The organism is Actinosynnema sp. NPDC053489, assembly GCF_044544865.1.
GTDB lineage: Bacteria > Actinomycetota > Actinomycetes > Mycobacteriales > Pseudonocardiaceae > Actinosynnema.
Window position 1 is genome coordinate 56,014 of sequence record NZ_JBITXT010000013.1, and the last position, 114,237, is coordinate 170,250.

Here is a 114,237-nt window from a genome sequence, read left to right on the forward strand (position 1 = left end):
GCCGTGCTGTCCACGGTGGCGGCGGAGCGGACCCGGCGGGAGCTGGCGGCGGGCGCCACCGAGCCGGTCGCGCTGACCGCCGGGTACCACGTGGCGTTCGCCCTCTCCGCGACCCTGCTGGTCGCCGCCTTCGTCGTCGCGCTGACCGTCCCGCGCAAGCGCGCCACCACCTGACCCGACCACCCGGAGGAGGTCGACGTGACCGCCAACCCCGGCCCCGCGCCCCGCACCCTCACCGACGGCGAACTGGTGGACCTGCTCGCCGGGCAGCGCTTCGGCGTGCCGGCCGCGCTGAGGCGCGACGGCCGTCCCCACCTGTCCACCGTGCTCTACCACTGGGACGCCGACGAGCGGGTGGTCCGCGTCTCCACCACCGCCGACCGCCTCAAGGCCCGCCGGATCAGGGCCGACCCGCGCGTCGCGCTGCACGTGAGCGGACCGGACGTGTGGTCGTTCGCGACCGCGGAGGGCGAGGCGGAGCTGGTGGAGGACACCGACGGCGACGAGCCGGACCGACGCCTCACCATCACCTTCGCCTCTACGGCACGGCTTTGGACCTCCCGGAGCCGGAGGGGACGACCGTGTGAGCAGCGGCACGCGGTGGGGGCGCGGGACGGGGTGGGCCGGGCGGTAAAATCGTTTCCGTAGCTAAGAACCTCTCGTCGCGCGGTCACTGTCGACTCGGGACAGCTGACAGGAGCGGCGCATGACGGTGACAGCGGAGGCCACGACGACCCGCCGCGGCGGCAGGAACGGCGGGGCCGCGATGTTCGCCCTCGCGCTCGGCGGGTTCGGCATCGGCACCACCGAGTTCGCCACCATGGGCCTGCTGCCGCAGGTGGCGGCGACGTTCGACATCTCCATCCCCACCGCGGGCCACGCGATCAGCCTCTACGCGCTCGGCGTGGTGGTCGGCGCGCCGCTCATCGCCGGGCTCGCCGCCAAGCTGCCGCGCAAGGGCCTGCTGATCGGGCTCACCCTGGCCCTCGCCCTGGGCAACGGGCTGTCCGCGATCGCGCCGAACACCGCCCTGCTGATGACCGCCCGGTTCGTCGCCGGGCTGCCGCACGGCGCGTTCTTCGGCATCGCCGCCGTCGTCGCGACGACCCTGGTGCCGCCGGAGCGGCGCGGCACGGCGGTCGCCCGGATCATGGTCGGCCTGACCGTGGCCAACCTGGTCGGCGTGCCGGTGGCCACGGCCGCCGGGCAGCAGATCGGGTGGCGGGTCGCCTACCTCGCGGTCACGGCGATCGCCCTCGTCACGGCGCTGGCGCTGGCCGGGTGGTTGCCGCGCGTGCCCGCCGCCAAGGGCGCGAGCGTCGCCGCCGAGCTGAGCGCGTTCCGCCGGCCGCAGGTGTGGTTCGCGCTGCTCACCGGCATGATCGGGTTCGGCGGCATGTTCGCCGTCTACTCCTACATCTCCCCCATCACCACCGAGGTCACCGCGCTGTCGGCGTCCGCCGTGCCGTGGGTGCTCGCGGTGTTCGGGCTCGGCATGACGATCGGCGCGACGGTCGGCGGCCGGTTCGTGGACCGCTCGGTCATGGGCACGGTGTTCGGCGCGCTGGTCGCCGTCACAGTCGTGCTCGTGGTGTTCGCGCTGACCGCGACCTCGCCCGTGATGGCGTTCGCCACCGTGTTCCTGATCGGGCTCGTGTCGCAGGTCCTCGCCTCCGCGCTCCAGGTGCGGCTGATGGACGCCTCGCCGGACGCGCCGTCGCTGGCCTCGTCGTCCAACCACTCCGCGTTGAACATCGCCAACGGGGCGGGCGCGTGGCTGGGTGGCCTGGCGATCGGCGCGGGCTGGGGCTACACGTCCACCGCGTGGGTCGGCGTGGCGCTGAGCCTGGCCGGGCTGGCGGTGGCCGCCCTGTCGGTCGTGGTCGACCACCGCCGCGTGCGCGCCTGACTCAGCCCTCCCGCAGCACCTCGCGCAGCCGTGCGCCGAACCGCCGCGGGTCGTCGGCGAACCCGACGTGACCGCCCGGGAACCGGGTCGGCTCGACGCCCAGTCCCTCGGCCAACGCCTCGGACGTCCGCTCGCACAGCTCGCCGCCCGAGTCCTCGCCGATGCCGACCACGAGCCGGGTCGACGCCGACCGCAGCGCGTCGAGGTCCGGCACCCACCGGACCGTGGGCCGCAGCATGTGCTCGTACTGGAACCGCTCGTCGGCGAGGCCCTGAGGTCCGGGGTCGCCGCCGAACACCTGCTCGACCACCTCGTCGGGCATCCTGATGTTCGCGATGGCGAGGAACTGCCGCCACGCGCCGAGCCGGTCGCCGGTCCGATAGGTGGCGACCATCTCGTCGGTGCGCCGCAGCAGGTCCGCGCGGTCGGGCACGAGCTGGTCCAGCGGCGGCTCGTGCGCGATCACGGTGTGCGCCAGGTCCAGGTGCGCCTGCGCGAGAGCCAGCGCGCTGACCGCGCCGCCGCTGGACCCGAGCACCGCGGCCGGGCCCGCGTCGACGTGCCGGACGAGCCGGGCCAGGTCGTCCGCGCGCAGCTCCGGCGTGGCGTCGCGGTCCGGGTCGTCCACCGCGCTGCGGTTGATGCCGCGCGGGTCCGTGGTGAGCACGGTGTGGTCCACGGCGAGCAGGTCGGCCAGCGGCTCGAAGGCCCGCGCGTCCATCGGCGCGCCGACGAGCACGAGCAACGGGCCGTCGCCGCGCACCTCGTAGTGCAGCAGCGCGTCGGGCACGCGCAGGGTGTCGGTGGTGGTCATCGTGGTCCTCCTGGGTCGGTCCGAAGTGCCCGGTCGACGGTGGTGACCGTCCGCGTGGGGCAGAATCGTCGCTCGTGGGCGAAGTTCTGCCGGTGATCTCCGCGACCGAGGCCGGGGACGCCGACCTGGTGGCGCGGGCGCGGGCGGGTGACGGCGAGGCGTTCACGCGCCTGGTCGAACCGCTGCGCCGCGAGCTGCACGCCCACTGCTACCGCATGCTCGGGTCCACCCACGACGCCGACGACGCGCTCCAGGACGCGCTGCTGCGGGCGTGGCGCGGGCTGGCGGGCTTCGAGGGCCGGTCCTCGCTGCGCTCCTGGCTGTACGCGGTGTCCACCCGCACGTGCCTGGACGCCGTGGCGAGCCGCGGTCGGCGCGCCCTGCCGATGGACCTGGGACCGGCGAGCGGCCACGCGGTGCTCGACAACCCGCCCGCGCCGGACGTGGCGTGGCTCGGGCCGTACCCGGACGATGAGCCGGCCGGGCGCTGCGCGCGGCGCGAGTCGGTGGAGCTGGCCTTCGTCGCCGCCCTCCAGCACCTGCCCGGCAACCAGCGGGCGGCGCTGCTGCTGTTCGAGGTGCTCGGGTTCGCGGCGGCCGAGATCGCCGCCATGATGGGCACCTCCACCACGTCGGTGAACTCGGCGCTGGCCCGCGCCCGCCGGGTCGTGGCGGAGCGGGTGCCCGAACCCGGCGGGCAGCGGGCGGTGCGGCTCCTCGGCGACGCGCGGGTGCGGCAGGTCGTGGCCGACTACGCGACCGCGCTGGAACGCGGTGACGCCGACCTGCTCGTCGCCCTGCTGACCGAGGACGTCACCTGGTCGATGCCGCCGATGCGGCACTGGTACCGGGGCATCGGGGCGGTCACCGACTTCGCCGTGCGCGTGCCGCTCACCTCCTGCCCGCCGTGGCGGCACCTGCCGACGAGCGCCAACGGCCTGCCCGCCGTCGCCTGCTACCTGTGGGACGAGGGCGCGGGCGCGCACCTGGCGTGGTCGATCGACGTGCTGACCCTGCGGCGGGACGGGCGGATCGCCGCGATCACGTCCTTCGTGGACGCCGGTCACTTCCCCGCGTTCGGGTTGCCCGCCTCGCTGCCCTGATCGCATCGCGCGGATCGCCTGCCCCGCCCGCCTCCGTGTGGCACGATCGGGTGGGTGACCAGCAGACCGGCCCCGGCGCACCGCCTCGGCGACCTGGCCCGGTTGCGCCGCGTCCGCGACCGGATCGACCGCGAGTACGCCCAGCCGCTGGACGTCGAGGCCCTCGCCCGCGGCGTGGCGATGTCCGCCGGGCACCTCAGCCGCCAGTTCCGGCTCGCCTACGGCGAGTCACCGTACTCGTACCTGATGACGCGGCGGATCGAGCGCGCGATGGCGTTGTTGCGGCGCGGCGACCTGAGCGTCACGGAGGTGTGCTTCGCGGTCGGCTGCTCGTCGCTGGGCACGTTCAGCACCCGGTTCACCGAGCTGGTCGGCGTGCCGCCCAGCGTCTACCGGCAGGAGGCGGCGCACGAGGCGGCGGGCATGCCGGCGTGCGTGGCCAAGCAGGTCACCAGACCGGTCAGGAATCGAGAAGCGCCGCCGGGACGGGCGAACCTAGCGTGATCGCCATGGACATCACCATTCACCAGACGTTCCTCCCGCAGGACGACCCGGACGCCGCCCTGTCGTTCTACCGCGACACCCTCGGCTTCGAGGTCCGCAACGACGTCGGCTACGAGGGCCTGCGGTGGATCACCGTCGGTCCCGTCGGCCAGCCGGACACCTCCGTCGTGCTGCACCCGCCCGCCGTCGACCCGGGCGTCACGGAGGAGGAGCGCCGCACCGTCACCGAGATGATGGCCAAGGGCACCTACGCCGCCATCAACCTCGCCACCAAGGACCTCGACGGCACGTTCGACCGGCTCCAGGCGGGCGGCGCGGAGGTCGTGCAGGAGCCGACCGAGCACCCCTACGGCGTCCGCGACTGCGCGTTCCGCGACCCGGCCGGCAACCTGGTCCGCATCCAGCAGCTGCGCTAGACCGTCCACACCCGACCCGCCGCGCGCGCCCGCACAACCGATGGAGACACGATGAGCAAGGCCACGAGGACGGAAGCCGAACCGCACCTCGCCGACCGGCACGACCTGATCCGCGTGCAGGGCGCGCGCGTGAACAACCTCAAGGACGTCAGCGTCGAGATCCCGAAGCGCCGCCTCACGGTGTTCACCGGGGTCTCCGGCTCGGGCAAGAGCTCGCTGGTGTTCGGCACGATCGCCGCCGAGTCGCAGCGGATGATCAACGAGACCTACAGCGCTTTCGTGCAGGGCTTCATGCCGTCGCTGGCGCGGCCCGAGGTCGACGTGCTCGACGGCCTCACCACGGCGATCATCGTCGACCAGGAGCGGTTGGGCGCGAACCCCCGGTCCACGGTCGGCACCGTCACCGACGCCAACGCGATGCTGCGCATCCTGTTCAGCAGGCTCGGCACGCCGCACATCGGCCCGCCCAACGCGTTCTCGTTCAACGTGCCGTCGGTGCGGGCCACCGGCGCGATCACCGTCGAGCGCGGTGGCCGGACCAAGGCGGAGAAGGCGACGTTCAACCGCCTCGGCGGCATGTGCCCGCGCTGCGAGGGCATGGGCTCGGTCAACGACATCGACCTCGCCGCGCTGTACGACGACACCAAGTCCCTCAACGAGGGCGCGCTGACCATCCCGGGCTACAGCATGGACGGCTGGTACGGCCGCATCTTCCGCGGCTGCGGCTTCTTCGACCCCGACAAGCCGATCCGGAAGTACAACAAGCGGGAACTGCACGACCTGCTGCACAAGGAGCCGACGAAGATCAAGGTCGAGGGCATCAACCTGACCTACTCGGGTTTGATCCCGTCGATCCAGAAGTCGTACCTGTCCAAGGACGTCGACGCGCTCCAGCCGCACATCCGCGCGTTCGTCGAGCGGGCCGTGACGTTCACGACCTGCCCCGACTGCGACGGCACGCGCCTGGCGCAGGAGGCCCTGTCGTCCAAGATCGAGGGTCGCAACATCGCCGACCTGTGCCGGATGCAGATCAGCGACCTCGCCGACTGGGTGCGCGAGCTGGACGAGCCGTCGGTGGCCCCGCTGCTGGCGAACCTGCGGCGCACGCTGGACTCGTTCGTGGACATCGGGCTCGGCTACCTGTCGCTGGACCGGCCGTCGGGCACGCTGTCGGGCGGCGAGGCGCAGCGCACCAAGCTGATCCGCCACCTCGGCTCCTCGCTCACCGACGTCACCTACGTCTTCGACGAGCCCACCATCGGCCTGCACCCGCACGACATCCAGCGGATGAACGACCTGCTGCGGCAGTTGCGGGACAAGGGCAACACCGTGCTGGTGGTGGAGCACAAGCCCGAGGTGATCGCGATCGCCGACCACGTCGTGGACCTCGGTCCCGGCGCGGGCACGGGCGGTGGCGAGGTGGTGTTCGAGGGGACGGTCGAGGGGCTGCGCGCGGCGGACACCCTCACCGGGCGGCACCTGGACTACAAGGCGTCGGTGAAGCCGTCCGTGCGGACGCCGTCCGGGGCGCTGGAGGTGCGCGGGGCGAACGCGCACAACCTGCGTGACGTGGACGTGGACGTCCCGCTCGGGGTGCTGTGCGTGCTGACCGGCGTGGCGGGTTCGGGCAAGAGCTCGCTGGTGCACGGCTCGGTCGCCGGGCGTGACGGCGTGGTCGTCATCGACCAGGGTGCGATCCGCGGGTCGCGGCGCAGCAACCCGGCCACCTACACGGGGCTGCTCGAACCGATCCGCAAGGCGTTCGCCAAGGCCAACGGCGTGAAGCCCGCGCTGTTCAGCTCGAACTCCGAGGGCGCCTGCCCCACGTGCAACGGCGCGGGCGTCATCTACACCGAGCTGGGCGTGATGGCGACGGTCGAGACGACGTGCGACGACTGCGAGGGCAGGCGGTTCCAGGCGTCGGTGCTGGAGTACGGGTTCGGCGGGCGGAACATCGCCGAGGTGCTCGCGATGTCGGCGGTCGAGGCGGAGGCGTTCTTCGGCGAGGGCGAGGCGCGCACCCCGGCCGCGCACAAGGTCCTCGACCGGCTCGTGGACGTGGGCCTGGGGTACCTGACGCTGGGCCAGCCGCTGACCACGCTGTCCGGCGGCGAGCGGCAGCGGCTCAAGCTGGCCGCCCAGATGGCCGAGAAGGGCGACGTCTACGTGCTGGACGAGCCGACCACCGGCCTGCACCTGGCCGACGTGGAGCAGCTGCTGGGCCTGCTCGACCGGTTGGTGGACTCCGGCAAGTCGGTCATCGTGATCGAGCACCACCAGGCCGTGATGGCGCACGCGGACTGGATCATCGACCTCGGCCCGGGCGCGGGCCACGACGGCGGCCGCGTCGTCTTCGAGGGCACCCCGGCCGACCTGGTCGCCAACCCGACCACCCTGACCGGCCAACACCTCGCCACCTACGTCACCCCCTGACCCCCCCTACGCGAGAGTCCAACCTCCAGCCCTCGTGAGTCGTACCTCCAGCCCCCGTGAGTCCTACGTCCAGGTCTCGTGAGTCCTACGTTCGCGACCCCCGAGTTCAACGCTCACGACTAACGGCGTGAGCCGCGAGCGTTGAACTCGGGGTGCCTGAACGTAGGACTCTCGGGCGCTGAACGTAGGACTCTCGCGGCCCGAAGGGACGACTCACGAGACCTGAGGGGACGACTCACGGGTCAGGCGGAACGCGGTCCAGGAGATCGGGGGGAGGACGGAGCGCAGCTCGCCGTCGGTCACGGAGGCCTCCTGCGGCTTCGGCACGACGCGGTTCGGGTCGGCCTCCGTGTTCGTCGCCGAACCGTCCAGGTCGTGCACCAGCCACGCCTCGGCCACCGCCACGTCACCGAACGCCGCCAGCCCCACCCGCAGGTCGACCGGCTCCGACAGGTGCCGGTTGACCACGAACACCACCGTCTCGCCGGTCTCCTCGTCGTGCGTGGCGACCGCGTCGACCACGGGCACGTCACCGTAACGCCGAGTCGCGTACGTCGGCGACGCCGTCTCCACCCGCAGCACGTTCCCCCGCGCCAACCTCGACGTCAGCGCGAACGGGTGGAAGGTCGTCTGCCGCCACGCCGGACCGCCCGGCTCGCTGAGGATGGGCGCGATCACGTTCACCAGCTGCGCCTGGCACGCCACCGCGACCCGGTCGCTGTGCCGCAGCAACGAGATCAGCAGGTTCCCGACCACCACGGCGTCGGTGACGTCGTACTGGTCCTCGATGACCCGCGGCGCGACCTCCCACCCGGTGCGCGGCTCGGCCTGGAACCGCTTCATGTACCAGACGTTCCACTCGTCGAACGACAGCGTGATCTTCTTGGTGCTCTTCAACCGCGCGCCGACCGCGTCCGCCGTCGCGACCACGCTGTCGATGAAGTGGTCCATGTCCACGGCCGAGGCGAGGAAGCTGTCCACGTCACCGTCGTGCACCTCGTAGTAGGCGTGCAGCGAGATGTGGTCCACCTGGTCGTACGCCAGCTCCAGCACGGTCGACTCCCACTCGCCGAACGTCGGCATGGACGAGCCGGAGCTGCCGCACGCCACCAGTTCCAGGTCCGGCTCGGCCTGCCGCAGCGCGCGGGCCGTCTCGGCGGCCAGTCGGCCGTACTCGTGCGCGGTCTTGTGGCCGAGCTGCCACGGCCCGTCCAGCTCGTTGCCCAGGCACCACAGCTTCACGCCGTGCGGCTGCTCGGACCCGTTGGCCCGGCGCAGGTCGGACAGGTGCGTGCCGCCCTCGTGGTTCAGGTACTCGTGCACGTCGAGCGCCTCGGCGACACCGCGGGTGCCGAGGTTCACCGCGTACATCACCTCCACGTCGGCCTTGCGCGCCCAGCGGACGAACTCGTCGATGCCGACCTCGTTGGTCTCGATGCTGTGCCAGGCCAGTTCCCGGCGCACCGGCCGTTGCGAGACGGGGCCGACGCCGTCCTCCCAGCGGTAGCCGGACACGAAGTTGCCGCCGGGGTAGCGGACCAGCTCGACCCCCAGTTCCCGGGTCAGCTCCAGCACGTCGCCCCGGAACCCGTCCTCGTCGGCGGTCGGGTGGCCGGGTTCGTAGATGCCGGTGTAGACGCACCGGCCCATGTGCTCGACGAACGAGCCGAAGAGCCGGCGGCGCACCGGGGCGATGACGTAGTCGGGGTTGAGGGCGAGCGAGGCGTTGAGCACGGGACTCCTACTTCAGGGCGCCCGCGGCCGCACCGCCGCGCCAGAAGCGCTGCAGCAGGACGAAGGCGACGACGAGCGGGACGATGGCCGGCAGCGAGCCGGTCACCACGAGGTTGAACAGCACGCGGGTGCCCGCCTCCTGCCGGGCGGTGTCGAACCAGGTGGGCAGGCCCGCGGTGAGGGGGTAGAGGTCGGCGTCGCCGGGCATCACGAGCGGCAGGAAGTAGTTGTCCCAGGTGGGGACCAGCGTGAACAGGAAGACGGTGACGATGGCGGGTCGCATCACCGGCACGGCGATCTGCCAGAAGATGCGCAGCTCGCCCGCCCGGTCGACGCGGGCGGCGTCGATCAGCTCCACCGGCACGCTCTCGGGCACGTACACGCGCACCAGGTACGCGCCGAACGGGCTGAGCAGCGACGGCAGGACGACCGCCCACATCGTGTCCGGGTACCAGGCCGGGACGGACACCATCACGGACACGCCCTCGTCGCCGCCGGCCCCGCCGCACGCGGCCGCGGCGAGCGGGCCGCAGGCGGCGAGCACCGCGCGGAGTTTCGCCGACCGGGTGGTGCCGAGCATGGGTGCGCCCTTTCCGTCACCGCATGCGGGCATGCGGGATCGCGATCACGGTGCGTGAGCGGACGTACGGGTGTGCGGTGACCCCGCGAGGCGCGTGCTGGTGCCCTGGGGTCGGGTCCGGTGTCGCACCACGATCGGCGGGTTCGGGTGAACCGGGAAGGTGACTGCCCCGCGGTGCCGGGTGTTGCTGCGCTGCAAAGCACTATGGACGGGCTTTTGCTGCGCTGCAAGACCTCGGGTGAAGTTAATCCGAACGAGATTCGGGGGTGGTGCGCGCCGCCCGCGGGCCGGGGCTTGTCGCGGTGCGGGTGGCCGGGCACACTGCTGCGCAGCGCCGTAGCGGTGGGCCGCCGCGCCGGCCCAACGGAGGACGACGATGCGCGACGCCACGCTGCGTGACGTAGCCGAGCTGGCGGGCGTGTCCGCGCGGACGGTCTCGAACGTGGTCAACGGCTACGCCCGGGTCACCGAGCGGACCCGCGTGAAGGTGCAGCGGGCGATCGAGGAGCTGGGCTACCGGCCGAACGTGCTCGCCCGGAACCTGGCCAACGGCCGGTCGGGGCAGATCGCCGTCGTCGTGCCGTACCTGGACACGCCGTACTTCGCCGAACTGCTCCAGGCGATCATCCCCAGGGCCCGCGAGCGCGGCTACAACGTGCTGATCGACCAGACCGACGGCGACCCGGCGCACGAGCGGGAGCTGATCCGGCGCGGTGCGCGGGCCCTGCTGTTCGACGGCATGATCTTCAGCCCGCTCGGCCTGGCGCAGGAGGACCTGGACGACGGCGACCCCGCGTTGCCGCTGGTGGTGCTCGGCGAACGCTCGTCGAACGGGTCGTTCGACCACGTGGGCATCGACGACGTGGCGGCGTCCCGCGAGGCCACCGCGCACCTGATCGGCCTGGGCAGGCGTCGCGTCGCCGCCATCGGCGACCAGCCGTACCCGACCGGGGAGGCCGCGCAGCTGCGCACGCGCGGGTTCCGGGAGGCGCACGCCGAGGCGGGGCTGGCGGTGGACGAGTCGTTGATCATCCCGACGCCGCGGTTCAACCGCGCCGACGGATCGGGCGCGATGCGCCTGCTGCTAGACCGGGACGACCCGCCGGACGCGGTGTTCTGCTACAGCGACCTGGTCGCGCTCGGGGCGCTGCACGAGGTGCTGGCGCGGGGGCTGCGGGTGCCCGAGGACGTCGCCCTGATCGGGTACGACGACATCGAGGACGGCCGCTACTCCAACCCGACGATCAGCACCGTCTCGCCGGACAAGGTGACCATCGCGGCCACGGCGGTGGACCGACTGCTGGCGCGCATCACCAGTCCCGAGCCGCTGGCGGGGATCGAGGTGCGCGCCGCCCACCGCCTGGTCCCCCGCCAGAGCACGCTGGGCCGGGCGGCTCCCGAGGGCCGGCGCTGACCACGGCGGTCATCGGGTCGACGGGCCGGTACGGGACGACGGGTCGTCGCCGGACCACCGCACCCGACCGACGGCCGCTCAGCCCTGAGCCCTCCTGTCCGGCCTCGGCAGCAGCAGGTGGACGGCGAACGCGGCGAGGGTGGTGAGGACGACCTGGTAGAAGGTGGAGAGGCGCAGGTCGCCGCCGACGGCGAACACCGCGTCGAGGCCGGTCGCGACCAGGCCCGCCAGCGTCAGCACGCCGGTCGCGTGCCAGCCGAAGAAGGCTGCCGACCAGGCGACCAGCGGCCAGCGGTTGCGGGTCGGGCGGCGCAGGACCAGGGAGGCGGAGAACGCGGCGGCGGCGTTGAAGGCCAGGCCGACGAAGCGCATCTCGGCGAGGTCGCCGGACAGCAGCGTGGCAACCGCTTGCGCCACGACGAGCGCCAGCACCGCCCAGCACCCGGCCCGAATCTTGTCCACGGCGCGGATGCTAGCCAACCCCGTCCGGGCCGCGTTTGCCCGCCGGGTCGCCGGGTAGCCGCCGGACATGAGCGATGACCTGCCCATCCCGGATTACGACCAGCTCGCCCTCGGTGACCTGCGGCACCGCGTCCGGTCGCTCACCAGGGAGCAGTTGGCCCGAGTCCTCGACCACGAGCGCGAGCACGGCGACCGCGTCCCGGTCGTCCAAATCCTGACGGCACGACTGGACGAACTGGACGGTGGCGCCGAGCCCTCCGGCGGCGACCAGCGCAACGCGCCCGGTGCCACGTCCACCCTGGGCGGCTCCCCCGTCTCCCCCGCCACCTCACCCGACGGGACCACGCCGCTGCGGCACGGCGTGGCCGGCCAGACGCCCTCACGCGGCCGACCCTGACCCGGGGGGTCGCGGAGTCGCCATGCTGTGGGTGGATCAAGTGATACACCCGGAGGGGTACGACGAATCGCGTCACAGGGTGACGACGCCGACACGAACCGTGCCTAGCGTTCAGCGTCATGAAACGACTCCTCGCGGCAGCGACGATCGCGGTCCTCACCCTGACCGCGGCGGGCGCGGCGGCCACCACCGCGCACCGCGCCGACACCAGGGCCCTGCAACGGCACGCCGACGCGCTGCTCGCCCAGGGCGCGCCGGGCGTGCTGGTCGAAGTGGACACACCGCACGGTGACGTGCGGGTGCGCAGCGGCCACGGCGACGTGGACCGCCGCACGCCGGTCCCGTGGCACGCGAAGTTCCGCATCGGCAGCTACACCAAGGCGTTCGTGGCCGCGACCGTGCTGCAACTGGTCGGCGAGGGCCGACTGTCCCTGGAGGACACGGTCGAGCACTGGCTGCCCGGCGTGGTGGCGGGGAACGGCAACGACGGCGCGCGGATCACCGTGCGGCAGCTGTTGCAGCACACCAGCGGCCTGGCCGACTACGTGGGCGAGATGCCCGAGCTGTTCTCGGAACAGGGGTTCGAGGGCGTCCGGTACCGGACGCTGACGCCCGAGCAGCTCGTCGCACTGGCCGTGCGGGAGAAGCCCGACTTCGCGCCCGGCGAGCAGTGGAGCTACTCGAACACCGGGTACGTCCTCGCCGGCATGATCGTCGAACGGGTCACCGGCACGTCGTGGCAGCACCAGGTGCGCACCCGCGTCGTCGAACCGCTGGGCCTGCGCGGCACGTACCTGCCGGGCACGTCGCCGATCGTGCCGAACCCGCACGCCACGGCCTACGAGCGGTTCCCGGAGAAGGGGCTGGAAGCCGACCCGCGGGACCCGCGGTGGGGACGGGCGGTCGACGTGACGCGGTACAACCCGTCGTGGGGCGGTGCGGCCGGCGGGATGATCAGCACGACCGAGGACGGCAACCGGTTCCTGCGGGCGCTCGTCGGCGGCGAGGTGCTGCGGCCGGCGCAGCTCGCCGAGATGACGACGACGGTGCGCGCGTCCCGGCTCGACCCGGCGTGGCCCGGCGCGCGCTACGGGCTGGGGCTGGTGTGGATTCCCAGCTCGTGCGGCGGCTACTGGGCGCACGGCGGTGACATCCCCGGCTTCATGACCCGCAACGGCGTGACGCCGGACGGCAGGCGCAGCGTGGTCGTGTCGGTCAACACCGACTCGATGGTGGCCGAGCCGAACGCGCCGACACCCGCCAGGGACAGCACGGCCGACCTGGTGGACCACGCCCTCTGCGGCCTGGGGTGACGCCCCCGGCGGTGGCGGTGCGCCACCGCCGTTCCGCGTCGCGGTCGGCACGGGCCATGATGTAGGCGTGGAGTCCACCCGTGTGGACCGCTGGCTGTGGGCGGTCCGGCTGACCAAGACCCGATCCGACGCCGCGGCGGCGTGCCGGGGTGGGCACGTGCGCGTCAACGACAAGCCGGCCAAGCCCGCCACGTCCGTGTCACCGGGTGACGAGGTCCGCGCCCGGGTGGGTGACCGCACCCGGGTCGTGGAGGTCGTCCGGGTGATCCAGAAGCGGGTCGGCGCCGCGGACGCCGTGGGCTGCTTCATCGACCACACCCCGCCGCCACCGCCGGCGACCGAGGCGCCCGCCCCCGTCGCCCGCCGGGAACGCGGCGCGGGGCGGCCCACCAAGCGGGAGCGGCGCGTGCTGGACAGGTTCCGCGGCGGCCTGCTCTGAGCCGACCGCTGCCGTTCGGGTGAACCGGACCCGGCCGCCTGACGGGCCGCCGAGTCGACGCGATCGGGGAAAGGGAGGCGCTCCCGCTCGGGTGGCCGCACGGCCCCGGCTGGAGGCGCGATGGGCCGCGGGCGGCACGACGAGCGGAGCGCGCGGGTCGGCCTGGCGCGCCGGCGGTTGCGGGAGGGCGACTCGGCGGTGCTCGCGGGCCGGTTGCCGGAGGCCGCCGACCTGTACGCCGTGGCCGCGTACGAGCTGGACGGCCTGGACCTCACCGACCCGGATGTCGCCGCGCTGTCGCCGCCCGCCCTGGCCGGTCACGGCGGCGTGGACCTGGAACTCGGCAACCCGCGACGCGCGCTGGGGACGTTGACCGGGGCCCTCGACCTGGCCGAGCCGGGCACGGTGCTGCACGCGACCGTGTTCGTCGGCCACGCCTGCGCGCTGCGCGACACGGGGGCGCTGGACGAGGCGATCGCGGTGTTCGGCGACGCGCCGGCCGTCCAGCGGGCGGTCGACCGGTGCGGCGAGGCGGTGGTCCGCACGCTCGACGAGCTGTCCCGCGCGCTGCGGCTGCGCGGTGACGGACGTGCCGCCGCACGGGCCGCGCGGGAAGCCGTGGAGCCGGCCGGGCGGCTCGCGCCCGGCGGCCTGGCCGCGGCCGTGAGCCACCATTGCCTGTGGCAGGCGTTGGACGACCTCGGCCGGGCGGACGACGCCGAGGCCCACCTCACCCTCCTGCTGCGGCACGCACCCGACGCGTCGGCCACCGCCGACGCCGTCGACCGCTGGTGCGAGGGGGTGCTGGCGCGCGAGGGCGCGACCGACGCCCTGCCGCGCCTGGACCGGCACCTCGCCGTCATCCGACCGCAGGCCCCGGCGCACCGGTCGTGGGCGTGCTGCTGCTGTGGCGCGGGCGCGGGCCGCCCGGGCGGAGGCCCGGTCGCGGCACGACGCGTGACGCCGAGCGCCGGGCAATTGCGCGCGGGTCCTGTCCGAATTGTCGCGCACCCCGGTCGACAAAGCACGTGAGCGAACCTCGCGATGCCGCCGAAAGCGCTAGCGCATTCATCGGTTGAATAGGCGGCTGAAGCAAATTCTTCCCCACGCGGGTGGTGACGCAACGTCACCACCCGGCGAACCTCGGTCGCCACCGGAGGCCGATCATGGGCAGCCCTGATTCCGCTGTACTAGGGTACGTTCCCTGTCACGCCGTGACCAGGCGTAATACTTTGGTAACGGTGTCTCGATCACCCGCCGTGGCGGTCGTCGCCGGCAGCCGGGGCACGGTCGCCGACCGCCGCCGGCGGAAGCCCGAAGCGACCTCGCGGACCGGTGTTGCCGCCCCACCCGACCGCGTGTGTGATGGGCCCGAAATCGAGCCGGCAGCACAACACACGGGGGCGTTCGTGCTGCGCGAAAAGCGCCGAGAACACACTTTGGGGGAATACCCGTGAGCCTTGCGGACCGGACGCCCGGTTACTTCACCACACCGCAGCACGACCGGTTGCGCGCGGAGGTGCGCGCGTTCGCCGAGGCGCAGGTCGCGCCCGCCGTGGCCGGCATGGAGGAGTCCAAGGCCGTCCACACCGGGCTGTCCCGGCTGATCGCGCGGCAGGGCTGGCTCGGCGTCACCGTCGACCCGCGGTACGGCGGGATGGGCCTGGGCCACCTGGCCAAGACCATCATCATCGAGGAGCTGTCCCGGGTCAGCGGCGCGATGGGCGCCATGGTGCAGGCCTCGCAGCTGGGCGTCGCGAAGATCGTGCACTTCGGCAACGAGGAGCAGAAGCGGCACTGGCTGCCCCGGGTCAGCGACGGCCGGTGCCTGCCGACCATCGCGGTCACCGAGCCGGACGCGGGAGGGCACGTGCTGGGCATGTCCAGCACCGCCGAGCGGGTGGGTGACGAGTACGTCCTCAACGGGGGCAAGGTGTTCGTCGGCAACAGCCACGTCGGCGACCTGCACGGCGTGGTGGTGCGCACCGGGCCCGGCTCGGGCGGCCTGTCGGCGTTCCTGGTGGAGGCGACCGCGCCGGGCTTCTCGCTCGCGCCGCACCGCCCCGCCATGGGCCTGCACGGCTTCAGCTTCGGCGAGCTGGTCTTCGAGGACTGCCGCGTCCCGGTCGGGAACCGGCTGGGCGAGGAGGGCGACGGCCTCGCCGTGGCCTACTCCTCCAGCGTCCTGTACGGGCGGCCCAACCTGACCGCCGTCTCGCTGGGCATCCACCGCGCGATCGTGGAGCAGACGGTGGCGTTCGCGAGCGAGCACCGGCGGTACGGCAAGCCGCTGGCGGAGCTGCCCACCGTGAAGCAGAAGCTGGGCCAGATGCAGTCCCAGCTGATGACCGCGCGGCTGGCCGCGTACTACGCCGCCCACATGCTCGACCAGGGCAACCCGTGCGACGCGGACCTCATCAGCGCGAAGCTCCTCAACGTCGAGTCCTCTTTGGACTCCGCGCGCACCGCGATGGAGATCCACGCGGCGTACGGGCTCGACCCCGGCCGCACGGTCGAGCGCCTGCTGCGCGACGCCAACCACATCTACTCCCCCGCCGGCACGTCGGACATCCAGCGGCTGCGGCTGGCCGAGGTGGCGCTGGGCACCTACCGGGACCAGTGGTCGGCGCGGCTGTCGGACAAGCTCCGCGCGAGCAGCGTCGGCCTGGACCGGGTGACGCTCGTGGCGGGCGAGCCGGCGAACCTGCCGATCGCCGAACCCGCGGTCGCCGCCGCGCGCTGACGTGCCGCCGCCGGGCCCTCCCGCACCGGAGGGCCCGGGGCTAGCGCGGCTCGCCCAGCTTCACCGCCACCACCCCGACGAGGATGAACGCACCGCCGGCCAGTTGCACGGGTCCGGGCGCCTCGCCCAGCAGCAGCCACGCGAACACCAGCGCCATCACGACCTCGGTCAGCGCCACGAACGACGCCAGCCGCGAGCCGAGCCGCCTGGTCGCGGCGATGCCCGCCACGTACGCCAGCGCGGCCGTCACCACGCCGAGCGCGAGCACCGGCGGCCACCACGGCACGTGGAACCCGTCGAACGGGACCGGCGCGGTGGACACCGCGAACGGCACAAGCCCGACGGCACCGGCGAGCAGCAGCACGACGCCGCCCACCAGCAGCCCGCCCGCCGCCAGCACGGTGCCCGGCAGCCCGTCCGCCTCGCGCGCGTTCAGCACGAAGTAGGCCGCCGCGCCGACCATCGCGCCCAGCGCCCAGAGCACGCCGACGGCGCTGACCCGCGCGCCGGACACGACGTCGAGCACCAGCAGCAGGCCCACCACGCCCAGCGCGCCGCCGAGCACGGTGAGCCGGGTGGGCCGCTGGCCCTGCCGCAGCCACAACCATCCGACCACGGCCACCGGCGCGGTGTACTCGACCAGCAGCGCGACCCCGACCTCCATGTGCGCGACGGCGTTGAAGTACGCCAGTTGGCAGCCCGCGACGGCGACGAGGCCGTAGGCGAGGACCAGCGGCGCGGTGCGGCGCAGCAGCCCCCACCGGCCGCGCAGTTGGACCACCGCGACCGGCGCGAGCACCGCGGCGGCCAGCAGCACGCGCACGGCCACGGCGGCGGCCGAGGACCAGCCGGCGTCCATCAGCCCGCGCCCCAGGGGACCCGACAGCCCGAACGACGACGCCGACAGCACCGCGAACCCCAACCCGCCCCGCAACCGGCCGGCCACCTGCGTGTCATGCGTCAACGTCACCATGGCTCGTGACGCTATGGACCGGCGAGGTAATCTGTCAACGTGCTCTTCAGCCATGACACGACCTCGTCGCTCGTCGCCGCGGTCGCCCTGGTGAACTCCGCCGAGGAGCCGGACACGATGACGGAGCCGGCCCACCTCGACGCGTTCTTCGCCGAGCACGGCTACACCGGCTCGCGCACCCGGGACGCGGCCGAGCTGGCGGCGGTCCGGGCGCTGCGCGCACCGCTGCGCCGGCTGCTGACCAGCGACCGCGACACCGCCGTGCGGCTCGTCAACGACGTCCTGGCCCGGCACCAGGTCGTGCCGCAGCTCGTGCGGCACGACGGCTTCGACTACCACCTGCACGTGACCGACCCGGCGACGCCGCTGGCCGACCGGATCGCCGTCGACACGGCCATGGCGATGGTCGACGTGATCCGGGCCGACGAGATGAGCCGGCTGTCGGTGTGCGCCGACGAGACGTGCGGCGGCCTGGTCCTCGACCTGTCCCGCAACCGCTCCCGCCGCTACTGCAGCACCACGTGCGGCAACCGGATCGCCGTCGCGGCCTACCGCGCGCGCCGGGCCTGACCCCGCCCTACCGGTCCCGCCGGCGCAGCAGCTCGGCCAACGACGTGGCCGGGTGGCCCGTCAGGGTCGGCACGGCGTCGCTGACGCGGGCCATTTCGCCGTTGGCGATGGCGGTGTAGGTGGAGACCCAGGCGTCGACCTGCCAGTCGGGCGCGCCGTACGAGGCGCGCGAGCGGTACGCCTCCTCCACCGTCTCCGCGTGGTAGGTGATCGTGCGCCCGGCCGCCTCCGACAGCACGGCGGCGACCTCGTGCAGGGTCAGCGCCTCCGGGCCGGTGAGGTCGTAGGTGCGGCCGACGTGCGCGCCCGGGTCGGTGAGCACGGCGGTGGCGGCGTCGGCGATGTCGTCCTGCGCCACGGCGGCCACGCGGCCGTCACCCGCCGGACCGCGCAGCACGTCGTCCTCGCCGACCATGCCGGGCAGGAAGTCGGCGTAGAGGTTGTCCCGCAGGAAGGTGAACGCGAGACCGCTCGCCTCGACGTGGCGTTCGGTGGCGTGGTGGTCGCGGGCCAGGGTGAACGTGGCGTCGGCGGCGGCTCCCGCGAACGACACGTAGACCAGGTGGCCGACCCCGGCGTCCACCGCCGCGTCGACGAACGCGCGGTGCCGGTCCACCCGGTCCGCCGATTCCGACGCCGAGACCATGAGGACCGTCGCGACGCCGTCGAGGGCGCGGCGCACCGCGTCCCGGTCGGCGAACTCGGCCGCGGCCACGGACGCGCCGGGCAGGTCCGGCGCCCGGGACGGGTCGCGGACCAGCAGCACCTGGGCGTGCCCGGCGTCCGCGAGGCGGCGGGCGACGCGGCCGCCCAGGTTCCCGGTGGCGCCGGTGACGGCGATCGGTGTCATGTCGTGCATCCCCTCGACTGGTCGCGCCGAGTCTCCCACCCCGCGGCGCGGACGGCTCGTCGTCGGGAGGCGCCACCGGGAAGGGCCCGTGCGCCCCCGAGCGCACGGGCCCCGCTCGTCACTCGTCCCGGGACCACGCCTTGGCCAGCGCGAGCTTGCCGCCGGTGTGCAGCAACGACCCGGAGTAGACCCGGCCCGCGAACAGCACCGCGAGCACGACCGTCCCGGCCAGCAGGCCCATCGCCACCAGCGGCTCCCACACCGCGGCCTCCCCCGCGAACAGCCGCACCGGCATGGCGATCGCCGACGAGAACGGCACGTACGACAGCACGGTCAGCACGGTGGCGTTGTCGGAGAAGAACATCACGCCGAAGTACGGCGCCATCACCAGCAGCACCACCAGCCCCGTGCTCGACCCCAGGTCCTCCTGCCTGCTGACCAGCGACCCGGTCACCGCCCACACCGCGGCCAGCAGCACGAACCCGAGCACCAGGAACGGCACGAACCAGCCCAGCGCGGGCGCCACCAGGGCCAGCAGCTCGGCGTGGCCGCCCAGCCGCAGCGCGACGGGCGCGGCCACCGCGAGCACCACCACCTGCCCGATCGTCAGCAGCGAGTGCCCCGCGATCTTGCCCGCCAGCAGGGCCCGCACCGGCACGGTCGACACCAGGATCTCCACGATCCGGGTCTGCTTCTCGGTGACGGTGCTCTGCGCGATCGCCGTGCCGCTCATCCCGAACATCAGGAACACCAGCGCGAACACCATGATCACCAGTTGCCGCTGCCCCTGGCCGACCTCGGCCGGGTCGAGCAGGTCCACCGGCGGCGCGGTGCGCAGCGCGGCCACGACGTCGGTCGGCGGGTCGGCCAGCGCCACCACCCGCACGCCCGCGGCCGACCCGCCCGCGGTGTCCGGCACGACGGCCGCCTCCACCTCCTCCGAGCGGACGAGCGCCTCGGCGGCAGCCACGTCGTCGACGGCGCGGACCTCCAGCCCCGTGCCCGCCAGGGCCTCGGCGGCCCGCTCGCCGACCGCGGCGACCCGGGTCGTGCCGCCGCCCAGCGCGGTCGGCAGGATCGACATCGCGAACAGCCCCACCAGGACCACGCCGAAGCCGATCCAGAAGCCCTTGGCGCGCAGGAACGTCCTCACCTCGCGCTCGGCGACCAACCTGGTGGCCGCCGCGAAACCGCCCGACCCGCCGTCCCGCTCCGTCACGCCGGTCATCAGATCGCCTCCAGGAAGATCTCGTCGAGCGTGGGGACGACGGGGGTGAAGCCGCGCACCGGCCCCCGTCGCAGGGCGGCCTCCAGGACGACCTGGTCGACGTCCTCGCGGCCGTCCGGCTCGAACACCACGCGCGGTCCGTCCGCGTCGACCACCCGCAGGCCGGGCACGTCCCGCACCCACCCCGCGTCCGACGCCACGACCAGCTCGAACCGCTTGGTGCCGTACCGGGCGCGCAGCTCGTCCCGCGCGCCGGCCGCGGCGATCCGACCACCGGAGATGATCACCACGTCGTCGCACAGCCGTTCCACGACCGACAGCTGGTGGCTGGAGAACAGCACGGGCACGCCCCGCGCGGCGCGTTCCCGCAGCACCCCGAGCACGGTCTCGACGGCGATCGGGTCCAGCCCGGAGAACGGCTCGTCGAGGATCAGCATGACGGGGTCGTGCACCAGCGCGGCGGCGATCTGGGCGCGCTGCTGGTTGCCCAGCGACAGCTCCTCCAGCCGGTCCTGCGCCCGGTGGCCGAGTTCGAGCTGGTCGAGCAGGCGCTCGGTGTTGCGGCGGGCGGTCTCGCGGTCCAGGCCGTGCAGCCGGCCGAGCCAGCCGACCTGCTCGGCGACGCCCATCTTCGGGTACAGGCCGCGCTCCTCGGGCATGTACCCGAACCGCTGCCGCACCGCGCCGGTCACCGGCGAGCCGTGCCAGGACACCGTGCCGCCGTGCGCGGCCAGCACGCCCAGGACGATGCGCATGGTGGTGGTCTTGCCGGAACCGTTCGCGCCCAGGAACCCGGTCATGCGGCCGGGCCGGACCTCGAACGACACGTCGTCGAGGACCCGGTGGTCGCCGAAGCTGCGGCTGACCGACGTCACTGTCAACATGGCCGCAACGCTAGGTGGCGCCCGCTCCCGGCACGTCCGGCGCGAGATCGACACCGCGGGTCATCCTCGCGGAGGACCCCCCTGGCCCGGCTCCACGATGCCGTGCTCGTAGGCGAACACGACCGCGTGCGTGCGGTCGCGCAGGCCCAGCTTGGCCAGGATGCGCGACACGTGCGTCTTCACCGTCGTCTCGCCCAGGTACAGCGCGGCGGCGATCTCTGCGTTGCTCGACCCGCGGGCGAGGTGGACCAGCACCTCGAACTCGCGGTCGGTCAGCTCGGGCGGTCGGCGCGCGGGCGCGGCGGGCGCCGGTCCGGCGAACCGGGCGATGACGCGCCGGGTCACCTCGGGCGAGAGCAGGGCGTCGCCCCGGGCGACGACCCGCACGGAGTCGACCAGGTCCTCCGGCGAGGCGTTCTTGAGCAGGAAGCCGCTCGCACCCGCCCGCAGCGCCTCGAACAGGTAGTCCTCGCGGTCGAACGTGGTCAGGATGACCACCTTGATCGGGTTGCCCGAGCCGTCGGGGCCCAGGATGCGCCGGGTGGCCTCCAGCCCGTCCACGCCGGGCATCTGCACGTCCATCAGCACCACGTCCGGCCGCAGCCGCCCGACCACCGCCACGGCCTCCGCGCCGTCGCGGGCCTCGCCGACGACCTCGATGTCGTCCTCCGTGCCGAGGATCACCCGGAAGCCGGCGCGGACGAGGTCGTGGTCGTCGGCCAGCACGACGCGCAACGGGGTCGTCATGCCGGGAACCTCGCCCGGACCAGGTACCCGGCGTCGCGGCGGGGCCCGGCCTCCAGCTCGCCGCCGTGCACGGCGACCCGTTCCCGCATGCCGACCAGGCCGAACCCGGCGCCGCCCGACGCGCCCGCCCGACCGCGGCCGTCGTCGGCGACCTCGACCTCCAGCGACTTCTCCAGGAACCGCACCCGCACGTCGGCCCTGCTCGCGTCGGCGTGCCTGACCACGTTCGTCAACGACTCCTGCACGATCCGGTACACCGACAGCGCGACGCCCTCCGGCACCGGCCGCGGCTCGCCGTAGACGCCGTGCGCCACGGCGAGCCCCGCCGACCGGGCCTGCTCGGCCAGCTCCGGGAGCTGGTCCAGGCCCGGCGACGACCGCTCCCCCGCGCCCTCCCGGACCTCCTCCTCCGGGTCGGCGCGCAGCACGCCGAGCAGGCCGCGCAGCTCACCGATGGCCGTGCGCGCGGTGTCCTCGACGGTCCGCAGCGCCTCGCGGGCCAGCTCCGGGTCCCGGTCGAGCACCCGTCGCGCCGCGCCCGCCTGCACGCCCATGACCGACACGTGGTGCGCCACGACGTCGTGCAGGTCGCGGGCGATGCGCACGCGCTCGGCGACGATCGCGCCGCGGGTGTTCTGCTCCTGCGAGCGGCGCAGCTGCTCGGCGCGGTGCTCCAGCTCGGCCTCCCGGCGCGCGGAGACCCACGCCATGTCGCCGAAGAAGTACGCGGTGAGGAAGAACAGCAGGTTGAACCCGATGCCGTAGAGCACGGACGCGAGGACCGGGTCCAGCGGACCGGCCGCACCCTCGAACGCCGGCACGGGGTCGACCAGGAACCGCACCAGCCCGAAGCCGAGCCAGCCGAACATCACCGCGATCACGGCGATCCTCGCCCACTTCGCCCGCGCGCGGTCCCGCCCCCACGCCCCCGCGCTGAAGATGGCCAGGAACAGCGCGACCGACGGCACGAGGTTGTCGGCCACGTGCCGGGCCTGCGCGCCGATGAACAGGGCGCCGACCGCGAACAGGGCGGCCACCGGGAACCGCCGCCGCACCACCAGCGGCGCGGTGAGCGCCACGCCCCAGGCGAACTGCTCGACCAGGTGCGGCGTGTCGTCCCACGGCACCGCGCCCATGCTGGTGACCAGCGCGGTCACCGCCACCGCGCCCGCCACGGCGGCCGCGGCGAGCCAGGCGTCCTGCCGCGACTGGGCCGCGGTGGGCCCCGGTCGCCGCCACCGCGCCCACACCGGCTCGGGGACGCGCTCGTCGTCGGTCATGGCGCAGAACGTAACCCGGACGTCAGCCGGCCGTGCGCGCCGCCGTCACCACGATCGTCGTGTACCGGACCACGAAGCCGCCGCCGGCCGCGTCCACGACCGCGCCGACCTCGGCCAGCAGCTCCGCCAGCAGGTCCGGCGGGAGCAGGGTGTGCGTGCCGGAGGTCGGGAGCGCGTCCAGCCACTCGTCCCGCGTGTAGGCGCGCTCCCAGGTGAACCGCCACTCCTCGGGTTCGCCGAACCGGCCCGTCCGCCGGATGCCGTCGACCGCCAGGTCGGTGAACGACGAGTACCCGGGCGCGGGCGCGGGGGCGGTGGGCAGGTCCGGCAGCAGCCGGCGGTGGACGTCGGCGAAGGCCTCGGCCAGGTCGGCGGGCGGTTGGCCGGCGTTCCAGAACGCGGCCAGCCTGCCGCCGGGCCGCAGCACGTCCGCGGCCTTGGCCGCGCCCGCCACCGGGTCGACCCAGTGCCAGGTCTGCCCGGCCACGACGGCGTCGAACACCCGGCCCGCCGGGTCCCACGACTCGAACGCGGACACCTCGACGTCGAGGCCGTGCCGCCGGGCCCACCCCGCCATCCGCGGGTCGACCTCCACGCCGAGCACCCGGCACCCGGCCGCCCGGAACAGCCGCGCGGCGATGCCGGTGCCGATGCCGACGTCGACCACGTCCGGTCCGGGGCTCGCGGCGACGATCGCGTCCACCATCGCGCCGGGGTAGGAGGGCCGGGCGCGGTCGTACCGCTCCGGGTCCACGCCGAACGACTCGGCCAGGGACCGCGCGCGGTGGGGTTCCGACGGTAGATTGGGCATGCGCCCACTATTAGTGGGCAAGTGCCCACTCGTCAACCCGGAGGAGCACCGTGCCGACCGGCGTGGCCATCCGCGACGTCCGCGAGCAGCTGTTCGACGCCGCCGACCGCATCCTGCTGCGGGACGGGCCCAGCGCGCTGACCAGCCGTGCCGTCACCACCGAGGCGGGCTGCGCCAAGGGCGTGCTGCACCGGCACTTCGAGGACTTCGACGCGTTCCTGGCCGAGTTCGTGCTCGACCGCGTCGACCGGATGGACGGCCAGGCCGCCGCGCTGCGGGAGGCGGCGGGCACGGGAGAGGTCGCCGACAACCTGACCGACGCGGTGATCGCGCTGTTCGGGTCCGTCGCGGTGGCGATCGTCGCCCTGGTGACGTTCCGCGACGAGCTGCGCGCCCGGCTGCGCCGCGCCTGGCCCGCGGGCGTGCCCGTGCTGACCGAGGCGGTGACCGTGATCGCCGGCTACCTGACCGCGGAGCGCGACCTCGGCCGCCTCGACCCGGACACCCCGGTCGACGGCCTCGCGCCCGCCCTCATCGGCACGGCGCACCTGCTGTTCGCCGACCGGGGCGCGCCGCCGACGCGCGAGGCCGTGCACCGGGCCGTGGTCGGGGTCGTCGGCGGGGTGCTGCGGCCGAGCTGACCGTTCGGCGGGTGCGCGGTGCCGCGCCCGACCGCTCGGCGGCAGGAGGATCAGAGCACGGCGGCCAGGCGTTCCACCGCCTCCCTCGGGTCGGGGCCGATCGGGATCAGCACGACGCTGTCCACACCGGCCTCGAACAGCTCCGCCAGCCGGGCCTTCGCCTCCTCGGCCGTGCCCGTCACCGCGAGCTGCCGCACCCACTCCTCCGGCAACCGGCGCGCGAACTCCTCCCGGCTGCCGCACTCCCGGCGCAACGCCGCGAACTCCGCCGCGAACGGCAGGGGCGCGAGGTGCGGCGCCCAGTCCGGCTCGCCGATCCACTCCAGACCGCCCCGCACGGTGGCCAGCGCCTCGGACGCGTCCCGGTGCACGGCGGCCGCGTTGTACCCCACCAGGCGGTGCGGCCGGCCCGCGTCGACGTGCGCCAGCGCCGCCCGCGCGTACTCCGGGGTGGTGGGCTCGGCCAGGATCGTGCCGTCCGCCACCCGGCCGGACAGGGCCAGCGAACGCGGACCGCGCACCCCGGCCAGCACCGGCGGCGGCTCGTCCGGCACGCACGCGGGTTCCAGGCGCACGCCGTCCAGCCGGACGTACTCGCCCGGGCCCACCGACTCGCCGCGCACCAGGGCCGTCACCGCGCGCAGGTACTCCTCCAGCAACCCCAACGGGCTGGCGGGCCACTCGCCCACCGACCGCATCCACGCCGGCATGCCGTGCCCGATGCCGACGTCGACGCGACCGGGGAACAGCTGCGCCAGCGTCGCCACCTCCATCGCCGCGAACGCGGCGTTGCGCGCGCCGACCGGCAGCAGCCCGATGCCGACCCGGACCCGCTCCGTCGCCGCCAGCACCGCCGCGGCCTGGGCCACCCCGCCCCGGAACCCGAGGTCCTCCACCAACCACAGCTCGTCGAACCCGAGCTCGTCGGCGCGCCGCGCGAACGGCAGCACCCGCGACGGCGGGAGGTCGCGGGGCAGCATCACCCCGACCGATCCGCTACGGCTCACGACGGGCTCCTAGGTCCGCAGGTACGAGGCGCCGTTGAGGTCGAGCACGGCCCCGGACGCCCACTCGGCCGCCGGCGAGGCCAGGTAGACGACGGCGGCGGCGACCTCCTCCGGCGTCGCCACCCGCCCGAACGGGCTCTGCGCCCGCACCTCGTCGGTCACCATGTCCGCCACCCGGTCGGTGGCGACGAACCCGGGCGCGACCGACGCGACCGCGATGCCGTGCGGCGCCAGGGCGACCGCCAACGACTGGCCCATCGAGTGCAGCGCCGCCTTGCTCGCGCCGTAGGCCGGCATGGCGGGCTCGCCGCGGAACGCGCCGCGCGAGCCGACGTTGACGATCCGGCCGCGGGTGCCGCGCGCGATCATGTGCCGCGCCACGCAGTACGCCATGTCGGCGGCGCCGAAGACGTTGACGGCGAACGTCCGCCGCCACAACGACTGCCACTCGTCGTAGGGCAGCTCGACCGAGCCCAGCTCCACCAGGCCCGCGTTGTTGACCAGCACGTCGATCCCGCCGAGGGTGTCGGCGGCGGAGTCCGCCACACGCGCGACCGCCGCCGGGTCGGCGAGGTCGACGTCCGAAGAGGACAGTGCGACCACGGTGTCGCCCAGCTCGCGGAACGCGTCGGCGATCGCCGCGCCGATGCCCCGGCTGCCGCCGGTGACGAGGACGCCCCGGCTCATCGGGCGAACACCTGGGACTCGTCGGCGAACGCCTTGAACTCCAGGGCGTTGCCGGCCGGGTCGCGCAGGAACATCGTCCACTGCTCGCCCGGCTCGCCCGCGAACCGCAGGTACGGCTCGATCACGAACTCCCGGCCCGCCGCGCGCAACCGCTCGGCCAGCGCGTGGAACTCGGGGATCGGCAGGAGCAGGCCGAAGTGCGGCACCGGCACGTCGTGGCCGTCCACCGGGTTGCGGCCGGCGTCGTCGCGCGGCCCCGGCACGAGGTGGGTCACGAACTGGTGGCCGTAGAGGTTCCAGTCCACCCAGTTCTCGGCCGATCGCCCCTCTTCGAGCTGGAGCACACCGCCGTAGAACTCCCGCGCCCGGGCGAGGTCGTCAACGGGGACGGCGAGGTGGAAAGCGGGTCTCATGCCCTCACCTTGACCACCACCACCGCCGATGTCAACATTCGACATCATGCAGCTGCGCAAGGCCGACCGGCGCGGCCTCGCGGACGAGGCCGCCGACCTCCTCCGCGAGGCGATCCTGGCCGGCGCGTTCCCGCCCGGCTCGCCCCTGCGCGAGGTGGAGCTGGCCGCGTCGCTGGACGTCAGCCGCGGCTCGGTGCGCGAGGGCCTCGCCGTGCTGGAGCGGGAGGGGCTGGTGCGCAGCGCCTGGCACCGGGGCGCGCGGGTGATCGACCTGACCCCGCGGGACGCGGAGGAGGTCTACTCCGTGCGCGCCGCGTTGGAAGGGCTCGCCTGTCGGAGCGCCCTCGGCCGGGTGGACCTGGCCGGGCTGGACGAGCTGGTGGACGTCATGGCGCGCCGGCTGGCGGCGGGGGCGTCGGGCGAGGAGCTGCTCGCGCTCGACATCGGGTTCCACGACGCGATCTACCGCGCGGCGGGCAACCGGCGGCTGCTGGAGGCGTGGCACGCGGTGCGGTCGCAGGTGCACCTGTTCCAGCTCACCCGCATCCGGCTGGGTCGCGAGGGCTACCGGGCCGCGGTCGTGGACGAGCACCGGGAGATCGTGCGGCTGCTGGCGGCGGGCGATCCCGAGGAGGTCGCCCGCGGCGCCGAGGACCACGTTCGCTCGGCGCTGCGGGTGCTCGTCGACCGGCTTCAGGACCCGACGACCGCGACCTCCGGGTAGCGCGGCGACGGGCGGTCGAGCAGGGGTTGCGGCTCGCCGCGCAGGTGCAGGTCGAAGAACGCCCGGACGTGGGCGCGGGTGATCGCCGCCCCGCGCTCCCCGCTCACGTCCGCGCCGAAGTCCACGCCGAGCTGCGGACCGAGCACGCCGAGGTCGGTGAACGACGCGTGCTCCATGCCCGCCACCACGAGCCAGCGTCGCCACCCGGTCAGGGACGGCCAGACCTCCGCCCAGTTCCCGGCACCGGGCGTGCCGGGGGCGTAGTTGTCCGCCCGGCCCAGGAGCAGGAACGGGCGTGCCGTGGAGGACGCCGCGGTGATCGTGCCGTCGACGTCGACGCCTGCCCGCAGGCGCGGGTCGGCCGCCAGGGCGGCGAGGCTGCTCGCACCGCCGACGGAGTGGCCGCCCATCGCGATCCGCTCCGGGTCGACCAGGGCGGCACCCGACCGGTGGCGCAGCGGGCCGGTCACCTGGTCCAGCACGAACGACACGTCCGCGGCCCGGCCGCGCTCCAGCTCCTCCCAGAACGCGGGGTCGTGCGGCTGGTCGCAGGCGGCGCAGGGGGCGACCCGGCCGTCCGGGAACGTGGTGGCGACGTTCTCGTGCGTGTGGTCGACGACCACGACGACGTAATCATGACTGGCCAGGTCCTCCGCGAGCGCGGTGAGCGTGGCGCGGGGGCGCTTGAACCCCGGTGACAGCACGACGAGCGGCCGGGAGCGCGGGCGTCCGGCGGGGCGCGCGTCGACCACCGAGTGGGTCCGCACGGCGCTCAGGGCGTCCGGCGGCAGGGCGGTGAGGCCGGCCTCCTCCAGCACCGCCCGGGACTCGGTCGGCGTCAGGTACTGCCGCCGCGGGCCGCGCGCCGAGGCCGCCGGGTAGAACAGGGAGACCATCAGCTCGCGCCGCGACGAGGGCACCCAGGGGTCGGCTCTGGAGGTGTCGACCAGGTGCAGCGACGTCGTGCCCACCGGGTGGCGGCCGGTGGGGGCGGGCAGGTGCGGGCCGGGCGGGTTCGAGCCGGGCGGGTTCGGGGTCGGGTCGGCGGAGGCCGGTGGGGTCGCTGCCGCGGACAGGGCGAGGGTCAGGGCGAGGAAGAGTCTCATCGGTTCCCTTTCGAGGGGGTCAGGCCAGGTCGCGCAGGCGGTGGAAGCAGAACCACGTGACCGGTGCGCACAAGGCGAGGAACAGCGCCAGCTCCGACCACTGCACCGGCCAGAAGTGGGTCGCCGGGTGGTGGACGAGGTGCTGCCGGTAGCCCAGGTCGCCCAGACCGGCGAAGCAGGCGTGCATCCGGTCGACCACCGACCGGTCGAAGCCCTCCGGCGGCACCCGCGGCACGCAGTGGCGCACCGCGTCGGGCAGCGGGTGGACGCGGGCGCCGTCGCGGTCGACGGTCTCGTTCGTCAGCACCCACGCGCCGGGCGGGGCGAGCACCTGCAACGCTTCCGGCACGTCACCGTTCACGCGGACGCCCGCGACGGTGCGCTCGGTGATCGCGACCACCTCGTCGGTCGGCGGCAGCAGGTGCGGGCGCACCACCAGCGGGACGGCGACCTGCACGGCGGCGTACAGCAGGAGGGTCACGGCCATCGCGGGCACGGTGCGGCGCAGCGCGATCGCGACCGCGACGCCGAGGACGAACGCGAACGCGGCGTACCCGAGCGGCGCGACGCCCCGTGCGGCGAACACCAGCGGCGTGACGCGCGGTGCGAAGCCGCTCCCCGGGTCCGGGGCGGTCGCGTCGAGCGGACCGGACCACCAGGTCACGGCGAGGCCGAGCGCACCCGCGGCGACCGCCGCGGCCGGCACGCCGAGGCCGAGCTTGACCGCGAGCCACCGGGTGCGGGTGACGCTCTGGTTCCAGACCAGGTGGTGCGTGCCCGCTCCCAGTTCCCGGGTGATCAGCGGCACGCCCCAGAAGACGCCCAGCGCGACCGGCAGCACCCACACCGCGAACAGGCCACCCCGGTACCAGGGGTCCAGGTCGGTCGGGGCACCGCCGTCCGGGCGGCCCAGCGCGAGCGCCGCGCAGACCAGGACCAGGACCGGGTACACCGAGAGCACCGGGGCGCGCAGCTGCCGCCACGCCAACCACGTCATCGCACGACCTCGAGGGCGGGCTTCGCGGGTTCGCCCGGTTCACCGGGTTCACCGGGGTCGCCCGGTTCGCCCAGGTAGGCCAGCACCAGATCTTCGAGGTCGAGTTCGCCGACGTCCCAGGCGGGGTCGTGGACCGGCGAGCCGGTGCGCACCAGGACGGTGGTCTGGCGTTCGGTGTGCTTCGCGGAGATCACGCGGTGGTCCGCGGGCAGGGTGTCGGTGGCCCGGCGCGGGCCGGTCAGCCTGCGGTGGGACGCCAGCAGGTCGTCCACCTCGCCGACGAGCCGGACCCGGCCGGCCGCCAGCACGACGAGGTGGTCGCAGACGCGTTCCAGGTCGGCGATCACGTGCGAGGACATCACGACGCCCACCCCGTGCTCGGCGACGGCCGCCATGAGGTCCTGCAGGAACCCGCGGCGCGCCAACGGGTCCAGCGAGGCGACCGGTTCGTCCAGCAGCAGCAGTTCGGGGCGCTTGGCGAGGGCGAGGGTGAGGGCCAGTTGGGCGCGGTGGCCGCCGGACAGCCCGCCGGCGGGCAGGCGCGGGTCGAGGCCGAGGCCCGCGATCCGGTCGCGGGCCAGGCCGGCGTCCCAGCGCGGGTTGAGCCGCGCGCCCAGGCGCAGGTGCTCTTCGACGGTCAGGGTGGGGTAGACGGGCGTGCCCTGGGCGACGAACCCGACCTTCGCCAGTTGGCCGGGGCCGCTGCCGGGCACGCCGCCGCACACCTCGATCGTGCCGGTCGACGGGCGGAGCACGCCCGCGGCGAGCTTGAGGAGCGTGGACTTGCCCGCGCCGTTCGGCCCGACGAGCCCGGTCACGTGGCCGGCGGGCACGGTGAGGTCGCAGCCGGTCAGCGCCCACCCGGTGGTGCGGGTCCAGCCGGTGGCGCGTGCCCGGTGCCGGCGGTAGCGCTTGCCCAGTCCCCGGGCGCGCAGGGCGGTCATGCCGTGTTCTCTTCGGCGAGCGAGCGGACCGTGGTGTGGAACAACGCCTCGACGCCCTCGTCGTCCAGGCCGGCGCGGTGCGCCTTGGCCAGCCAGCGCCGCAGGTCCTGGCGCAGCGGGTGGAGCGCGGCGGGCGGCGGGCCGGAGAGGGTGGCCGTGACGAACGTGCCGACCCCGGGACGGGCGGCCACCAGGCCGTCGTGCTCCAGCTCCCGGTACGCCTTGAGCACGGTGTTGGGGTTGATCGCCAGGTCGGCGACCACGTCCTTCACCTTCGGCAGTTGGTCGCCCTCGTGCAGGAGGCCCAGGCGCAGGGCGTGGCGGACTTGGCGGACGAGTTGCTGGTAGGGCGAGAGGCCCGACCCGGGGTCGAGGTGGAACTGGATCACCGGTTCTCCTATATAGCTAGTTACCTAGCACTATAGGACCGGGCGACCCGGGGGTCCAGTGTGAGCGGTGGGCGGGTCCGAACCCGGGTCGGACCGGACCTCCGCGGTGAGGTCCGGTCCGATGTGGAATGGCCTGGTGCCGTGGGGTCAGAAGCGGGCGCCGACGTCGCTGTTGTTCGTCGGGCGCAGGAAGGTGGAGGAGGGGATCGAGCCGTCCCGGGCGCGGGGGCCCGTGATCGTGGTCGGGTCCGTGCTCACGAACGACCAGTCGCCGCCGAGGTCCCAGGAGTTGCCGGTGCCGGTGGAGGTCGTGCCCAGCGAGGCGTTGGTGCCGTTGGCGGCGGCGAGGTCCTCGGTCAGGGTGCCGGTCGAGCGGTCGAACCGGAAGCCGGTCTTCGGGTTGCCCCAGGCGGTGCTGCGCTCGATCCGGTGGCGGCCGGGGTTGTCGTTGTCCACGATCCCGCCCGCCGCGTCGTCCCACGCCATCGTGTTGCGGACGGCGTGGTCGGCGGCGACGCCGTTGCCCCCCGGCTTCAGCCCGTTGCCGTCGCCGGTGAAGTCGGGCGGGTCCCAGCGGTTGAAGCCGTTGCCCCGCGCCAGGCTGTTCTCGGTCAGGACCGGCGAGGAGGACATCCAGTGGTCGAGGCCGTCGTCGGAGTTGTTCCACAGCCGCGCGCCGCGCACGACGTTGCCCGTGCCCGAGCCCTCCTCGACGGCCAGGCCGTCGGCGCTCTCGCCGTTCTTGCGCGGGTCGCGGTTGCCGTGGGAGTCGAGGTCGAGGACCTGGTTGTTGCCCGACGCGCCTTGGAGGTGCAGCCCGGACTCGTATTGTCGCGCGTGACGAGCCGGTCGAACACGGTGTTGTTGGTGTCCACGCCGAACACGCCGTCGGGGCCGTGGACAATTTCCGACCCGATCAGGCGCCAGTGGTCGCCTTCCACGTGCACGGCGCCGCGTTGTGCGCGCGGGATGCCGGAGCCGACGGCACCGGGCGTGCACGGCATGTCCTCGCCGTCGATGATCACGCGTTCGCCGGTGTGGTTGCGCAGGGTGATGGGTTGGCTCGCGGTGCCGTCCTTGAGCAGTTGGATGTTCGCGGTGGGCGCGTACGTGCCGCCGCGCACGGTGATGGTGTCGCCGGGTCGGGCCAGGTCGACGGCGCGCTGGATGGTGCGCAGGGGCGCGGTTCGGCTGCCGGCGTTGGCGTCGTCGCCGTTGGTGGCGACGAAGAGCTCGGCCGCGGTGGCTCGGTGCGCGGTCGCCGTGCCCGGTAGTGCGACGAGCACGGCGACCAGGAAGGCTGCGAATCCCGTCATCGCTCCCTCGACATTCACGTTCCTGAACCGGGAGAACGGTTCCAGGAACGCTGACGCGCCGTTCGAGGGAGGCGCGACGATTCGCGGTGATGAACGGAACGGGGCGCGGGAAAAGGAATTCCCGCGCCCCCGCGGCGTCAGTGCGGCGATTCCGCCTTGCCCGGCTTGACCAGGAACGAACCGGCCACCGCGACGAGCGACAGGACGGCCGCCAGCAGGATCGCCGCGTGCATGCCGCCCATCTCCGCGCCCGGCTCGTCCGCCGCGAGCATGGTGGCGGTCCGGGCGCTCATCACGCTGACCAGCAGCGCCACGCCCGCCGCGGCGGCGAGCTGCTGGGTCGTGCTGAAGATCGCGCTGCCGTGCGAGTAGAGCCGGGACGGCAGCGCGCCCAGGCCCGACGAGAACAGCGGCGTGAAGGAGAACGCCAGGCCCAGGCTCAGCGCGAGGTGGAACACCAGCACCAGCGCGGCGGACGTGGTGGCGTCGAACGTCGTGGCGAACCACAGCGAGCCGCTGGTGGCGACCGTGCCGACGATGAGCAGGACGCGCGGCCCCACCCGGTCGTACAGGCGGCCGACGAACGGCGACAGCAGACCCATCAGCAGGCCGCCGGGCAGCAGCAGGAGGCCCGTGGCGAGCGGGTCGAGCCCGAGGACGTTCTGGGTGTAGATCGGCAGGATCGTGACCACGCCGAGCAGCAGGCCCATCATCACCATCATCAGGGCGCTGGCGAGGGTGAACGTCCGGAAGCGGAACGTGCGCAGGTCCAGCAGGGCGCGCTCGTCGCGTTGCAGCCGGACCTGGCGCAGCACGAACGCCACGACGCCCAGCACGCCGATGGCGAGCGACACCCACAGCGTGGCGGACGACCCGCTGCCGCTGTGGCCGATGCTCGACAGCCCGTAGACCAGGCCGCCGAAGCCGAACACCGACAGCACGACCGACAGCGGGTCGATCGGCGCGCTGCTCGTCTCGCCGATGCGGGACACCCACCGCAGGCCGAGCACCAGCGCCGCCACCGAGATCGGCAGCACGACCCAGAACATGGCGCGCCAGCTGAACACGTCCAGCACCACACCGGACACGGTCGGGCCGATGGCGGGCGCGACGGAGATGACGATCGAGATGTTGCCCATCACCGCGCCCCGGCGGGCCGGCGGCACGAGCGTCATCACGGTCGTCATCAGCAGCGGCAGCATGATCGCCGTGCCGGACGCCTGCACCACGCGCGCGGCGAGGAGCACGGGGAAGCCGGGCGCCAGCGCCGCGATCAGCGTGCCGGCGCTGAACAGGCTCATCGCCACGCCGTACAGCACGCGCGTCGGCACCCGCTGGATCAGGTAGCCGGTGATCGGGATGACCACCGACATGGTCAACAGGAAGCCCGCCGTGAGCCACTGGCCGACGGCCGCGGTCACGTGGAGCTCGGACAGCAGCACCGGCAGCGCCACGCCCATGATCGTCTCGTTCAGGATGACCACGAACGTGGCCACGAGCAGCACGCCGATCACGGCGCGGTCGCCGCGGGTGAGCGCGGGCGGCGACGTCACGGCGTCGGACACACCTGCGGAAGTCATGCGTGGGTCCCCCAGAGGAAAGAAGGGCGCGACGAAGAGGCAACAGCGCCCCGAGCGCCTCTCACCCTACCTCCGGACATGGCGACGCCAGCTCGCTTTTCTTGCCCTGTCTCCCTTGTGGACCCCGTGGATCGACTCCCCGTAGTGGACCACCGCGGGACGGTGACGTTCCGCGTCGGCTCAGTCGACGACCCTGGCGAGGAAGCCCGTCACCTTGGCGGCGGTCCGGGTGGCCGCCTCCTCGGGGGTCAGCGACTCGTGCAGGCGGGAACCGGGGCCCGCGTCCTTCTTGCCCCTCAGGTAGAGCGAGCACGCCAGGTCGGCGCAGATGTAGACGCCGACGGAGTTGCCCTGCTGACCGCCGCGCCCGGCCTTGCGGGCCGTCATCAGCACCACGCCGTCGCCCTGGTGCGTGGTCAGGCACAGCGAGCACATGGTGCGGCGCGGTCGGTTCCCGGGTGCGGCCAGGCGCAGCGCCACGCCCACGAGGCCGTCGTCGGACGGTGCCACGAGGTAGGCGCGCTGCGGCGCGGCGGGATCGCGCCAGCCCAGGAAGTCCAGGTCCTCCCACGGCCGTTCGGCGAGGTCGGCGGGCAGCGACAGGCGTTTGGCCTCGCCCTTGGTGCAGTTGACGAAGGACGCGCGGATCTCGCGCTCGGTTATCGGCTCCACGCCCCGAAGCTACGTCAGCTCGCCACCGAGGACAAACGAATAGGTGTTAGCCTAGGACTCCTAGGAGGCGATATGGCACGCGCGGGGCTCACGGTCGAACGGCTGGTGCGGGCGGCGGCGGAGCTGGCCGACGAGGTCGGGTTCGAGAACCTGACCGTCTCGGCGCTCGCCCGCCGCTTCGGCGTCAAGGACGCGAGCCTGTACTCGCACCTGCGCAACGCCCGGGACCTCCGCGAGCGGGTCGCCGTGCTGGCGCTGGTCGAGCTGGCCGACCGCGCCGCCTCCGCCCTCGCCGGACGGGCGGGCAAGGACGCCCTCGTGGCCTTCGCCAACGCCTACCGCGACTACGCCCGGCAGCACCCCGGCCGGTACGCGGCGATGCGGGTCGAGCTGACGCCGGAACTCGCGGCGGCGAGCCGGGCCGACCGGCACTCCGAGATGACCCGGGCCATCCTGCGCGGCTACCGCCTGCCCGAGCCGGCCGAGACCGACGCCGTCCGCCTGCTCCACAGCACGCTCCACGGCTTCACGACGCTGGAGGCGACCGGCGGGTTCGGCCACCACCCGCGCGACACCGAGGCGTCCTGGATGGCCGCCCTCGACGCCCTGCACACCGTGCTCGGCAACTGGCCCGCCTAACCAGGGCACGTATCGGGACGCCGGCGCAAACCAACCCGAAAGTTTCGATACCGTCTGACGTGGGCAGACCACGCAGCGCATCGACAGGCCGTCGACCGAACGACCGCAGCCGGTACGACCGAACGGCGCTGAACTGCGCTGTTGTTACCACGGCCGTACACCGGCAGTTCATTGACGCGACACCGCGCCTGCCCCTATCGTTTCGGCCGAGTTCCCGAAAGTTTATCTGATTATTCGAAAGTTTCGGCGACCGTCCTGCAGACCCCCGCCAAGAAGCGGGCGGTGCCCAGCCGATCTCGGCCTGCGGCTGTAGGAGGAACGAACGAGATGTCACAGCTCGTCCTGTTCACGATGGACATCTGCGCGGTGGTGCTGCTCGTCTTCGGGCTCTACTTCCCGCGACACCGCCGCCGCGACCTGGTCGTCGCCTACCTCGGCGTCAACGTCGGCGTCCTCGCCGTCGCCGGCGCGCTGAGCACCAGCGACACCGGCGCCGGCATCGGGCTAGGCATGGCGCTGTTCGGCGTGCTGTCGATCATCCGGCTGCGCTCCACGGAGCTGGACCAGCACGAGGTGGCGTACTACTTCTCCGCCCTGGCGCTCGGGCTGCTCGGCGCGCTGAGCACGTCCTCGCCGTGGCTCAACGGCGGCCTGATGGCGCTCATCGTCGTGGTGATGTTCCTGGGCGACAACCGGCGGCTGTTCCGCCGGTACCGGCACCAAATCCTCGTGCTCGACACCGCCATGACCGACCACGTGGCCCTCGTGGCGCACCTGGAACGGCTGCTCGACGCCCGGGTGCACTCCGTCACCGTGCAACGCCTGGACCTGGTCAACGAGACCACGACCGTGGACGTCCGGTACGCGGTGACCGAGCGCGCGCTCACCGCGGCGCCCGGCGCGCCCGCGCACTCCGGGGCGCGCCGATGACCACGACGACCCTCGCGCCCGCGCTGGCGGGGATGGCCCCGGTCGGGCTCGCCGAGCTGGTCGAGCGGGCCGCGTTGCAGACCAGGGTCGACCGCAAGTACGTGCTGCCGGTCGAGGCGCTGCCCCGGCTGCTCGACCACCTCGCGCCGCACGCGCGGGTCCTCGACATCGACGGCGAGCGGACGTTCCGCTACCGGTCGGTGTACTTCGACACGCCGCGGCTGGACAGCTACCACCGCGCCGCCTACCGCAGGCGCCGCCGGTTCAAGGTGCGCACCCGCACCTACCTCGACTCCGCCGAGTGCTGGCTGGAGGTGAAGATCAGCGGCGCGCGGGGCAGCATCACCAAGCACCGGCTGCCGTACCGCCCGGACGACGGCGACACGGTCCGACCGGGGCGCCGCTTCGTGGACGAGGCGCTGGAGCGCGAGTCGGTCGCACCCCTCGCGGGCGGCCCGCTCGACCCGGTCCTGGTGACCGACTACCGGCGGACCACGCTGCTGCTCCCGGAGTCCGCGAGCCGGGTCACCATCGACACCGCGCTGTCCTGGCGGCACGGCGACGCCGAGCTGACGCCGGCCGGCCTCGCCGTGGTCGAGACCAAGACGGCGTCGGCGGCCTCGCCGGTCGACCGCGTGCTGTGGCAGCGGGGCGTGCGGCCCGCCCGGATCTCCAAGTACGCCACGGGCCTGGCCGCGCTGCGCCTGGACCTGCCCGACGCCCCGTGGCGGCGGACGTTGCGCCGCCACTTCCGCGGCACCACCCCGGCGGGGCCGGTGCCGACCACCCCGACCCACCAGGAGGCATCGTGCGTCTGACCTCCCGCGGCAACGGCGCCGCGGCAACCCACCGGACCACGGGGCTCGCGGTCGCCGCGGTGCTCCTCACGGCGCTGCTCGTGCCGCTGTCGGCGGGCGCCGAGCCCGCCGCGGCGGGCGGCACGTCGGCCGCCGACGCCGTCGCCGCGTCGGCCGCGGCCGACGACCTGGTCGGCGACATCGCGTTCTCCGTCCCCGGCGGCACGTTCCAGGGCCAGGTGTCGGTGGCGTTGAGCACCGCCATCGCCGGCGCGCAGATCCGCTACACCACCGACGGGCGACTGCCCGACGCGCAGTCCCCGCTCTACCAGGGCTCGCCGGTGCAGCTCACCCGCACCACCCAGCTGCGGGCGCAGGCGTTCGTGAACCAGGTGGCGACCGGCCGGCCCGGCACGTCGCTGTACGTCGCCCGCGAGGCGACCCTGACGACGCACGACCTGCCGATCGTGGCGATCGACTCCTACGGCGCGGGCAAGCCGCAGCGCGAGTACTTCGACGGCGCGACCATGATCTTCGAGCCGCCGCCCGGCGGCACCACGTCGCTGGCCGCCACGCCGGCGGTCGCCACCCGCGCCGGGTTCAAGCTGCGCGGGCAGTCGTCGGCCTCGTTCGAGAAGACGCCCTACCGCCTGGAGCTGTGGGACAACGCCAACGACGACGCCGACTACCCGGTGCTCGGGATGCCCGCAGACTCGGACTGGGTGCTGCGCGGCCCGTTCACCGACAAGGCGCTGATCCGCGAGGCGTTCCTGTACGACCTGGGCCGCGAGATGGGGCTGAAGGCGCCGCGCTACAAGTTCGTGGAGTTCTACCTCAACACCGACGCGAGCGCGGTCGGGCCCGGTGACTACATGGGCGTCTACATGCTGGTCGAGACCATCAAGAACAGCAAGAACCGGCTCGACCTCAAGGACCTCGACGAGGACGACACCACGCTGCCGAAGATCTCCGGCGGGTACGTCTTCAAGTTCGAGTGGATGGCGGCCGAGGAGCCGACGCTGCCGTGCACCGGGCCGGCGAGCACCTGCTGGAACTACCTGGAGGTGGTCGACCCGGACCCGTTGAACGCCCAGCAGCGCGAGTGGCTGCGCGGGTATCTGCAGGAGTTCCACGACGTGCTCCGGGCGCCGAACTCCGCCGACCCGGTCACCGGGTACCAGAAGTACATCGACGTGCCGTCGTTCATCGACCACATGATCATCAACGAGCTGAGCCGGGGCATGGACGCCTACCTGCGCAGCGCCCACTTCCACAAGGACCGCGACGGCAAGGTCTTCGCCGGTCCGCTGTGGGACTTCGACCTGACCTTCGGCGTGGGCGGGTTCTTCCAGAACGACCAGGTCGCCGGTTGGCAGTACCAGCAGACGCGGCAGCCGCAGGCCAACGACTGGTACGCGCAACTGCTGCGCGACCCGGCGTTCGTCAACCAGGTCAAGTCGCGGTGGCAGTCGTTGCGGCGGGGCCTGTTCTCCGACTCCGCGCTGGCGAGCCGGATCGACGCGCTCACCCGGCCGTTGACCAACGCCGCCCAGCGCAACTTCCAGCGCTGGCCCAACCTGAACTCGGCCACGGTCGGCTTCTTCCGCACCCCGACCGCGCCCACGTGGCAGGGGCAGGTGCAGGCGATGCGGGACTGGATGCAGCGCCGCATCGCGTGGCTGGACTCGACGTCCGGCTGGGGTGGGTCCACCACGCCCACGTCCACGTCGACATCCACCCCCACGACGACCACCACGACCACTCAGCCCGGCGGTGGGCGGTGTTCGGCGGCCTACACCGTGGTCAACCGCTGGACCGGCGGGTTCCAGGGCGAGGTGCGCGTCACGGCGGGCACCTCGCCGATCTCGAACTGGACCGTGTCGTGGAGCTACGCCAACGGCGAGACGGTCACCCAGGCGTGGAACGCGACGGTGACCAGCCAGGGCTCCACCGTCACCGCCCGCAACGCGGCCCACAACGGGTCGGTGGGCGCGGGCGCGAGCACGACGTTCGGGTTCCTCGGGTCCACCTCCGGGTCGCCCGGCACGCCCGCGCTCACCTGCACGGCGAGCTGACCGGCCGCGCCCCCGCCTTTCCGGTCACGCCGGGCGATTCCACCCGGCGTGACCGGAAAGTTTCGCAAGGTGTTGACATGTTCCGGCACCCGACTTGATGCTTTTCGGGTCGATCAGCAATGCTGCTGAAAGGAATTTCGCCGATGTCCGGCAAGATCAGAGGCGGGCGCCTGCTCCCGTTGACGGCGATCACTTTCCTGCTCATGGCAATAGTGACGTCGACCGCCCAGGCGGCGGTGACCACCAATCAGACCGGCAACAACAACGGCTACTTCTACTCGTTCTGGACCGACAGCCAGGGCACGGTCTCGATGGACCTCGGCTCCGGCGGCAATTACAGCACGTCGTGGCGCAACACGGGCAACTTCGTGGCGGGCAAGGGCTGGGCCACCGGCGGGCGGCGGACGGTGAACTACTCGGGCAGCTTCAACCCGTCCGGGAACGCGTACCTGACGCTTTACGGTTGGACCCGCAACCCGCTCGTCGAGTACTACATCGTCGACAACTGGGGCACTTACCGGCCGACCGGCACGTACAAGGGCACGGTCACCAGCGACGGCGGCACGTACGACATCTACAAGACGACCCGGGTCAACCAGCCGTCGATCGACGGCACCCGCACTTTCGACCAGTACTGGAGCGTCCGGCAGTCGAAGAAGACGGGCGGCACCATCACGTCCGGCAACCACTTCGACGCGTGGGCCCGCAACGGGATGAACCTGGGCACCCACGACTACATGATCCTCGCGACCGAGGGCTACCAGAGCAGCGGCAGCTCGAACATCACGGTCGGCGGGACGTCCGGCGGGGACCCCGGCACGGGCAACCCGGGCTCCGGCGGCTGCACCGCGAGCCTGTCCGCGGGTGAGAAGTGGAGCGACCGCTACAACCTCAACGTGTCGGTCAGCGGCTCGTCCAACTGGACCGTGACGATGAACGTCCCGTCGCCCGCGAAGATCCTGTCGACCTGGAACATCAGCGCGAGCTACCCGAGCTCCCAGGTCCTCACCGCGCGACCGAACGGCAGCGGCAACAACTGGGGCGTGACGATCCAGGCCAACGGCAACTGGACGTGGCCCTCCGTCTCCTGCGCCGCGAGCTAGGCGCTCACTCCCGCCGAAAAGACCACCGTGGCGGGGGGGGGGGGGGGGGGGGGGGCCGCGGGGGGGGGGGGGGGGGGGGGGGGGGCGGGCGCCCCGGGGGGCGGGGGGGGGGGGGGGGGGGGCCCCGGGGCCGGGGGGGGGGGGGGGCGGGGGGCCGCGGCGCGCGCCCCGGGCCGGGCGGCGGCCGCGGCGCCCCCCCCCCCCCCCCCCCCCCCCCCCCCGGCCCCCCCCCCCCCCCCCCCCCCCCGCCACGGTGGTCTTCTCGTCCGTCACGGCCCGCTTCGACGCGGTCCGACCAGGGCGTATCACGCGTTCCGGCCAGGTTCGAGGCGTTCGGCGACCGCCTGCGGCGGTACGCGTGGGGCCGGGGAGCCACCCCCACTCGACGCACAGTGGCGATCCGCTTAGTATCTCCTGCGAACGCAAGGTGGCACCTGAAAGTGCCACCTGGCACATCGCCGCCAAGCACCTCGGAGCATCGATGGTCGACACACGCGCGTACACCGTCTTCCTCTCCTACGCACACGGGGAGGAAGACAACGCCGCCGTCGAGAAGCTGGTCAGATCGCTCACCGCAGCGGGCATCGAGGTCATCTACGACCGCCAGATCGCCGACCGCAACCCGAGCTCGCTCCACCAGTGGATCAGCCGTTGCATCCGGGACAACCCGGTCGTCTACCTGATCTCCCGCAACTCGATCACCTGGTACGACAACGACGACCCGACCACGGACCACCTCGGCATCCGGTACGAGACGAAGCAGGTCATCCAGCGCCACTACGAGCACCCCTCCCACGAGGGTTGCCCGGTCATCCCCGTGCTGCTCCCGGGCACCCCGGCGGACGTGGCACCGTTCGCGCTGCGGACCCTCCAGCTCGCCAAGCTGGACCAGGTCGACCAGATCGTCGCGCGGATCAAGGACGCGCACCGGCACGAGCGCCGGGTCGCCGGCGCCTCGGAGCGCGGTGCCGAACGGCCCGCGGCGAACGGCGCGGACCCGGGCAGCGCGGCGGCACCGCGCACGCTGCGGGACGTCCTGCGGGACCTCAAGCTGGTCGGACCGGCGAGCCCGGCCGCCCCGGGGCTCGTCCGGGAGTGGCTCGAGCACGCCTCGCGCGCCCCCCGGCCGCTCGACCCCGACGCCATCCGGATCTTCCGCGCGGTCGAGCGGATCATCAAGGCGGCCGGCGACGTCGACCTCATGGCCGAGGTCACCGACCTCTGCCTCGCCGAGCTGGACGCGGCCGAACCCGACGAGACCGGCAACCGGGAGAAGGCGCGGTGGCTCATCTGCGGTCGCGCCTGGGTGCTGCGCAAGCGCAACGCCCTGGACGAGGCGCTGCGGGTGACCCTCGACGGCCTGGCCATCGCGCGGCACATCAACGACCAGACGCTGATGGCGACGGGTTGGCGGTGCCTGAGCCGGATCCACCTCGACCTCGCCGGCGTCTTCCTCGGCGAGAAGGGCGATCACCACCTGGGCAAGGCCCTGGACTACCTGAACCGCGCGCAGAAGATGTTCCGGCTGGCGAACAACCCGCACGAGGACGACGTCTGCCTGTTGATCTCCGCGCGCATCTGGTTCACCCGGCACCGGGTGCTGCGCGATCGCAAGGCCCTGCACACCGCCCGCGAGCACGCCGCGATCGCGGAGCAGCGGCTCGGCATCGGGCGACCGTGCCGCGAGCAGTACGAGGCGGCACTCCTGCGTGCCGAGATCGCCGTCAGGTCGAACGACTTCGCGCTGGCGAATCGCCTGGTGGAGGGCGACTTGTTGACCACGCTCCAGAGCCGTGCGTGCGACGGGGCGTCCTACGCGGAGTTGTCCGGCCGCCTGCACTTCCTCAAGGCCCACCTGCACCGCGGTGCCGACGGGGGCGACTCGACCGTCGAGATCGACGCCGCGTCGCGGATCTTCGAGAAGCTCGGCCTCGACCACCTCGTCGCCGAGTGCCACTGGTTCACCATCCGTCGCACCCACAAGGCGCTGGGCTTCTCCCCCGGCGACCTCCGCGCCCTGGAGAGGCTTTGCCCGGACCCCGTCGAACGCGTCCGCGTGGCCGCCGGGGGTCGCACGTGGACGACGTTGCAGGGGGTGATCGGCAGCATCGGCAACCGCAACTGGAAGAAGGCGGTCAGGAGGTCCCGGGCGTCCCGAGGCGACTGAGCGCGGCATCGCACCGCGCCGCTTCCGCCAGGCGCTGCTGTGTCGCGTACAGGTCACGCGCCCGCCGCAGCGCGGTCGCCGCGGATCCGTCGCGCGATTCGGCCAACAGGTGCCCCAAGCGCTCGGCGACTTCGGCTTCGAACGCGACGGAACCCGTGGCAGCGGCCAGGGCGAGGGCTCGTTCGTAGTAGTCGACGGCCGCCCGCGGGTCCTCCGCTCGCCGAGCGATCGAAGCGAGGTTGTCCAGGATCACCATCTGCCCGCCGGCGTTCGCCGTCCTCTCCGCGAGCCCCAACGCTTCGGAGCACAACCTCAAGGCCTCCGCGTCCGCTCCCACCTCCGCGTGCGCGCGTCCCAGGGCGTTCAGGGCGTGGGCCTCGCCGACGGCGTCACCGCAGGTCCGGTAGCAGCGCACCGCCTCGGCGGCGTGGGTCAGCGCCCCTTCGCGGTCGCCCGACCGGGCGCACAGGCGGCTCAGGTCGTGGTGGGTGTGGGCGGCCTCCTTCGAATCCCCGCCCTCCACCACGAGGTCGAGGGCCTCGCGGAGCGAGTCCGCCGCCGCGGCGAAGTCGCCACCGCGGGTCTGCGCGCGCCCCAGTTGGCGCAGTGCTGTGCCGAGCATGTCCCGATCGCCGAGGGCACGCGCCGCTTCGACACCCACGTGAGAGGTGCGCACGTTCTCGGCGAGGTTCCCGCGCCGGTAGTGGAAGGTGTCGAGCGCACGGGACAGGTGCCAGGCGATCCGGAACCACCCGCGTCGCACCGACTCGTCGAGTGCGGCCAACACCTGCCCATGTGCTGTCGTGAACCACGAGAAAGCCTCCTCCTCCCCGGAGAACGCCAGCGGTGCGCAGCTCTCGGCCGGAGCGGGAAGGGGCGGCCTGGACCGGTGCGGGTACAAGAGCACGTCGGCGGCGTTCGCGGTGTGGGCGTAGAAGTCGACCCATCGGCGCACGGCATCCACGAGTGCCTCCGGTTCCTCGGCGTCAGCGGCCAGGGCACCGGCCCACGCCCGCACCAACGAGTGCATCCGGAACCTGTCCGGCTCGGGCTGCCTGACCAGGTTCCGCGATTCCAGCGCGCGCAACAGGCGACGCGCCGATCTGTGGGACGTGGCGAGCAGGGACACCGCGGCCGGCAGTTCGACCTCGTCCGTCGGCGCGGCGCCGATCAGGCGGAAGGCGCGCGCCTGCGGCGCGGTCAGCGCCGTGTACGACCACTCCAGCACCCCGCGCAGGCTGACGCTGCCGTCGTCCGACTCGAAAGCGTCCACATCGGTCACCGCTTCGTCGAACTCCTCCGCCAAGTGGGACAGCGGGAACCCGGGGTGGGCGGAGACGCGAGCGGCGACGATCGCCAGTGCCAGCGGCAGCCCGGCGCAGGCCGCGACCAGGGTGTCCACCGCGGCCGCGTCGGTCCCTCCCCCGGAGGCCCGGATCCGGCTCTCGAACAGCTCCCTCGCCGCACCCGGCCGCAGGACGTCGAGGTGCAGGGCGGCGGTCGGTCGCAGGCGCAGGCCGTGCGGGCGGGTCCGGCTCGTGGCGATCACCGCGCAGGACGGCGTTCCGGGCAGTGCGAGGTGGACGTCCTCGTTCTCGTCCACGTTCTCCAGCACGACGAGCACCGACTGGTCCGCGACCGCGCTTCGGTACAGCGCGGCGGTCGACTGCTCGTCCGCCGGAACGGCGCGCGGCTCGACGCCGAGGGCGAGGAGGAACCCGTGCAGCACGCGCTGGACCGGTGAGCCGGGCAGTTCGCGGGCGCTCGCGAAGTCGGCGAACAACTGGCCGTCGGGATAGCGGGCGGCCTGCCGGTGGGACCACTCGACCACCAGGGCGGACTTGCCGATCCCGCCCACTCCCTCCACGACGAGCACCGGCAGGTCGCCCGTGGCGCACGCCGCTCCCAGGGCGCGGTCGAGGAAGGAGAGTTCGCGTTCGCGGCCCACCAGTGGACCGTGGCGCGCCGGGAGTTGTCTCGGTGGGCTCGGCGACTCCCCGGGAGACCCGGGAACGTGGATGACGCCGTGGACAGCTCCGACCTGCACGACCGTGCCGATCGCCGGGGAAGCGACGCTGTTGGTGGCTTCACCGGGCGTCGACGCCGCCGTGGGCTTCATGCGCCTTTGAGATCGCAGAGGAACGACACCCAGGATGATCCGGTGAAGGTCAGGCGCTCACCGCCGCGGTTGCGCGAACACCTGACGGCGACGCGGTCGGCGCGCATCGCGATCTCGACGCACGCGCTGTTGATGTTCCCGCCGCTGGCCGAACTCTTCACCCACGTCCTACCCGCGGTGTCCACCTCGACCACCACGGCCCCGACCGCTCGCTCCACGCAGGCCCCCTCGCGCCGACGTCATCCGGTTCCGGCATCCGAACCCACTCCCCCACGGTGGTGTGCCGAGACGAACGCACTCTCGGATGCCCTTCGAACTTAGTCGGGGAGAACCGTTCACCAAACCGCCGATAGACGTATTCGCCCGTCTGCGCACAGCGCTCGGGGCTGCACCCGAATGCCCGCCCTGACCGCATTTTTGCGCACGGTCGACCACATCGAGAAAGCTTTGAATCGTTGATCCCGGCCGGGATCAGTTCACTTCAACTCGTCCTGCAACTGCTCGACGAACTCGATCGTCTGGTCCTTCGGGGTGGCCACATCCAGCAACATGTCGAAAGCATTCGAATACTTGTCCACCTCGCTCCCGTTGTCGCGTACCAGCACATCCCTCAAGGGCTCCTCCAAGATGAGGATCTTGCCGTCGTCGCCCTCGCCGAGATCGAGGATCGAAAAAGAACCCTTCAAACCCAGGTGCCCTCCGGCCACGTCGAAGGGGAGGACCCTGACGGACACGTTCGGCAACTTGGCCGCGTCGATGAGGCGCTGATACTGACCGCGCATCACGTCGACGCTGCCCACCCGGCGCCTGAGCACGGCCTCGTCCAGGATGAAGACCAGGTCAGGACCACCCGGACCGACGATCCCCTGGCGTTGTGAGCGAATCTTGACACCGAGGTCGACAGCCTCTTCGTCGTACCCGAACGCACCCGTGAGGACACGTGTGTAGTCCGCCGTTTGCAGCAGGCCCGGCATCGTCAACGACTGGTACTGGAAGATGCGGACAGCCGACGCCTCATAGCCGATGAAGCTGTAGAACTGAGGCTCGACCAGCGATCGGTATTCTTTCCACCAGGCCCGCTTGCGACTCGCCCTGGCCTCCGCCACCAACGCGTCGACCTTGTCCTGGTCGTGAACACCGTAAAGCAGCAGTAACGCGCGCAGATCCGTTATACCGACGTTCGTCGTGCCATTTTCGATGCGAATGACCTTCGACACCGACCAATCGAGTTGCTCGGCGGCATCCTTCTGGGTCAGTCCGGCATCGTCACGCAGGCGGCGCAGCTCGGAGCGAAGACGCCGCTGGTGGACCATGGGAGTGTCACCTTGACTCATGCTGCCCCTCCGTTAGCTGTCATTCTGCCACATGTCACGTGCTTCATCGCAGACTGATAGTGTCAATGTTACACATAGCGGGTGGATAGATTACGGAGTGCTTAGTCTCTTAACCGAACCGACCTGCCCGGGTAGCCACTCACAGAACGATCAGCAGCCACTCAGACACGGTGAGTGACAGGAGCTCGGGTTCCCGACCTATCGGGCGTTCACGAAAGAACGAAGGTCATCCGGCGCCCAAGATCGGCGTCAACAGGGAGTTCCTGGTGACGTCAAGTGGAATCCGACGTCTCGGGACAACCGGTCCCGCGGCCAACACCGAACGATCGAGCGGGTGACGACCACTCTGCGCCATAACGGACACCGAACCGCGGTTCGAACCACCGTTCGATTCGATCCGCACCGAGGCCGGTAATGGGCCACTGCGCCAAAGGGTGATCGAGACCACGGCCTGCGCGAACGACAGCACGGAAGTCCGACGCCGCAGCGGGGACAGCGGTGCCGGAATCCCCCGCACTCCTCAAGTGGTTTGCGTCACTTCCACGAGTGCGGGACGGTCCGAAGTCCTGGCGGTCCACAGTGGAGCTGAGCACTCACCGCTCACGCGGTCAGCCGGATCCGCCGCAGGCTCAACGGCCTCCGCGCACTCGAGCCCGTCGCGTCGGTCCACCACGGCTGTTGTCGACCGCCCGGGTCGGCTCAGGCCGGTTGGCGGTGGGACAGCAGTTCGGCGAACGCGGCCCGCTGGTCGTCGGTCATCAGGTCCTTGTAGACCGCCAGCGCCTGCTGCTTGCCGAGCACCAGGAACCACGCGTCGGGCTCCTCCTCGACCCGTTGGAGCGTCGACCACGCGATCCGCTGCTCGTAGGTCTCGCCCTCCATGGCGAACCCGGCCTCGTCGAGGGTGAGCCGGTAGTCCTGCCGGGTGGCGTCGTGCTGGCTCCGCATGCTCTGCCACAGCAGGTACGGCCGCATGGCGAACAGGTAGACCAGGCCCAGCGCGACCAGGACGGCGGGCAGGAACCAACCGGTGCCCGTCAGCGGCAGCAGGACGCCGCACGCCGTCATCAGCGCGCCCGCGATGCGCAGCTTCCGGACCGGGCGGCGCAGCACGAACTCGACCATGCGGCGCAGGCGCTGCTCCTCGTAGGGGACGCGAATCGAAAGTTCCACGCGCGGATGCTAGTCGGGTGGGGCGGGCCGGCGGGGGCATATCCACCCCTCACCAGACCGGCTCGCCCCGTTCGAAGCCCAGCAGGGCGCGCTTGCGCTCGATGCCGCCGCCGTACCCGGTCAGCGCGCCGGTCGAGCCGACGACCCGGTGGCACGGCACGATGATGCTGATCGGGTTCCTGCCGTTGGCCAGCCCGACCGCGCGGGACGCGGTGGGCCGGCCGATGCGGGCCGCCAGCTCGCCGTACGACACCGTCTCGCCGTGCGGGATCTCCCGCAACGCGTCCCACACGGTCCGCTGGAACGGGGTGCCGCCCGGCGACAGCGGCAGGTCGAACTCCGTCCGCCGGCCCGCGAAGTACTCGGCGAGCTGCGCGACCACCTCGCCGAACGGGGACGCGTCCCGCTCGCCGAACGTCGACAGCGCCGGCCGGTGGCGGTGCTCGGGCAGGTAGAGCCCCGCGAGCACGCCGTCGCGGGCGACGAGCGTCAGCTCGCCGACCGGGCTGTCGACCACGGTGTGCACGGCGGTGGGCGTTGCCATGGCGGCCATTCTGCCGCCGGCCGCGCCCCCGGAGGTCAGCGGGTGAACACTCCGTTCAGCGCGCCGTAGTCCAGCGCGCCCTCCAGCTCCGCGTAGGTGCCCCTGGTCAGGACCTCCTCGGCGGCGCGGTGCGCGGCGGTGTACGCGGCCTGCGCCACCGCCGTGCCCAGGCTGACCCGCCGCACGCCGACGGACTCGAACTCGGCCACGGTCGGCGCGCCGGGGCCCGCCATCACGTTCACCGGCAGCGGCGAGCCCGCGACCAGCTCGGCCAGCACGACGAGGTCGAGCAGGCCGGGCACGAACAGGCAGTCCGCGCCCGCCTCGGCGTAGACCGCGGCACGGGTCAGCACGTCGGCCAACCGCCCCTCGGGCTCGCCGACCCCGAACAGGAACACGTCCGTGCGGACGTTGACCACCAGCCCGGGCAGCCCGGCCCGCTCCGCCGCGCCCCGGGCGGCCCGCAACCGCGCCGCCTGCTCGGCCGCCGTGAACAGCGGCACCCCGTACCCCTTGGAGTCCTCCAGATTCACGCCGACCGCGCCCGCGCCGACCACGGCCTCGACGGTCGCCGCCACGTCCTCGGGCGCGTGGCCGTACCCGCCCTCGACGTCGGCGGTCACGGGCACGTCCACGGCGGCGGCGACCAGGCGCACCCGCTCCACCATCTCGTCGCGGGACAGGCCCTGCCCGTCGGGGCGGCCCAGCGCCCACGACACCCCGCCGCTGGTGGTGGCGACCGCCTTCGCGCCGGCGCGGGCGACGAGGGCGGCGCTGCCGGCGTCCCACGCGTTCGGGAGCACGAGCACCCCACCCGCGTGCAGCTCCCGCAGCAGATCCGCCTTGGCCTTGTTGCTGTGCATGGGAAAACCCCTCACGACGACCGCGCGGTGACGAGCGGCGACTCCGATGGCGGCGCATCGTAACAACGGGGTACGACAATCCCGGGCGGGTCCGCGCCGGCCGAGCCGACACCCCGCGCGGTCAGCGATCGGCGTCGTCCCGGGCCAGCCGCAGCCAGCCGAGCAGCAGCGCGCCGGCGGCCCAGCAGACCAGGGTGACCACGGAGGACGCCCACGTCATCCCCGGCACCTGACCGGTCAGCAGGTGCGCCGCCCCGGACCCGGGCAGCAGCCTCGCCACCCGCGCCGTCCACTCGAACCCGAAGTTGGGCAGCACCAGCGGCAGCACGAGCATCAGCAGGAACACCGCGACGAGCGTGCCCGCGGTGTTGCGCAGCACGAAGCCCAGGCCCAGGGCGAACGCCGCCCCGGCGGCGAAGACGATCGCGAGGTCGGGCAGCACGGCGCCGGCGCCGGCGGCGTCCAGGGTGAACAGCGGCCGCGCCGCGACGAACGACGCCAGGGTCGCGGCGGAGGACACCAGCAGGCCCAGCGCCGTGGCGGCGACCACCGCCACCACCGCCCGCGACCCGAACAGCACCGCGCGCCTCGGCGTCCACTGCAGGCTCGGCACGATGCCGCCGGTCGCGTAGTCCGACGTCACCGCGCTCAGCGCGATCGCCAGCAGCGCGAACTGGCCCGGCAGCGCGGTGATGGACGCGGCCGCCCACGCCGAGCGGCCCGGCGTCGGGTCCGGCGACCCCGCGGCCTCCAGGCTCGCGACGGTCGCGATGCCGACCATGACGGCGACGGCCGCGGTCAGGAACCACCACGTGGCCTTCACCGTCCACAGCCGCGTCCACTCGGCGGCGCAGGCGCGGGCGAACACCCTCGGCAGACCGGTCATCGCGCTCCTCCTCCCGCGGGCACGGGCTCGTGGCCCGGGAACTGGACGCTGCCGTCGGTCAGCTCCAGGTAGGCGTCCTCCAACGACTGGCGCACCTCGGACAGGTGGTGCAGCGGCACGTCGCAGGCGTGGGCGAGCGCGCCGACCTCCTCGGCGGTCGCGCCCTCCACCAGCAGCTCGCGCGCGTCCACCCGCTCGGCCTCGAACCCGCGTCCCCGCAGCCCGGCGAGCAGCCGGTCCGGTTCCGGGGTGAGCACGCGCACCCGCACGTGCCCGAGGCCGCCGACGATCCGCTCGGTCGTGGCGTCGGCGATGAGCCTGCCGCGGCCGATGACGACCAGCCGGTCGGCGATCTGCTCCATCTCGCCCAGCAGGTGGCTGGAGATGAGCACGGTGCGGCCCTCGTCGGCGAGCCGGCGCAGCAGGCCGCGGATCCACCGGACGCCGTCGAGGTCCAGCCCGTTGATCGGCTCGTCGAACACCAGCACGCCGGGGTCGCCGATCAGCGCCGCCGCGATGCCCAACCGCTGCCGCATGCCCAGCGAGTAGCCCTTGACCCTCCGGCGGGCCGCGTCCCCGAGGCCCACCCGCTCGATCACCTCCTCCACGCGGCGGCGCGGGATGCCGTTGGTCCGGGCGGCCACGCGCAGGTGGGCGCGGCCGGTGCGGCCGGGGTGCACCGCGCCGGGGTCGAGCAGCGCGCCGACCTCGCGCAGCGGTTCGGCGAACGACGCGTACGGCCGCCCGTTGACCAGCGCCGTGCCGGAGGTGGGCCGGTCCAGCCCGAGCACCACCCGCATGGTGGTGGACTTGCCCGCCCCGTTCGGCCCGAGGAACCCGGTGACCTTGCCGGGTTCGACCGTGAAGCTCAGGTCGTCGACGGCGAGCACGTCGCCGTAGCGCCTGGTCAGCCCGCGCACCTCGATCACCGGGCGGCCTCGTCCCCGCGGACGACCGCGCCGTCGTGCTCCGCGTCGTCGTCCACCCACTCCAGCAGGTCGCCGGGCTGGCACTCCAGCACCCGGCACATGGCTTCCAGCGTGCTGAAGCGGACCGCCTTGGCGCGGCCGTTCTTCAGCACCGCCACGTTCGACGGGGTGAGCCCCACCCGTTCGGCGAACTCGCCGACGCTCATCTTGCGCTTGGCCAGCTCGACGTCGATGCGCACGATGATCGGCATCAGATCACCGACTCCATGTCGGTGCGCAGCGTGGTGGCCTGCCGCAGCAACGCGCGCATCACGACCACCAGCAACCCGACCACGGTGAGCCCGATCGACAGCAGGAACATCACCAGCGGCACGCCCGGGTCGTCGGCGTTGAAGCCCACGACGAGGAACACGACCTGGTACGTCAGCCAGCCCGCCGCGATGGCCCGGACGATCGCGTCCACCCACCGCAGGGACCCCTCGCTGAAGATGCGGTCCTCCTTGACCAGGGTGAGCAGCTTCCAGATGGCCACGACCACCACTTCGACGCACAGCACCCAGAACACCGTCACGGCGGTCAGCGGCCACCTCAGGTACGCGTGGTCCGGCGACTCCTCGGCCATGTGCCGGAACTGCCCCGGCAGGGACATGACCTGGAAGAGGACGAGGACGCCGAACATCAGCACGAGGAACACCCGGAGCGCCGCTACCGCTCGATGCGTTGTGACCATGCATCGAGTATCGAGTGGTACCTATCGAAAGTCAATCGGTAGTTGCCGTTTCGCGACATACCTCCCCTGCCGTCAACCGCGGCTCCGACCATCGCGCGCGGTTACCGGACGATCGCTTCGGGCACACCTGCCCGGTGACTACGACAGGTGAGGCGCGTCGGGCGGTGGTCGTCGAGCGGTTCGCGGTGCGCAGCGCGGTGTCCCTCGTCGCCGCGAGCGCCGCGGGGATCGCGTTCGCGGTCGTCATGGCGCTGGTGTGGTCCGGGTGGGCGCCGGTGCGCGAGACCGACCAGGCGATCTCGGAGACCCTGACGCGGTGGGTCGACCGGTCCGACGCGCTCGTCGCGGTGCTGGGCGCCGTGACCCGGCTCGGCGACACGGTCACGCTCACCGGCGTCACGGCGCTGGCGGTGACGTGGCTGCTCCTGCGCCGGCGGCCGTGGGTGGCGGCGCACGTCCTGGTGACCGTGGCCGGCGGCGCGCTGCTCGGTGTCGTGGTGAAGGCGCTGGTCGAGCGGCTGCGGCCGCTGGTGGACGACGAGGTGGCGCGGGCGCCGGGCTGGAGCTTCCCCAGCGGCCACACGCTGGGCTCGACCGTCACCTACGGCGTGCTGCTGCTGGTGTTCGCCTCGGTCGGACGGGCGCGGGGCGCGCTGACGGCGCTGGTGGTCGCGACCGTGCTGCTGGTCGGCGGCACGCGGGTCGCCCTCGGCGTCCACTTCGCCACCGACGTCCTCGGCGGCTGGCTGCTCGGCCTGGTGTGGCTGGCGCTGACCACCGAGGTGTTCCGCGGCCGGCGGCGCGACGAGGGCCTGCCGCAGGCGCCGCTGTCGGAGGGCCTGGTGCCGGAGGCGGCCGACGACCTGAGCCCGCTGGCGGGCCGCCGGGTGCGCGTGCCGCCGGACTTCGGGCACGTGGCCGCCCGGCTGCTGGTGGCGTGGGGCCTGCTCCTGGGCGCGCTGTTCGGCCTGGGCACGTGGCTGACCGCCGCCGGGCCGGACGTCCCGCCCGCCTGGGACCGCGCGGTCGTCGAGTGGTTCGCCGACCACCGCGTCCCGGCGTGGAACTCCGCGATGGGCACGGTCCAGACGGCCGGCGGCACGGGCCCGGTGATCGCCGCCGCGCTCGCGGTGTGCGTGGTGGCGCTGGCCGTGACGCGCTCGTGGCGACCGGTCCTGCTCGTCGTGCTCGGGATGGTCGGCGAGGTCACCCTGTTCCTGGTCACCACGGCCGTCGTGGACCGCGCCCGGCCGGCGGCCAAGCTGTCGGACAACCTGCCGCCGACGTCGAGCTTCCCGTCCGGCCACGTCGCCGCGTCGCTCGTGCTGTGCACCTCGGTCGTGGTCCTGGTGGTGCGGGGGACGCGGACGCCGTGGCGCTGGGCCGCGGTGGCCGTGCTGCTGGTCCCGGTGGCGATCGCCGCGCAGCGCCTCTACTCGGGCGTGCACTACCCGACCGACCTGCTCGGCAGCCTCCTGCTCGCCGTGCCGTGGGTGGCGGTCGTGGCCTCCTCCACCCTGCGCGGACCGGACCGGCCGACGCGGTTCGACAGCCGTGCGAAGTCGAACGCGGTCGGATGACGCGGAAACGCGCGCGTTCCACTCCGGACCCCGACCGTGAAGCGGCGGCCGACGCCCACCCGGGGCTCTGACGCGACCGGGCCGTTCCGGGGTCACGCCCCCGGTCGGCTCACGCCGCCCAGCGGCCCGCCGCGGCGACCACGGACGGCGCGAGGGCGTCCGCGATCAGCGCGTACCCCTCGGGCGAGGGGTGGAAGCGGTCGGCGGAGAACAGGGACGGGTCGGCGGCGAACCGGGCCGTCAGCGCCGGGGCGACCGCCGCCACCACCCCGCCCGCCCGCACCACCGCGTCGGCCTGCGCCCTGGCGTAGAGACCGCTGGCCCGCGACACGAACGCCCGGTACGCGGGCGGCACGTGCGAGACCACGCCCAGGTCCGGCGCGGTCGCCACGACCACCTGCCCGCCGGCGCGGCGCAGGTCCGCCACGGCGTCGTGCAGCAGCCCGGCGCCCACCGCGGGCGGCGTGAACGAGGTCAGGTCGTTCGCGCCGATCACCACGAGCGCGACGTCCACCCCCGACCGCACCGCCGCGCGCACCTGGGCGGCCAGGTCCGCGGACCGCGCGCCGGACACCGCGTGCACCCCGAGGTCCACGCGGTGTCCGTCCGCGCGCAGGACGGCGGCCAGCCGCTCCCCCACCGTCTCCTCGACCCGCCGGCAGCCCACCCCGGCGGCCAGCGAGTCACCCAGCACCCGAAAGCGAAGTTCTCTCATCACCGTGGTCAACGTCCGGACCCGCCGTTCTGCTCCCGTCAGGGGGTGCAGGCGTTGGTGAGATCGGCTACCCGCGCGGCCTTGTCCTGCAGCCAGGCGGCGGGCCGCAGCACCAGGTCGTCCAGCGTCACCTGGCGCAACGTCGTGGCCAGGGCGCCGACGGCCTCGTTGACGGTGGTGTCGCCCGCGTCGGCGGCCAGCGAGCCGAGCCGGTCGGCCGCGGTGTGCGCCTGCTCGACCGCGCGCTCGGGACTGGCGGTGTCGAAGACCGTGGTGGCCTGGGCCAGCGCCTCGGTGCACAGCTGCACGGTGGAGGCGGTGTTCGCCACCGCGCCGGCGGCCTGCGAGGCGTCCTGGAGCGTGCCGCAGGCGGACAGGGCCGCGACGGCGGCGAGGGAGGTGAAGACGGCGGCGAAACGAGTGGTGGCGCGCATGGCGTGGCCCTCCGGCTCTGATCCGAACCAGAGGTCTCCCCGACCGCCACCGGGACGGCGCCGCGACCGGGCCGCTGCGGAGCGGCCGTAATGACGATCACGAGCAGAGCGGGTACTCCCCTCTGCCACCAGCATGCCGGTCACCGCGCGGGCGGGTCAAGTGACACCGGTCACCGGGGCCGCCCGCCGTCGCGGTCGCCGAGGCCGTCGAGGAACGCGGCGATCAGCGGTGCGATCTCGGGCAGGTGGTCCTCCAGCGCGAAGTGACCGGTGTCGAACAGGTGCAGGGAGGCGTCCGGCACGTCGCGCAGGTACGCGCGGGCGCCCGCCTCGGTGAAGAACGGGTCGTTCACGCCCCACGCGATCAACGTCGGCGGCCGGTGGTCGCGCAGCCACGCCTGCCACCGCGGGTAGGCCTCGACGTTGCGGTGGTAGTCGTGGGCCAGTGCGAGTTGCGCCTCCTCGCGGCCCGGCCGGTCGAGGAAGAGCCGGTCCAGCAGCCACCCCTCGGGCGCGACCAGCGCGGGGTCGGCCGTGCCGCCCTCGTACTGGCCTCGGGTGGCGTCGAGCGTGAACAGGTCCCGGATCACCCGCTCCCCGCCCGGTGTGCCGGGGGTGATGGCGATGAAGTCGCGGGCCGCGTCCGACAGGCCCTCGACGTAGGCGTTGCCGTTCTGCACCACCAGCCCGGCGATCCGGTCGGGGCGCGACAGCGCCAACCGGAACCCGACCGGCGCGCCGAAGTCGAAGGCGTACAACGCGAAGCGCGCCAGCCCGAGCCGGTCGACGAAGCCCGTGACGACGTCGGCGAGCCGGTCGAACGAGTAGGTGAACCCCTCCGGCACGCGGGTGTGCCCGAAGCCCGGGTAGTCGGGCGCGACCAGCCGGTACCGGTCGCCGAGCGCGTCGATGAGCCGCCGGAACTGGTGCGAGGCCGACGGGAAGCCGTGCAGCAGCACCAGGACCGGCGCGTCGGGCCGATCCGGCAGGGACTCCCGGTAGAACACCTCCACCCCGTCGACGTCGACGTGCCGATGCGCTACCCGAGCCACCATGTCACATGCCTTTCCAGCGAGATGAGGCATTAGGTATAGCCCGACTTGATCTAATGCGTCAACGCCGTCTAGTACCATTAGCCACGTGCCCGAGCCGCTCACCGGCGAACACCTCGCCCTCGACCTCGTCAACACGCGCCCCGCCACCGGGGACGGCCGCGTCGACCTGCTCGGCACGCCCGGGCTGCTGGCCGCCTGGCTCGCCCTCGAACCGGCGCTGGGGGCGGAGGTGGCGGGCGCGACCCCGACCACCGCCGACCTCGCTCCCGTGCACGCCGTCCGGCAGCACGTCGAGTCGGCCGTCCAGGCGCTGCTGCGCGGGGCCCGCCCGCCCGGGACCGCCCTGCGCGGCCTCACGGAAGCGGCGCGCGCGGCACCCGCCGTGCCGCGCCTGGACTGGGACGGGAGCGGCGTCACCGCGACCCCCCGGCGCGCCGGCCGGCTCGGCGTCCGCCTGGCCGCCCGGCTGGCCGAAGCCGCCGCCGACCTCCTCACCGACCCGGCGGTCGGCGCGCTCAGGCGGTGCGAGGCCGACGACTGCGTGATGGTCTTCCTGCCCGCGCACCCCCGCCGGCGCTGGTGCTCGCCGACGCGCTGCGGCAACCGGGCCCGGGTCGCCCGCTACTACCGGCGGCACAGGGACTGACTGCGCGGGCCCGAAGCCGGTCGTTGCCGGCGGCTCGACCGGTGGCTATCTTGGAATGATCATTCCAAGATAGCGAGGCGGCCATGCCCGACGTGAAGCACTTCGACCCCGAGGCCGTGCTCGCCTCGGTGGAGGAGCTGTTCTGGCGGCGGGGCGCGTCGGCGACGGGCGTGCAGGACATCGTCACGGCGACCGGCGTCAACCGGTCGAGCCTGTACGCGACGTTCGGCGGCAAGCGGGAGCTGTACGTGGCGGCGTTGCGCCGCTACGTCGACCGGCGGTCCGGTCCGGTGCTGCGGCGGCTCGCCGAGGACGACCGCGGCCTGCCGGCGATCGCCGACTTCTTCCGCGCGTTGATCCGGGTGCGGTGCGCCGGCGAGCACGCCCGCTGGGGCTGCCTGGTCACCAACGCCCACACCGAGCCGCAGCACGACGACCCGGACGTCCGCTCGGTCCTCCAGGACCACCACGACCGGCTGCGCGGGGCGCTGCGCGCGGCGCTGGAGCGCGCCGCGACCGCGGGCGACCTGCGACCCGGCGTCGTGCCCGGCACGTCCGCCGACGTGCTCGCGCTGCTCGCCTACGGGGTCAACCTGCGCTCCCGCGCGGGCGCGTCCCCGGAGGCGCTCGGCGACACCGTCACCGCCGTGCTCGCCCCGCTGGCGAACCGACCCGAGGAGATCCGCTGACATGGTGCAGTTCACCGTTCACGACGAGACCACCGCGCCCGAGGAGTCCCGCCCCGCGCTGGAGGCGGGCCGCAAGCGGCTGGGGTTCGTCAGCTCGCTCAACGCCGTGATGGCGGAGTCGCCGGAACTCCTGGCGGGCTACAACGCCCTGGCCGAGCAGTTCCAGAAGTCCTCGCTGCCCGGCAACGCCAAGCACGTGGTGTGGATCACGACCAGCGTGCTGAACGGCTGCGAGTACTGCGTGGCCGCGCACTCCACGCTCGCGCTCAAGATGGGGGTCGACGAGGGGGTCGTGCGGGCGCTGCGGGCGGGCAAGCCGGTGGCCGACGACGCGCTGGAGGCGGTCCGGAGGTTCACCGAGCGCGTGGTCACCGACCGGGGCTGGGTGGACGAGCAGGAGGTCGAGGCGTTCCTGGCCGCCGGCCACACGCGTCGCAACGTGCTGGACGTGATCCTCGGCGTCGGCATGAAGACGTTGTCGAACTACACCAACCACATCGCCCACACCCCGCTCGACGGGGCTTTCCAGGCGCAGGAGTGGACGCGCTCCTGACGGAGGGGATCGCGCCGGGCGCGATCCCGCCGGAGTGACCGGGCCGGTCACTCCGGCGCGCGTCACCCGACGGGACGCCCGGTGCCGGTCTCGGGAGCCTGCGGCGACGTCCCGGTCACGCCGGAGCCGGGGGTCCAGTCCGATCCGAGCCTCGTGCGGCGGGGGTTGGCGACGGGTCGCCCGGTGTCTGTCTCGTGCACGTGTCCTCCAGGTCTGTCCTCATTCAGGGATACCGGAGAACGGGCTCGGGCAAACGATGAGCTGCGTCACCGGAGGCAGTCCCGCAGCCGCGCGAGCGAGCGGTCCAGGAGGTCCGACTCGAACGCGCGCGGGTCGTGCCGGTCCGGTTGGTACTCCGCCATGAGCCGGTGCGCCGACTCGAACCACTCCTCCAGGCGCGCCACCGCCCCGGGCGCGACCCGGCCGCGCGCGACGGCGTGCGCGACCAGCAGCGCGAACTCCTGCGCCATCAGCTCCGGCTTGGGCCGCTGCGGGTTGGTCCAGTCGTCCGCCAGCACGGGCCGCAGCCGCACGGCCCGCTCGTTCCAGTGCAGCAGCAGGGCCAGGTCCGCGGTGAACCCGTCGGGCAGCGCGTCCGGCCACAGCTCCCGCACCGCCGCCCGCTGCCCGGACCACGGCGTCGAGCCGACCTTCGGCAGCAGCTCCGGCAGCACCGTGCCGGCCAGCGGCGCGAAGAAGCCGCACAGCCACAGCTGCGGGTACAGCGGCCGCCAGTACAGGTCCGACACGGTCGCGTCCGCGATCCCGTCGAGGATCGGCCGCACCAGCAGGGGCACCAGCGGCGGGTCGCCGAAGTACGCGATGTCGCCGTCCACCAGGCAGACGACGTCGCCGGAGGCCGCCGCCACGCCCTCGCGCAGGGCCACCCCCTTGCCGATCCCGGCCTCCACGACGAGCGCCCCGGCCGCCCGCGCCACGTTGGCCGTCCGGTCGGCGCACCCGCTGGCGCTGACGACCACCTCCCCCGGCACGCCCAGCAGGTCGAGGCCGCGCCGGGACTCGGCGACGACGTCCGCGATCGTCGCCTCCTCGTCGTGCGCGGGGATCACGACGCTCACCGAGGCGGTGCGGCGGCGCAACGTCCGGTCCGCGACCAGCTCGATGCCCAGCGCCGGGTCGATCGGCGGCAGAGCCATGTCACCCTCCCTCACCTCGTCGGCCGGCCGTCGACCCGACCGACGTCGATCAGTGGCGGCCCCCGGCACGGGAACTTCCCGCGCTTGACCGGGGAACTCTCCCACCGGACGGGAGTGCGGCAGCCGCGACCTGGCCGGTTGGACGCAGAGCCGGACGGACGCAGAGCCGGACGGACGGCACGGCTACGCCGTCGAGGTCGCCGACGGCCGGGTCGACGCCCGCGCCCGCGTCGGACCGCTGCGCCCCCTGGTCGGCACCGCGCCGGCCGGACCGGGCGAGGTCGTCCCGGAGGTCGCGATCACCGGTGCGCCGCCGACCGACGCCCGGACCCGCCCGGACGCGGTGGCGCTCGCCGTCGTCGGCACGGACGGCGAGCGCACCGAACCGGCCGCGCTGGACGGGCGCCACCTGGCCACCGAGGTGGCCGGCGGCGTCACCGGGGATGCCCCTTGGCTCGCGGCCGGTCGTGCTCCGCCCGCGACCGCCGGGCCACCGCGGCGACGCGGGCGGAACGGCGGTCGAGGGCGTCGGTCCGGCAGCGGATCGCGTCGACCGCCTCGGACGCGGTCGGCACGACCGTCACCAGGCGATCGGCAGCGTGGCGAGGTAGTCGGTGAGCAGGCTCGACAGCAGGCGGTGGTCCTTGAGGGAGAAGTGCCAGTCGCAGCCCAGGCGGTCCAGGCGCGGGTCGTCGTTGTTCCAGAAGCGGACCCGGCTGTCGCCCCGCGCGGTGCGGTCCCGGACGACCTGCTCGGCGGTCTGGGCGAACAGGTTCGTGGCGCTGACGACGATCACCGCGTCCGGGCCGTACTGGGCGCGGAGCTTGTCGATGAAGCCCTGGTAGGCGTTCTTGTAGGCGGTGACGAGGCTGTCGGCCGTCCACGGCTCGCCGGGGTTGATCGCGGTGGAGAAGTCGTTGGTGCCCAGGCCCACCACGACGAGCTGGGGCCGCCACGTGCCGGGGTTGCGCCACACGTCGCCGGCCACGTGCTGGAGCGTGCGGTCGTAGCCGGTGCGGAAGTCCACGCCCGGGTCGCCGCCGTTGTAGTTGCGGACCATGCCCCGACCGGAGTGGGCGATGACCTGGTAGTCGGCGTCGAGGGCGCGCGCGGTCAGGGCGCCGAAGCTCAGGTCGGTGTTGGTGTTGCGGTCGACGCCGCCGTTGGCCGAGCAGTCGCGGGTGGTGGACAGGTTGCCGTAGCCGGCGGTCAGGGAGTCGCCGATGAACTCGACCTGCCGGGTGCGGGCGGCGGGCTTGGCGAGGATCTGGCCGCCGGGCGCGGCGACGAAGCCGCCGAACTCCCCGGCGGCGTAGGCGCTCTCGGTCCGCTTGACCAGCCGCACCCGGTGCTCGCCGTCGGCCAGGCCCTTGACCTGGTGCGTGACGCGACCCGGGGTGACCAGGGTGACGACCGTGGCGCCGTCGACCTGCACGTCGTAGTCGTTGTAGGGGTCGTTGAGCACGATGCCCACGCCCGTGCCGCGGAACCGGCCCTCGAAGTGGGTGCCGGGCCAGGTGTACTGCACGGCGCCGCCCGCGACCTTCACCCGGTCGACGGTGTGCGCCTGGGCCAGGACGTCCGCCGGCGGTGTGGACGTGGTGGTCGTGGTCGTAGTGGTCGTGGTGGTGGTCGTCGTGGTCGTGGTGACCGGGCCGTTGCAGCGGACGCCGTTGAGCGCGAAGTCCGAGGGCAGCGGGTTCGCGGAGTTGTTCCACGAGCCGTTGAACCCGAACGCGGTGCCCGCCCCGGTGCCCAGGGAGCCGTTCCAGGCCGCGTTGGCGACCGAGACCTGCGCGCCGGTCTGGGCCACCGTGCCGCCCCACAGCTGCGTGACCGCCTGGCCCGCGGCGAACGACCAGGTCAACCGCCAGCTCGTGAGCGGGTCGCCGAGGTTGGTGACGTTGACGTTCGCGGTGAAGCCGCCCTGCCACTGGCTGCCGACCTGGTAGGTGACGCGGCAGCCCGCCGCGGCCTGGGCGGGTGCGGTGGCGAGGGCGACGACGGCGCTCGCGGCGGCGACGATGCCGGTCGCGGCGGCGAGCCGGGTCCTGCGACGGGTGACGGGCATGGGCGTCCTTCCGAGGACGGCGGCGTGCGGGCGCGGGTCCGGCACACCGCCCACGTCCTCGGGCGCCCGGCCGGGCACAGGTCGCCCCGGACGGCGTGCCGGTCCGGAATCTAAGCGCTTAGATGACCGTGGTCAAGGTCACCCGTCTCGCTTGGCGCGGGGTCAGCAGCCGCAGCTGCGCCGGACGACGGGCTCGGTGGTCAGGGGCGCCGGCTCCCCCACGCCGGCTTGGACGAGCAGGCGCACCGCCGTGCGGCCCACGGCCTCCATCGGTTGCCGGACCGTGGTCAGCGGCGGCACGGCCAGCCGCGCGGCGAGCAGGTCGTCGAACCCGGTCACCGCCACCCGGCCCGGCACGTCGACCCCCGCCTCGCGCAGCACGTCCAGCACGACGAGCGCTTCCTGGTCGGTGGCGCACACGAACGCGTCCGGCAACCGCCCGCCGGACAGCACCGGGCCGAGCGCCGCCCGGGTGCTCGCCTCGTCGCCGGGCAGGCTCGGCAACGGCGGGTCCACGGGCACGCCGGCGTCGGCCAGGGCTTCGGCGTAGCCGGCGAAGCGGTCGGCGAACTCCGCCGTGCCGCCTGCCTCGCCGCCGCCCGCGCCGACGTAGGCGAAGCTCCGGTGCCCGTGCTCGCGCAGCAGGTGCCCGACCAGCCCCCGCATGCCCGACCGCTGGTCGACCACGACCGTGCGGGTGCCGGAGACGCGCACCGCGCCACCGAGCTCCACCACCGGGATGCGGCGCGCGATGCGGGCCAGCGCGTCGGCGGGCGCGGCCCCGGCGAAGGCGATCAGGCCGTCGACCCGACCGGCCACGTCGACCACGTTCGGCAGGTGCCCGGAACCACCGCCGGAACCGAGCATGAGCGCCAACCCCCGGCGTCGGCACTCCAGCTCGACGCCCCGCTGCACCACGTCGGAGTAGAGCGGGAACAGCCGCGCGTCACCGGCGTCGTGCCCGGTCCCGTCGCGCTCCAGCAGGTGGTCGAAGGAGTACAGGCCGATGGCGCCCGTGCGCCCCTTCGCCAGCCCCCGGGCGCTCGCGTTCGGCACGTAGCCCAGGGCCGCGGCGGCGGCCAGCACGCTGTCCAACGTCTTCTTGCGCACCCGCTCCGGCTGGGTGAAGGCGAACGACACCGTGGCGATGGAGACACCGGCCCGTTCGGCGACGTCGTAGACCGTGGGCCGCTGGGCCATCAGGTCGCACTCCTCGCCACGCGCACGGGCAGAGGATAAACCGCGTGGTCGGCGCGCGGCCGTGCCGCCGAAGGGGGCGTGACAAAATCGATCGGGTGCGGATCGGGGTGCTCGGACCGTTCGAGGTGCGCGGTGACGACGGCGGTCACGCCGACGTGCCGGGCGCGCGGCTGCGCGGGTTGGTGGCCGCGCTCGCGCTCGAACCGGGCCGGGTCGTCCCCAAGGCCAGGCTGGTCGACTGGATCTGGGGCGGGCAGCCGCCCGCCGACGCGGCGAACGCGTTGCAACGCCTGGTGTCCCGGCTGCGCAAGGCGTTGCCGGAGGGGTCGGTCGAGGGGCGGCCCACCGGTTACCGGCTGGCGGTCGACCCGGACGCCGTGGACGCCGTGCGGTTCGAACGCCTCCTCGGCCTGGCGCGCGAGCGGGACGACCCGCGGTTGCTGCGCGAGGCGCTGGGGTTGTGGCGCGGGGATGCCTTCCAGGACGTCGACCTGCCGGACAGCGCGGCCCTGCGAGCCGCGGTCGCCCGGCTGGAGGCGCTGCGCCTGACCGCCGCCGAGGACCGGTTCGACGCGGAGGTCGACCGGGGCGGCGGGGCGGCGCTGGTGGCCGAGCTGACCGACCTGGTCGCCGCGCACCCGGTGCGGGAACGGCTCGTGGCCGCGTTGATGCGCGCCCTGGCCGCGGCCGGCCGCGGCAACGAGGCGCTGCTGGTCTACCAGCGCACGCGGGAGGCACTGGCCGACGCGCTGGGCGTCGACCCCTCCCCCGAGCTGTCCGCGCTGCACGTGGCCCTGCTGCGCGGCGAGGCCGGACCGCGCGACCAGACCCACCGGACCAACCTGCGCGCCGAGCTGACCAGCTACATCGGCAAGGAGGCCGACGTCGCCGCGGTGCGCGACCTCGTCGCCGCGCGCCGGCTCACGACCCTGACCGGGCCGGGCGGCTCGGGCAAGACCCGGCTCGCCGCCGAAGCCGCGCGCACGCTGCTCGACGACGTGCCCGACGGGGTCTGGCTGGTGTCCCTCGCGGCCCTCGGCCCGGACGGTGACGTGGCGCAGGCGGCGCTGGCCGGCCTCGGCCTGCGGGACGCGCTGCTCGGCGCCACGCCCGACGCCGAGCCGGTGGACCGGGTCGTCGCCGCGCTGCGCGACCGGGAGGCGCTGCTCGTGCTGGACAACTGCGAGCACGTGATCGGGCAGGCGGCGGAGTTCGCCCACCGGGTGCTCGGGGAGTGCCGCCGGTTGCGCGTCCTGGCGACCAGCCGGGAACCGCTGGGCATCACCGGCGAGGCGCTGTGGCCGGTCGCGCCGCTGGCCGTGCCGGACGAGCACGCCGGCCCGGAGGAGGTCGAGGCCGCGCCGGCCGTGCGGCTGCTGCGGGACCGGGCCGGCGCGGTGCGCACGGACCTCGCCGACGACGCCGGGACGTCGGCGGCCCTGGCGCGCGTCTGCCGGGCGCTGGACGGCGTGCCGCTGGCGATCGAGCTGGCCGCCGCCCGGTTGCGCACCATGTCCGTGGAGCAGCTCGCCAACCGGCTGGACGACCGGTTCCGCCTGCTCACCGGCGGCAGCCGGACCGCGCTGCCGCGGCACCGCACGTTGCGCGCGGTGGTCGACTGGAGCTGGGAGCTGCTCGACGGCGCGGAGCGGGCGGTCCTGCGCCGGCTCTCGGTGTTCGCCGGCGGCGCGGGACTGGAGGCGGCCGAACGGGTCTGCGCGGGCGGGGAGGTCGAACCGGGGCAGGTGCTGGAGCTGCTCACCGCGTTGGCGGAGAAGTCGCTGGTGGTGACGGGCGGGGACGAGGTGCCGCGCTACCGCATGCTCGGCACGGTCCGCGAGTACGCCGCCCACCGGCTCGCGGAGGCGGGCGAGTCGGACTCGACGCGGCGCGCGCACCTGGCCTGCTTCACCGAGCTGGCCGAGGCCGCCGAGCCGCACCTGCGCCGGGAGGGTCAGCTGCGCCGGCTCGCCGTGCTGTCGGCCGAGCACGACAACATCGGCGCCGCGGTGCGGGGTGCGATCGCCGCGGGCGAGGCGCACGGCGCCATGCGGCTGGCGGCGGCGGCCGGGTGGTACTGGTGGCTCGGCGGCCACAAGGCGGAGGGCTACGAGCTGCTGGTCGCGACCACCACCGTGCCCGGCGAGGTGCCCGACGACGTCCGCGCCATGGTGTGCGCGCTGGTGTCGACGTTCGTCAGCTCCGGGCGGGGCGACGAACGCGCGGCCCGCGACTGGATCCACCGGGCGTACCGGTACAGCCGGCACCGCACGTCCCGCTACCCGCTGCTGGCCCTGATCGACCCGCTGGAGCGCATCCTGCGCGCGCCGGAGGACGCGCTGGCCGCCTGGGAGCCGGTGCTGGAGGACGGCGACCCCTGGGTGCGCGCCCTGGCCCGGCTGCACCTGGGCAAGATGCGGTACCTGCTCGGCCGCGGCGGGCGGGAGGCGGAGGTCTACCTCGAAGGCGCGCTCGCCGAGTTCCGCGCCCTCGGCGACCGGTGGTGCACGTCGTTCGCCCTCACGGAGCTGGCCGACTGCATCGCGGCGCGCGGCGAGTTCGGCCGCGCCTGCGAGCACTACGAGCACGCGATCGACGCCGCGACCGAGCTGGGCGCGGTCGAGGACGTGATCCGGATGCGGTCGCTGCAGGCCCGCCTGCACTGGTTGGCGGGCGACGAGGTCTCCAGCGCCGCCGCCATCGCCGAGGCGCGGCGGATCGCCCGGCGGGTCACCTGGCCGGACGCGCTGGCCGAGCTGGCGCTGACGAGGGCCGAGCTGGCGCGGTGGGGCGGTGACGCCCCGGAGGCGCGCCGGCAGCTCGACGTGGCCCGGACCGCTCTCGGCGACGACGCGGACCTGGCCGCCATCCGGGCCGCGACCCACGACCTGCTCGGCTACCTCGCCGACGACCTCGACGAGGTGCGCGCCCACCGCGCGGCGGTCTGCCGGGTGGCCGCGGAGACCGGCATCCCGCCCCTCGTCGCGCAGGCGCTCGTCGGGGTGGCGGACCTGGCCCTGCGCCGGGGCCACCCCGAGCAGGCGGCCCGGCTGCTCGGCGCGAGCGACGGCGTGCGCGGGCTGCGCGACCGGTCCCGCCCCGACGCGACCAGGATCGAGGGTGCCGTGCGCCGCCACCTGGGCGACGAGCGGTTCGCCGAGGTGGTCCGCGAGGGGTCGGCCGCGAGCTGGCCGGAGCTGGTGGAGGCCGCCCTCGCCTCGTGACCGGTCACGCCCCGGTCGCCCCCCACGTCACCGGCAGCTCGTGCACGCCGTAGATGTTCATGTCGGTCTTGAGCCGCACCTCGTCGGCGGGGACGGCGAGCCGCAGGTCCGGGAACCGGCGCAGCAGCCCGGAGAACCCCGCGCGCAGCTCGATGCGGGCAAGCTGCTGGCCGAGGCACTGGTGGATGCCGTGGCCGAACGACAGGTGCCCGCGCGCGTTGCGCCGGAGGTCGAGCGCGTCGGGGTCCTCGAAGCGGCGGGGGTCGTGGTTGGCGGCCAGCAGCGAGACGACCACGGTCGAGCCCTTCCCGATCGTCTCCCCGCCCAGCTCGACGTCCTCGGTGGCGTAGCGGTAGAGGACGTCCACGACGGACAGGTAGCGCATCAGCTCCTCGACGGCGCCGGGCAGCAGGTCGGCGTCGGCGCGCAGCGCGGCCAGCTGCTCCGGGTGCTCCAGCAGCGCGAACGTGCCGAGACCGAGCACGTTGGCCGTGGTCTCGTGGCCCGCCAGCAGCAGCAGGAAGGCGACGCCGACCAGTTCCCCGACGGACAGGTCGTCGTTGCGGGCGAGGTCGGACAGCAGATCGTCGCCGGGCTCGGCGCGCTTGCCGGTGACCAGCTCGGCCAGGTAGGACGTCATCGCGCCGTACGCGGCCATCTTCTCGTCCAGCAGCACGTCCTTCTCCAGGAACTTCGCGGAGTTGACCTGGAAGGTCGCCCGGTCCGCGTACGGGACGCCGAGCAGCTCGCAGATCACCAGCGAGGGGACGGGCAGCGCGAACGCCTTGACGAGGTCGACCGGAGGGGTCAGCCCCGCCAGCTCGTCGAGCTGCCGTTCGACCAGCTCGGCGATGTGCTCCTCGAGCTGCTTCACGCGCTTGACGGTGAACGCGCCGGTGAGCGTGCGCCGCAGCCGGGTGTGGTCCGGCGGGTCCATCGAGATGAACAGGCCGGGCACCTGGGGCGACGGCTCGGTGGCGACCGGCATGCCCGGCGTCTCGAACGGCACGTGCAGCACGCCGATGTCCTGGCGGGAGCTGAACCGGGTGTCGGCCATGAGCCGCCGCACCTCGTCGTAGCCGGTGACGAGCCAGCCCCGGTGGCCGTCGGGGAAGTCCAGGGGGCTGACCGGCCGGGTGTCGCGCAGCCGCGTGATCGCGCTCGGCGGGTCGAACGGGGTCGTGTCGCGCTCGGTGGGCAGGCCCTGCGGGACGGTGGTCATCGTGGCGCCTCTCTCGTGGTGTGCCACCACGGTGACCGGCCGTGCCGCCACGCCCCTGACACGGCCCTGACACGGCCGGCTACGACCGGTCCAGCAGCGTCAGGTAGGCGTCGAGCCGGGCGGCGCCCGCCAGCAGGTCGCGGCTGCGCGCGGTCAACCGGCGCTGCCAGGCGTCGAGGAAGTCCCGCAACGCCTCGGCCCCGCCCGCCTCGCGCAACGCGTCGAGGAACCGCGCGACCTGGCGCAGCGGGTGGCCGCCCCGGCGCAGCTGCCGGGCGATCTCGGCGTCGCGCACGAGGTCCGGCCCGTAGTGCCGGTAGCCCGTCGCCCGGTCGCGGCCGGGCCGCAGGATGCCCGCGGTCTCCCAGGTGCGCAGGGTCGCCGGGTGCACGCCGAGCCGGCGCGCGAGTTCGCCCACGGTCAGCGGGGCGCCGACCGGTTCCGGCGCCGCGGTGGACAGGCCGCCCAGGGCCGCGGCGACCTCGGCGCGGGTGTCGCGCTCGGCGAGCAGGGCGACGTGCGCGGCGTCCACGAGGCGGTAGGCGGACTCGGTGTCGCCCCGGTTCGTCGCGCGCATGATCTCCGACGCCCGCTGGTGCCCGTGGCCGCGGCGCAGCGCGAGGAAGGCGCGCAGGGCCTCCGCGTGCCGGGGCGTGTAGCGCCGGTAGCCGGTCTCGCCGCGCTCGGCGGGCGGGAGCACGCCCGCGTCCTCGTAGTTGCGGACGGCCTGGGCGGACAACCCGTGCTCACGGGCCAGGTCGACGGGTCGCAGGGCACACCTCCGGTTGAGGCTTCGCGGTGTCCCGCCGAGGTCGGTCCGGCGGAACTTTCAACCGAACCTTCAACGATACCGTCAAGGTCCGTGCTCATCGGAGACGACTTCACGCCCATCGCCGGGATCGGCCGGCAACTCGACGACCAGGCGGCCCTCGGCCGGGCCGCGGACGACCTGCCGGCGGCCCGTGCGGAACCGCCCGCCGTCCTCGCCCTCGGCGAGCCGACGCACGGGATCGCCGCTTTCCCGTTGCTGCGCAACGACCTCCTCCGCCACCTCGTCACGCGCGGCTACCGGTCGGTCGTGCTGGAAACGGACTTCTTCGCCGCGTCCGTCGTGGACGGTTACGCCCGGGGCGGGGAGGGCGCGGTCGAGGAGGTGCTGGCCACCGGCTTCAGCCACCGGTTCGGCGCCGTGCCGGGCAACCGGGAGCTGGTCGAGTGGCTGCGCGGGTACAACGCCGGCCGTCCGCCGCGCGACCAGGTGCGCTTCCACGGCTTCGACGCCCCGACCGAGACCTCCCACGCGCCGAGCCCGCGCCACGCGCTGGCTGCCGTCCGCGACCACCTGCCCGGGCCGCTGCGACCCGGGTCGGCCGCCGGGCTGGACGTCGTGGCGGGTGAGGACGCGGACTGGACGAACCCGGCCGCCATGTACGACCCGTCGGCGTCCGTGGGCCGGTCCGACCGCGCCCGCGCCCTGCGCGCCATCGCCGACGACCTCGCCGACGCGCTGCGCCGGGCCGAACCCGACCTGCGCCCCGACGACCCGACCGGTTACGACCTCGCCGCGGCGCACGCGCGCACGGCCCGCGGCCTGCTGCGCTACCACGCGGCCATGGCCGACCCCTCGCCCGACCGCCTCGCGGCCCTGCTCGACCTGCGCGCGGAGATGATGGCGGACAACCTGCTCGCGATCGTCGCCGCGGAGCGCGACCGCGGGCCGAGCCTGGTGTTCGCCCACAACGCGCACCTCCTGCGCACGCCGTCCACCCTGGCGATGGGCGGCCGGGAGGTGCGCTGGAGCAACGCCGGCACGCGGGTGGCGCGGACCCTGGGCGAGCGCTACCTGGTCGTGGCGACCGACGCGAACCCCCGCAGCGAACCGGGCACCCTCCAGCACGTGCTGGCCGGGGCGACGACCGCTCCGCGCGCCCTGTTCCCGGCCGCGGACCTGCGCGCCGCGCTCGCGCCGTCGATCCGCGCGGGCGACCCGATCGTGCCCGGGCACCTCCCGCTCACCCCGGCGGACCTGGCCGGCGCGGACGCAGTCGTGTTCGTCGCCGACACCGACGGCGTCCGCCACGAGTACTGGTGACGGCGGTGGGCACCGCCGACCGGCGGTGCCCACCCTCCCGGTCGGCGGGTCAGGGCGCCCAGGGCGCGCTGACGGCCCAGCTCACGTCGTCGTTGTAGGCGGTGGCGTTGTCGAAGGTGTTCGCACCGCTGGTGTTGGCGATGTAGACGACGTTGGCGTAGTGGCGGACCAGCCGGTCGGGGAAGTTGGCCGACCGCAGCGTGACGCCCTGGCCGTTGCGCCCCGGTTCCGGGCAGAAGGTCGCGTCCTGGGCGAACAGGGCGCTGCCGTCGTTGGCCTGGAGGTAGACCTGGTAGTTCTGGTGCCGCAGGTACTGACCAGGGGTGTTGCGGGACTCGAACGACACGCACGAGCCGTTGCCCAGGCCCGCCCGCACGGTCCAGGAGCCGTTGCCCTTCTCCGCGGTGCTGCTGGAGCCGGTGAGGACCGCGGTGTCCACCGTGGAACCGGTGTGGTGGACGTACCGGTCGGTGCAGCAGGCGGTGGTGGCGCGCAACGAGACGGTCGACCCGACCGTCAACCCCGTGCCGCCGCCGGGCGCGGTGTTGTAGCCGGCCGCGGCGATGTTGGCCTGCACGGCGTTCTCGGTGGCGTCGGACGGGTAGCCCGACGTCATGACGCCCTCGTAGAAGGTGCCGCGGGCGCCGACGCTGTTGTCGCCGCCGATGCCCAGGATGATCGCGCCCTCCTTCTTCATCGGGTTGTACCCGGTGGCGTTGGGCCGCGCGCCGTTGTAGAAGGTGGACAGGCCGCCGGACTGCGCGTTGCCGCCGCGGATGGCCCAGTGGTTGGGCTCGCCCTTGACGACGGCGGTCACGAACCGGTGGCCGATGGACGGGTCGTTGGCGTTGTAGCCGCGGTTGACGCCGGAGAACAGGCCGTTCTCCAGGTCGGCCATGATCCACGGCCCGTTGCCCGTGCCGTAGCCCCACGTCTTGCTGTTGCCGAAGTAGATGGCCTCCATCGTGCCGTTGCCGTTGTCCCGGCTGTTGCGCTCGGCGTTGCCGTAGTCGAAGCAGCAGCCGCCGTTGTAGTGCGTGCCGTCGAAGATGGCGTACATGCCCTCGGGCTGGTCGCCGGTGGCGACGCCGTTGGTGTTGTTGTTGCGGTAGCCGGTGCCGGGTGCGACGTAGACGCCGTAGGCCTTCTGCCCGCCGACGGTGATCGGGGCCGCGTTGGCGATGGCGAGGTTGTCGTACCCGCCCGCCGCCGGACCGCTGAACCCGCCGGGCGGGGCCTGCGTGAGGCGGTTGTTGCGGCCGGACTGGTCGTAGATGACGGTGATCAGGCAGGTGGCGCCGGCGCAGAAGGAGTCCTGCGCGGCGGCGTTGGCCACCCCGCCCGCGGTGAGGGGTCCGATGTCGCGGGTGGCGTTGTCCGACGAACGGCGGACTTGGTAGAGCGGGCCGTTGTAGGCGCCGTACAGGGCGCGGGTGGTGCTGTGCGCGGCGACGCAGGGCGTGCCGCCGGCGGCGTAGATGTCGCAGGGCCCCTGCGCGGCGGCCTGCGACGTGCCGCCGCCGACCAGCACCCCGGTGACGAGGGTGCCCGCCGCGGTGAGGGCCAGGAGCGCGGGCCGGAGACGCCGGTGTCTCGGCTGTGGTGCCATCGTCGACCTCTTTCGTTGCGGTGGTGCGCCGAAACGGTCGGTACGACCTGCCTGCCCGACCGCGAGGAGTGTCGATCAGCGGATCTTGTGAGCGTTAACATAGCGCCCGCCGGAAGGCAGCACAACAGGCCCGAGTCCGGTTCAGCGGAAACGGGCGCAAAGAGTTCTTTGTCCGAATATCCCGGTTGATCGGGCGCGGGTCCGGCGAACCGAACCCGCGCCTTGAGCAAACCCGCCCTGGCTGTTAGCGCTCACAAAGCTGTCGGCGTCACTCCGCCCGCGCGTACGCGGGCCGGCCCACCCACCAGTTGCCGGGCGAGTCCTCCTCCGCGCTGGTCCAGAACTCGATGCCGCCTTGGACGAACTCCTCCGCCGACAGGTAGCCGTCGCCGTCGAGGTCCAGGTGCGCGAACGCCTCGTCCGCCTCGGCCTCGGTGAGCGACGGGAAGTGACCGCGCTGGAAGGCCAGGAACTCCTGCGGCCCCACCCGACCGTCCCGGTCGACGTCCGCGATGGCCAGGAACGCCTCGGCGATCGCGCCGACGGTGGCCCGGGCGGCGGCCGGGTCGTCCGCGAGCGTGCGCGTCGAGGTGAGGAACTGCTCGCGGGAGATGGCGTCACCGCCGTCGGGGACATGCGGCAGGTGCAGGTCCCACCAGATCTTCAGGTACGCCTCCACGATCTCCCGCTCCTGCGCCGAACCGGGCGCGTGGCCGAGCGACGCCGCCACCCGGGCGCCCATGAGGACGTGGTCGCCCTCGGTGAGCCGGCCGTCCCCGTCCGCGTCGAGGTGGTCGAAGCCGTGGTTGATCTTCGCGGTCAACAGATCCGACGCCTGCACTGGTCCTCCCCATCAACGGTGACGTGGCCATGCTCGACCGGAGTCGCCCGGTGCCGCAACCACACCTTCGGGTGATGATCTCGGGGTCACCCCGGTCGATTGGGTTGTCCACTGTGGACTTGACGGTGCGCGTGGCGCGCGGTTGTCGGTGGTCGGGTCTAGCGTGGGCCGCGCTCCCCGGACGCTCGCACGTGAAGGATTCCCACCATGGTGGTTCGCACGACTCCCTGGCCCGCCGGCACGCCCTGCTGGGTCGACATCAGCACCGACGTGGACCGCGCCGTCGCCTTCTACGGCGGGCTGTTCGGTTGGGAGTTCGACATCACCGCTCCCGGGCACGGCGGCTACGCGGTGGCGTCGAAGAACGGTCACGCGGTCGCGGGCGTCGGCCCGGAGCAGTCCCCCGACCAACCGTCGCAGTGGACGACCTACCTCGCCACCGACGACGTCGAAGCCTCCGCCGAGGCCGTCACGGAGGCGGGCGGCCGGGTCGCCTTCGGCCCGGTGGCGGTGGGCGACAGGGGCACGATGGCCATCGCCGCCGATCCCGCGGGCGTGCTGTTCGGCCTGTGGCAGTCGGGCGGCAAGACCGGCGCGGAACTGGTCAACGAGCCCGGCGGCCTGGCGTGGAACGAGCACACGAGCGGTGACGTCGAGACCGCGAAGGGCTTCTACGCCAAGGTCTTCGGCTGCACCTACGACCGGGTCGAGGGTGCGGGGGACTACTACCTGGTCAACGTCCCCGGTGGCGAGCGGCCGGTGGGCGGCATCGGGCAGGGCGCGGGCGGCTGGCAGGTCTACTTCCAGGTGGCCGACGCCGACGAGGTGGTGCGGGAGGTCCGGGAGCTGGGCGGCGGCGTGGTGACGGCCCCGGTCGACACCCCCTACGGCCGGATGGCGAGGGTCACCGACGACCAGGGCTCGTCCTTCCACATCGTGGGCGAGCGCTGACCACCCGCCACCACCGCCCGCGGCTCGACGCGCCGCCCCGCGTCGCGGTACCGGAACCGCAACCGCTCGTGGTTCGCGATCGTCGCCGCGACGAGGACCGGCACGTCCGGGTCCGCCACCTCCCCCGCCGTCGCGAACGGGTGCGCCACGGTCGAGGACGCCACCGCCTCGACCCTGCGGCGCAGGCGGGTCGGCAGCACCTGGAACAGCTTGCCCGTCGCCCGCACCGCCGCCTCGCCCACCCCGGCCGCGGGCTGCGTCGCCGCGGCCCGGAGCCCGACCGCGACGGCGACCGCCTCGTCGTCCTCCAGGAGTAGCGGGGGCATCGCCGCCCCGGTCGTCAGCCGGTAACCGCTCAGGCCGCCCTGCTCGGCGTGCACGGGATAACCCGGCTCCCGCAACCGTTCCACGTCCCGCCGAACGGTCCGCCCGGACACCCCGAGCCGCTCCGCCGGCTCGCTGCCCGACCACAGCCCCGGCGTCTGCGACAACGACAACAAGGACAACAACCGGGCGCGTGCGTCGGCCATGACCCACGGTCCGCCCCGCGCACAGGACGGGATCCGACCTGTACGCCTCCTACGGTGACCGCAACACACCGCACGGAGGAGAAGACCCTGAACGGCTACACCACGGTCGCCCCCCGTGGATCGTCACGTCGGACACGGTGGAGCCGGCGTTCGACCGGCGACCGGGCCGGCCCGCCATGCCGTCGCTGCTGCGCGTGGTCGTCGCGGACGCCGACCTCACCACCGACCGCGCCCTGGCCGCCGGTGCCCGCCTCGTCACCGTACCGGCCACCCAGCGTTCGGCCGGCGGGGCAGCCGGGTGCGCGACCCGTTCGGCACCACCCGGTGGACCGGCGCGGTGGTCGAGGAGGTGTCACCGGAGGTCGGCCTGGAGCGCCTGGCCGAACCCGCCCGCGCCGAGGCGATGCACGACGCCCAGGCCACCCCGGACCGCGAGCTCACCGGCCGGGCCGACGGCACCGCCGGCCGCCCGCGCCCCGGCCGACCGGGCGGGGCGCGGCCGCTCGACCCGGTGGACTCCCGGACCCGGGCGGTCAATTGCTAGCGTGACGCGGTGTCTGAGCGAGAGCACACCGGGCGGATCCTGGACGGCCGGTTCGAGCTGCTGGAGAGACTGGGCAGCGGCGGGATGGGTACGGTCTGGCGGGCCGTCGACCTGGGGCTGCACCGCGAGGTGGCCATCAAGGAGGTCCGCCCGGCCGACGCCGACCAGGTCGAGGCCAACCCCGGCATGGCCGCCCAGCTCCGGGAACGGGTGCTGCGCGAGTCCCGCGCCCTCGCCCGGCTCCAGCACCCGAACGTCGTGTCGATCTACCAGATCATCGACTCCCCCGACTCGCCGTACCCGTGGATCGTCATGGAGCTGGTCCGCGGCACGTCGCTCGACGCGCGCCTGGGCCAGGGCCTGCTCAGCCCGGCCGAGGCGGCACGGGTCGGGCGCGACGTGCTGGCGGCGCTGCGCTCGGCCCACTCCGCGGGCGTCTTGCACCGCGACGTGAAGCCCGGCAACGTGCTGCTGCGCACCGACGGCAGCGCCGTGCTCACCGACTTCGGCATCGCCGCGCTGCAGGGTTCGACCCAGCTGACGGCGACCGGCGACGTCATCGGGTCGCCCGAGTACATCGCTCCGGAGCGGCTGCGCGGTGACGAGACGCTCACCGCCTCGGACTTCTGGTCGCTCGCGATGCTGCTGTACGTGGCCGTCGAGGGCCACCACCCGATGCGCCGCGCGACCACGATGGCCACGCTCGCCGCGGTGATGACGGAGCCGGTCCCGCCGCCGCGCCGGGCCGGTCCCCTCGCGCCCGCCCTCAACGCGGCGCTGCGCAACGACCCCGCCGAACGCCCCACCGGCGAGGTGCTGGACCAGATGTTCGCCGCCGCCGAACGCCCCTCGGGACCGTTCCCCGGACCGCCCACCCCGGCCGGGTTCGCCGTCCAGGGACCACTCACGCCGGCGGGTTTCCCCGTGCAGGGGCCACCCACGCCGGCGGGCTTCCCCGCGCAGGGAGCGCCGAGCGGTCCGCAACCGCGGTACGCCCACCGGCAGTCCGGCCCGATGCCGCACCTCCCGGCCCACCCGACCTCGCCGGCGCCCAACCGGGTGCGCGGCATGATCCTCACGCTGGTCGGGATGGCGATCGTCATCACCACCACGGTGCTGGTGGTCCGGCAGACCGACCGCGACGGGTCGTCGAGCGCCAACCCGGGCTCCTCGACCACGGCCCTGACCACCCGGCAGAACGGCAACCCGCCCGCAGTGCCGACGGCGGCGACCGAAGCGGTGAACCTGCTCACCCCCGACGGCGCGCGGAAGGCCGTCGGCGCGCTCACCGAGGCCATGGGCGGCACGAAGGTGTCCGAGCTGACCCTGTGGCCGGACCACGCGTCGGCCGTCGCCCCGACCGCGGCGGTCGCCAACGGGTTCGACGACTTCGAGTACCGGGGCGGCAAGGCGACCCGGAAGGGCGCGGACGGGGTGGACGCCGACCGGGCCGTGCTCGACCTGAACGAGGTGAACTGGGACGCCGTGCCGGCGCTGTCCGAGCGCGCGAACAACGAGCTGGGCGTGCCGCAACCGACCATGCGGTACCTGATCGTGAGCACCGACATCATCGACGGGACGGCGTCGCTGCGCCTGTACCTGGCCGACGACTACGGCGGCGCGTACCTCGAGGCGAACCTGAAGGGCGAGGTCCAGAGCGTCTACTCGCGCAACAAGTGACGCACCCGGCGGCCGGGCGACCGCGCCGCGGTCCACTGGGGCCCGCGTCCCGACACCTACCGCTCCGCCCAGCCCCGGTCGAGGAGGTCGAAGATCGCCTCGACGGCCTCGCGCCGATCCCGCCGGTCGCGGACGAGGGTCGGGACGTCCAGCACGAACCGGGCCAGGGCGCGACACGCGGGGTCGTCGCGGTCCGCCCCGACCTCGTCCGCGATGGCCTCGGCGAGGCTGTCGGTGTGCCGGGTCCACATGCGCTCGGCGTAGGCGCGCAGGTCGGGGCTCGAGTTCACCAGGTCCGAGAACTCGCCCGCCCGGGGGTCTGAGGCGACCGGCAGGAACACGTCGAGCACGTGCCGCCGGAGCGCGTCCAGGACGCCCTGGCCGTCGGTCCGGTCCCGCACCGCGGCGACCAGGGCCGCCTCCCGGTCCCGGTCCTCGTCGAACACCAGCGCCTCCTTGCCGCTGAAGTGCTTGAACACCGTGGTGGTCGACACGTCGGCGGCCTCGGCGACGTCGCGGATGCCCACCCGGTCGTAGCCGTGCCGGAGGAACAACCGCAGCGCCGCGTCGGCGATGGCCTGCCTGGTCGCGGCCTTCTTGCGTTCCCGGCGTCCCACGGGTGCCTCGCTCATGCCGCGATGGTACTCAAAGGTGGCATTGCACACAAAGTTGACTCGTTGCACTTTTGGATCGAGTTTGCTTTTCTGATTGCCATGACCACCACCAGAGTCAGGATCAGCATCGTCGGCGCCGGCCCCGGCGGTCTCACCTGCGCCCGCATCCTGCAGCGGCACGGCGTCGCGGTGACCGTCCACGACCGCGACGCCGGGCCGGACGCCCGTGACCAGGGCGGCTCCCTCGACCTGCGCGAAGGCGACGGCCAGCTCGCCCTGCGCGAAGCGGGCCTGCTGGACCTGTTCCACGCCCACGCCCGCGTCGAGGGCCAGGAGATGCGCGTGCTCGACCGGACCGGCGTGATCCGCGACCACCACGTGCCGGACGCGGACGACCGGTCGAAACCCGAGATCGACCGCGGCCGGCTGCGCGCCCTCCTGCTCGACTCGCTCGAACCCGGCACCGTGCGCTGGGGTCACACCCTGGACCGGGTGACCGGACCGGCCGACGGCCCGCGAACCCTGCACTTCACGAACGGCACGACCACGCGGGCCGACCTGGTCATCGGCGCCGACGGTGCGTTCTCCCGGGTCCGGGCCGCGGTCTCGCCCACCGTGCCGCGGTACACCGGCGTGAGCTTCCTGGAGGCCCGGTTCGACGACGTGGACAACCGGCACGCCGACCTCGCCCGGCTCGTTGGCCCGGGCAGCGCCCACGCGGCCGACGGCACCCGTGCCCTCTTCGCCCAGCGCAACGGCGACAACCACCTCCGCGTCTACGTCATCCGCAGGACGCCTCTGGACGAACCCACCACCACCGACCGCCTGCTGACCGAGTTCGTCGACTGGTCTCCGCTCCTGCGACGGGTGCTGACCGACCACGACGGCCCCCGCGTCAACCGCCCGATCTTCGCCCTGCCGGTGCCGCACACTTGGCCGCACGACCCGACCGTGACCCTGCTCGGCGACGCCGCCCACCTGATGCCCCCGCTGGGCGTGGGCGTCAACCTCGCCATGCTGGACGCCGCCGAACTGGCCCTCGCCCTGGCCGGCTCGGACACCGTCGCCGAAGCCGTCCGCGCTTACGAGGCCACCATGCTGCCGCGCTCGACCGAGGCCGCCGAGCTGCTCGAACACGCCACCGAAGACCTGCTGTCGGCACCGGAACCAGGTGACACGCGTGCGCGATGACGGGGATCTAAGTGGCGCCTGCCGACGCGCCTGACCGACACCGTCCACAGTGGCCGATCCCGCACGACGACCCCGCACCGCATCGGGCCCGCCGGTCGGATGGCCGAACGCACCGGGAGGAGCAGGGCCGACCATGCCCGTTCGTGAGTCGAGCCCGGTGCCGGCGAGTGGCACGACCGCCGCTCGCCGGCGCCGGGCACGTCAACCGTCAGCCGCGGAAGTCGGGGAGGATCCAGTAGGTGCTGTCGTGCCAGCTGTCGGTCGGGAAGCCGCCGCCCACGCCGTAGTGGTAGACGCCCGCCCCGTGCGCGCCGTCGTGCGGGGCGGTGAACGGCGCGTGCACCAGCGTGCCGGTGAAGTAGTTCTCCGTCGTCGCGTAACCGCCCTGCGGCGTGTAGTACGAGACCACGTAATCACGCCCCGGCTCGACCGGGACCGGGGTGGTGAAGAAGACCTCGGCCATCAACCCGGGGTGGTCCCACGGCTGCTCCGCCAGCAGCACGCCGTCCTCCGACCACATGCGCACGGCGATCGGCCCCCGGTACGCGCCGCGCAGCAGGCCCGCGCCCGGGACCACGCCCGGTCGGTCGAACCGCACCCGCACGCCCACCTCGACCGGACCGGTGTCCGGGTCGTCGACGGTCGGCGCGTAGTGCGCGCTCAACTGGCAGCGGTCCGCGCAGGCGACCGGCTGCGGCACGGTCTCGCCGCCGACGTGCACGGTCACCGCGGGCCCCGCCGCGGCGGGTCCGGCCGCGGTCACGGCGCGGGCCGCGATGGTCAGGTCGCCGGCCACCTCCGGGGTGTAGGTGTGCTGCCAGTCGGTGCGCCACCCGGGCAGCACGCGCGCCGGCTCCGCGCTCACCCACGTCGCACCGCCGTCGAACGTCAGCTCGGTGTCGACGATCGCCTCCGGCGTGGCGCTGAACGAGCTGCCGGTGACGAGCAGCGGCAGCCCGACCCCGACGCCGGCCCCGGCCGTGGGCGCGAGGATGGTGGTCGACAGCTCGGGTTGCGCCTGCGCCGGTGGCGCCAGCAGCAGGGTGGCGGCGGCGACCGCCGCGAGCAGCTTCGGTAAACGGGACACGCGTTCCTCCTGGTGCAGCGGGATACACCGGCAAGATCGCGCCGACCCGGCGTTCCGCTACGTCCGCGGGCCCTCAGAGGTTGGCGTGAGCGGTCCGGATCGACTGCTCGGCCTGCGCGTCGCGGAACTCGAAGGTCGAGCCGTCGCTGAACGCGAGGCGCACGAACCACTCCGGTCGGGCCTGGCGCCCCAACGGCACGGCGTGCAGCCGCGCGGTCGTCACCGGCGCCTCCCACCAGGTGACCAACGGCGGGACGTCCGGTGAGGACTGGCCCAGGGTGCGGACTCGGCCCAGCAGACCGCCGGACGCGGGCGCGGCGGGTGCGGTGACCTCGCCGTCCACGACCAGCGCGAGGCGGCGGTTGGTCAGCAGCAGGCGGCACTCGTCGCGGCCGGCGGTGAACAGGCCCGCCCACCGGGCCGCCACCTGGTCGGGGCGCTGGGCGTGCGCCCACGCCCACACCGCCGGGTCGTGCACCCACTCGTCGTTGTGGAACCGCCCTTCCGCGACCGCGCGCGTGGGCAGCGGCCACTCGGGCGCGGGCACCTCCAGGACCGGGCCCGCCCCCGACCCGCGGTGCGGGGCGGTGCGGCTCGCACCGAGGGTGCTGCCCACGTGGCCCTCCGGGTCGACCACCCAGACGACCTGCTCGCCGCTCCCGACCCAGTGCCGCTGGGCGATCTCGCCGACCTTCAGCCTGTTCTTGGGCACGCCGTCGTCCTCTACCGACCGTTGACCAGTGCGAGCAACCGCTGCGCCGACGCCGGTTCGTGCCCACCGACGACGTCGACGCCCGACCCGTCCGCCAGCGAGACCCGCAGCACGTGCACCGTGCCGGGCGTGTAGTCGTAGGGCAGTTCGCGCTCCGCGACGGCGACACCGGTGATCCGCTCGCGCGGCACCTCGACCAGCGGCACGACCGCCGCCGTCTCGACCGGGATGTGCGGCGGGTGCGCGGGTTTGCCGGCGAACGCGTCGCGCGCGCTCTTGGCGAAGCCCCACACCTGCCCCAGCAGCGACTTGTCCGACTCGGAGTCGTCGGCCGGTGGCGGTTCGGGTTCGGTGCGCACCCAGGCCATCCGCCGCGGCGTGAGGACCCACCACGCGGAGGACTGCTCCCGCACGGCCAACCCGGCTCCGGCCGCGACGGTCCCCGCCCCGGGCCCGAACACCACGACCTTCGGTGGCGACTGCCCCTGGTCGCGCGGGCCACCGGCGGTCACGGCGGCGGTCGCGGTGCCCAGCACGCGCAACGCCTTGCCGCCGAACCCGCGTTCCGGCGCGCCCCACCAGTCCAGGCCGCGCACGTCGAAGCCGGAGTTGGTCGTGCCGACGGGCGCGCACAGCAGCACCGGCTCGTCCGGCGCGCACCAGGACTCGCGGAGGGCCAGCACCCCGTCCAGCTTCACCAGGAGAACCCGCGTTCCTCGGCGTCACGCCGTTCCCGCTCGGACGGTGTGCCCTGCGCCGCGTCGTAGGCGGCGTCGGTGCCGAACTTGACGCCACCGTCCACGGCCGCGTCGACACCGGCGCTGAACGCGGCGCCGCCCACCCGCGTCTGGCCGCCGAGCATCCCGGACAGCACGGTCTGGCTGATGTTCGACGCCAGCGCGCCCTCGCCGCTGATGCCCTGCATGAACCGGTTGCCGCTGTTCGAGGCGAGGGTGACGTCGTCGGCCCTGGTGACCACGTTGACCAGCGGGTTCGAGCCGAGGTGGCGGCCGGCGAACTGCTGGGCCATGTTGCCGCCGCGCAGGCCGTTCATCCGCTGGATGACCTGTCGCAGCGGTCCGCGCAGGCGGACCAGCAGCGCCTCCAGCCTCTTCACGATCTTGAACAGCTCCATCTGGAGCTTGGACACCCGCATGGTGATCCGCACGCCGGTGCTGCCGACCTGGACCGTGGTGGTGGCGCCGGCCGCGGCGACCGAACCGCCCGCGGTGATCCAGGAGGCGGCGAGCGCGGCCAGCCACTGCACGATCAGGCCGATGATCAGCTCGGTGAGGACCTGGATCACGAACTCGACGAACATGTCGAACAGGTCCGCGATCATGTCCAGCGTGTCCTTGAGCCCGCGCACGTCCTCGGCGAGCGCGGACACACCACCGCTGAACTCGGTGATCTGCTTGCGGAACGCGTCACCGGCCGCGCCGACCCACAGCCCGCCCGTGGCGTCCGCGCGCTTCCGCTCGGCCTCGGCGACCTCGTCCAGCCACCCGGCGACCTGCTCCCAGCCCTTGCCGGTGGCCCGCATCTGCTCCGGGTCGCCGATCGCCCACTCCGCGAGCTCGATCAACGGGCTCAGCACGATCGAGACCAGGAAGCCCAGGCCGTTGTCCAGCAACGCCTGGCCCGGGCTCGCGAGGGTCTGGAGGAGCTCCATGCGGCCGGAGATGCCGGCGGCGGCCATCTCCGGCGGGCTGGTGGCGTCGGCCAGGTCCTGCAGCGCCCCGATGCCGGAGCTGCCCCGCCCCGCGGCCTGCTCGAACCAGTTCTTCCGATCACCGCCGTTGAGGTCGGCGAACGTGCCCGGTCCCGCGGTCACCGGCCACCGCCCAGGCCGTTGCCGATCTGGGTGAAGCCCTGCGAGAGGCCGTCCTCGACCCCCTGGTAGACCTCGAAGCTCTGCTGCAGCTGCTCACCGGTCTGCTTCAGGAACTCCTGCGCGTCGGTGGCCAGCTTCCGGCACTCCTCGAGGCTGGAGAAGTACCCGCTGCTCAGGCCGACGGCGTCACCGATCGGGCCGAAGCACTGGTCGTCGACCCTGGCCTGCTCCAACAGGCCGGCCAGCGCGCCGAACTTCTCGGCGAGGCTGTCGCTGCCGTTCGCGAAGGCCGTCAACGCCTCCGGCATCACCTGGAAAGTCACCCGTTCCCCCTCAGCGCAGATAGGTGCTCGGCGGTTCGTCGTCGTCTTCGACCGCCGGACGCGGCGGGTGGTTCCGCGGCATCGCGGGGGGTTGCCCGTGCGGCGGTGCCGGCGGACCGGCCGCCGGCGCGGGCGGAGGGGGCATCCGCGACGGAGGAGCGGGCGGTGGCGGTGCGGACGGCATGATCGGCTCCACCCCGGACGCCGCCATGCCGCGCTTGAACTCCTCCAGCCGGTCGCCCAGGATCGGCGCGACCGCGGCGTCGAGCTGCTGGGCGGCGTTCTGCGTGGCCATCCGGATCGCGTCCAGGATCTCCTGCTGCAACGCCACGTGCGACCGGGCCATCGCGCCGGGGCCGAGCTGGAGCCCCAGGACCGCGCCGGACGGCGCCGCGGTCACCGTGACCGACCCGTCCCGGTTGCGACCCACCCCGCGCAGGTTCTGCATGGCCTGCTGCAACTCGCCGGCCTTGGCCGCCTGCTCCTGGAACGACCGCATCATGTCCTGCAGCCGCTGCTGCCGGTCCACCACCGCACCTACCCCCACTGCCGACCCGATCGTGCGGGCCCACGCTACGGCAAACGCCGGTACCGCGTACCGCGAACGGTGCGATCGGGGCCCGACCGCGGGCCGCGCGGGCCGGGGTCAGCCGACGACGAGCCAGACGGCGTACTCCTCGGTGGTGACGCCGAGGACCGCGCTCCCGTCGGCCGAGGCGGTGACGAACTCGGGCTCGTCGGGGTTGGCCGTCAGGTGGCGGGCCAGGCGGGTGTGGTCGGTGAGGCGGACGGCGGTCCACGGCGCGGTGAACGCGCCGGGGCCGGGCGGGCTGATCAGGAAGGTCCCGTCCTCGGCCAGCACGCCGTGCCGCCGCGCCAGCTCGCGCCACTCCGCGTCGACCCGGGCGTCGACGTCGGCGGTGTCGTCCGGGACCTCGACCTCGGGTCGGGCGGCGCCGGAGACGACCCGGCGCCACGCCTCCGCCGGCGCCAGGTCGCCCGCGAGGTCGCGGGTGCCGAGGACTTCCAGGCCCGCGGCGGTGAGCATCGCCGTGCGGTCGACCATCAGGTCCCCTCCGGGTAGTAGTAGTGGTGCTTGCCGTCGACCTGACCGTACCGCTCGAACTCCGAGCTGCCGCCCCAGCCGAAGTCGACGCCGTCGCGGGCCGGGTCGCCCTTGGGCTGCCCGGCGTGGAAGTGCGGTTGCGGCGCCCTCGGGTCGTTGGTGTGCTCGGCGATGACGCGCGAGCCGTCCGGGGTCTCGAACTGCGAGTAGTTGCCGTGCGCGCCCGGGTCCTCCGAGTACCGGTAGCCCGGCTCGCCCCGCCGCGCCGGGTCGCCGCCGACCTCCCAGCGGGCGTCGGGCTCCGTGCCGCGGGGGATGCCCGCCCGGTCGTACGCGGCGTCCAGGGCCTCCTGGCGGCTGTTGAAGTTCCGGTTGTCGATGCACTTCTCGAGCCCGAGCGGGTCGGTCCACCCCATCGGGTTGAACACGTAGGCGTACGGGTTGGGCGACGGGGCCAACCCGAGCGGGTCGGCGCTGGCGTACCGGGCGGTCGACGGGTCGTAGTAGCGGTGGTGGTTGTAGTGCAGGCCGGTTTCCGGGTCGTGGTACTGGCCGGGGAACCGCAGCGGGCAGGTGACGGGACCGGTGCGGGTGGCGCCGGCGCCCCAGATGCCCGGTCGGGCGTGCCAGGCGACCGCACCGCTGGTGTCGACCAACTCGGTCGGCGTGCCCACCACGTCGGTCACGATGGCGTAGAAGCGGGCGTCCACCTCGTCCTGGTCGAGCTGGCTGACCGCGCGGAACGTGCCCGGCTGCCACTCCCACACCGTGCTGGAGCCGGTGCTGTGCCGCTGCTCGGCGAGCACCGGGCCGTCCCAGGCGAAGCGCACCGACTCGGCCACCGACCCGTCGGGCGCGAGCCGGTCCTTGGCCACGCGGCGGCCCAGCGGGTCGTAGCGGTAGCGCCAGCGGACGCCGTCCGGGGTGACGGCCTCGACCAGCCGGTCCTCGCTCGACCAGGTGAAGAGCCACTGCCGGACCTTGCCGGACAGCGTGCGGCTGCGCCGGGCCACCACCCGGCCCTGCGCGTCGTGCTCGAAGACCGCGGCGCCCGCCCGCCGGACCCGCCCGCCGGCGAACTCCCGCACGCCGACCAGCGGCGCGTCCTGCTCGTCGGCGGGCCACTGCCCGGCGGTGACGTTGCCCGCGGCGTCGTAGGCGTACCGCTCGCTCCACTGTGGACCGTCGACCGAGGTGACCCGGCCCGCCGGGTCGAGCGAGTACTCCCGGATCCCGCTGAGCTGGTCGATGATCCTGCTGACGTACCCGTCACCGCGGTAGTTGTAGGAACGGCGCTGGACCAGGCCGGTGGTGCCCGGCCCGGTGACCGCCTGTGCCCGCAGCCAGTGGTTGGCGTCCCACGTCTGGGTGAGAACGGCGGCGTCGGCGAGCGTCCGCTCGACCTCGCGCCCGGCCGCGTCGTACCGGAACCGCAGGGAGTGCCCCGCGGTGTGCAGTTCGACCGGGGCGCCGGCGCGGTCGTAGACCCACCGGCTCTCCGCGCCGGACGGCGTGCGGCGGGACAGCCTGCGCCCGACCCGGTCGTAGGTGGAGACGACGGACTCGCCGTCGATCGTCTCCCGGAGGACCCGCCCGAGCGGGTCGCGCTCGATGACCAGGTGGGTGCTGTCGTTGCGGGCCTCCAGCACGCGGCCCGCGCTGTCCCGGCGGAACACCGCGGTGGAGTCGGGGCCGCTCTGCTCCACGACGTGCCCCATCGCGTCGCGCGCGATCCGCACGGTCTGCCCCGCCCCGTTGGTCCGGGAGACGACCCGGCCGGCGGCGTCGTGGGCGTAGTGGACCTCGCGCCCGGCGAAGTCGGTCTCGCGCACCAGCCTGCCCGCGGGGTCGTGGTGGTAGCGCCACGTCTCGCCGTTGGCGTTGGTGACCGCGGTCAACCGCAGGTTGGTGTCGTAGGCGAAGGCGACCCGGGCGCCGTCCGGCCCGGTCTCGCCGACGATCATGTCGAACGGGCCGTACTCCATGCGGCTCGACTGGCCGAGCGCGTCGACGTGCTCGACCAGGTTGCCCTCGCCGTCGTAGCGGAAGCGCTCGGCGGTGCCGTCCGGGAAGGTGCGGTGGGCGAGCTTGCCCTCGACGGTCCAGAGCGCTCGCGTCGTCCCGCCGACCGGGTCGTGGACGGCGACCACCCGGCCGAAGCCGTCGCGCTCGTAGCGGGTGGTCGCGCCGGTGGGCGAGGTGACCTCGACGGGGAGCCCGGCGGCGTCGCACCGGACGCGGCGCGTGCCGCCCTCGGCGTCGGTCACCTCGGAGAGCCCGCCGTGCTCGTCGTAGGCGTAGCGGGTGGTCGCGCCCGTCGGGTCGGTCGCGGCCAGCAACCGGCCCGCGTCGTCGTAGGACCAGGTCCACTCGTGGCCGTCGGTGTCGAGGATGCGGGTCGGCTGACCGCCGGCGTCGAACTCGGCCGTCGACCGGTACCCGTCGGGGCGGATCACCTCGCCGAGGTTGCCGTCGTCGTCATACCGGTACGCGTGGACCGCGCCCAGCGCGTCGACCCGGCGCACCGGGCGGTCGAACGCGTCCCACTCGGTGCGGACCGCGTTGCCCAGCGGGTCGACCTCGGCGACGATCTGCCTGCGGTCGTTGAGGTGGAACGTGGTGGAGTGGCCCAGCGAGTCGGTGAAGACGGTCCGGTCCGGCAGGTAGTCGAACGTGCCGTCGAGGAACCCGTTGCTGCCCACGTTGCGCACGCAGCGGCCCTGCTCGTCGTACACGTAGCGGTACCAGCTGCCGTTGCGGTCCTGCCAGCCCGTGATCCGCCCGGCGGCGTCGTAGTCGTACACCAGGGCGGCGCCCGAGGAGTTCCGGACGGCGACCAGGTTGCGCGCGTCGTCGTACCCGTACCCCGCGACCACTGTGGCGCCCTCGTCGCCGACGACCTGCAGCGTGCGCGCGAGCCCGTCCGCGACCAGCACCGCCACGTGGTAGCCACCGGAGTGGCGCAGGTCGATCCGGTCGGCGGACCGCAGCACCTCGACGCGCTGCCCGGACAGGTGGCTCAGCGCCGTCAACGGGATGTCGGGGCCCGTGCCGTCGAAGTGGCGGGTGACCCCGGTGCCCGGTTCGGTCACGGCGTAGCCGGACGGCGTGCGGCGCAACGGCAGGCGCGGGCCCACGACCGGCAGGACCGGGTCGCCGGAGGGCTCGGGGTAGACCAGGCGCATCCCGTCCTCGGCGACGTAGACCACGCCGAGCGGGTCGACCTCCACCCGTTGGTCGAGCGTCGAGGCCCAGCTCCGGCCGAACAGCCTGCCCGCGCGGTAGCCGGACACGTGGACCCTGCGCAGGACGAGTTGGAGCACCCCGGGCAGCGACAGGTCGGTCTTGGCGATGACCATCTCGCCGGTGGCCACGTCGATCGGGTCGTTGACGCAGCGGCGCTGGTCCTCCGGCGTCCGGCTGGTCTCCGGGTCGGCCGGCCTGCTGGGCGCCGGCTGGTCGGGGGAGGTCGAGGTGCCCGGCTTGCCGGAGCCGGGCTGCGTGCTGCCCGACGGCGAGGTTCCCGACGGCGTGGTGCTCCCGTTCGGCGAGACGTCCGGGCTGGTGCCACTCGGCGACGTCGTGCCGGACGGGGAGGTGGTGCCGCTCGGCGACGTCGTGCCGGACGGGGAAGTGGTGCCGGAGGGTGAGGTGGTGCCGGAGGGGCTGGTGGTGCCGTCGGGTCCCTTGACGGTCGGGGCGTCGGGTGCGCCGGGGCCGGCGGGGCCGTGCGGGGTGTGGGGCGTGCCGGGACCGTCGGCGCGGCGGCCGAGCTTGCCCAGCTTCTCCATGATCTCGCCGAGCTTGTCCAGGACCTTGCGGATGCGCGGGGTGACGTTGCCGATCGTCTTGACCAGCTTGCGCACCAGGTCCGAGATCCGGTTGCACACCTTGGCGATGGTCGAGGTGGCCTGCGCGACGATCACCGGCGTCGCCAGGCCCAGGGTCGCCACCGCCTCCAACGCCCACGTGATCAGCTTGCCGACCACCTCGGCCACCAGGTCCCGGATGATCTCCCGAACCGCCGCGACGACCTCGCCCATCACCATCACGCCGGTACCGATCCCGTCGGCCAGCGTGGCCGCCCCCGCGATCGCGTCCGCCGTCCGCGCCGCATGCCCCCGATACGCCTCGGCCGCCGCGCCCCGCCACCCCGGCGCGTCCTGCGTCCCCAACTCCTGGGCGACCCGGCCGACCTCCGCCGCCACGTTGGACCACGTCTCGCTGAACGACCGGATCACCGGCGGATCACCGGCGAACCAGTCCAACGCCTCCTTCAGCGGCTGCACGTGCTCGATCAACCACCCCACCCCGTAGGAGGCCACCGTGCCCACCGGGTCCAGCACCATCGACAGCACTTCCAGCCCGACACCGACACCCCCCAGCCCGGCCTCGACCCAACTGCCATCGGAGATACCGCTCGCCAGATCGCTCGCCGACTCGGCGATGCCGATGCCAGTGACCGCGGTCGTGTCGCTCTTCGCCGTCGCGACCAGGGGATTGCTCACCGGTTCATCCCGTCGAACCGCGCCGCCTCACCGGACTCTTGCGCGTCATAGGCCCGCGAGGTCTCCCGCAGGCCCGCCGCGTTGTCCGCCACCGTCTCCGCCGCCCTGGTCAACGCCTGCACCCCCATCTCCTCGAACGGCTGCAACAACATCGCGAACGGTTGGCACACCACCCCGTAGGCGGAATCGTTCATCGCCACCGTCCGCGCCGCGTCCGCCGCCGTGCGCAACCGCTCCGCCAGGCCCTCCACCCGCCCGGCCAACGCCCCGATCTCACCGGTAACAGCCTCGTACCCCGCCATCACGTCACCCCAGGTAGCTCTCGTCGCTGAAGTCCCCACCGTCGTCACGACGCGGCCGCCGCGGCGGTGGCGGCGGCGCACCGTCCGGCTCGACCTGCGGGAAATTCCGCTCCGCCGTGGCCACGATGTGCTGCCCCGAGGCGGTCTCCCCCACCGTCTCCCCCACGATCCGCGCCAACTCAGCCGGATAAGCCGCCTGCGCCCGCCGCATCGCCTCCAACACCGCCGCCGCGATCTGCTCCGGCCGCAACCGCGACACCGCCTCCGTCATGGACACACCACTGGGAATCCCGTTCGGGCCCACGGTCACACTCACCGCACCACCCGCCGCCGACCCGGTCAGCGAAATCCGCCCGACCTCCTGCCGCATCGACTCATACCGCGCCGCCCTCTCCTCGGCATCACGCTCCCAGTCGTCCACCAAACGCTGCACGTTGGCCAACGGATCGGTCATCGGCTCCCCCTCCGGCGACGTGAAACCAAGCCAAGTTACCCCGCCTCGGACGACGCACCGGGCCGATTCGTTCCCGAGGTGCCCACTTCGGCCCAACCCGTTATCCGGGGGCCGCGCGCTCCGGCAGGGGCTCGCCCCGGGTAATCCGGGAGCGGCCGGCGTGCGCGGTGGCTGCGATCCGCGCACGTCATGGAGCAGATCAGTGGTGGATCACCCCGCTGTCGACGGGGAGGGCGCGGGTTCGATTCCCGCCTCCCTGTCCGGATCGACCGCGGAGCCACCGTGTCCGACCAACCGCCCACCGCGCCCGCCGGTTACGCGACCGGGCAACCGGCGCGCGTGCTGGCCGCCGCGGTCTCCGCGGGCACCGAGGCCGATCGCGAGCGGGCGCTGCGCAAGCTGCGGCGCTGGGAGGACGTCGGCGGCGGGATGGCCGACGGCACGTTGACGATCGGTTCCCGCACCCCGGTCGCCGACACCCCGGCGTGGGTGACGTTGGAGGTCGCCCCGGTCGCCCGGCCCTCGGACTCCACCGTCCGCGTCATCTCGGTGGGAGATGCGGTCGCGTCGCCGCGCCCCGTGCGCGTGGAATGGATTCCACGCGGCCGTGAAACAGGTCGGTCAGTTCCGCGGTTGCGGACACGGCGTTCGTGGAAGTAACCTGCGAACAGGTGACGAGAATGTCGGGAGGGCATTCTTTCGATCTCCGGGGGTGTTCATGGGCGTTATTGCTCTTGTCGCGTTGTCGGCCCTGCTCCTTCCCGCTCCCGTCGCCGCCACCTCGGCGAACACCTGGCTGGCGCAGCGGTTGGCCCACTCGGTGAACACCCGGGACGCCATGGCTTCGGTGCGCGCCTTCGACGCGGCGGCCCGGACCGGAGACGGCAACCGGGCCGCGGGTTCGGTCGGCTTCGAAATGTCGCGCGAATACCTGGAAGGCGTGCTGGAAAGGGCTGGCTACCGGGTGACCGAACAATCCGTGCCCTATCGGGAATTCACTGTCGACAGCGAATCCCTGATCACCTCCGCCGGGGTCCGGGTGCGGGTCCTCATGGCCCAGTACGCGCCGTCGGCACGGGTGGAGGGCGTCATCGCCCGCGCGGCCGCGTCCGGGTGCGCGCCCGCCGACTACCCGCCCGGCACCGCCATCGCGGTCGTGCCCAGCGGTGCCTGCACGGTCGCGGCCAAGTCGGTCGCGGCCTCTGGGGCCGGGGTGCGGGCCCTGCTCGTCTACGACCCGTCACCGGTGGTGGACGCGGTGATCCGCCGCCAGGCCACCGGGACCGTGCTGCCGGTGGCGTTCACCAGCCCGCGCGACGCGGAGTCGTTGTCCGGGAGCGGGGTCCTGGAGCTGAGCGGGCGGTCCTCCGAAGCCACCACGGTGAACGTGTTCGCCGAAACCGCGGGTGGGCGGGCCGACCACGTCGTGATGGCCGGCGCCCACCTGGACAGCGGTGAGGACGGGCCGGGCGTCAACGACAACGCCACCAGCGTCTCGGCCCTGCTGGAGACCGCCGTGCGGCTCGCACCGCACCAGCACCGGGTCCGGAACCGGGTGCGCTTCGCGTTCTGGGGCGCGGAGGAGCTGGTCAACGTCGGTTCCACCCACTACGTCGGCACCCGCACGCCCGGGGAACTCGCCGCGATCCGGCTCTACCTGAACTGGGAGCTGATCGCCTCACCGAACTTCGTGCGGTTCGTGGTGGACGGCGACGACAGCGACCACGCGGACGTCGGCGCGCCCGCCGGTCCACCCGGCTCCGGCGCGGTGGAGGCCGTGCTGGCCCGGGGGTACCGCGTGCAGGGCCTGCCGTTCCGCACCGCCGACCTCGGCGACATCCGTTCCGACCAGGAACCGTTCGCCCGCGCCGGGGTGCCGGTGGGCGGCGCGTTCGGCGGGGTGCGGGGCATCAAGACCGCCGAGGAGGCCGCGGTGTTCGGCGGCGTCGCCGGTCAGCCCTACGACCCCTGTTACCACCAGCCGTGCGACGACCTGTCCAACGTGCACGTCCGGGCGTTGGGCGAGGCGATGCGCGCGATGGCCTGGGCCATCGGGCGGTTCGCCGCGGACGACGACCTGAGCCGGTGAGAGGAGGTGTCCTCGATGGACTACCCGCACTAGGTGAGCAGTGACGCGGTGGGGTGCGGGCCACCGCGCCCCACCGACCGAGAGGAGAACGGTGAGCAGCATCTTCGCCCCGCTGTCGGACGCCATGCTCGCCGACCCGCACGCCGTGTACGCGCGACTGCGGGCCGAGGACCCCGTGCACCGGCACGAGCGGTTGGCCGCCTGGGTGCTCACCCGGCACGACGACTGCACCCGCGTCCTCAAGGACCCGGGCACCTTCGGCTCGGACCCGCGGGCGCTGGGCAAGCCGATCCCCGAGCAGGTGCTGAGCGTGCAGACCCTCGACCCGCCCGAGCACACCGCCGTGCGGCACCGGTTCGTCGACGCGATCCGCCGTCAGGAGCTCGCGGGGTGGGCGGAGGGCGTGGCGCGGGCGGCGGAGGAGTTGGTCGACCGGCTCGACGGTGTGGTCGACTTCGTGGCGCAGGTGGCCGAGCCCCTGGCCCTGCGGGCGGTCTGCGCGCTGTACGGCGTGCCCGTGCCGGACGACCACGAACGGCTGCGGTCGGCCTCGCGCACCCTGGTGCTCGGCATGGACTCCGGCTTGGCCCCCGAACGCCGCGAACCCTCGCTGGCCGCCCGGGAGGCGATCAACGCGATGATCGACCGCTGGCGCGGCGCGGCGGGACCGGTCGGCGTCCTGGCGGCGGTGCCACCCGACGGGCCGGTGCTGCGCAACTCGCTGCGCGCGGTGTTCGACGCCGGCTACTCCACCACGGCCAACCTGCTCGGCAACGCGGTGGCGTGGCTGCTCGGGGACGGCCGGTGCCGCGGCGCGGACCTGGCGGCGCTCGACGGCCGCGGCGTCGAGGAGCTGATCCGGCTCACCGGTCCCGTGCAGGTGGTCAGCAGGCACTGCAAGGCGGACGTCGTGCTGCGCGGGCGGCGCCTGGCCCGAGGTGACGTGGTGGTGGTCGTGCTCGCCGGGGCCAACCGCGACCCCGAGGTGTTCCCCGACCCGGACACCGCGGACTTCACCCGCAACCCCAACCCGCACCTGGGCTTGGGCCGGGGCACGCACTCCTGCTTCGGCGGCCACCTGGGCAGGCAGGTGCTGCTGGCGCTGCTGCACGCCCTGGGCCGGGTGACGCGCCTCGAACCGGCCGGCGCCCCGGTACAACGGCCGACCGCCACCCAGCGGGGGCTGGACCACTTGCCGGTGCTCGTCGTCCGGTGACCGGCCGAACTCCCGGCCACACCGGAAATCCACCTCGATCCGAGGCAACCCCGCTACACCCGTGACGCGTTCCTGATGCTGTGGAGGCACAACACGGGAGGTCACCGGGGTGAAACGCGCCGAGGAGAACACGTACCGCGAGTACGTGACGGCTCGGATGGAGGTGATGCGGCGCACCGCGTACCTCCTGTGCGGTGACTGGCACACCGCCGACGACGTCGTGTCGATCACCATCGGCAAGCTGTACCGGCACTGGCCGAGGGTCGGCGCGACCCCCGGTATCGACGCGTACGTCCGCAAGGCGCTGCTGCGCACCTGGCTGGACGAGAAGCGCAGGCCGTGGCGTCGTGAGCAGGCCGTCGAGCAGCTGCCCGAGTTGCCGACGGCGGAGGAGTTCGCCGTGGTGGGCCGGGCGCAGCTGCTCGACCTGCTCGCCGGGCTGCCGCCCAAGCGCAGGGCCGCGGTGGTGCTGCGCCTCTACTGCGATCTCTCGGTGGAGGAGACCGCCGAGATCCTGGGCTGCTCGGTGGGCACCGTGAAGAGCCAGACCGCGCGGGGGCTCGACGCGTTGCGCGCCCGGGCAGCGCAGTCCGACTAGCGAGAGGTGCGCGATGGACAAGCAACTGTTCGACGACGCGATCGGGGAGGTGCCGCCGTCCACGGTCGACGTGGACGCGGTCATCGCCCGCGGCCGCCGCGCGGCCCGGCTGCACCGCGTGGCTCACCCCGCGGTCGCGGCCGGGGTGGCCGCGGTGCTGCTGACCGGGGTGGCCGCGTACTCGATGACGGGGGGCGACGGCGGTGGCACGACCGTCGGCACGGCACCACCGGCCACCACGACACCCCTGGCACCAACCAGCTCGGCGCCGGCGACGGCGCACCCGTCCGGATCCGATCAGCCGAACGTGGTCACGCTGCCGCCGGAGTCGGACCCGGTGCCGCCACCGCGGTGCGCGGGGGGCGACCTGGAGACCGTCGCCGAGGCCGCCGGCCGCCTCACCGCGGCCGCCGCGAAGGCCGTGCGCGAACAGCGCCCGGACGTGCGGCTCTCGGCGAACGCCCAGTTCCCGGCGGGCACTCCCCGAGGTCCGCTGGAGTTCTACCAGCCGGTCGAGCCGGCCTACCCCGACGTGTCCGTCTGCGACGTCCGGGCCACCCTCCACGCCTGGGCGACGGCCGGCACACCACTGGGGGACGGCAACCTCGGCTTCGAGGTCGAACCCGCCTTCTTCCCCGCCCTGAACCCGCCGTGCGACGAGGAGAGCACCCCCGATCGGACCCGCTGCGCGGAAGTCACCGGACCCGACGGGGAGAAGGTCCTCACCGAGGTGTTCGAGTACCAGAGGGGCACCCGCAAGCACCAGGTGCAGGTCATCCGCGCGGACGGCACGCGGCTGCGGATCGAGTCGGAGAACGTCGCCACGACGAGCGGCAGCGGCGGACCGACCGCGCCCGCGCCTCCGTTCACCCTCGAACAGCTCGTCGCCATCGGCACGGACCCGGCGCTGACCCTGTTCCCGTAGGTCGGGCAAGTGCCACCCGAGCCGGCCCGGACGACGATCGTCAGGACCCCGGCCGGTTCGGGTGGCCCACCGGCACGAGAACCGCGACGACCAGCAGCCCGATCGCCGACAGGCTCAACGCCGGGAGGAGGTGGAACCGCAGGGCCTCACCCGCGGTGTAGGGGAGCCGGAGGGCCAAGGTGACCGCGACGAGGGCGGTGGCCGTCCAGCCGGCGGCCGTGGCCAACCCGTGCCCCGCGCGCACGACCAGCGCGACCGCCAGGGCGCTCGCCACCCCCGCTCCCGCGGCAGGCAGGATGTCGGCCAAGACCTGTTCCTCGCCGGTGTCCCGGGTGATCGGGGCTGCGGTCGTCAGCCGGGCCGCGGCCACGACCGCGGCGACGCCGAGTGCCACCGCCGCCGCGGTCCACCGGGCACGTCCCCTTCGTCGCACCTCGGCGAACACGACCACCGCCTGTCCGGTGAGCAGCGCCCACGACGGGACGGCCGCGGCCACGAGCAGCGCCAACACGCCCGGTTCCAGGTCGACGGCGTCGGCCATCTGGACCGCGGCGGCGATCTGCTCGGGCACCGCGACGGCCCCCACGTACAAGGCCGCCGTCCCCACGCCCGCCCACCACCGGGCGCCCCTGCCCGTCGACGGGTCGGGCGGCCGGTCGAACGCGGCGCCCACGACCGACGCCCCGGCGACCAGGAAGGCCGTGAGCACCCACAGCCACGAGCTGTAGCCGATCACGTCCCACGGTGCGACGACCCCCGTCGGCGCGAGGTTGAGCCCGATCACGGCACCCGCCGGCAACGCGAGGGTGGTCGCCACCCGGTGCGGTGCGGAACCCCGGGTCAGTGCCGCACCACCCGCTCCGGTGCGCCGCACCGCTCCCCGGGCGGTGGCGAGCAGCACGCCCGGCACCAGCGCGGCGAGGAGCGCGGTCAGCCCTGGGTGCTCGGCACCGGCGGCCAGCGGCCGGACGAAGTGCGACACCAACAGCATGGTGCAGCCCCCTAACGCGCCGAAGGAGACCCCCTCGACGGCACGCGCCGCCAGGTTCACCGTCCCGCCGTCCACGACGGTGAGCCGCCGGTCGAACGAGGGGTGCAAGGCCGTGAACCGCCGCACCACCTCGAAGCCCGACGAGCGCCCCGACGCCCTCCGCTGGGCCAACAGGGCGCGCAGCCCGACCCGCCCGGTGTCGTCGGCCGCGCTGAGCAGGTCGGCTTCGTGTTCGCGCCCCCGCAGGACGCCGCGGGCCACCACCCACAACACCGCGAGGAGCAGGGCGCACCGGGTGCCGTAGACGATCCAGAACTCCGTCGACAGCAGCTCCGCGACGGTGTGGTCCGGCCGCAGGGCCGCGCGCACCGCCTGGTCCACGACGGGCACGGCCAGGATCAGCGGTGTCGCCCACCAGACGCCGCGGGTGAGCCACACCCGCCCCAGGTCACCGGCCACGACGTGGGCGCACTCGTGCCGCACCACCGCACGGGCCTGGTCGTCGGGCAGCGTCACCACGCCCCGGGGCAGCACGATTTGCACGCCCCCGGCGACCCGCACGGTGAACGGCTCGCGGCAGTCCGACGCCAGCACCACCAGCGGAACGACCCGCCCGCCCATCGACCGGATCGCCTCCGCGGCGGCGAGCTGCCACCGCTGCCCCGCCGGCCGCATCCGGCCCGCCCGCCGGTAGAGCCGTCGGGGCAGCAGGCGGACCAGCCCCACCCCGATCAGCAACGCCACCGCGCCACCCGCCAGGGCGAACCCGATCCGCCCGCGATCCGCGACGGCTTTGCACCGGAAGAAGTCCTGGGAGACCTCCAAGAGGTCGGTGGTGGCCACGGCCCCGACCGAAGCGGCGCACTCGCGCACAGCGGCCCCGTACCGCTCACCGAACAACGGGTAGAACTCGAGGTCGGCCGCGAAACCGGCCGCCAGGACCGGGATGAGCAGCAGCAGGGCGTACCGCGCCAGGACGGACGTGCCCGGCCTTGGCGCGGCAGCGGTCCCCGGTGCGGTCACGCCGACGACGGCGTCGACCATACGATCACCTGCCGGGCCCTGCAGGACCCGACCCACCGAGCCACTCCGAGACGACGTGGCCCGCTACCTCCCGCGCTGCCTGTTCGTCCGCACCCTGCTCGACCAGGTGCACCACGACCACGACCACGGCCTGCCCGCTGGTCGCCGCGTCCACCGGTTCCCCGGGCTCGCCCGCCTCCCGACGTGCCCTCGCCCGCCGGAGCCGCTCCCGGATGGCGTCGTAGGCGTTCCCCACGACCTTCTCCGCGACAACCCCGCCCAGGAACCCGACCGCCGACAGCACGTAAGGGGTCATGGTCGCCAGCTCGATCCCCATGCCCACCGGCGCGCTCGGACGCACCCCGCGCACAGTGCGCGAGGGATCGTCCATGAAGTCCTCAACGGTGTCGTCGAACACCTCCGACTCCGCCGGGTACCACGCGGCCACGACCGCTCGCGCCACCTCCACGTCCACCGGCGACAACGCCACCGCGACCTCGGACGACTCGCGATTCCCACGTAAGGACACCCTTGCGCCTGCCTCTCTGCCCGGTACTCCTGACCGTGTATCGCCGGTACCGGGACCACCGTTAAGACGCGACCGGGGGTCGGGAGGCCGTTCCCGCGGGGTCACCGCAGTGCGGCGAAGAACGCCCGGATGTCACCCACCACGGTCTCCGGGACCTCGAGCGCGGCGAAGTGACCGCCCTCCTCGAAACGGCTCCAGTGCACGATGTCGGAGTTGTCCCGTTCCGCGAACACCCTGATGGTCTGGAAGTCGTCGGCGAACACGGCCACGCCGGTCGGGGCGGCGTTCACCGGGACCGGCCCGTCGGCGGGGACGGCCGCCGCGTTGTCGAAGTAGGACCGGGCCATGCCGCCGGCGGCGTTCGCGAACCAGTTGACGGACACCTCGGTGAGGATGGCCTCCAGCGGCACCAGGGACGTGCCGTTGCCGAAGGAGTTGAACAGCTCGCTGTAGGCGAGCATCCCGATCGGCGAGTCGCTGAGCCCGACCGCGACCGTCTGCGGCCTGCTGGCGTTCATGGTGTTGTAGCCGCCGACCTTCTGGAACCACCGCATGTGCTCCAGACCGGCGTAGTCCCTCGGTTCGAGGCGTTCGAACTCCGCCGGGTCGCCCGACGGGAAGGAGAACAGCTGCAGCACGTGCAGCCCCAGGAAACCCTCCGGGGCGAGCACGCCGAGTTCGCGGGCGACCATCGCGCCGTGGTCGGAGCCGTGGACGCCGTAGCGCTGGTAGCCGAGCCTGCGCATGAGGGTGTCGTAGGCGCGGGCCACGCGGGCGGTGGTCCAGCCCGGTTCGGTGACCGGGTTGGAGAAGCCGAAGCCGGGGGCGTCCGGCACGACGACGTGGAACGCGTCCTCGGCGCGCCCGCCGTGGGCGACGGGGTCGGTGAGCCTGCCGATCATGTCGAGGTAGTCGACCGACGAGCCGGGGTAGGTGTGCGCGAGCAGCAGCGGCGTCGCGTCCTCGTGCGGCGACTCGACGTGGATGAAGTGGATCGGCTGGTCCTCGACCTCGGTGACGAAGTGCGGGTGGACGTTGATGCGCTCCTCTGCGGCGCGCCAGTCGAACGCGCGCCACGCCGCCACGGCCTCACGCAGGTAGTGGTTGGGGGTGCCGTGCTCCCAGGTGTCGCCCGGCGCCGGCTGCGGCAGGCGGGTGCGGTCGAGGCGGCCGGTCAGGTCGTCCAGCTCGGCCTGCGTGACCTCGATGCGGAAGGGACGGATTCCCGTGTTCGTCATGACGGGGACGCTAGGGTGCCTATAGGAAAGGTCCGTTCCTATAAGGGGGAGGTCATCGCAGTGACCGCGGACACATCGGCACGCCTCCTCGCGCTCCTGGGGCTCTTCCAGTCGCGCCCGTCGTGGAGCGGGACCGAACTCGCCGAGCGGCTGGGCGTCACCACCCGCACCATCCGCAACGACGTGGAGCGCCTCCGCGCGCTCGACTACCCCGTCGAGGCCACCCGCGGCGCGACCGGCGGTTACCGGCTGGGAGCGGGCGGCAAGCTGCCCCCGCTGCTCCTGGACGACGAGGAGGCGGTGGCCGTGGCGATCGGGTTGCGCGCCGGCCGCGGCATCGCCGGGCTGGAGACCTCCAGCGCCCGTGCGCTGGCCAAGCTGGAACAGGTCCTGCCGCCACGCCTGCGGCCGACGGTGGAGGCGCTGGCCTCGGTCGTCGACCACGCGCCGGAGAACAACGACACCGACGCCCCCGACCCCGAGGTCGACCCCGCCGTGCTGCGCACCGTCGCGACCGCGATCCACGCCGTCGAGTGGTTCCGCTTCGACTACCGCGACACCTCGCTGCTCGTCGAGCCCTACCGCCTGCTCGCCTGGAGGCGGCGCTGGTACCTCGTGGCCCGCGACCCGTCCACCGGCGAGTGGGACGTCTACCGGGCGGACTGGATCACGCCACGCACGCGCACCCACCGCCGCTTCTCCCCCACCGCCCTCCCGGACGAGGACTACACCAGCTTCACCATGCGCCGCGTCGCGTCCAGCGGCTGGAAGGTGCACGCGCGCCTGCGCGTCGACGCCCCGGCCCAGGCCGTCCTCGACCGGATCCACCCCGCCGTCGGTGTGGTCGAGACGGTCACCGACACGACCTCCGTCCTCGTCACCGGCGCCGACTCGCTGGACACCGTCGCCGCCTACATCGGCATGCTGAACATGGACTTCACCGTCGAATCACCCGACGAGCTGCGCCCCCTGCTGCACGCCCTGGCGAACCGCTACGCCCGCGCCTGACCACCGCGACCACCCGGGACGTCGTGGATCAAGGGCGGTTCCAGGTCACACCGGTCGCGGGCAACGACGCGAAGGCCGCCCAGAGGATCGCGGCGGCCCACACCACCGACCTGCCGCACCCGCGCAACTCCACCACGGTCCTGAGATCGGTCGGTCCGCTGTGGACGCCGCCCTCACCCCGCCCCGCCACAGCGGTCACGTCGAAAGCGGCAACACCTGCACCAGAGGATCACGGGCGGATGCGTGGTCGCGCCGGCTTCGATCTCCTCCACCACCGCATCGCCCTACACCGGCAGGTATCCGCAGGGGCCGGGCCGACAACTGGACAGACCCGGGGATCACGTGGCCGGACACGGCTCGTCCGTCAGGTGTCCACCTGCTCGACCTCGGGGCGGGTGAGGTTGAGCACCAGCGCGGTGACGGCGAAAGCGGACCAGGCGGCGGTCAGCGCCCACGCGGTGCCGTGGTGCTGGGTGGCGTGGTAGGCGGTGAAGAACGCCAGCAGGGCCACACTGTTGCGGGTGAAGTGGCGGGCGAAGTCGCTCAGGGACCGGCGGACCTCCACGGCGACCAGCACTCCGGAGTAGGGGAAGGTCACGACCAGTCCGCGGAGGGCTCCGGCGAGGGCGACCACGGACAGGGTCACCGCGAACAGCACACCCAGGCGGAGCAGCGCGTTGCCGGTAGCCGGTGGGGTGGTCGCAGCGGGAGGGCGGAACGGCAGGAAGGCGGCCCAGAGCACCGCGGCGCCTGCCAGGACCGGCCAGAAGGGCAGTGCCCCCAGGGCGGCGGTCGACCAGCTCAGTCCGATGTAGACACCGATGCCGACGAGGTCGGCCGCCCAGATGGGCAGGCCCAGTCGGAACGCAGCGGCGACCGCGTAGAAGAAGACGTTGAGCAGGACCACCCCGACCACCTGCGAGGCGTCCACCCGCATGCCGGACGACAGGAGGACCAGGGTGATGGGCAGGGGGAGGCTGTAGGCGAGAGCTTTCCACCGCAGTGAGCGGATCATGCCGACCCCCCACACGACCGCGGTCACCAGTACGGCGGTCAGCAGGCTCACGGCTCACACTGCCGCACGGCCCGGTGGAAGAAGTCCAGCAACCGGGCCACGTCGCCGGGGTGGAAGCGGACGATGCTGGTGGCGATGAGGCCCTGCGGGGTCATTTGTGCCTCCCATGCGGTGGACTCGTCGAACACCGCGAAGTTGACCCGCAACTCCTTGTCGAGCCGGTTCACCTGCACCTGGTGCACTTCGACACCCGCGGCCCGGTGCTTGCTGACCAACTCGGCGATCTTGAGCGACATCCTGTCGTAGACGAACACCCGGGTGATGCGGACGCCCCTGGCCAGTGCGTCGAGGTTGGCCTGCCAGTACCGCTCGCCGAGCGGCTCCTGCCACCAGCCGGTGTCACCGGAGATGTTGGTGACGGCGCAGAGGCTGCTCCGGCACGCCGACACCCGGGCCGTGATGATGTCGGCGTCGGCGCGGAAGCGGACGATGCCGCGGCCGAGGTCCTCGGTCGCGGTGGTGAGCTGCCCGAACCGGTGGAGCACGACCTCTTCGAGGCCGGGGTGCGGATACCTGACCAGCGCCGCCGAGGTGGCCTCGGCGAGCGTCGAAGCCCTCTTGAGCACCCAGTCGACCGGCTCCGGTCGAGTCGGCGACCGTCGTGCCAACGCGGTCGTCCACAACCCGAGACCGCAGACGAGCAGAACCAGCACGACAGCGTCGGAACCGGCTGGACCGGCGACGCAGACGGCACCTCCGACGCACGCCGCGATGATCCACAGTGCCAAACCGGCGGCACCCGCCGGCGTCGGTCTGCTGCGCATGGCCGACAGGCTAGCCACCCGCGACCCGCTCCCCGATCACCCGACGCGGAGGAGGTTCGGATCCGATCCTCTTCCGCTGATTCGCGTCCCGTGGCCCACGCGGATCGTGTATACGCAAAAGCGGCGATCACGAGTTCACGTCACTTGTGGCGCGTGTAGCGCTTCGGATGCGGTGGACGATTCCCTCGGATGAGGAGCAGGAGGAAGCGTGAAGATCAGCCTCATCGCGGATCAGGCGATCGGGGAAGCGGACCGCACCGTCGACGGCCTCGGCTTCGACACCTACGCGCAGGTGTTGAGCGACGTCGCCACGAATACCCGAGGGCCGTTCACGATCGGCGTCTTCGGCGAGTGGGGAACCGGCAAGACGAGCCTGATGCGCCTGATCGAGGCGAAGCTGGGCGAGAACGACGACGTGGTGACCGTGTGGTTCAACGCTTGGCGGTACGAGCAGGAAGATCACCCGATCGTGCCGCTGATCGGCACCGTCGTGCAGGCGTTGGAGGCACATCGGTCCGCGGGCCGCAAGCTCGGCGACTCGGGGACCTCGTTGATCCGCTCGCTGCGTGCGATCGCCTACGGCTTCTCCGCCAAGTCCAAGGTCTCGGTTCCGGGCTTCGCCGAGTTCGAGGCGTCGTTCGTGGCGAAGGACATGATCGATCGCAGGACGCGGCTCGCTCCGGACCCGCTGCTGGACCGCAGCCTCTACTACGGCGCCTTCAACAGCCTCGACGAGCTGAAGCTCCGCGACGACCTCAAAGTCGTCATCCTGATCGACGACCTGGACCGGTGCTTCCCCGACCAGGCCATCCGACTGCTGGAGAGCATCAAGCTCGTCCTGGCACAACCCGGCTTCATCTTCGTCCTGGGGGTCGCCCGCAAGGTCGTGGAGGGCTACCTCCAACACCGCTACTCCGCCGATTACGGCATCAAGGACTTCAAGGGTGAACTGTACTTGGACAAGATCGTCCAATTGCCCTTCCACATCCCGCCGTCCATCGCGCGCATGGCGGATTTCTGCAAGGCCCTCCTCGCGGATCAGCCGGCCGAGCTGGTGGCCGAACTCGATTCCGTCCTCCCCGTCGTGGCCGAAGCGCTCGGCGGCAACCCCCGCGCCATCGTCCGGTTCATCAACAACATCCTCGTCGACCACGCCATCAGCACCAGCCTCCCCGCGGTGCGGAACACCATCCCGATCCACTTCTTCGCGGTTTCCCGCTGCCTCGAACACCGTTGGCCGGAGGTGTTCGACGCGCTCACGGCCGTCGACGGCCTGGCCGAGCAGGTCGCCGACTGGGCGACCGAGGACTACGCGGCCAGGGCGACCACCACCGGCAACGCCGCCCTCGTGGCCTCCCGACTGCTCTCCGACCGCGCGTTGCAGCTACTGCTGTACGGGCACCAAGGCCGTGACTGGCTGACCAACAGCACGCTCCGCAACGCCAGCGTCAGCTTCCTGGTCGACCAGCAGCGCTTCTCCCACCTCGACACCGCGGAGGTGCGGGTCCGGTACGACGCCTACCTCTCGTTCTCCGAGCAGGACCGTCCGATCGCCCTCGAACTGGCGGGCGCGTTGACCGCCGAAGGCGCGCGGGTCCTCGTCGACGGTCACACCCCGCCCGGAGTGAAGTGGGCCGACGTCCTCACCATGAACCTGCACTCGTCCAAGGTCTTGATCTACTGCATCGGTCGCCCCGCGGGCACGGACGCAGGTCAGCGGTACGAGATCATGAACGCGGTCGACCGCACCGGCTCGCCGATCATCCCCGTCATCCTGCCCGGCGCGGTCGCCGACACCGACGTCCCGGAACAACTCCGCGACCGCCAGTGGCTCGACTTGCGGGCGGGCATCACACCGGAAGGCGTGTCCCGTCTCGTCCACGCCCTTCGCCGGCACTGACCTCCGTCCGACCGCCAAGCGCTCCCGGCAAGACCGTCGGACGTGGCGGCAGCAGATGACGCAGGGGCGAGGCCGAGGAGGGCCGCGCGACCTTCCGGCGGACGCGGTCCAGGGCCGGGCGCGCCGCGAGCTCAGCCGGCGCCCAACCGAGTGGCCAGCTGCGCCTGCAGCGGGTACGGGTCCTCCACCGGCAGCAGGGCGTGCGCTTCCTCGTCACGACCGGCCGAGACCAGTCCGCCCACGGTTCGCACCAGGTCGGTGACGTCGGTGATCGCGGTGATCCACTCCTCCGCGTAGCGCCGCACCGCGTCCCCGGCCAAGCCGACCTGGAGCGACCGGTGCCCCAGCGGTTCGTGCCGCAGGTTCCGCTCGGGGTCCCACTGGACCCGCACCGGGGACTCCTCGACCGCCGAGGCCCACGCGGCGCGGTCACCGTGCACAGCGGGGACGAAGTGGCTGAGCGCCGCGTGGGCCAGGGCCCAGTGGAACCCCTCACGGGTGATGTCGACGGCCAGGACCCTTTCCTGCCCGGGCTTGCCCGCGTAGCCGCAGCGGTAGGCCATCCACAGGAAGGAGGGTTTGATCCACGTCATGCGCTCGCGCTTGAAGGGCGGCACGAACGTCCCGGCGGCCAGGGCGGCCTCGGCGATCGGGGGTGGGTACGCCTGGTAGACCCTGATGGTCTCGTCGGTGTACCAGGCGCGCACTTCGCGTTCGGGCGGGTTGGTCGGTGCCACCACGCCATCGTGCCCCACACGTCGCCCGGCACGGCATGACGTCCGCCCGCGCACTCCAACCGACCGCGGGTCGTACCGCGCGGCCGACTTTCCGCGTCCTCGGTGGTGATGGCTTGGTCGCACCGGGGCAGGCGTCGGGGTCCGACACCTGGAAAAAGACCCTCCGAATTCAACCACCGGCGCCCCATTTGTTCACAAGTGTGATCGGCACCCGTCGATTCTGTTCACAAGTATGACCGACTGCATTGACGCCGCAGCCGGTTGGTGATCGATTAACACCCGCCTGACCTGGGCGTTCGATCATATTCGACACCCCATCGACCCGAGCCGTCAAAACCGTTGTTGACCGCCCACTTCCGAACCACCTAGCATCCGACGGAGGGCGATTTCCCACAACGACGTGAGGATGCACTTCGGACGCGTGGCATTGGCCATCGCGTGCCGGTGGATTTCTCGCCGGCGGGTTCCGCCAAGCGTGAACAGTCACCGCCGCCAGTTCCCGTGTCCGGATGAGCCAGAGCGGAGTAGTCGATGAATGTTCAACCCCCCACCACGCGCACCGCACGACCACGCGGCGCGCGATGGCGCGTGGGCCTGGCGGCGGCGGCGGGAGCCACGGCGCTGGCCGCCACGCTCGTCGCCTGGCCGATCACGACCGCCTCAGCGGCGATCGGCGCGGGCACGTACGCGGTGAAGAACGCGGGCACCGGGCACTGCCTCACCGTTCCCAACGGGACCACGACCGCGGGTGTCCAGCTCCAGCAGGCGCCGTGCGGCACCGCGAGCAGCCAGCAGTGGAAGTTCACGGCGGTCAGCGGCGGGTACCGGATCAGCTCGGTCGCCACGGGCCTGTGCGTCGGCGTCCAGGACGCGTCCACGTCGGCGGGCAAGGCGGTCCAGCAGGTCACGTGCACCGGCGGCCCCGGCCAGACCTGGACGGCGACCGCGAGCGGCGCCAACTACCGCCTGGTCGACACCAACAGCACCAAGTGCATGAACATCCAGGACAGCTCCACCGCCGCCGGCGCCGGGGTGCAGATCAACTCCTGCGACAGCGTGGCCACCAAGCAGTGGACGTTGACCCCGGTGGACGGCGTGCCGACCTCGACGTCGACCTCCACGTCCACCTCCACCTCGACGTCCACCAGCACGACGACGTCGACCACGACCACCACGACGTCGACCCGGCCGCCCACGGGCACCGCGACCGGCTACGCGTCCCAGAACGGCGGGACCACCGGCGGTCAGGGCGGGGCGACGGTCCGGGCCACCACGGGGACCCAGATCCACCAGGCGCTGTGCACGCGGGCCAGCAGCAGCACCCCGATCACCATCGAGGTCGAGGGCACCATCAACCACGGCAACACCACCCAGGTGTCGGGCGGCAGCTGCTCGACCGCCTCCGGCGTGATCGAGCTCAAGCAGATCAGCAACGTCACGATCATCGGCGTCGGCAGCGGAGCGGTCTTCGACCAGTTGGGCATCCACATCCGCGACTCGCGCAACATCATCATCCGCAACGTGACCGTGCGGAACGTCAAGAAGTCCGGCTCGCCCACGTCCAACGGCGGCGACGCCATCGGCATGGAGAGCAACGTCCGCAACGTCTGGGTCGACCACACCACCCTGCTCGCGTCGGGCGGCGAGGCGGAGGGCTACGACGGTCTCTTCGACATGAAGAACAACACCCAGTACGTGACCCTGTCCTACAGCACCCTGCGCAACTCGGGTCGCGGCGGCCTCGTGGGGTCCAGCGAGAGCGACCTCTCGAACGGGTTCGTCACCTTCCACCACAACCTGTACGAGAACATCGACTCCCGCACCCCACTGCTGCGCGGCGGCATCGGCCACATGTACAACAACTACTACGTGAGCCTCAACGAGTCCGGCATCAACTCGCGGGCCGGCGCCAAGGCCAAGGTGGACAACAACTACTTCAAGAACTCCCGTGACGTCCTCGGCACCTTCTACACCGACCTGGCCGGCTACTGGCAGGTCAGCGGCAACATCTTCGACAACGTCACCTGGTCCACCCCCGACGGCGAGCACAAGCCCGCCGGGCCGGACGTCAAGTCCACGACCACGGTCAGCGTCCCGTACGGCTTCACGCTCGACCAGGCCGCCTGCGTGCCGACCATCGTCGGGCAGACGGCGGGCGCCAACACGGGCCTGAAGGAATCGAACGGGAGCTGCTGACAGCAGGGCTCCGCACGGCGGCTACCGAGCCACACCGGCCCGGTAGCCGCCGTCTCGAAACCTCGTCCTCCGGTGCCCGCGGCGCGGGCGCTGATCCCCAGCCGCGTTCGAGCGCTCACCTCGACGGCCCGGTGGACTTCGAGGTCGCCGGGACGGTGCCGGTGGCGACGTGCCCGATCGCGGCCACGGCGTGGCTGTCGGTGCAGAGCTGTCGGTGCAGAGCACGACGGGCACGATCCGGCCTCGGCCACCGCGTGGTGGCTCTCGACCGGCGTCGGGGTCACCGCCACCTGCACGACTTCATCCACGACCTGCGCGGCCACGGGTGCCGGGACAGGCGATCTCCGGTACTGGACCCTCACCACCGACCGTGCCCGGCATATACCCTCAGGGGGTATATGCCGGGCAAATGAAAGACGACGCGTCAGCTCGCGACAGCCACCTTCTCGTCCTTCGCCGCCCGGGCGCCGCGCAGCGTCACGGCGGCCACGACCGCGCCGACCAGCGCCACCACCGCCGCCCCGACGAAAGCGGCCGAGTAACCGTCGGTCAGCGCGACCGCGTCACCGAGCCGGTCCGCGCCCCGTGAGGTCGCGACGGCGGTCATCGCGGCGAGCCCCAGCGCCGACCCGATCTGGTAGGTGGTGTTGACGATGCCCGAGGCGAGCCCGCCCTCTTCCGGGGCCACCCCGCCGATGGCGCTCAGCGTGGCCGGGATGAACACCAGCGCCATGCCGATCGCCGCGATCAACGAGCCGGGCAGGACGTCGGTGACGAAGCCGCCGTCCGCGTTCGCCGTGGCCAGCAGCCCGAGCCCGGCAGCCAGCACGGCCAGGCCGGTGACGATGAGCCGCTTGGTGCCGAACCGGCCGATGAGCCGACCGGTCACGGTGGTCATCAGCACCGTCATGAGCGCGGTCATCGGCAGCAGCGCGGCTCCGCTGGCGAAGGCGTCGAAGCCGAGCACCTGCTGGACGTAGAGGTTGAGGAAGTACCACATCGGGATCCACGCCGCGCCCAGCAGCACCATCGCGACGTTCGCCGCCGCCAGGTCCGGGGTGCGCCACACCTTCAGCGGCATCAACGGGTTCTTGGCGGTCCGCTGGATCGCCAGGAAGCCGAGCAACAGGATCGCGGCCACACCGAGCTGGAGCAGCGTCGCGGCGGACGTCCACCCGCGTTCGGGTGCCTGCACGACCGCGTACACGGCCAAGGCAAGGCCGCCGGTCACCGCGATCGCTCCCCCGACGTCCAGACCGCCCCGGCGGCCGGGCACGGTGGGCAGCAGGCGCGGCGTCAGCGCCAGGCTCAGCACGCCGATGGGGATGTAGATGATGAACACCCACGGCCAGCTCAGCCACTCGGTGATGACGCCGCCGAGGAACACGCCCGCCGTGCCGCCCGCGGGCGCGGCCGCGCCGTAGAACGCCATGGCCTTGGGCAACTCGTGCGGCTGACCGGCGAACAGCACCATGAGCAGCGTCATCGCGGCCGGCGCGATCAACGCCGCGCCGACGCCCTGCACGCCGCGGCCGACGATCTCCACGCCCGCGCCGTTCGCCGCGGCGGCGATCACCGAACCCGCGACCAGGGTGGTCCAGCCGGCGGCGAAGACCCGCCGCGCGCCCCAGAGGTCGGACAACCGCCCGCCGAGCAGGAGCAGCCCGCCGAGCGCCACGGCGTAGGCGTTGAACACCCACTGCAACCCACTGGGGGTGAAACCGAGTTCGCGCTGCATGTCCGGCAGCGCCACGGCGATGATCGAGGTGTCCATGATGACCATGAACTGCGCCCCGGCGAGCACGACCAGTGCCCACCAGCGCCTCGGGTCGGGATTCATGACTGACGTCCTTCCCGTCCCCGGTGGACGGTCCCACCGGGGACGAACTGCGACCGCCGCGGCGGTCAGGTCTGCGAGATGGAGTACCCGGCGCCGATCACGGCGGCGGTGATGGCGGGCTCGTCGACGTCACCGGCGACGGTGAGCCTGCCCGTGCCCAGGTCGACCTCGACGTCCTCGACGCCGGGAACGCCGCGCACCGCGGCGCTCACCTTCGCCGCGCACGACCCGCAGGTCATGCCCTGGACCAGGAAGTCGACGCCACCGAGGGACTTCTCAACGGTGGCCGTGCCCGCGTTCGCCTGACAGCTGCACATTGCCCCAACCCTTCTCCTGTTACCCCCATGGGGTATCTTCAGGTCGGAAAGCTAACATACCCCCTGGGGGTACTCAAGTCCGAGATCCGCCGAAGGTCAGCCGGACGCACCACCCTGGCCCGGCAGGAGCCGCCAGTCCGGACGAGCGTCCTAACCGGTATTGAGCCATTTCACCGTGACGTCGCAGGTCACGGCACCTGAACAGTCGGCGAGGCATCGTGAACGGCAGGGCACGATCACAGGGCATGACGTCGCGACTGCTGTACCTGATCTCCGCCCCGGTCGTCGACCGGCTGGTCCTGCGACACGAAATCGCCGTACCGCACCGAGCCAACCCCCGCCCGCCCTCGCCCGCCGCATCGGCGCGACGCCTACCTCGGCGACCGGGCAGCCGACTTCCGGTTCCTCATCCGAGATCGGACCGGCCAGTTCACCGCGTCATTCGGCGCGGCCTTCTCCGGCGCGGGCATCGACATCGCGAGAATCCCGCCGCGGTGCCCACGAGCCAACCGCTACGCGGAACGGTTCGTCAGAACCGCCAGACGCGAAGTCACCGACCGCCTGCTCATCGCGACCGGACAATCCGACCACCGAGCCAAGCCGCACCTCGATACGCCGCCGACCAGCCCTCGGCGGCCTGATCGGCGAGGGCGACCGTGCAGCCGCCGCACCGCAGGTCACCGATCAGGCGGCGGTCATCCGGCCCGTCCTGCCCCCACAGCCCACTCCCACGCCCGAGTGCGGGACGCGTGGCCGACTTCACCGGCTACCCGCCCCGCACCTCCCGGCTCATCGCGATCAAGGTGCGCACGGTCCGGAAGCCCAGCAGGTGGTTGACCCTGATCATGTGGGCGTTGTCCGAACCGGTGGCCGTCTGAACGCGGGTGATCCCCGGCCGCTCCGCCACCAGGTGCCGGACCAGGCACGCCTTGATCGCCAGCCCGAGCCCGTGCCCGCGGTGGCCGACCAGCACCGCGGTGTCCTGCTGGTAACCCCAGTCCGGCCGGTGCGGGGGGACGACCAGCTCGGTCAACCCCACGACGTCCCCGGTGGCCACCTCCACCGCCACCACCGTGCGCTGCTCGATGCCCTGCTCCCGCAACCCCGCCTCGTGCTCGCGCACCCGCGCCACGGTCCACTCCGGCTGCCGGAACCCCGACTCGCCCACCGGGGCGTCGTTGATGGCACTGCGCGCGGCGGCATAGGAGGCCACCAGCTCCTCCGGCGCCGCTCCCGTCCACCGCACCACCCGGTACCCCGCAGGCGCCGCGACCCGCCAGCGGGCATGGTCGACCTCGGCGACCTCAAGGGCCTGGATCGCGATCGACCGCACCGGCCGGAACCCCGACGCCGCGGCCCACCGCTCACCGGAACCACCCTGAACGACCTGCCAGCCCTCCAACAACCGGCGCCCCCGCGCCCGGGCTTCCGCCCCGATCACCGCCAGCAGTGCCGTGCCGATCCCCCCGCGCCGACGGCTCGGGTGCACCACGACGTCCACCACGGCGATGTGGCCGTTCTCCGCCTCCGGGAAGTGGGCGTTGCCGAAAGCGACCACCCGACCACCGACCCGGGCCACCCAGTGGGTCGCCGGACCCAGCCCCGGGAACGGGCTGTCGAGCCTGCCGACGACCGTGCCGTACCCCGGTATCGGTTCATCGGGCCGGTCCACCCCCTGCGCGTCCACCAGCACCCGGTAGTAGTCCGCCAGATCCCCCTCATCAGCCCCAGCCGGCCGGAACGGCTCGACCACCGCCTCCGCCATCGCGCACACCTCCCCTTCCCGATCCGCGGCAGCCCGGTCGCCGCCACGCACACGCCACGATCACCAGGCCGATCACCACCAGCCCGAACACCGGCAGGCTCAACAGCACGGCGATACCGGCGTGCAGGCCGACCCCGAGCCACAGGGTCAAGGGCGGCTTGCCACGGCGGCGCAGCACCCGGCCGATGGTGGAGGCGGGCAGCCCAGCCAGTCCGGCCAGGCGCACCGGACCGCGGCGGGTCTGTCGGCGGGCGGCCAGGACGCGCCACTCGACGTCGGCCGGGGTACGGGTCGGGCTGCGATGCGGCCGGGAACCGCGCCACAGCACGTCATCGTCGTGACGGGCGACCACTTCGAGATCGGGCGGCCGCGTGGACATCACGACGTGAACGTCATCGATCTCCACCCGTGTGCCGTCGGGAAGGACGAGGAACTCGGTCGAGTTCAGCAAGCAGCGCAACGTTCACGCCCAGCACCCTACCCAGCAGACACCGGAAGGAGCCCCTGCGTTTCCTGCTGCGGGACCGCGACGCCAAGTACGGTCAGGCGTTCGACAGCGTCTTCCAGGCCGACGATCTCCGCATGATCAAGAGCGCGCCGCAGGCGCCCCGGATGAACGCACACTGCGAACGGCGTGCTTGCCGACAACCTCATCCACGCAGCTAATGGGCGCACGTACCGCAGAACCTCGAAGCGCTCACGGCAACCATGGTCACCATCCGCATGATGAGGGCCAGGACGGCATGATGACCGGCTGTGCTGCTCAGGCTGGCCTACCCGAGCGTGATCAACGCGTTCGTCTTGCTGCGCCTGCTGCCCACGAGCGACCGGGACAAGGACGTGGAGATCCTGCCCGCCGACGGCAACGACTGGGCGGGCATCCTCAACACCACCAAGCCACCTGACCCCGCACGGACCAAGCCCGCAACCAACTACCACTCGAGCCCCAACAACACCCGCCGCAGTACATATCGCACTGCCGGCCACCTCCGCGTCCTCGGCGATCTCCTCGTCGGTGAAGTACCGCAGCACCACGTCCGCAGGCCGCCCGCCACCTCCAAGCGCCCTCCCACTCGTCGGCAGCCACCTGCCCCGCCGTGTCGACGTGGGACGACCCGTGCTGCGCCGCGAAGCTCCGGAACCCCTCTCGCCCCAGCGCGGCACGACCAAGCCAGGACATCTCGACGCCACCGGCGCGACTGCCGAGGTCGAGCTCCAGCACCTTGAACGGGTCGCAGGCATCAACGCGCCCGTACACAGCCGGCTTCTCCACCGACCCGGACAGCACCGCAGCACGCGCAGGATCCATGTCCCAGGCGGCGTAGTAGCGTCCGAGATCTCCCTCGAACAACCCCCGGAGATCCGCTGCGAATCGCCGCACGCGCTGTTCGCCCACGAACAGCGGCCGCGGGAACAGACGGTTTCGGTACACAGCGTCGAACGCATCCGGGAAGATGGCGCCCCGGATGACCTCGGTCGACGCCCGATCGCCTGCGCGACACCGTTCGAGGAACGAGTGGGTCACCTGATTCGTCATTTCTTCCTCAGGTTCGCGGAATGGTGGTCTCGGCCGGTCGGGCCTGGTCGGCGCGCAGGGAGAAGACGCCCACGACCGCCACGACGCACAGCAGAGCGCCACTGACGATGAACGCGGCGTGCAGGCCGAACAGGAAGCCGACGAGCCCGCCGCCGAGGAAACCGAGAGCCGTGGCAGCGGACTGCACCGACCCCGCCACGCCGTACGCTGTCGAGTACAGGTCGCGCGGCGAGAGGACGCCGACGAGCGCGCCGAGCGCCGCCTGGGCGACGCCGAGGAACAGTCCGTTCACCGCGCGGAGCCCGACCAGCCACCAGAACGAGTCGACGAAGAACAGAGCCGCGGTGAACAGAGCACCGATCGTCGCCGACCACAACAGCGTCCGACCGCTGCCCAGCCGCTCCACGACCAGGTGCGCCTTCCACGACGCCAGCACTCCGGCGACCCCCGGTACGCCGAGCGCCAGTCCGACCGCGGTAGCAACCTGCGCCTCACCGGCCCGCGTCGGCAGGCCGGCGAGGGTGGGGACGAGCACCGGCAGGATGGGGTACAGCATCATGCCCGACAGGCCGAGCACGCCGAGGCACACCAGCAGCGCCGGGTAGCCGGGCACCCGGACCATGCGCGACAACTGCCGGAAGAACCCGATCTCCTGCTTTCCTTCACCGGTGCTCGTGCGCTGGAGCGGCGGCTCCCGAACCAGCAGCAGGACCAGGACCGCGGCGGCGGCCAGCAGCCCGGCGCCGATGAGGAAACCGCCGCGAAAACCGATCGCGTCACCGATGAGGCCACCGAGGAGCGGGCCCGTGGTGTTCGCCAGGAACACGCCCGCCAACAGCCGCCCCATGACCTTGCCGAGGCTGCCCGGCGGTGTCACGGAGGCGACGAGCGCGTTGAGCGGGCTGATCACGCCGGTCAGCAGGCCGGACAGGATGACGAGGGCCAGCACGACGTACTCGTTCGGCGCGGCGGTGATCAGGCTGATCACCAGGGCACCGCCGAGCAGGGCGCGCACGACCATCACCTTGCGCCCGAAGCGGTCGCCGAGCACGCCCCACACGGGCGCGGCGATCACCGTCGCGATCTCCTCGGCGAAGTCCAGCAGGCCCGCCCACAGCGCCAGGCGGTGGGCCGGCACGCCCAGGTCACCCAGGTAGAGCGGGAGGAACGGCCAGACGAGTTTGAACCCCATCAACCCCAGCAACTGCGCCACGAAGGCGACCACGAAAACGGTGCGGGCACGGCTGTAGTCGACCGAATACGCGTTCATCGCCGAGATTCCCCCGATGCTGATCAGCGGCTCGATGCTAGCGGCACGGCGAGTCGGAACCGGCTCGTGCAACCGGGTTCACCCGAATGCCACCTGTGGGGTGTCAAAAGTCGGACACAGGACTTGGCTTGCGGTTAGGCGGCTGCGTGTTTGTACTCGTTGATCAAGCCACGGACTGGTCAACGGCGTATCGAGGTGCAGCCCGGCTCTGCGATCGGGTGGTCTGGCAGTGGTGGGGCAGGTGTAGTGCTTGATGTGGTCTGCGGCGGTACGGAACCACCTGGCACACCGCCCAGACCGAACCGGCTGCCATCCCGGCAGCACCGACCGCAGGCAGGCAACAGCCGCCTCGGGTTATCGGAGAAGCTCACCAGACAAGCGACCAGTGGCACTGAGCCAGAATAGAATAATTCACCGCAACGGCTATCTCACCAGCGCGGCGATCCTCCGGCTATGGGTGCGGCGATACCCCCTGTGCCGCGCACCCGTGCACCCGGCCAGACCCAGCATCTGGCGATGGTGCCGGACGCCTCGCCCCAGTCAGGGCCGGCCATGTCCCGCTGGTCCAGTACGACGTGAGGCGTGCCGCCGTGCCGCAGACGCCGTAGACATGCCGTGCCACGTCGTCCGTCGAGGTGGTCGAAGTGGAAGTGGCCCTCGAAGCCCAACCACGCCACCCTGCCTTCCTCGGAGGCCCTGCGCAAACCTCTTCAAGGTAGCCGAGTTCATCAAGTGGCAGTACCTCGAAGACCAGATCGGAGGAAAACACGTTCAGTTCCCCGATGACCTGCCCCTCGTCCTCCACTGTGAAGGCCCGCACCGTGTCCGGCGAACATGAATAGGTCGCAAATTTAATTCCGGTGACGAATTCTGATCCGTGATCAGGACAGGCTGATCATCGCCTGACCTGTTCCAGAAGGGGGCGTCGATCACATCACTCACGGCAGACCCCACTTGGTCAGGCCCGCCGAAGTCGGAGCGAACGCCAAGAGAACTCATCTCCGGTATTTCCCGCCCGTGGCGACAAAAGCCACCACAGTGACATCGTTGACCACACCCGCAAACGCCTTCACGGGTTTCGCGCCGATGCGCTGGTCAAACGTCTCCCACCTTGAATCCTCCCAATTTTCTCCCGTGACGAGCCTGTGTCGACCGCTGCAGGCGTCGAACGCCTGTACGAGCATCAAGCGATCTCGGACGTCCAAGGCGTGTGGAACACCTGGGGTTTGAGGATGGTGCGCTTCGGTGTTCGCCGCTGTTCAAGCATCTTCTGGAGCACTTCGACCGCGCACTCGGCGAGCCGGTGCGTGTCCTGGACCGCCGTGGCGCGCAAAGGGCTCAGAGCCGAGGTGATCAGGTTCAGGGCTTCGGGAATTCCGTCGATGCCGACCACCACGGTGTCGCTCGTGTTGGGCGAGGCGTCGGCACGGATCGCGTCTACGGCGCCCAGTGCCATGTCGTCGCTGGTGCAGAACACGGCGTCGAGCGGCTTCCCGGACGACCGGATGTGGGCCTGCACCGCGTCATGCGCCCGTGCGCGGCGGAAGTCGCACGTGTCGTCAACAGTGATCGAGATGCCGTCGAACTCCGCCCGCAGCAGGTCCGCACAGCGGTTCTGCCGGTCCGGGTGCTCGTGACTGGCCACGATGAGGACGTGCGGACTCCGCACACCACACCGACGCAGGTGCCCGACCAGCCAACGCCCCGCCTCCTCGCCCAGGTCCTCGGCGCGGTACCCCACGAACGCGGTGTTGTCCGGGTAATCACTCTCGTCCTCGAACGGTTCCATGTCGGTGAACACCACCGGCAGCGCCACTTCCGCGCAGAATTCCAGGAGGTCGGGACGCGACCGGCTCAACTCGGTCGGCCAAACGACCCCGCCGACGTAACCGCTTCGGGTGGTCAACACCCTGCGCAGGTCATGAGCCAGCGCCGCGGCGTCGTGATCCCGGTCGGGCACCTTCAGCACCAGGTCCAGGCCCTTGCGGTCCAGTGAGCGGTGCAGGCGCTGCAGGAAGTCCAGCACCCAGTACTTCTGCGTGAACGTCGACATCACGAGGAAGACCCGATCAGTGGGAGTTCCCCGCCTCACAGGCCACAGCGAGAAGAGGGCCACCAGCACCACCGCGCCGGGAGCAGCCCACACGAACACCCCACCACGCAGGACGAGCACGACTCCCGCCACGCAGGCCGGCAACATCAGCAGGACACGTACAGGCTGGGCAAGCACACCGCGATGGTGGACGTGATGATCGACGGTGAGCACCACGTCGCGTCCCGCCTGCACAACCACACCAGCGGAGGACGCGTATCCGCGCTGACCGACTTCAGCACCGGTCCCTCGCGAACTTTCGCACATGAAGCACTCCCCACACCGCCCGTAACCGCAACACATAGCCGACCGCGCCAACCCCGATCACGCACTATTGCGGCCTCATCAGAATTCGCCCGTCCTCGTCGAGCGGTCTGCAGGTTCGCGCTGTCCAACAGATCCCTCACAGCAGCGGCCCGGCACCATCTTCAGTAACCCTGCCATATCGCCTGACCTGCACGGATGACATTTTCGACAGGCACAGGGCCAGCAGCTCGGCGACGCCGTCACGGCGCTTCACGACGCCGTCAGGAAGCTCATCAATACGCTCGCGAACGAGCTCCGTTGTCCTGTGTCATGGCTCCTGCAGCCCGGCCATCTGACCAGCGAAAACACTGACTATCCGGCCTTAGGCCAAGTACCTTCGAGCATTTGGGCCTGTCAGCGGGTCACCGGCTGAGCCGCGGGGCGGAGGGCCAGGACGCGGTTGTCAGGATGCCGGTGGGTCGGCCGTGCAGAACGAACGCGCCCCACACGCTGAGGTCCAACCCCCGGTCGCGCATCGTCCGCTGGGCCGCGCGCAACGCGTCCGGCGCGGTGTCGCCGGCCAGGAGTCGTTGGTAGAACAGGACCATCAGCTGCCGCGTCCGCTTGTCGGGCACCTTCCACAGCGCGGTGACGACGGTGTGCGCGCCGGCCACGCGCAGGGCCCACCGCAGGCCCACGATGCCCTCGCCGCGGCTGTGGTCGCCGAGTCCGGTCTCGCACGCAGACAGCACCACCAGGCGGGTGCCGCGCAGGTCCATCGCGCAGGCCTCCTGCGCGGTTAACGCGCCCGTGTCCACCTCGGGCGGGGTGGGGTGTCCGGTGATCCAGGCGTTGATGCCGGTCAGGGCGACGGCGGAGGACAGCAGCGCGTCAACGTCCGGGCGGGGGGCGTTGTAGCGGCGCGCGTCCACGAGGAACGTGCCCTCGCCGGGTACGTCGAGCAGGTTGATGGTGTCGTAAATGTCGCTGGGTTCCGGTGGCGCGGCGGGTGGCAGGAACACGCCGTGCGTGGCCAAGTGCAGGATGGTCGGCGAGCGGACCGCCAGCACGGCTGCCTTCGTGGCCGCTCGGTCCAGCAGTGGTTTGACGGCCAGCAGGTCGGCGATCTCCGCGCACTCGGTACGGGTGGCCGCCAGCCGGTCCAATCGGCCGGGCGGACCGTCGAGGTCGAAGTCCGGGTCGCCGACGACCAGCGGCGCGGTCGTAGGGCGATCGACTTGCCAGCGCAGGACTTCGCGAGGGCTGGACAAGTAGCTGACCGTGTGGTCGTCGAGCAGGAGGCGGTCCGGGCCGGTGGGCAGGACCTGCCAGGGCACCTGGGCCAGCGGCCCGTCGGCGGTGACCAAAAGCCGTTCGGTGGACACCTGGCGCAGTACCGGCGTCAGGCACGCGGCCAGTGCCTCGGTGGCGGCGGTGTCGGCCTCCTTCGCGTAGATTCTGCGCCGGACCGCCCGCACCAGCTCGTCCACGGGCTCGGTCGGACCGAGGTCGACCACGCGGACCTTCCGCTCGGTGCCGATGACGAACGCCAAGTAGCGCGTCGGGTGTCGCCGCCACGTGTGGTCGTACTCGACCCGGTCGGCCGGGGCCGCGCCCAGCACCGTGTTACCGAAGTCGACGTCGTCCGCGCGGACGACGTCGACGAGGGTCGTGTCCGGCGGCAAGGCCGCGAGCACGGCATCGGCGTCCACGGACCCCATGCGCGCGGCGAGCGTGGCGGCAGGCACTCGTCCGGCCAGCAGGTGTTCCAGTTCGTCGTGCCGGGTGCGCAACCGGGGCAGGTCGTCGGTGGCTTCGGCCAGCACGGCCCGGCTGATGTCCGCGCTCACCTGGGCGAGTTCGCGGCGCAGGTCGGCCGACTTCGGCGCGGTGGCGCGCAGTTCCAGGTACTCGGCGTCCAGTCCGCGCCGGCGCACGCTCAGCTCCCACGCCCGCCGCACCGACTGCGCCGAGTCGTGGCCCAGCATGACCAGGTTGAGGTAGGCGGTGACCGTGCGGCCGAGACTGCGGAAGTGCGCCGTCCGCAACGGCCCGGTTGCGTCGGCCAGCACGCCGGTCAGGTCGGCGTCCTCTTGCGCCACGAGGCGTTCCAGCGTCGTGTAGGCCTCGTCGTGCGCCCCGGTGGCGATCCGGAGTTCCGCCAGGTCAATCAGGTCGGCTCGCGACCACGGGACCAAGTCCAGCACCTCCTGGTACAGCCGCTCGGCCACCTCCGGGTCGCCGGTGGCCGCTCGGCACTTCGCCAGGCTCGACAGGATCGGTGCAAGCACCGGGTTGTCGGCGCTGTAGCGCGCGCGGGCGCTGGTTTCGGCCGCGACGGCGAACGACAGCGCGGTGCGGGTCGCGCCGATCCTCAAGTACAGGTCGGCGAGGCTGCTCCGGGCGACGGCCAGAACGCGCTCGTCGGAACCGTTGTCGAAGATGCGGCACGCAGCGACGAGGTGGTCGGCGGCGGCCCAGAGGTCCCCGCCGGCCAGCTCGATCTGCCCGAGGGTGGCCAGGACCGCGCCGTAACGCGGGTCGTCGGGTCCGCGCTGGGCCAGGACGCGCGCGGCGGCGTCGGCGGCGAGAGACCCAGCCGAGGCGAAGTCGCCCAGGCTGGCCAGGGCGAAGGCGAGGTTCTGCGCGATGGTGGCGGTGGCCGTGTGGCTGACGGCGGTGTCGGCGGCCAGCGCGCGGCGGAACCACGGGACCGCGTGGTGCGGCTGGCCCTGGTGCAGCAGGCAGTTGGCGAGGTCGTTGCAGGCCGACACCAAGGCCGCGTCCTCGGGGCGCACCTGGCGCTCAAGCGTGGCGATGGCGCGGCGGATCACCGGCTCGGCCTCGGCACGGCGGCCGTCCTCGGTCAGCACGCGCGCCCAGGTCAGCTCCGACAGGGCGGTCAGCGGGGCGTCCGTGCCGAACGCGTCCAGCGCCAGGGTCACGGCCTGCTGCGCGGTCTCGTACGCCTCGGCCAGGTCGTGACCGCGGACCAGGGCCAGGGTCAGGTGCTGCCGTCCGTCGACCCGGTTTTCCACCGTCCCGTCCGCGTCTGCCAGAACCACGGCTTCGCGCAGGAGCCGTTGCGCCACCGCCAGGTCGCCCCGGCGCTGCACCACTACGGCCAGTTCGGTCAACGCCCGCCCGCGCAGCCGCTGGTCACCCCGGTCGAGGACGTCGGACAGCAGGCGTGCTGCCTCGTCGTCCTCGTCGTCCTGGCTCAGCGCCTCGGCCAGGTCGAGGCGGATCAGGTCGTTGTCGGGGTCGAGGGCGAGTGCTTCGCGCAGCAGCGGGACAACACCGGTCCGCGTGCCGCGCTGGAGGCGGTCGAGGGCGAGGTTGTGCTTCTCCGCAGCGACGTCCCGGTCCGGCGCCTCGTCGGCCTGACCGAGCAGGTCCAGCGTGTTGACGATGTTCTGCTGCAGCGTGGACAGAGTGCGGGCGTCGCCGTGCGCGCTGTTTTCCACGATGTGCAGCGCTTCCCGGTAGAGCGGCAACGCCTCCGCGCCCCGGCCGGCCCAGTAGTGCGCGTTCGCCAACGCGTTGAGCGCGCCGGACACGGACAGCAGCACGGCACCCGGCTCCGGCATCCGGTCGACGGCCTCCCGCGCCCGCCCGATCGCGGCGC

The 114,237-nt window shown here is 72.9% G+C and carries 108 protein-coding genes, 1 tRNA gene and 1 pseudogene (2 of these 110 cut by a window edge); 41 read left to right on the forward strand and 69 right to left on the reverse strand.

Annotated elements, in window-relative coordinates:
• The 3 genes in view from ACIGNX_RS26855 to ACIGNX_RS26865 are tightly spaced (at most 58 nt apart) and all read left to right on the forward strand, a layout consistent with a single transcriptional unit that may run on beyond the window.
• On the forward strand, window positions 1–174 hold the final stretch of the coding sequence (locus ACIGNX_RS26855) for a DHA2 family efflux MFS transporter permease subunit (RefSeq protein WP_396543474.1). 1,254 nt of this gene lie to the left of the window's left edge; 174 of the gene's 1,428 nt are visible here — the last part of the coding sequence; its start codon lies beyond the left edge, outside the window; the stop codon is at window positions 172–174.
• A gap of 24 nt (window positions 175–198) precedes the next feature.
• Window positions 199–648 carry a pyridoxamine 5'-phosphate oxidase family protein gene (locus ACIGNX_RS26860; protein WP_396543475.1) on the forward strand — a complete coding sequence of 150 codons (450 nt, stop codon included), beginning with the start codon at window positions 199–201 and terminating at the stop codon, window positions 646–648.
• Window positions 649–706: 58 nt separating this feature from the next.
• Window positions 707–1,909: an MFS transporter gene (locus ACIGNX_RS26865; RefSeq protein ID WP_396543476.1), complete on the forward strand. Its 1,203-nt coding sequence runs from the start codon at window positions 707–709 to the stop codon at window positions 1,907–1,909.
• Between the two features lies 1 nt (window position 1,910).
• Here ACIGNX_RS26865 and ACIGNX_RS26870 read toward each other — a convergent pair whose 3' ends face one another.
• Window positions 1,911–2,723, reverse strand: coding sequence for an alpha/beta fold hydrolase (locus ACIGNX_RS26870; protein ID WP_396543477.1), 813 nt, complete (start codon window positions 2,721–2,723; stop codon window positions 1,911–1,913).
• Window positions 2,724–2,797: 74 nt separating this feature from the next.
• Here ACIGNX_RS26870 and ACIGNX_RS26875 point away from each other — a divergent pair, with 74 nt between their 5' ends.
• Genes ACIGNX_RS26875 through ACIGNX_RS26890 form a run of 4 tightly spaced genes read left to right on the forward strand, consistent with a single transcriptional unit; the run spans window position 2,798 to window position 7,179 of the window.
• Window positions 2,798–3,826 (forward strand): sigma-70 family RNA polymerase sigma factor, encoded by a 1,029-nt coding sequence (locus tag ACIGNX_RS26875; RefSeq protein WP_396543478.1) that lies wholly within the window; start codon window positions 2,798–2,800, stop codon window positions 3,824–3,826.
• A 54-nt stretch (window positions 3,827–3,880) separates the two neighbouring features.
• Window positions 3,881–4,330, forward strand: coding sequence for a helix-turn-helix transcriptional regulator (locus tag ACIGNX_RS26880; protein WP_396543479.1), 450 nt, complete (start codon window positions 3,881–3,883; stop codon window positions 4,328–4,330).
• A gap of 5 nt (window positions 4,331–4,335) precedes the next feature.
• Window positions 4,336–4,746, forward strand: coding sequence for a VOC family protein (locus ACIGNX_RS26885; protein ID WP_396543480.1), 411 nt, complete (start codon window positions 4,336–4,338; stop codon window positions 4,744–4,746).
• 51 nt (window positions 4,747–4,797) lie between these two features.
• Window positions 4,798–7,179: an ATP-binding cassette domain-containing protein gene (locus ACIGNX_RS26890; RefSeq protein ID WP_396543481.1), complete on the forward strand. Its 2,382-nt coding sequence runs from the start codon at window positions 4,798–4,800 to the stop codon at window positions 7,177–7,179.
• Window positions 7,180–7,392: 213 nt separating this feature from the next.
• Here the strand turns inward: ACIGNX_RS26890 and ACIGNX_RS26895 are convergent, their stop codons facing one another.
• Together ACIGNX_RS26895 and ACIGNX_RS26900 are read right to left on the reverse strand one after the other, a co-directional pair.
• Window positions 7,393–8,913, reverse strand: a complete 1,521-nt coding sequence (locus ACIGNX_RS26895; protein ID WP_396543482.1) for an alpha-N-arabinofuranosidase — start codon at window positions 8,911–8,913, stop codon at window positions 7,393–7,395.
• A gap of 7 nt (window positions 8,914–8,920) precedes the next feature.
• Complete coding sequence (locus tag ACIGNX_RS26900) at window positions 8,921–9,493, reverse strand: carbohydrate ABC transporter permease (RefSeq protein ID WP_396543483.1); 573 nt, start codon at window positions 9,491–9,493, stop codon at window positions 8,921–8,923.
• A 376-nt stretch (window positions 9,494–9,869) separates the two neighbouring features.
• On the opposite strand from ACIGNX_RS26900, the gene ACIGNX_RS26905 reads away from it, so the two are divergent.
• Entirely contained in the window at window positions 9,870–10,907 is a 1,038-nt protein-coding gene (locus ACIGNX_RS26905) for a LacI family DNA-binding transcriptional regulator (RefSeq protein WP_396543484.1), read from the forward strand.
• Window positions 10,908–10,985: 78 nt separating this feature from the next.
• On the opposite strand, the gene ACIGNX_RS26910 is transcribed toward ACIGNX_RS26905, so the two are convergent.
• A complete protein-coding gene (locus ACIGNX_RS26910; protein ID WP_396543485.1) occupies window positions 10,986–11,369 on the reverse strand; it encodes a hypothetical protein in 384 nt (127 codons plus the stop codon).
• Window positions 11,370–11,436: 67 nt separating this feature from the next.
• Here ACIGNX_RS26910 and ACIGNX_RS26915 point away from each other — a divergent pair, with 67 nt between their 5' ends.
• The 5 genes from ACIGNX_RS26915 (at window position 11,437) to ACIGNX_RS26935 (ending at window position 16,261) form a co-directional block, all read left to right on the forward strand.
• Window positions 11,437–11,766: a hypothetical protein gene (locus ACIGNX_RS26915; protein WP_396543486.1), complete on the forward strand. Its 330-nt coding sequence runs from the start codon at window positions 11,437–11,439 to the stop codon at window positions 11,764–11,766.
• Window positions 11,767–11,885: 119 nt separating this feature from the next.
• Complete coding sequence (locus tag ACIGNX_RS26920) at window positions 11,886–13,079, forward strand: serine hydrolase domain-containing protein (protein WP_396543487.1); 1,194 nt, start codon at window positions 11,886–11,888, stop codon at window positions 13,077–13,079.
• Between the two features lie 67 nt (window positions 13,080–13,146).
• A complete protein-coding gene (locus ACIGNX_RS26925) occupies window positions 13,147–13,518 on the forward strand; it encodes an RNA-binding S4 domain-containing protein (RefSeq protein ID WP_396543488.1) in 372 nt (123 codons plus the stop codon).
• 120 nt (window positions 13,519–13,638) lie between these two features.
• Complete coding sequence (locus ACIGNX_RS26930; protein WP_396543489.1) at window positions 13,639–14,550, forward strand: hypothetical protein; 912 nt, start codon at window positions 13,639–13,641, stop codon at window positions 14,548–14,550.
• A 421-nt stretch (window positions 14,551–14,971) separates the two neighbouring features.
• Entirely contained in the window at window positions 14,972–16,261 is a 1,290-nt protein-coding gene (locus ACIGNX_RS26935) for an acyl-CoA dehydrogenase family protein (RefSeq protein WP_396543490.1), read from the forward strand.
• Between the two features lie 40 nt (window positions 16,262–16,301).
• On the opposite strand, the gene ACIGNX_RS26940 is transcribed toward ACIGNX_RS26935, so the two are convergent.
• On the reverse strand, window positions 16,302–17,234 hold the full coding sequence (locus ACIGNX_RS26940; RefSeq protein ID WP_396543491.1) for an EamA family transporter: 933 nt from the start codon (window positions 17,232–17,234) through the stop codon (window positions 16,302–16,304).
• A 39-nt stretch (window positions 17,235–17,273) separates the two neighbouring features.
• On the opposite strand from ACIGNX_RS26940, the gene ACIGNX_RS26945 reads away from it, so the two are divergent.
• Window positions 17,274–17,804, forward strand: a complete 531-nt coding sequence (locus ACIGNX_RS26945) for a CGNR zinc finger domain-containing protein (protein WP_396543492.1) — start codon at window positions 17,274–17,276, stop codon at window positions 17,802–17,804.
• Between the two features lie 7 nt (window positions 17,805–17,811).
• Here the strand turns inward: ACIGNX_RS26945 and ACIGNX_RS26950 are convergent, their stop codons facing one another.
• From ACIGNX_RS26950 to ACIGNX_RS26975, 6 genes are all read right to left on the reverse strand, one after another.
• Window positions 17,812–18,654 carry an SDR family oxidoreductase gene (locus ACIGNX_RS26950; protein WP_396543493.1) on the reverse strand — a complete coding sequence of 281 codons (843 nt, stop codon included), beginning with the start codon at window positions 18,652–18,654 and terminating at the stop codon, window positions 17,812–17,814.
• Between the two features lie 118 nt (window positions 18,655–18,772).
• Complete coding sequence (locus ACIGNX_RS26955; protein WP_396543494.1) at window positions 18,773–19,882, reverse strand: ABC transporter permease; 1,110 nt, start codon at window positions 19,880–19,882, stop codon at window positions 18,773–18,775.
• Complete coding sequence (locus ACIGNX_RS26960) at window positions 19,882–20,766, reverse strand: ABC transporter ATP-binding protein (RefSeq protein WP_396543495.1); 885 nt, start codon at window positions 20,764–20,766, stop codon at window positions 19,882–19,884. Before ACIGNX_RS26960 ends, ACIGNX_RS26955 begins: the two co-directional genes overlap by 1 nt.
• 60 nt (window positions 20,767–20,826) lie before the next feature.
• A complete protein-coding gene (locus tag ACIGNX_RS26965) occupies window positions 20,827–21,513 on the reverse strand; it encodes a response regulator (RefSeq protein ID WP_396543496.1) in 687 nt (228 codons plus the stop codon).
• Window positions 21,510–22,793, reverse strand: coding sequence for a sensor histidine kinase (locus ACIGNX_RS26970; protein ID WP_396543497.1), 1,284 nt, complete (start codon window positions 22,791–22,793; stop codon window positions 21,510–21,512). Before ACIGNX_RS26970 ends, ACIGNX_RS26965 begins: the two co-directional genes overlap by 4 nt.
• Before the next feature lie 22 nt (window positions 22,794–22,815).
• A complete protein-coding gene (locus ACIGNX_RS26975; protein WP_396543498.1) occupies window positions 22,816–23,604 on the reverse strand; it encodes a class I SAM-dependent methyltransferase in 789 nt (262 codons plus the stop codon).
• 50 nt (window positions 23,605–23,654) lie between these two features.
• Between ACIGNX_RS26975 and ACIGNX_RS26980 the strand changes: the two genes are divergently transcribed.
• On the forward strand, window positions 23,655–24,245 hold the full coding sequence (locus tag ACIGNX_RS26980; RefSeq protein ID WP_396543499.1) for a TetR/AcrR family transcriptional regulator: 591 nt from the start codon (window positions 23,655–23,657) through the stop codon (window positions 24,243–24,245).
• A gap of 50 nt (window positions 24,246–24,295) precedes the next feature.
• On the opposite strand, the gene ACIGNX_RS26985 is transcribed toward ACIGNX_RS26980, so the two are convergent.
• The 3 genes from ACIGNX_RS26985 to ACIGNX_RS26995 are packed head-to-tail and all read right to left on the reverse strand — an operon-like array spanning window position 24,296 to window position 26,352.
• Entirely contained in the window at window positions 24,296–25,252 is a 957-nt protein-coding gene (locus tag ACIGNX_RS26985) for an LLM class flavin-dependent oxidoreductase (protein WP_396543500.1), read from the reverse strand.
• A 9-nt stretch (window positions 25,253–25,261) separates the two neighbouring features.
• Window positions 25,262–25,939 (reverse strand): SDR family NAD(P)-dependent oxidoreductase, encoded by a 678-nt coding sequence (locus ACIGNX_RS26990; protein WP_396543501.1) that lies wholly within the window; start codon window positions 25,937–25,939, stop codon window positions 25,262–25,264.
• A complete protein-coding gene (locus ACIGNX_RS26995) occupies window positions 25,936–26,352 on the reverse strand; it encodes a VOC family protein (RefSeq protein WP_396543502.1) in 417 nt (138 codons plus the stop codon). Before ACIGNX_RS26995 ends, ACIGNX_RS26990 begins: the two co-directional genes overlap by 4 nt.
• Window positions 26,353–26,398: 46 nt before the next feature.
• Here ACIGNX_RS26995 and ACIGNX_RS27000 point away from each other — a divergent pair, with 46 nt between their 5' ends.
• Window positions 26,399–27,076, forward strand: coding sequence for a GntR family transcriptional regulator (locus tag ACIGNX_RS27000; RefSeq protein WP_396543503.1), 678 nt, complete (start codon window positions 26,399–26,401; stop codon window positions 27,074–27,076).
• Here the strand turns inward: ACIGNX_RS27000 and ACIGNX_RS27005 are convergent.
• The 8 genes and pseudogenes from ACIGNX_RS27005 to ACIGNX_RS27040 all read right to left on the reverse strand — a co-directional run bounded on the left by ACIGNX_RS27005 (window position 27,046) and on the right by ACIGNX_RS27040 (window position 34,080).
• Window positions 27,046–28,182 (reverse strand): alpha/beta hydrolase family protein, encoded by a 1,137-nt coding sequence (locus ACIGNX_RS27005; protein WP_396543504.1) that lies wholly within the window; start codon window positions 28,180–28,182, stop codon window positions 27,046–27,048. The two genes, ACIGNX_RS27000 and ACIGNX_RS27005, sit on opposite strands and share 31 nt — an antisense overlap.
• A gap of 19 nt (window positions 28,183–28,201) precedes the next feature.
• The gene (locus tag ACIGNX_RS27010; protein WP_396543505.1) at window positions 28,202–29,179 is read right to left on the reverse strand and encodes a transporter; all 978 of its coding nucleotides are present in this window, start codon (window positions 29,177–29,179) and stop codon (window positions 28,202–28,204) included.
• Window positions 29,176–30,123 (reverse strand): ABC transporter ATP-binding protein, encoded by a 948-nt coding sequence (locus ACIGNX_RS27015; RefSeq protein WP_396543506.1) that lies wholly within the window; start codon window positions 30,121–30,123, stop codon window positions 29,176–29,178. The genes ACIGNX_RS27010 and ACIGNX_RS27015 overlap by 4 nt, the downstream gene beginning before the upstream one ends.
• Complete coding sequence (locus ACIGNX_RS27020) at window positions 30,120–30,512, reverse strand: GntR family transcriptional regulator (RefSeq protein WP_396543507.1); 393 nt, start codon at window positions 30,510–30,512, stop codon at window positions 30,120–30,122. Before ACIGNX_RS27020 ends, ACIGNX_RS27015 begins: the two co-directional genes overlap by 4 nt.
• Window positions 30,513–30,659: 147 nt before the next feature.
• Window positions 30,660–31,511, reverse strand: coding sequence for a hypothetical protein (locus tag ACIGNX_RS27025; protein WP_396543508.1), 852 nt, complete (start codon window positions 31,509–31,511; stop codon window positions 30,660–30,662).
• Window positions 31,512–31,531: 20 nt separating this feature from the next.
• Window positions 31,532–31,828, reverse strand: a pseudogene (locus tag ACIGNX_RS27030) (DUF1565 domain-containing protein); the annotation flags it as partial.
• 137 nt (window positions 31,829–31,965) lie between these two features.
• Entirely contained in the window at window positions 31,966–33,408 is a 1,443-nt protein-coding gene (locus tag ACIGNX_RS27035) for a DHA2 family efflux MFS transporter permease subunit (RefSeq protein WP_396543509.1), read from the reverse strand.
• A gap of 180 nt (window positions 33,409–33,588) precedes the next feature.
• Window positions 33,589–34,080, reverse strand: coding sequence for an FBP domain-containing protein (locus ACIGNX_RS27040; RefSeq protein WP_396543510.1), 492 nt, complete (start codon window positions 34,078–34,080; stop codon window positions 33,589–33,591).
• A gap of 72 nt (window positions 34,081–34,152) precedes the next feature.
• Here ACIGNX_RS27040 and ACIGNX_RS27045 point away from each other — a divergent pair, with 72 nt between their 5' ends.
• From ACIGNX_RS27045 to ACIGNX_RS27070, 6 genes are all read left to right on the forward strand, one after another.
• Window positions 34,153–34,719 carry a TetR/AcrR family transcriptional regulator gene (locus ACIGNX_RS27045; RefSeq protein ID WP_396543511.1) on the forward strand — a complete coding sequence of 189 codons (567 nt, stop codon included), beginning with the start codon at window positions 34,153–34,155 and terminating at the stop codon, window positions 34,717–34,719.
• A 327-nt stretch (window positions 34,720–35,046) separates the two neighbouring features.
• Window positions 35,047–35,649: a DUF4956 domain-containing protein gene (locus ACIGNX_RS27050; RefSeq protein ID WP_396543512.1), complete on the forward strand. Its 603-nt coding sequence runs from the start codon at window positions 35,047–35,049 to the stop codon at window positions 35,647–35,649.
• Window positions 35,646–36,467 (forward strand): polyphosphate polymerase domain-containing protein, encoded by an 822-nt coding sequence (locus ACIGNX_RS27055; protein ID WP_396543513.1) that lies wholly within the window; start codon window positions 35,646–35,648, stop codon window positions 36,465–36,467. Before ACIGNX_RS27050 ends, ACIGNX_RS27055 begins: the two co-directional genes overlap by 4 nt.
• Window positions 36,458–38,521 carry a CotH kinase family protein gene (locus ACIGNX_RS27060; RefSeq protein WP_396543514.1) on the forward strand — a complete coding sequence of 688 codons (2,064 nt, stop codon included), beginning with the start codon at window positions 36,458–36,460 and terminating at the stop codon, window positions 38,519–38,521. The genes ACIGNX_RS27055 and ACIGNX_RS27060 overlap by 10 nt, the downstream gene beginning before the upstream one ends.
• Before the next feature lie 143 nt (window positions 38,522–38,664).
• Window positions 38,665–39,624: a glycoside hydrolase family 11 protein gene (locus ACIGNX_RS27065; protein WP_396543515.1), complete on the forward strand. Its 960-nt coding sequence runs from the start codon at window positions 38,665–38,667 to the stop codon at window positions 39,622–39,624.
• Between the two features lie 481 nt (window positions 39,625–40,105).
• Window positions 40,106–41,791: a TIR domain-containing protein gene (locus tag ACIGNX_RS27070; RefSeq protein ID WP_396543516.1), complete on the forward strand. Its 1,686-nt coding sequence runs from the start codon at window positions 40,106–40,108 to the stop codon at window positions 41,789–41,791.
• On the opposite strand, the gene ACIGNX_RS27075 is transcribed toward ACIGNX_RS27070, so the two are convergent.
• The 10 genes from ACIGNX_RS27075 to ACIGNX_RS27120 form a co-directional block, all read right to left on the reverse strand.
• Complete coding sequence (locus ACIGNX_RS27075) at window positions 41,760–43,739, reverse strand: tetratricopeptide repeat protein (RefSeq protein WP_396543517.1); 1,980 nt, start codon at window positions 43,737–43,739, stop codon at window positions 41,760–41,762. The genes ACIGNX_RS27070 and ACIGNX_RS27075 overlap by 32 nt on opposite strands.
• 167 nt (window positions 43,740–43,906) lie before the next feature.
• Window positions 43,907–44,128, reverse strand: a complete 222-nt coding sequence (locus ACIGNX_RS27080; RefSeq protein ID WP_396543518.1) for a DUF397 domain-containing protein — start codon at window positions 44,126–44,128, stop codon at window positions 43,907–43,909.
• A 258-nt stretch (window positions 44,129–44,386) separates the two neighbouring features.
• The gene (locus ACIGNX_RS27085; RefSeq protein ID WP_396543519.1) at window positions 44,387–45,223 is read right to left on the reverse strand and encodes a helix-turn-helix domain-containing protein; all 837 of its coding nucleotides are present in this window, start codon (window positions 45,221–45,223) and stop codon (window positions 44,387–44,389) included.
• Window positions 45,224–45,943: 720 nt separating this feature from the next.
• Complete coding sequence (locus tag ACIGNX_RS27090; protein WP_396543520.1) at window positions 45,944–46,417, reverse strand: YcxB family protein; 474 nt, start codon at window positions 46,415–46,417, stop codon at window positions 45,944–45,946.
• 49 nt (window positions 46,418–46,466) lie between these two features.
• Window positions 46,467–46,961 (reverse strand): methylated-DNA--[protein]-cysteine S-methyltransferase, encoded by a 495-nt coding sequence (locus ACIGNX_RS27095; protein WP_396543521.1) that lies wholly within the window; start codon window positions 46,959–46,961, stop codon window positions 46,467–46,469.
• 35 nt (window positions 46,962–46,996) lie between these two features.
• Window positions 46,997–47,824, reverse strand: a complete 828-nt coding sequence (locus ACIGNX_RS27100; RefSeq protein WP_396543522.1) for an isocitrate lyase/phosphoenolpyruvate mutase family protein — start codon at window positions 47,822–47,824, stop codon at window positions 46,997–46,999.
• 121 nt (window positions 47,825–47,945) lie between these two features.
• Entirely contained in the window at window positions 47,946–48,710 is a 765-nt protein-coding gene (locus ACIGNX_RS27105) for a hypothetical protein (protein ID WP_396543523.1), read from the reverse strand.
• A complete protein-coding gene (locus tag ACIGNX_RS27110) occupies window positions 48,707–49,639 on the reverse strand; it encodes an ABC transporter ATP-binding protein (protein ID WP_396543524.1) in 933 nt (310 codons plus the stop codon). Before ACIGNX_RS27110 ends, ACIGNX_RS27105 begins: the two co-directional genes overlap by 4 nt.
• Window positions 49,636–49,890 carry a helix-turn-helix domain-containing protein gene (locus tag ACIGNX_RS27115; RefSeq protein WP_396543525.1) on the reverse strand — a complete coding sequence of 85 codons (255 nt, stop codon included), beginning with the start codon at window positions 49,888–49,890 and terminating at the stop codon, window positions 49,636–49,638. Before ACIGNX_RS27115 ends, ACIGNX_RS27110 begins: the two co-directional genes overlap by 4 nt.
• Window positions 49,890–50,369: a DUF2975 domain-containing protein gene (locus tag ACIGNX_RS27120; RefSeq protein WP_396543526.1), complete on the reverse strand. Its 480-nt coding sequence runs from the start codon at window positions 50,367–50,369 to the stop codon at window positions 49,890–49,892. Before ACIGNX_RS27120 ends, ACIGNX_RS27115 begins: the two co-directional genes overlap by 1 nt.
• A gap of 134 nt (window positions 50,370–50,503) precedes the next feature.
• Here ACIGNX_RS27120 and ACIGNX_RS27125 point away from each other — a divergent pair, with 134 nt between their 5' ends.
• Entirely contained in the window at window positions 50,504–51,949 is a 1,446-nt protein-coding gene (locus ACIGNX_RS27125; RefSeq protein WP_396543527.1) for a phosphatase PAP2 family protein, read from the forward strand.
• Window positions 51,950–52,058: 109 nt separating this feature from the next.
• Here ACIGNX_RS27125 and ACIGNX_RS27130 read toward each other — a convergent pair whose 3' ends face one another.
• The 3 genes from ACIGNX_RS27130 to ACIGNX_RS27140 form a co-directional block, all read right to left on the reverse strand.
• Complete coding sequence (locus ACIGNX_RS27130; protein WP_396543528.1) at window positions 52,059–52,664, reverse strand: SGNH/GDSL hydrolase family protein; 606 nt, start codon at window positions 52,662–52,664, stop codon at window positions 52,059–52,061.
• Between the two features lie 38 nt (window positions 52,665–52,702).
• Entirely contained in the window at window positions 52,703–53,098 is a 396-nt protein-coding gene (locus ACIGNX_RS27135) for a bacteriophage spanin2 family protein (protein ID WP_396543529.1), read from the reverse strand.
• Window positions 53,099–53,268: 170 nt separating this feature from the next.
• Window positions 53,269–54,153 (reverse strand): alpha/beta fold hydrolase, encoded by an 885-nt coding sequence (locus ACIGNX_RS27140; RefSeq protein WP_396543530.1) that lies wholly within the window; start codon window positions 54,151–54,153, stop codon window positions 53,269–53,271.
• Between the two features lie 85 nt (window positions 54,154–54,238).
• Between ACIGNX_RS27140 and ACIGNX_RS27145 the strand changes: the two genes are divergently transcribed.
• From ACIGNX_RS27145 to ACIGNX_RS27155, 3 genes are all read left to right on the forward strand, one after another.
• Entirely contained in the window at window positions 54,239–54,799 is a 561-nt protein-coding gene (locus ACIGNX_RS27145) for a CGNR zinc finger domain-containing protein (protein ID WP_396543531.1), read from the forward strand.
• An 83-nt stretch (window positions 54,800–54,882) separates the two neighbouring features.
• Window positions 54,883–55,488 carry a TetR/AcrR family transcriptional regulator gene (locus ACIGNX_RS27150; RefSeq protein ID WP_396543532.1) on the forward strand — a complete coding sequence of 202 codons (606 nt, stop codon included), beginning with the start codon at window positions 54,883–54,885 and terminating at the stop codon, window positions 55,486–55,488.
• A 1-nt stretch (window position 55,489) separates the two neighbouring features.
• Window positions 55,490–56,041 carry a carboxymuconolactone decarboxylase family protein gene (locus ACIGNX_RS27155; protein ID WP_396543533.1) on the forward strand — a complete coding sequence of 184 codons (552 nt, stop codon included), beginning with the start codon at window positions 55,490–55,492 and terminating at the stop codon, window positions 56,039–56,041.
• Between the two features lie 266 nt (window positions 56,042–56,307).
• On the opposite strand, the gene ACIGNX_RS27160 is transcribed toward ACIGNX_RS27155, so the two are convergent.
• From ACIGNX_RS27160 to ACIGNX_RS27180, 5 genes are all read right to left on the reverse strand, one after another.
• Window positions 56,308–57,198: a glycosyltransferase gene (locus tag ACIGNX_RS27160; RefSeq protein WP_396543534.1), complete on the reverse strand. Its 891-nt coding sequence runs from the start codon at window positions 57,196–57,198 to the stop codon at window positions 56,308–56,310.
• 183 nt (window positions 57,199–57,381) lie between these two features.
• Window positions 57,382–57,636, reverse strand: coding sequence for a hypothetical protein (locus tag ACIGNX_RS27165; protein WP_396543535.1), 255 nt, complete (start codon window positions 57,634–57,636; stop codon window positions 57,382–57,384).
• Entirely contained in the window at window positions 57,633–57,773 is a 141-nt protein-coding gene (locus ACIGNX_RS27170; RefSeq protein ID WP_396543536.1) for a hypothetical protein, read from the reverse strand. The genes ACIGNX_RS27165 and ACIGNX_RS27170 overlap by 4 nt, the downstream gene beginning before the upstream one ends.
• Before the next feature lie 5 nt (window positions 57,774–57,778).
• Window positions 57,779–59,269: a cellulose binding domain-containing protein gene (locus tag ACIGNX_RS27175; RefSeq protein ID WP_396543537.1), complete on the reverse strand. Its 1,491-nt coding sequence runs from the start codon at window positions 59,267–59,269 to the stop codon at window positions 57,779–57,781.
• A gap of 162 nt (window positions 59,270–59,431) precedes the next feature.
• The gene (locus tag ACIGNX_RS27180; protein WP_396543538.1) at window positions 59,432–60,469 is read right to left on the reverse strand and encodes a LacI family DNA-binding transcriptional regulator; all 1,038 of its coding nucleotides are present in this window, start codon (window positions 60,467–60,469) and stop codon (window positions 59,432–59,434) included.
• A gap of 95 nt (window positions 60,470–60,564) precedes the next feature.
• Here ACIGNX_RS27180 and ACIGNX_RS27185 point away from each other — a divergent pair, with 95 nt between their 5' ends.
• Window positions 60,565–63,693 carry a BTAD domain-containing putative transcriptional regulator gene (locus ACIGNX_RS27185; RefSeq protein ID WP_396543539.1) on the forward strand — a complete coding sequence of 1,043 codons (3,129 nt, stop codon included), beginning with the start codon at window positions 60,565–60,567 and terminating at the stop codon, window positions 63,691–63,693.
• 4 nt (window positions 63,694–63,697) lie between these two features.
• Here the strand turns inward: ACIGNX_RS27185 and ACIGNX_RS27190 are convergent, their stop codons facing one another.
• Complete coding sequence (locus ACIGNX_RS27190) at window positions 63,698–64,915, reverse strand: cytochrome P450 (RefSeq protein ID WP_396543540.1); 1,218 nt, start codon at window positions 64,913–64,915, stop codon at window positions 63,698–63,700.
• Window positions 64,916–64,994: 79 nt separating this feature from the next.
• Complete coding sequence (locus ACIGNX_RS27195) at window positions 64,995–65,687, reverse strand: MerR family transcriptional regulator (protein WP_396543659.1); 693 nt, start codon at window positions 65,685–65,687, stop codon at window positions 64,995–64,997.
• A 90-nt stretch (window positions 65,688–65,777) separates the two neighbouring features.
• Here ACIGNX_RS27195 and ACIGNX_RS27200 point away from each other — a divergent pair, with 90 nt between their 5' ends.
• A complete protein-coding gene (locus ACIGNX_RS27200) occupies window positions 65,778–67,007 on the forward strand; it encodes an erythromycin esterase family protein (protein ID WP_396543541.1) in 1,230 nt (409 codons plus the stop codon).
• Between the two features lie 49 nt (window positions 67,008–67,056).
• Here the strand turns inward: ACIGNX_RS27200 and ACIGNX_RS27205 are convergent, their stop codons facing one another.
• Window positions 67,057–68,616 carry an alpha-L-arabinofuranosidase B gene (locus ACIGNX_RS27205; RefSeq protein ID WP_396543542.1) on the reverse strand — a complete coding sequence of 520 codons (1,560 nt, stop codon included), beginning with the start codon at window positions 68,614–68,616 and terminating at the stop codon, window positions 67,057–67,059.
• Between the two features lie 268 nt (window positions 68,617–68,884).
• Entirely contained in the window at window positions 68,885–69,457 is a 573-nt protein-coding gene (locus tag ACIGNX_RS27210; protein WP_396543543.1) for an EF-hand domain-containing protein, read from the reverse strand.
• Window positions 69,458–69,664: 207 nt separating this feature from the next.
• Between ACIGNX_RS27210 and ACIGNX_RS27215 the strand changes: the two genes are divergently transcribed.
• Window positions 69,665–70,408 (forward strand): VOC family protein, encoded by a 744-nt coding sequence (locus tag ACIGNX_RS27215; protein WP_396543544.1) that lies wholly within the window; start codon window positions 69,665–69,667, stop codon window positions 70,406–70,408.
• Here ACIGNX_RS27215 and ACIGNX_RS27220 read toward each other — a convergent pair.
• Window positions 70,342–70,938, reverse strand: coding sequence for a helix-turn-helix transcriptional regulator (locus ACIGNX_RS27220; protein WP_396543545.1), 597 nt, complete (start codon window positions 70,936–70,938; stop codon window positions 70,342–70,344). The genes ACIGNX_RS27215 and ACIGNX_RS27220 overlap by 67 nt on opposite strands.
• Before the next feature lie 298 nt (window positions 70,939–71,236).
• Here ACIGNX_RS27220 and ACIGNX_RS27225 point away from each other — a divergent pair, with 298 nt between their 5' ends.
• Window positions 71,237–71,482, forward strand: coding sequence for a hypothetical protein (locus tag ACIGNX_RS27225; RefSeq protein ID WP_396543546.1), 246 nt, complete (start codon window positions 71,237–71,239; stop codon window positions 71,480–71,482).
• Window positions 71,483–71,491: 9 nt separating this feature from the next.
• Window positions 71,492–73,162 (forward strand): protein kinase, encoded by a 1,671-nt coding sequence (locus ACIGNX_RS27230; RefSeq protein ID WP_396543547.1) that lies wholly within the window; start codon window positions 71,492–71,494, stop codon window positions 73,160–73,162.
• A 56-nt stretch (window positions 73,163–73,218) separates the two neighbouring features.
• Here the strand turns inward: ACIGNX_RS27230 and ACIGNX_RS27235 are convergent, their stop codons facing one another.
• A complete protein-coding gene (locus ACIGNX_RS27235) occupies window positions 73,219–73,794 on the reverse strand; it encodes a TetR/AcrR family transcriptional regulator (protein ID WP_396543548.1) in 576 nt (191 codons plus the stop codon).
• Between the two features lie 81 nt (window positions 73,795–73,875).
• Here ACIGNX_RS27235 and ACIGNX_RS27240 point away from each other — a divergent pair, with 81 nt between their 5' ends.
• Window positions 73,876–74,967 (forward strand): FAD-dependent oxidoreductase, encoded by a 1,092-nt coding sequence (locus ACIGNX_RS27240; protein ID WP_396543549.1) that lies wholly within the window; start codon window positions 73,876–73,878, stop codon window positions 74,965–74,967.
• A 208-nt stretch (window positions 74,968–75,175) separates the two neighbouring features.
• On the opposite strand, the gene ACIGNX_RS27245 is transcribed toward ACIGNX_RS27240, so the two are convergent.
• The 10 genes from ACIGNX_RS27245 to ACIGNX_RS27290 all read right to left on the reverse strand — a co-directional run bounded on the left by ACIGNX_RS27245 (window position 75,176) and on the right by ACIGNX_RS27290 (window position 85,253).
• Window positions 75,176–76,054, reverse strand: coding sequence for a DUF4082 domain-containing protein (locus ACIGNX_RS27245; RefSeq protein ID WP_396543550.1), 879 nt, complete (start codon window positions 76,052–76,054; stop codon window positions 75,176–75,178).
• A gap of 73 nt (window positions 76,055–76,127) precedes the next feature.
• Window positions 76,128–76,766, reverse strand: a complete 639-nt coding sequence (locus ACIGNX_RS27250) for a hypothetical protein (protein ID WP_396543551.1) — start codon at window positions 76,764–76,766, stop codon at window positions 76,128–76,130.
• Window positions 76,767–76,777: 11 nt separating this feature from the next.
• Complete coding sequence (locus tag ACIGNX_RS27255; protein ID WP_396543552.1) at window positions 76,778–77,464, reverse strand: hypothetical protein; 687 nt, start codon at window positions 77,462–77,464, stop codon at window positions 76,778–76,780.
• Window positions 77,461–78,600, reverse strand: coding sequence for a WXG100 family type VII secretion target (locus ACIGNX_RS27260; protein ID WP_396543553.1), 1,140 nt, complete (start codon window positions 78,598–78,600; stop codon window positions 77,461–77,463). The genes ACIGNX_RS27255 and ACIGNX_RS27260 overlap by 4 nt, the downstream gene beginning before the upstream one ends.
• Window positions 78,597–78,923, reverse strand: a complete 327-nt coding sequence (locus ACIGNX_RS27265; protein ID WP_396543554.1) for a hypothetical protein — start codon at window positions 78,921–78,923, stop codon at window positions 78,597–78,599. Before ACIGNX_RS27265 ends, ACIGNX_RS27260 begins: the two co-directional genes overlap by 4 nt.
• Before the next feature lie 10 nt (window positions 78,924–78,933).
• Entirely contained in the window at window positions 78,934–79,452 is a 519-nt protein-coding gene (locus ACIGNX_RS27270; RefSeq protein WP_396543555.1) for a YbaB/EbfC family nucleoid-associated protein, read from the reverse strand.
• Between the two features lie 117 nt (window positions 79,453–79,569).
• Entirely contained in the window at window positions 79,570–79,989 is a 420-nt protein-coding gene (locus ACIGNX_RS27275) for a hypothetical protein (RefSeq protein ID WP_396543556.1), read from the reverse strand.
• Window positions 79,989–84,497, reverse strand: a complete 4,509-nt coding sequence (locus ACIGNX_RS27280; protein ID WP_396543557.1) for an RHS repeat-associated core domain-containing protein — start codon at window positions 84,495–84,497, stop codon at window positions 79,989–79,991. The genes ACIGNX_RS27275 and ACIGNX_RS27280 overlap by 1 nt, the downstream gene beginning before the upstream one ends.
• Window positions 84,494–84,799 carry a type VII secretion target gene (locus ACIGNX_RS27285; protein ID WP_396543558.1) on the reverse strand — a complete coding sequence of 102 codons (306 nt, stop codon included), beginning with the start codon at window positions 84,797–84,799 and terminating at the stop codon, window positions 84,494–84,496. Before ACIGNX_RS27285 ends, ACIGNX_RS27280 begins: the two co-directional genes overlap by 4 nt.
• Before the next feature lie 4 nt (window positions 84,800–84,803).
• The gene (locus tag ACIGNX_RS27290) at window positions 84,804–85,253 is read right to left on the reverse strand and encodes a YbaB/EbfC family nucleoid-associated protein (protein WP_396543559.1); all 450 of its coding nucleotides are present in this window, start codon (window positions 85,251–85,253) and stop codon (window positions 84,804–84,806) included.
• A 188-nt stretch (window positions 85,254–85,441) separates the two neighbouring features.
• Here ACIGNX_RS27290 and ACIGNX_RS27295 point away from each other — a divergent pair.
• The 6 genes from ACIGNX_RS27295 to ACIGNX_RS27320 all read left to right on the forward strand — a co-directional run bounded on the left by ACIGNX_RS27295 (window position 85,442) and on the right by ACIGNX_RS27320 (window position 90,081).
• Window positions 85,442–85,513 (forward strand) — tRNA-Asp (locus ACIGNX_RS27295).
• A gap of 22 nt (window positions 85,514–85,535) precedes the next feature.
• Window positions 85,536–85,913: a hypothetical protein gene (locus ACIGNX_RS27300; protein ID WP_396543560.1), complete on the forward strand. Its 378-nt coding sequence runs from the start codon at window positions 85,536–85,538 to the stop codon at window positions 85,911–85,913.
• 82 nt (window positions 85,914–85,995) lie between these two features.
• Entirely contained in the window at window positions 85,996–87,342 is a 1,347-nt protein-coding gene (locus tag ACIGNX_RS27305) for a M28 family peptidase (protein WP_396543561.1), read from the forward strand.
• Window positions 87,343–87,433: 91 nt separating this feature from the next.
• Complete coding sequence (locus ACIGNX_RS27310) at window positions 87,434–88,558, forward strand: cytochrome P450 (RefSeq protein WP_396543562.1); 1,125 nt, start codon at window positions 87,434–87,436, stop codon at window positions 88,556–88,558.
• A gap of 109 nt (window positions 88,559–88,667) precedes the next feature.
• Window positions 88,668–89,156: a SigE family RNA polymerase sigma factor gene (locus ACIGNX_RS27315; RefSeq protein WP_396543563.1), complete on the forward strand. Its 489-nt coding sequence runs from the start codon at window positions 88,668–88,670 to the stop codon at window positions 89,154–89,156.
• 13 nt (window positions 89,157–89,169) lie between these two features.
• On the forward strand, window positions 89,170–90,081 hold the full coding sequence (locus ACIGNX_RS27320; protein ID WP_396543564.1) for a hypothetical protein: 912 nt from the start codon (window positions 89,170–89,172) through the stop codon (window positions 90,079–90,081).
• A gap of 40 nt (window positions 90,082–90,121) precedes the next feature.
• Here ACIGNX_RS27320 and ACIGNX_RS27325 read toward each other — a convergent pair whose 3' ends face one another.
• The 3 genes from ACIGNX_RS27325 to ACIGNX_RS27335 all read right to left on the reverse strand — a co-directional run bounded on the left by ACIGNX_RS27325 (window position 90,122) and on the right by ACIGNX_RS27335 (window position 93,862).
• Window positions 90,122–92,116 carry a M48 family metalloprotease gene (locus ACIGNX_RS27325; protein ID WP_396543565.1) on the reverse strand — a complete coding sequence of 665 codons (1,995 nt, stop codon included), beginning with the start codon at window positions 92,114–92,116 and terminating at the stop codon, window positions 90,122–90,124.
• A 4-nt stretch (window positions 92,117–92,120) separates the two neighbouring features.
• Window positions 92,121–92,585, reverse strand: coding sequence for a hypothetical protein (locus ACIGNX_RS27330; protein WP_396543566.1), 465 nt, complete (start codon window positions 92,583–92,585; stop codon window positions 92,121–92,123).
• A gap of 140 nt (window positions 92,586–92,725) precedes the next feature.
• Window positions 92,726–93,862, reverse strand: coding sequence for an epoxide hydrolase family protein (locus tag ACIGNX_RS27335; RefSeq protein WP_396543567.1), 1,137 nt, complete (start codon window positions 93,860–93,862; stop codon window positions 92,726–92,728).
• Between the two features lie 60 nt (window positions 93,863–93,922).
• Here ACIGNX_RS27335 and ACIGNX_RS27340 point away from each other — a divergent pair, with 60 nt between their 5' ends.
• Entirely contained in the window at window positions 93,923–94,870 is a 948-nt protein-coding gene (locus ACIGNX_RS27340; RefSeq protein WP_396543568.1) for a helix-turn-helix transcriptional regulator, read from the forward strand.
• 364 nt (window positions 94,871–95,234) lie between these two features.
• Here the strand turns inward: ACIGNX_RS27340 and ACIGNX_RS27345 are convergent, their stop codons facing one another.
• Both ACIGNX_RS27345 and ACIGNX_RS27350 read right to left on the reverse strand, forming a co-directional pair.
• Window positions 95,235–95,936, reverse strand: a complete 702-nt coding sequence (locus tag ACIGNX_RS27345; protein WP_396543569.1) for a hypothetical protein — start codon at window positions 95,934–95,936, stop codon at window positions 95,235–95,237.
• Entirely contained in the window at window positions 95,933–96,709 is a 777-nt protein-coding gene (locus ACIGNX_RS27350; RefSeq protein ID WP_396543570.1) for a hypothetical protein, read from the reverse strand. Before ACIGNX_RS27350 ends, ACIGNX_RS27345 begins: the two co-directional genes overlap by 4 nt.
• A gap of 208 nt (window positions 96,710–96,917) precedes the next feature.
• Here ACIGNX_RS27350 and ACIGNX_RS27355 point away from each other — a divergent pair, with 208 nt between their 5' ends.
• Complete coding sequence (locus tag ACIGNX_RS27355; protein WP_396543571.1) at window positions 96,918–98,609, forward strand: P-loop NTPase fold protein; 1,692 nt, start codon at window positions 96,918–96,920, stop codon at window positions 98,607–98,609.
• 131 nt (window positions 98,610–98,740) lie between these two features.
• Here the strand turns inward: ACIGNX_RS27355 and ACIGNX_RS27360 are convergent, their stop codons facing one another.
• On the reverse strand, window positions 98,741–99,346 hold the full coding sequence (locus ACIGNX_RS27360; protein WP_396543572.1) for a DUF4291 domain-containing protein: 606 nt from the start codon (window positions 99,344–99,346) through the stop codon (window positions 98,741–98,743).
• Window positions 99,347–99,877: 531 nt separating this feature from the next.
• On the opposite strand from ACIGNX_RS27360, the gene ACIGNX_RS27365 reads away from it, so the two are divergent.
• Complete coding sequence (locus tag ACIGNX_RS27365; protein ID WP_396543573.1) at window positions 99,878–101,542, forward strand: RICIN domain-containing protein; 1,665 nt, start codon at window positions 99,878–99,880, stop codon at window positions 101,540–101,542.
• Window positions 101,543–101,966: 424 nt separating this feature from the next.
• Here ACIGNX_RS27365 and ACIGNX_RS27370 read toward each other — a convergent pair whose 3' ends face one another.
• From ACIGNX_RS27370 to ACIGNX_RS27400, 7 genes are all read right to left on the reverse strand, one after another.
• On the reverse strand, window positions 101,967–103,382 hold the full coding sequence (locus ACIGNX_RS27370) for an MFS transporter (RefSeq protein ID WP_396543574.1): 1,416 nt from the start codon (window positions 103,380–103,382) through the stop codon (window positions 101,967–101,969).
• Between the two features lie 65 nt (window positions 103,383–103,447).
• A complete protein-coding gene (locus ACIGNX_RS27375) occupies window positions 103,448–103,699 on the reverse strand; it encodes a heavy-metal-associated domain-containing protein (RefSeq protein ID WP_396543575.1) in 252 nt (83 codons plus the stop codon).
• Window positions 103,700–104,465: 766 nt separating this feature from the next.
• Window positions 104,466–105,464, reverse strand: coding sequence for a GNAT family N-acetyltransferase (locus ACIGNX_RS27380; RefSeq protein ID WP_396543576.1), 999 nt, complete (start codon window positions 105,462–105,464; stop codon window positions 104,466–104,468).
• Window positions 105,421–105,915: a hypothetical protein gene (locus ACIGNX_RS27385; protein WP_396543577.1), complete on the reverse strand. Its 495-nt coding sequence runs from the start codon at window positions 105,913–105,915 to the stop codon at window positions 105,421–105,423. The genes ACIGNX_RS27380 and ACIGNX_RS27385 overlap by 44 nt, the downstream gene beginning before the upstream one ends.
• A 1,093-nt stretch (window positions 105,916–107,008) precedes the next feature.
• Window positions 107,009–108,343, reverse strand: a complete 1,335-nt coding sequence (locus ACIGNX_RS27390) for an MFS transporter (RefSeq protein WP_396543578.1) — start codon at window positions 108,341–108,343, stop codon at window positions 107,009–107,011.
• Between the two features lie 1,111 nt (window positions 108,344–109,454).
• Complete coding sequence (locus ACIGNX_RS27395) at window positions 109,455–110,540, reverse strand: sugar ABC transporter substrate-binding protein (protein WP_396543579.1); 1,086 nt, start codon at window positions 110,538–110,540, stop codon at window positions 109,455–109,457.
• 491 nt (window positions 110,541–111,031) lie between these two features.
• Window positions 111,032–114,237, reverse strand: partial view of a CHAT domain-containing protein gene (locus ACIGNX_RS27400; protein ID WP_396543580.1) — the 3' portion only. Its footprint extends 1,561 nt past the window's final position; 3,206 of the gene's 4,767 nt are visible here — the last part of the coding sequence; its start codon lies off the right edge, out of view — the gene reads right to left on this strand; it ends in the stop codon at window positions 111,032–111,034.

Bases quoted from the DNA above. Each gene is read 5' to 3' on its own strand.
- ACIGNX_RS26865 (WP_396543476.1), top strand. From the start codon at position 707: ATGACGGTGACAGCGGAGGCCACGACGACCCGCCGCGGCGGCAGGAAC.
- ACIGNX_RS26870 (WP_396543477.1), bottom strand. From the start codon at position 2,723: ATGACCACCACCGACACCCTGCGCGTGCCCGACGCGCTGCTGCACTAC.
- ACIGNX_RS26885 (WP_396543480.1), top strand. From the start codon at position 4,336: ATGGACATCACCATTCACCAGACGTTCCTCCCGCAGGACGACCCGGAC.
- ACIGNX_RS26890 (WP_396543481.1), top strand. From the start codon at position 4,798: ATGAGCAAGGCCACGAGGACGGAAGCCGAACCGCACCTCGCCGACCGG.
- ACIGNX_RS26900 (WP_396543483.1), bottom strand. From the start codon at position 9,493: ATGCTCGGCACCACCCGGTCGGCGAAACTCCGCGCGGTGCTCGCCGCC.
- ACIGNX_RS26905 (WP_396543484.1), top strand. From the start codon at position 9,870: ATGCGCGACGCCACGCTGCGTGACGTAGCCGAGCTGGCGGGCGTGTCC.
- ACIGNX_RS26915 (WP_396543486.1), top strand. From the start codon at position 11,437: ATGAGCGATGACCTGCCCATCCCGGATTACGACCAGCTCGCCCTCGGT.
- ACIGNX_RS26920 (WP_396543487.1), top strand. From the start codon at position 11,886: ATGAAACGACTCCTCGCGGCAGCGACGATCGCGGTCCTCACCCTGACC.
- ACIGNX_RS26930 (WP_396543489.1), top strand. From the start codon at position 13,639: ATGGGCCGCGGGCGGCACGACGAGCGGAGCGCGCGGGTCGGCCTGGCG.
- ACIGNX_RS26940 (WP_396543491.1), bottom strand. From the start codon at position 17,234: ATGGTGACGTTGACGCATGACACGCAGGTGGCCGGCCGGTTGCGGGGC.
- ACIGNX_RS26950 (WP_396543493.1), bottom strand. From the start codon at position 18,654: ATGACACCGATCGCCGTCACCGGCGCCACCGGGAACCTGGGCGGCCGC.
- ACIGNX_RS26955 (WP_396543494.1), bottom strand. From the start codon at position 19,882: ATGACCGGCGTGACGGAGCGGGACGGCGGGTCGGGCGGTTTCGCGGCG.
- ACIGNX_RS26960 (WP_396543495.1), bottom strand. From the start codon at position 20,766: ATGTTGACAGTGACGTCGGTCAGCCGCAGCTTCGGCGACCACCGGGTC.
- ACIGNX_RS26965 (WP_396543496.1), bottom strand. From the start codon at position 21,513: ATGACGACCCCGTTGCGCGTCGTGCTGGCCGACGACCACGACCTCGTC.
- ACIGNX_RS26970 (WP_396543497.1), bottom strand. From the start codon at position 22,793: ATGACCGACGACGAGCGCGTCCCCGAGCCGGTGTGGGCGCGGTGGCGG.
- ACIGNX_RS26975 (WP_396543498.1), bottom strand. From the start codon at position 23,604: ATGCCCAATCTACCGTCGGAACCCCACCGCGCGCGGTCCCTGGCCGAG.
- ACIGNX_RS26990 (WP_396543501.1), bottom strand. From the start codon at position 25,939: ATGAGCCGGGGCGTCCTCGTCACCGGCGGCAGCCGGGGCATCGGCGCG.
- ACIGNX_RS26995 (WP_396543502.1), bottom strand. From the start codon at position 26,352: ATGAGACCCGCTTTCCACCTCGCCGTCCCCGTTGACGACCTCGCCCGG.
- ACIGNX_RS27000 (WP_396543503.1), top strand. From the start codon at position 26,399: ATGCAGCTGCGCAAGGCCGACCGGCGCGGCCTCGCGGACGAGGCCGCC.
- ACIGNX_RS27005 (WP_396543504.1), bottom strand. From the start codon at position 28,182: ATGAGACTCTTCCTCGCCCTGACCCTCGCCCTGTCCGCGGCAGCGACC.
- ACIGNX_RS27010 (WP_396543505.1), bottom strand. From the start codon at position 29,179: ATGACGTGGTTGGCGTGGCGGCAGCTGCGCGCCCCGGTGCTCTCGGTG.
- ACIGNX_RS27015 (WP_396543506.1), bottom strand. From the start codon at position 30,123: ATGACCGCCCTGCGCGCCCGGGGACTGGGCAAGCGCTACCGCCGGCAC.
- ACIGNX_RS27035 (WP_396543509.1), bottom strand. From the start codon at position 33,408: ATGACTTCCGCAGGTGTGTCCGACGCCGTGACGTCGCCGCCCGCGCTC.
- ACIGNX_RS27045 (WP_396543511.1), top strand. From the start codon at position 34,153: ATGGCACGCGCGGGGCTCACGGTCGAACGGCTGGTGCGGGCGGCGGCG.
- ACIGNX_RS27050 (WP_396543512.1), top strand. From the start codon at position 35,047: ATGTCACAGCTCGTCCTGTTCACGATGGACATCTGCGCGGTGGTGCTG.
- ACIGNX_RS27055 (WP_396543513.1), top strand. From the start codon at position 35,646: ATGACCACGACGACCCTCGCGCCCGCGCTGGCGGGGATGGCCCCGGTC.
- ACIGNX_RS27065 (WP_396543515.1), top strand. From the start codon at position 38,665: ATGTCCGGCAAGATCAGAGGCGGGCGCCTGCTCCCGTTGACGGCGATC.
- ACIGNX_RS27070 (WP_396543516.1), top strand. From the start codon at position 40,106: ATGGTCGACACACGCGCGTACACCGTCTTCCTCTCCTACGCACACGGG.
- ACIGNX_RS27085 (WP_396543519.1), bottom strand. From the start codon at position 45,223: ATGGTCCACCAGCGGCGTCTTCGCTCCGAGCTGCGCCGCCTGCGTGAC.
- ACIGNX_RS27095 (WP_396543521.1), bottom strand. From the start codon at position 46,961: ATGGCAACGCCCACCGCCGTGCACACCGTGGTCGACAGCCCGGTCGGC.
- ACIGNX_RS27100 (WP_396543522.1), bottom strand. From the start codon at position 47,824: ATGCACAGCAACAAGGCCAAGGCGGATCTGCTGCGGGAGCTGCACGCG.
- ACIGNX_RS27105 (WP_396543523.1), bottom strand. From the start codon at position 48,710: ATGACCGGTCTGCCGAGGGTGTTCGCCCGCGCCTGCGCCGCCGAGTGG.
- ACIGNX_RS27115 (WP_396543525.1), bottom strand. From the start codon at position 49,890: ATGCCGATCATCGTGCGCATCGACGTCGAGCTGGCCAAGCGCAAGATG.
- ACIGNX_RS27120 (WP_396543526.1), bottom strand. From the start codon at position 50,369: ATGGTCACAACGCATCGAGCGGTAGCGGCGCTCCGGGTGTTCCTCGTG.
- ACIGNX_RS27130 (WP_396543528.1), bottom strand. From the start codon at position 52,664: ATGAGAGAACTTCGCTTTCGGGTGCTGGGTGACTCGCTGGCCGCCGGG.
- ACIGNX_RS27135 (WP_396543529.1), bottom strand. From the start codon at position 53,098: ATGCGCGCCACCACTCGTTTCGCCGCCGTCTTCACCTCCCTCGCCGCC.
- ACIGNX_RS27140 (WP_396543530.1), bottom strand. From the start codon at position 54,153: ATGGTGGCTCGGGTAGCGCATCGGCACGTCGACGTCGACGGGGTGGAG.
- ACIGNX_RS27150 (WP_396543532.1), top strand. From the start codon at position 54,883: ATGCCCGACGTGAAGCACTTCGACCCCGAGGCCGTGCTCGCCTCGGTG.
- ACIGNX_RS27155 (WP_396543533.1), top strand. From the start codon at position 55,490: ATGGTGCAGTTCACCGTTCACGACGAGACCACCGCGCCCGAGGAGTCC.
- ACIGNX_RS27160 (WP_396543534.1), bottom strand. From the start codon at position 57,198: ATGGCTCTGCCGCCGATCGACCCGGCGCTGGGCATCGAGCTGGTCGCG.
- ACIGNX_RS27175 (WP_396543537.1), bottom strand. From the start codon at position 59,269: ATGCCCGTCACCCGTCGCAGGACCCGGCTCGCCGCCGCGACCGGCATC.
- ACIGNX_RS27180 (WP_396543538.1), bottom strand. From the start codon at position 60,469: ATGGCCCAGCGGCCCACGGTCTACGACGTCGCCGAACGGGCCGGTGTC.
- ACIGNX_RS27190 (WP_396543540.1), bottom strand. From the start codon at position 64,915: ATGACCACCGTCCCGCAGGGCCTGCCCACCGAGCGCGACACGACCCCG.
- ACIGNX_RS27205 (WP_396543542.1), bottom strand. From the start codon at position 68,616: ATGGCACCACAGCCGAGACACCGGCGTCTCCGGCCCGCGCTCCTGGCC.
- ACIGNX_RS27215 (WP_396543544.1), top strand. From the start codon at position 69,665: ATGGTGGTTCGCACGACTCCCTGGCCCGCCGGCACGCCCTGCTGGGTC.
- ACIGNX_RS27220 (WP_396543545.1), bottom strand. From the start codon at position 70,938: ATGGCCGACGCACGCGCCCGGTTGTTGTCCTTGTTGTCGTTGTCGCAG.
- ACIGNX_RS27235 (WP_396543548.1), bottom strand. From the start codon at position 73,794: ATGAGCGAGGCACCCGTGGGACGCCGGGAACGCAAGAAGGCCGCGACC.
- ACIGNX_RS27240 (WP_396543549.1), top strand. From the start codon at position 73,876: ATGACCACCACCAGAGTCAGGATCAGCATCGTCGGCGCCGGCCCCGGC.
- ACIGNX_RS27275 (WP_396543556.1), bottom strand. From the start codon at position 79,989: ATGGTCGACCGCACGGCGATGCTCACCGCCGCGGGCCTGGAAGTCCTC.
- ACIGNX_RS27285 (WP_396543558.1), bottom strand. From the start codon at position 84,799: ATGGCGGGGTACGAGGCTGTTACCGGTGAGATCGGGGCGTTGGCCGGG.
- ACIGNX_RS27290 (WP_396543559.1), bottom strand. From the start codon at position 85,253: ATGACCGATCCGTTGGCCAACGTGCAGCGTTTGGTGGACGACTGGGAG.
- ACIGNX_RS27320 (WP_396543564.1), top strand. From the start codon at position 89,170: ATGGACAAGCAACTGTTCGACGACGCGATCGGGGAGGTGCCGCCGTCC.
- ACIGNX_RS27325 (WP_396543565.1), bottom strand. From the start codon at position 92,116: ATGGTCGACGCCGTCGTCGGCGTGACCGCACCGGGGACCGCTGCCGCG.
- ACIGNX_RS27335 (WP_396543567.1), bottom strand. From the start codon at position 93,862: ATGACGAACACGGGAATCCGTCCCTTCCGCATCGAGGTCACGCAGGCC.
- ACIGNX_RS27350 (WP_396543570.1), bottom strand. From the start codon at position 96,709: ATGCGCAGCAGACCGACGCCGGCGGGTGCCGCCGGTTTGGCACTGTGG.
- ACIGNX_RS27365 (WP_396543573.1), top strand. From the start codon at position 99,878: ATGAATGTTCAACCCCCCACCACGCGCACCGCACGACCACGCGGCGCG.
- ACIGNX_RS27370 (WP_396543574.1), bottom strand. From the start codon at position 103,382: ATGAATCCCGACCCGAGGCGCTGGTGGGCACTGGTCGTGCTCGCCGGG.
- ACIGNX_RS27375 (WP_396543575.1), bottom strand. From the start codon at position 103,699: ATGTGCAGCTGTCAGGCGAACGCGGGCACGGCCACCGTTGAGAAGTCC.
- ACIGNX_RS27380 (WP_396543576.1), bottom strand. From the start codon at position 105,464: ATGGCGGAGGCGGTGGTCGAGCCGTTCCGGCCGGCTGGGGCTGATGAG.